122 protein-coding genes, 1 tRNA gene and 3 pseudogenes (1 of these 126 cut by a window edge) are annotated in these 111,075 nt (G+C 55.0%); 69 read left to right on the forward strand and 57 right to left on the reverse strand.

Going from position 1 to position 111,075, the window contains the following annotated elements; translation table 11 throughout:
- Window positions 1-140 carry the 5' portion of a hypothetical protein gene (locus QQM41_RS03245; protein WP_339077685.1) on the reverse strand. The gene continues 403 nt to the left of window position 1, outside the view, so only the first 140 of its 543 coding nucleotides appear in the window; the start codon lies at window positions 138-140; its stop codon lies off the left edge, out of view.
- A gap of 163 nt (window positions 141-303) precedes the next feature.
- On the opposite strand from QQM41_RS03245, the gene QQM41_RS03250 reads away from it, so the two are divergent.
- Window positions 304-951: a hypothetical protein gene (locus QQM41_RS03250; RefSeq protein WP_087651480.1), complete on the forward strand. Its 648-nt coding sequence runs from the start codon at window positions 304-306 to the stop codon at window positions 949-951.
- Here QQM41_RS03250 and QQM41_RS03255 read toward each other — a convergent pair.
- Window positions 948-3,044, reverse strand: a complete 2,097-nt coding sequence (locus QQM41_RS03255; protein WP_339077686.1) for an acyltransferase family protein — start codon at window positions 3,042-3,044, stop codon at window positions 948-950. The two genes, QQM41_RS03250 and QQM41_RS03255, sit on opposite strands and share 4 nt — an antisense overlap.
- A 45-nt stretch (window positions 3,045-3,089) precedes the next feature.
- Here QQM41_RS03255 and QQM41_RS03260 point away from each other — a divergent pair, with 45 nt between their 5' ends.
- From QQM41_RS03260 to QQM41_RS03270, 3 genes are all read left to right on the forward strand, one after another.
- On the forward strand, window positions 3,090-3,452 hold the full coding sequence (locus tag QQM41_RS03260) for a hypothetical protein (protein ID WP_339077687.1): 363 nt from the start codon (window positions 3,090-3,092) through the stop codon (window positions 3,450-3,452).
- A gap of 22 nt (window positions 3,453-3,474) precedes the next feature.
- Window positions 3,475-4,818, forward strand: a complete 1,344-nt coding sequence (locus QQM41_RS03265) for a B12-binding domain-containing radical SAM protein (protein ID WP_003628950.1) — start codon at window positions 3,475-3,477, stop codon at window positions 4,816-4,818.
- Window positions 4,819-5,426: 608 nt separating this feature from the next.
- The gene (locus tag QQM41_RS03270) at window positions 5,427-6,527 is read left to right on the forward strand and encodes a Hint domain-containing protein (protein WP_339077688.1); all 1,101 of its coding nucleotides are present in this window, start codon (window positions 5,427-5,429) and stop codon (window positions 6,525-6,527) included.
- A 79-nt stretch (window positions 6,528-6,606) separates the two neighbouring features.
- Here the strand turns inward: QQM41_RS03270 and QQM41_RS03275 are convergent, their stop codons facing one another.
- The gene (locus QQM41_RS03275; RefSeq protein WP_339077689.1) at window positions 6,607-7,167 is read right to left on the reverse strand and encodes a recombinase family protein; all 561 of its coding nucleotides are present in this window, start codon (window positions 7,165-7,167) and stop codon (window positions 6,607-6,609) included.
- A gap of 306 nt (window positions 7,168-7,473) precedes the next feature.
- Between QQM41_RS03275 and QQM41_RS03280 the strand changes: the two genes are divergently transcribed.
- Window positions 7,474-9,240, forward strand: a complete 1,767-nt coding sequence (locus tag QQM41_RS03280) for a Hint domain-containing protein (RefSeq protein ID WP_339077690.1) — start codon at window positions 7,474-7,476, stop codon at window positions 9,238-9,240.
- A gap of 87 nt (window positions 9,241-9,327) precedes the next feature.
- On the opposite strand, the gene QQM41_RS03285 is transcribed toward QQM41_RS03280, so the two are convergent.
- From QQM41_RS03285 to QQM41_RS03300, 4 genes are read right to left on the reverse strand one after another with little or no spacing between them, the layout of a single operon-like run.
- On the reverse strand, window positions 9,328-9,867 hold the full coding sequence (locus QQM41_RS03285) for a hypothetical protein (RefSeq protein WP_339077691.1): 540 nt from the start codon (window positions 9,865-9,867) through the stop codon (window positions 9,328-9,330).
- A 43-nt stretch (window positions 9,868-9,910) separates the two neighbouring features.
- Window positions 9,911-10,414, reverse strand: a complete 504-nt coding sequence (locus QQM41_RS03290) for a hypothetical protein (RefSeq protein ID WP_339078144.1) — start codon at window positions 10,412-10,414, stop codon at window positions 9,911-9,913.
- Window positions 10,415-10,432: 18 nt separating this feature from the next.
- Window positions 10,433-11,278, reverse strand: coding sequence for a winged helix-turn-helix domain-containing protein (locus QQM41_RS03295; RefSeq protein ID WP_339077692.1), 846 nt, complete (start codon window positions 11,276-11,278; stop codon window positions 10,433-10,435).
- Window positions 11,278-11,517: a hypothetical protein gene (locus tag QQM41_RS03300; RefSeq protein ID WP_339077693.1), complete on the reverse strand. Its 240-nt coding sequence runs from the start codon at window positions 11,515-11,517 to the stop codon at window positions 11,278-11,280. Before QQM41_RS03300 ends, QQM41_RS03295 begins: the two co-directional genes overlap by 1 nt.
- Before the next feature lie 96 nt (window positions 11,518-11,613).
- Here QQM41_RS03300 and QQM41_RS03305 point away from each other — a divergent pair, with 96 nt between their 5' ends.
- On the forward strand, window positions 11,614-12,999 hold the full coding sequence (locus QQM41_RS03305) for an IS1380-like element IS1380A family transposase (protein ID WP_012812583.1): 1,386 nt from the start codon (window positions 11,614-11,616) through the stop codon (window positions 12,997-12,999).
- A gap of 142 nt (window positions 13,000-13,141) precedes the next feature.
- Here QQM41_RS03305 and QQM41_RS03310 read toward each other — a convergent pair whose 3' ends face one another.
- Window positions 13,142-13,495: a hypothetical protein gene (locus tag QQM41_RS03310; protein WP_339077694.1), complete on the reverse strand. Its 354-nt coding sequence runs from the start codon at window positions 13,493-13,495 to the stop codon at window positions 13,142-13,144.
- 265 nt (window positions 13,496-13,760) lie between these two features.
- Here QQM41_RS03310 and QQM41_RS03315 point away from each other — a divergent pair, with 265 nt between their 5' ends.
- Window positions 13,761-14,612 (forward strand): LexA family transcriptional regulator, encoded by an 852-nt coding sequence (locus QQM41_RS03315; protein WP_339077695.1) that lies wholly within the window; start codon window positions 13,761-13,763, stop codon window positions 14,610-14,612.
- Between the two features lie 237 nt (window positions 14,613-14,849).
- Window positions 14,850-16,805, forward strand: coding sequence for a Hint domain-containing protein (locus QQM41_RS03320; protein ID WP_339077696.1), 1,956 nt, complete (start codon window positions 14,850-14,852; stop codon window positions 16,803-16,805).
- Between the two features lie 41 nt (window positions 16,806-16,846).
- On the opposite strand, the gene QQM41_RS03325 is transcribed toward QQM41_RS03320, so the two are convergent.
- From QQM41_RS03325 to QQM41_RS03335, 3 genes are all read right to left on the reverse strand, one after another.
- The gene (locus tag QQM41_RS03325; RefSeq protein WP_050819308.1) at window positions 16,847-17,065 is read right to left on the reverse strand and encodes a hypothetical protein; all 219 of its coding nucleotides are present in this window, start codon (window positions 17,063-17,065) and stop codon (window positions 16,847-16,849) included.
- A 237-nt stretch (window positions 17,066-17,302) separates the two neighbouring features.
- Window positions 17,303-17,557, reverse strand: coding sequence for a hypothetical protein (locus QQM41_RS03330; RefSeq protein WP_087651486.1), 255 nt, complete (start codon window positions 17,555-17,557; stop codon window positions 17,303-17,305).
- 111 nt (window positions 17,558-17,668) lie between these two features.
- Window positions 17,669-18,325 carry a LysE family translocator gene (locus tag QQM41_RS03335; protein WP_339077697.1) on the reverse strand — a complete coding sequence of 219 codons (657 nt, stop codon included), beginning with the start codon at window positions 18,323-18,325 and terminating at the stop codon, window positions 17,669-17,671.
- Between the two features lie 234 nt (window positions 18,326-18,559).
- Here QQM41_RS03335 and QQM41_RS03340 point away from each other — a divergent pair, with 234 nt between their 5' ends.
- Window positions 18,560-19,999 (forward strand): Hint domain-containing protein, encoded by a 1,440-nt coding sequence (locus QQM41_RS03340; RefSeq protein ID WP_339077698.1) that lies wholly within the window; start codon window positions 18,560-18,562, stop codon window positions 19,997-19,999.
- 88 nt (window positions 20,000-20,087) lie between these two features.
- Here the strand turns inward: QQM41_RS03340 and QQM41_RS03345 are convergent, their stop codons facing one another.
- On the reverse strand, window positions 20,088-20,891 hold the full coding sequence (locus QQM41_RS03345) for a lysozyme inhibitor LprI family protein (protein ID WP_339077699.1): 804 nt from the start codon (window positions 20,889-20,891) through the stop codon (window positions 20,088-20,090).
- A 25-nt stretch (window positions 20,892-20,916) separates the two neighbouring features.
- Window positions 20,917-21,782, reverse strand: a pseudogene (locus tag QQM41_RS03350) (NmrA family NAD(P)-binding protein).
- 99 nt (window positions 21,783-21,881) lie between these two features.
- Here QQM41_RS03350 and QQM41_RS03355 point away from each other — a divergent pair.
- The 3 genes from QQM41_RS03355 to QQM41_RS03365 all read left to right on the forward strand — a co-directional run bounded on the left by QQM41_RS03355 (window position 21,882) and on the right by QQM41_RS03365 (window position 24,075).
- Entirely contained in the window at window positions 21,882-22,199 is a 318-nt protein-coding gene (locus QQM41_RS03355; RefSeq protein ID WP_339078145.1) for a hypothetical protein, read from the forward strand.
- 90 nt (window positions 22,200-22,289) lie between these two features.
- Window positions 22,290-23,540 (forward strand): FAD-dependent oxidoreductase, encoded by a 1,251-nt coding sequence (locus QQM41_RS03360; RefSeq protein ID WP_128104947.1) that lies wholly within the window; start codon window positions 22,290-22,292, stop codon window positions 23,538-23,540.
- A 4-nt stretch (window positions 23,541-23,544) separates the two neighbouring features.
- The gene (locus QQM41_RS03365) at window positions 23,545-24,075 is read left to right on the forward strand and encodes a cytochrome c (RefSeq protein WP_339077700.1); all 531 of its coding nucleotides are present in this window, start codon (window positions 23,545-23,547) and stop codon (window positions 24,073-24,075) included.
- An 83-nt stretch (window positions 24,076-24,158) separates the two neighbouring features.
- Here the strand turns inward: QQM41_RS03365 and QQM41_RS03370 are convergent, their stop codons facing one another.
- The 4 genes from QQM41_RS03370 to QQM41_RS03385 all read right to left on the reverse strand — a co-directional run bounded on the left by QQM41_RS03370 (window position 24,159) and on the right by QQM41_RS03385 (window position 29,679).
- Window positions 24,159-26,375, reverse strand: coding sequence for a TonB-dependent siderophore receptor (locus tag QQM41_RS03370; RefSeq protein WP_050819300.1), 2,217 nt, complete (start codon window positions 26,373-26,375; stop codon window positions 24,159-24,161).
- A gap of 426 nt (window positions 26,376-26,801) precedes the next feature.
- Window positions 26,802-27,491 carry an invasion associated locus B family protein gene (locus QQM41_RS03375; protein ID WP_339077701.1) on the reverse strand — a complete coding sequence of 230 codons (690 nt, stop codon included), beginning with the start codon at window positions 27,489-27,491 and terminating at the stop codon, window positions 26,802-26,804.
- Between the two features lie 62 nt (window positions 27,492-27,553).
- A complete protein-coding gene (locus tag QQM41_RS03380; RefSeq protein WP_003626226.1) occupies window positions 27,554-27,931 on the reverse strand; it encodes a hypothetical protein in 378 nt (125 codons plus the stop codon).
- A 338-nt stretch (window positions 27,932-28,269) separates the two neighbouring features.
- Complete coding sequence (locus QQM41_RS03385) at window positions 28,270-29,679, reverse strand: Hint domain-containing protein (protein WP_339077702.1); 1,410 nt, start codon at window positions 29,677-29,679, stop codon at window positions 28,270-28,272.
- 248 nt (window positions 29,680-29,927) lie between these two features.
- Here QQM41_RS03385 and QQM41_RS03390 point away from each other — a divergent pair, with 248 nt between their 5' ends.
- Both QQM41_RS03390 and QQM41_RS03395 read left to right on the forward strand, forming a co-directional pair.
- On the forward strand, window positions 29,928-30,752 hold the full coding sequence (locus QQM41_RS03390; protein WP_339077703.1) for an META domain-containing protein: 825 nt from the start codon (window positions 29,928-29,930) through the stop codon (window positions 30,750-30,752).
- Between the two features lie 221 nt (window positions 30,753-30,973).
- Entirely contained in the window at window positions 30,974-31,474 is a 501-nt protein-coding gene (locus tag QQM41_RS03395; protein ID WP_050819295.1) for a CHRD domain-containing protein, read from the forward strand.
- A gap of 114 nt (window positions 31,475-31,588) precedes the next feature.
- On the opposite strand, the gene QQM41_RS03400 is transcribed toward QQM41_RS03395, so the two are convergent.
- From QQM41_RS03400 to QQM41_RS03410, 3 genes are all read right to left on the reverse strand, one after another.
- Window positions 31,589-32,020, reverse strand: a complete 432-nt coding sequence (locus QQM41_RS03400; protein WP_339077704.1) for a hypothetical protein — start codon at window positions 32,018-32,020, stop codon at window positions 31,589-31,591.
- A gap of 110 nt (window positions 32,021-32,130) precedes the next feature.
- On the reverse strand, window positions 32,131-32,523 hold the full coding sequence (locus tag QQM41_RS03405) for a DUF805 domain-containing protein (protein ID WP_128104940.1): 393 nt from the start codon (window positions 32,521-32,523) through the stop codon (window positions 32,131-32,133).
- A 93-nt stretch (window positions 32,524-32,616) separates the two neighbouring features.
- Window positions 32,617-33,567 (reverse strand): hypothetical protein, encoded by a 951-nt coding sequence (locus QQM41_RS03410; RefSeq protein ID WP_339077705.1) that lies wholly within the window; start codon window positions 33,565-33,567, stop codon window positions 32,617-32,619.
- Between the two features lie 840 nt (window positions 33,568-34,407).
- Here QQM41_RS03410 and QQM41_RS03415 point away from each other — a divergent pair.
- Entirely contained in the window at window positions 34,408-35,094 is a 687-nt protein-coding gene (locus QQM41_RS03415; RefSeq protein ID WP_128104938.1) for a YoaK family protein, read from the forward strand.
- A gap of 32 nt (window positions 35,095-35,126) precedes the next feature.
- On the forward strand, window positions 35,127-35,927 hold the full coding sequence (locus QQM41_RS03420; RefSeq protein ID WP_128104937.1) for a hypothetical protein: 801 nt from the start codon (window positions 35,127-35,129) through the stop codon (window positions 35,925-35,927).
- 66 nt (window positions 35,928-35,993) lie between these two features.
- Here the strand turns inward: QQM41_RS03420 and QQM41_RS03425 are convergent, their stop codons facing one another.
- Window positions 35,994-36,182, reverse strand: a complete 189-nt coding sequence (locus QQM41_RS03425; protein WP_003626200.1) for a hypothetical protein — start codon at window positions 36,180-36,182, stop codon at window positions 35,994-35,996.
- 265 nt (window positions 36,183-36,447) lie between these two features.
- Between QQM41_RS03425 and QQM41_RS03430 the strand changes: the two genes are divergently transcribed.
- Entirely contained in the window at window positions 36,448-36,627 is a 180-nt protein-coding gene (locus QQM41_RS03430) for a hypothetical protein (protein WP_128104935.1), read from the forward strand.
- A gap of 100 nt (window positions 36,628-36,727) precedes the next feature.
- Here the strand turns inward: QQM41_RS03430 and QQM41_RS03435 are convergent, their stop codons facing one another.
- Window positions 36,728-37,174 (reverse strand): hypothetical protein, encoded by a 447-nt coding sequence (locus QQM41_RS03435; RefSeq protein WP_339077706.1) that lies wholly within the window; start codon window positions 37,172-37,174, stop codon window positions 36,728-36,730.
- Window positions 37,175-37,179: 5 nt separating this feature from the next.
- Complete coding sequence (locus QQM41_RS03440; RefSeq protein ID WP_003628894.1) at window positions 37,180-37,542, reverse strand: YggT family protein; 363 nt, start codon at window positions 37,540-37,542, stop codon at window positions 37,180-37,182.
- A gap of 69 nt (window positions 37,543-37,611) precedes the next feature.
- Between QQM41_RS03440 and QQM41_RS03445 the strand changes: the two genes are divergently transcribed.
- A tRNA-Ala gene (locus QQM41_RS03445) sits at window positions 37,612-37,687 on the forward strand.
- Window positions 37,688-38,216: 529 nt separating this feature from the next.
- On the opposite strand, the gene QQM41_RS03450 is transcribed toward QQM41_RS03445, so the two are convergent.
- From QQM41_RS03450 to QQM41_RS03495, 10 genes are all read right to left on the reverse strand, one after another.
- Window positions 38,217-38,363 (reverse strand): hypothetical protein, encoded by a 147-nt coding sequence (locus QQM41_RS03450; protein ID WP_339077707.1) that lies wholly within the window; start codon window positions 38,361-38,363, stop codon window positions 38,217-38,219.
- Between the two features lie 26 nt (window positions 38,364-38,389).
- The gene (locus tag QQM41_RS03455; RefSeq protein WP_339077708.1) at window positions 38,390-38,923 is read right to left on the reverse strand and encodes a hypothetical protein; all 534 of its coding nucleotides are present in this window, start codon (window positions 38,921-38,923) and stop codon (window positions 38,390-38,392) included.
- Window positions 38,924-39,155: 232 nt separating this feature from the next.
- On the reverse strand, window positions 39,156-40,184 hold the full coding sequence (locus QQM41_RS03460; RefSeq protein WP_339077709.1) for a site-specific integrase: 1,029 nt from the start codon (window positions 40,182-40,184) through the stop codon (window positions 39,156-39,158).
- On the reverse strand, window positions 40,184-40,441 hold the full coding sequence (locus QQM41_RS03465) for an AlpA family transcriptional regulator (protein WP_050819280.1): 258 nt from the start codon (window positions 40,439-40,441) through the stop codon (window positions 40,184-40,186). Before QQM41_RS03465 ends, QQM41_RS03460 begins: the two co-directional genes overlap by 1 nt.
- Window positions 40,438-40,785, reverse strand: coding sequence for a hypothetical protein (locus tag QQM41_RS03470; protein WP_339077710.1), 348 nt, complete (start codon window positions 40,783-40,785; stop codon window positions 40,438-40,440). Before QQM41_RS03470 ends, QQM41_RS03465 begins: the two co-directional genes overlap by 4 nt.
- The gene (locus QQM41_RS03475) at window positions 40,761-41,045 is read right to left on the reverse strand and encodes a hypothetical protein (RefSeq protein WP_339077711.1); all 285 of its coding nucleotides are present in this window, start codon (window positions 41,043-41,045) and stop codon (window positions 40,761-40,763) included. The genes QQM41_RS03470 and QQM41_RS03475 overlap by 25 nt, the downstream gene beginning before the upstream one ends.
- On the reverse strand, window positions 41,042-41,398 hold the full coding sequence (locus QQM41_RS03480; protein ID WP_339077712.1) for a hypothetical protein: 357 nt from the start codon (window positions 41,396-41,398) through the stop codon (window positions 41,042-41,044). Before QQM41_RS03480 ends, QQM41_RS03475 begins: the two co-directional genes overlap by 4 nt.
- Window positions 41,398-41,775, reverse strand: coding sequence for a hypothetical protein (locus QQM41_RS03485; RefSeq protein WP_339077713.1), 378 nt, complete (start codon window positions 41,773-41,775; stop codon window positions 41,398-41,400). The genes QQM41_RS03480 and QQM41_RS03485 overlap by 1 nt, the downstream gene beginning before the upstream one ends.
- A 72-nt stretch (window positions 41,776-41,847) precedes the next feature.
- Entirely contained in the window at window positions 41,848-42,108 is a 261-nt protein-coding gene (locus QQM41_RS03490) for a hypothetical protein (protein WP_339077714.1), read from the reverse strand.
- Between the two features lie 4 nt (window positions 42,109-42,112).
- A complete protein-coding gene (locus QQM41_RS03495; protein WP_050819274.1) occupies window positions 42,113-42,754 on the reverse strand; it encodes an XRE family transcriptional regulator in 642 nt (213 codons plus the stop codon).
- 84 nt (window positions 42,755-42,838) lie between these two features.
- Here QQM41_RS03495 and QQM41_RS03500 point away from each other — a divergent pair, with 84 nt between their 5' ends.
- Both QQM41_RS03500 and QQM41_RS15690 read left to right on the forward strand, forming a co-directional pair.
- Complete coding sequence (locus QQM41_RS03500; RefSeq protein ID WP_019089958.1) at window positions 42,839-43,090, forward strand: YdaS family helix-turn-helix protein; 252 nt, start codon at window positions 42,839-42,841, stop codon at window positions 43,088-43,090.
- Window positions 43,087-43,647, forward strand: a complete 561-nt coding sequence (locus QQM41_RS15690) for a S4 domain-containing protein (RefSeq protein WP_408874572.1) — start codon at window positions 43,087-43,089, stop codon at window positions 43,645-43,647. The genes QQM41_RS03500 and QQM41_RS15690 overlap by 4 nt, the downstream gene beginning before the upstream one ends.
- Here QQM41_RS15690 and QQM41_RS03505 read toward each other — a convergent pair.
- Window positions 43,565-43,966 carry a hypothetical protein gene (locus QQM41_RS03505; protein WP_339077715.1) on the reverse strand — a complete coding sequence of 134 codons (402 nt, stop codon included), beginning with the start codon at window positions 43,964-43,966 and terminating at the stop codon, window positions 43,565-43,567. The two genes, QQM41_RS15690 and QQM41_RS03505, sit on opposite strands and share 83 nt — an antisense overlap.
- A 96-nt stretch (window positions 43,967-44,062) precedes the next feature.
- Here QQM41_RS03505 and QQM41_RS03510 point away from each other — a divergent pair, with 96 nt between their 5' ends.
- The 35 genes from QQM41_RS03510 to QQM41_RS03680 all read left to right on the forward strand — a co-directional run bounded on the left by QQM41_RS03510 (window position 44,063) and on the right by QQM41_RS03680 (window position 73,340).
- A complete protein-coding gene (locus QQM41_RS03510; protein ID WP_339077716.1) occupies window positions 44,063-44,533 on the forward strand; it encodes a hypothetical protein in 471 nt (156 codons plus the stop codon).
- Window positions 44,523-44,717 carry a hypothetical protein gene (locus QQM41_RS03515; RefSeq protein WP_087651504.1) on the forward strand — a complete coding sequence of 65 codons (195 nt, stop codon included), beginning with the start codon at window positions 44,523-44,525 and terminating at the stop codon, window positions 44,715-44,717. Before QQM41_RS03510 ends, QQM41_RS03515 begins: the two co-directional genes overlap by 11 nt.
- Window positions 44,704-44,889: a hypothetical protein gene (locus QQM41_RS03520; protein ID WP_339077717.1), complete on the forward strand. Its 186-nt coding sequence runs from the start codon at window positions 44,704-44,706 to the stop codon at window positions 44,887-44,889. The genes QQM41_RS03515 and QQM41_RS03520 overlap by 14 nt, the downstream gene beginning before the upstream one ends.
- On the forward strand, window positions 44,882-45,301 hold the full coding sequence (locus QQM41_RS03525) for a hypothetical protein (RefSeq protein WP_339077718.1): 420 nt from the start codon (window positions 44,882-44,884) through the stop codon (window positions 45,299-45,301). Before QQM41_RS03520 ends, QQM41_RS03525 begins: the two co-directional genes overlap by 8 nt.
- Window positions 45,298-46,326, forward strand: a complete 1,029-nt coding sequence (locus QQM41_RS03530) for a toprim domain-containing protein (protein ID WP_339077719.1) — start codon at window positions 45,298-45,300, stop codon at window positions 46,324-46,326. The genes QQM41_RS03525 and QQM41_RS03530 overlap by 4 nt, the downstream gene beginning before the upstream one ends.
- Complete coding sequence (locus tag QQM41_RS03535) at window positions 46,310-48,202, forward strand: ATP-binding protein (protein ID WP_339077720.1); 1,893 nt, start codon at window positions 46,310-46,312, stop codon at window positions 48,200-48,202. Before QQM41_RS03530 ends, QQM41_RS03535 begins: the two co-directional genes overlap by 17 nt.
- A 232-nt stretch (window positions 48,203-48,434) precedes the next feature.
- The gene (locus tag QQM41_RS03540; RefSeq protein ID WP_339077721.1) at window positions 48,435-48,893 is read left to right on the forward strand and encodes a DUF6362 family protein; all 459 of its coding nucleotides are present in this window, start codon (window positions 48,435-48,437) and stop codon (window positions 48,891-48,893) included.
- A 114-nt stretch (window positions 48,894-49,007) separates the two neighbouring features.
- Window positions 49,008-49,328, forward strand: a complete 321-nt coding sequence (locus QQM41_RS03545; RefSeq protein ID WP_080585962.1) for an HNH endonuclease signature motif containing protein — start codon at window positions 49,008-49,010, stop codon at window positions 49,326-49,328.
- A 199-nt stretch (window positions 49,329-49,527) separates the two neighbouring features.
- Window positions 49,528-49,989 carry a phage terminase small subunit P27 family gene (locus QQM41_RS03550; RefSeq protein ID WP_044583006.1) on the forward strand — a complete coding sequence of 154 codons (462 nt, stop codon included), beginning with the start codon at window positions 49,528-49,530 and terminating at the stop codon, window positions 49,987-49,989.
- A gap of 2 nt (window positions 49,990-49,991) precedes the next feature.
- The gene (locus tag QQM41_RS03555; protein ID WP_339077722.1) at window positions 49,992-51,716 is read left to right on the forward strand and encodes a terminase TerL endonuclease subunit; all 1,725 of its coding nucleotides are present in this window, start codon (window positions 49,992-49,994) and stop codon (window positions 51,714-51,716) included.
- A 2-nt stretch (window positions 51,717-51,718) separates the two neighbouring features.
- Entirely contained in the window at window positions 51,719-52,996 is a 1,278-nt protein-coding gene (locus tag QQM41_RS03560) for a phage portal protein (protein ID WP_339077723.1), read from the forward strand.
- Window position 52,997: 1 nt separating this feature from the next.
- Complete coding sequence (locus QQM41_RS03565) at window positions 52,998-53,957, forward strand: S49 family peptidase (protein WP_339077724.1); 960 nt, start codon at window positions 52,998-53,000, stop codon at window positions 53,955-53,957.
- On the forward strand, window positions 53,958-55,307 hold the full coding sequence (locus QQM41_RS03570; protein WP_339077725.1) for a phage major capsid protein: 1,350 nt from the start codon (window positions 53,958-53,960) through the stop codon (window positions 55,305-55,307).
- A 1-nt stretch (window position 55,308) separates the two neighbouring features.
- Window positions 55,309-55,542, forward strand: a complete 234-nt coding sequence (locus QQM41_RS03575; protein ID WP_339077726.1) for a hypothetical protein — start codon at window positions 55,309-55,311, stop codon at window positions 55,540-55,542.
- Window positions 55,543-55,581: 39 nt separating this feature from the next.
- Window positions 55,582-56,256, forward strand: a complete 675-nt coding sequence (locus tag QQM41_RS03580) for a phage head-tail connector protein (protein WP_339077727.1) — start codon at window positions 55,582-55,584, stop codon at window positions 56,254-56,256.
- A complete protein-coding gene (locus QQM41_RS03585) occupies window positions 56,256-56,579 on the forward strand; it encodes a hypothetical protein (RefSeq protein ID WP_339077728.1) in 324 nt (107 codons plus the stop codon). The genes QQM41_RS03580 and QQM41_RS03585 overlap by 1 nt, the downstream gene beginning before the upstream one ends.
- A complete protein-coding gene (locus QQM41_RS03590) occupies window positions 56,579-57,019 on the forward strand; it encodes a hypothetical protein (protein WP_339077729.1) in 441 nt (146 codons plus the stop codon). Before QQM41_RS03585 ends, QQM41_RS03590 begins: the two co-directional genes overlap by 1 nt.
- The gene (locus tag QQM41_RS03595; RefSeq protein WP_339077730.1) at window positions 57,016-57,465 is read left to right on the forward strand and encodes a hypothetical protein; all 450 of its coding nucleotides are present in this window, start codon (window positions 57,016-57,018) and stop codon (window positions 57,463-57,465) included. Before QQM41_RS03590 ends, QQM41_RS03595 begins: the two co-directional genes overlap by 4 nt.
- A 42-nt stretch (window positions 57,466-57,507) precedes the next feature.
- Entirely contained in the window at window positions 57,508-58,791 is a 1,284-nt protein-coding gene (locus QQM41_RS03600) for a phage tail tube protein (protein ID WP_408874573.1), read from the forward strand.
- Window positions 58,792-58,884: 93 nt separating this feature from the next.
- Complete coding sequence (locus QQM41_RS03605) at window positions 58,885-59,319, forward strand: hypothetical protein (RefSeq protein WP_339077732.1); 435 nt, start codon at window positions 58,885-58,887, stop codon at window positions 59,317-59,319.
- 23 nt (window positions 59,320-59,342) lie between these two features.
- A complete protein-coding gene (locus QQM41_RS03610; RefSeq protein ID WP_339077733.1) occupies window positions 59,343-59,717 on the forward strand; it encodes a hypothetical protein in 375 nt (124 codons plus the stop codon).
- A 4-nt stretch (window positions 59,718-59,721) separates the two neighbouring features.
- Window positions 59,722-60,453: a hypothetical protein gene (locus QQM41_RS03615; protein WP_339077734.1), complete on the forward strand. Its 732-nt coding sequence runs from the start codon at window positions 59,722-59,724 to the stop codon at window positions 60,451-60,453.
- Window positions 60,446-66,028 (forward strand): phage tail length tape measure family protein, encoded by a 5,583-nt coding sequence (locus QQM41_RS03620; protein ID WP_339077735.1) that lies wholly within the window; start codon window positions 60,446-60,448, stop codon window positions 66,026-66,028. Before QQM41_RS03615 ends, QQM41_RS03620 begins: the two co-directional genes overlap by 8 nt.
- Window positions 66,029-66,035: 7 nt before the next feature.
- Window positions 66,036-67,661, forward strand: a complete 1,626-nt coding sequence (locus QQM41_RS03625) for a hypothetical protein (protein WP_339077736.1) — start codon at window positions 66,036-66,038, stop codon at window positions 67,659-67,661.
- 3 nt (window positions 67,662-67,664) lie between these two features.
- Window positions 67,665-68,447 (forward strand): hypothetical protein, encoded by a 783-nt coding sequence (locus QQM41_RS03630; RefSeq protein WP_339077737.1) that lies wholly within the window; start codon window positions 67,665-67,667, stop codon window positions 68,445-68,447.
- Window positions 68,447-69,697, forward strand: coding sequence for a hypothetical protein (locus tag QQM41_RS03635; RefSeq protein ID WP_339077738.1), 1,251 nt, complete (start codon window positions 68,447-68,449; stop codon window positions 69,695-69,697). The genes QQM41_RS03630 and QQM41_RS03635 overlap by 1 nt, the downstream gene beginning before the upstream one ends.
- Before the next feature lie 61 nt (window positions 69,698-69,758).
- Window positions 69,759-70,070 (forward strand): hypothetical protein, encoded by a 312-nt coding sequence (locus QQM41_RS03640; RefSeq protein WP_019089530.1) that lies wholly within the window; start codon window positions 69,759-69,761, stop codon window positions 70,068-70,070.
- A gap of 122 nt (window positions 70,071-70,192) precedes the next feature.
- Complete coding sequence (locus QQM41_RS03645) at window positions 70,193-70,744, forward strand: lysozyme (RefSeq protein ID WP_339077739.1); 552 nt, start codon at window positions 70,193-70,195, stop codon at window positions 70,742-70,744.
- Entirely contained in the window at window positions 70,741-70,920 is a 180-nt protein-coding gene (locus QQM41_RS03650; RefSeq protein WP_087651528.1) for a hypothetical protein, read from the forward strand. Before QQM41_RS03645 ends, QQM41_RS03650 begins: the two co-directional genes overlap by 4 nt.
- The gene (locus QQM41_RS03655; RefSeq protein ID WP_339077740.1) at window positions 70,913-71,224 is read left to right on the forward strand and encodes a hypothetical protein; all 312 of its coding nucleotides are present in this window, start codon (window positions 70,913-70,915) and stop codon (window positions 71,222-71,224) included. Before QQM41_RS03650 ends, QQM41_RS03655 begins: the two co-directional genes overlap by 8 nt.
- 41 nt (window positions 71,225-71,265) lie before the next feature.
- On the forward strand, window positions 71,266-71,646 hold the full coding sequence (locus tag QQM41_RS03660) for a hypothetical protein (RefSeq protein WP_339077741.1): 381 nt from the start codon (window positions 71,266-71,268) through the stop codon (window positions 71,644-71,646).
- Between the two features lies 1 nt (window position 71,647).
- Window positions 71,648-71,848: a hypothetical protein gene (locus tag QQM41_RS03665; RefSeq protein ID WP_339077742.1), complete on the forward strand. Its 201-nt coding sequence runs from the start codon at window positions 71,648-71,650 to the stop codon at window positions 71,846-71,848.
- Window positions 71,845-71,967 carry a hypothetical protein gene (locus QQM41_RS03670; protein ID WP_339077743.1) on the forward strand — a complete coding sequence of 41 codons (123 nt, stop codon included), beginning with the start codon at window positions 71,845-71,847 and terminating at the stop codon, window positions 71,965-71,967. Before QQM41_RS03665 ends, QQM41_RS03670 begins: the two co-directional genes overlap by 4 nt.
- Before the next feature lie 171 nt (window positions 71,968-72,138).
- Window positions 72,139-72,522 carry a hypothetical protein gene (locus QQM41_RS03675; protein ID WP_339077744.1) on the forward strand — a complete coding sequence of 128 codons (384 nt, stop codon included), beginning with the start codon at window positions 72,139-72,141 and terminating at the stop codon, window positions 72,520-72,522.
- A gap of 21 nt (window positions 72,523-72,543) precedes the next feature.
- Window positions 72,544-73,340 (forward strand): IS5 family transposase gene (locus tag QQM41_RS03680; protein ID WP_339076994.1). Its coding sequence is split into 2 segments (ribosomal slippage): window positions 72,544-72,883 and window positions 72,883-73,340, totalling 798 coding nucleotides; the frame shifts between segments, so codons are not numbered across the junction.
- A gap of 29 nt (window positions 73,341-73,369) precedes the next feature.
- Here the strand turns inward: QQM41_RS03680 and QQM41_RS03685 are convergent.
- Complete coding sequence (locus tag QQM41_RS03685; protein ID WP_339077745.1) at window positions 73,370-73,861, reverse strand: hypothetical protein; 492 nt, start codon at window positions 73,859-73,861, stop codon at window positions 73,370-73,372.
- Window positions 73,862-73,929: 68 nt separating this feature from the next.
- On the opposite strand from QQM41_RS03685, the gene QQM41_RS03690 reads away from it, so the two are divergent.
- Both QQM41_RS03690 and QQM41_RS03695 read left to right on the forward strand, forming a co-directional pair.
- Window positions 73,930-74,726, forward strand: a protein-coding gene (locus tag QQM41_RS03690) for an IS5 family transposase (RefSeq protein ID WP_339076994.1) whose coding sequence is annotated in 2 segments (ribosomal slippage) — window positions 73,930-74,269 and window positions 74,269-74,726 — 798 coding nt in all. Because the reading frame shifts where the segments join, the coding sequence is not laid out codon by codon here.
- Between the two features lie 21 nt (window positions 74,727-74,747).
- Window positions 74,748-76,022: pseudogene (locus QQM41_RS03695) on the forward strand (Hint domain-containing protein); the annotation flags it as partial.
- 116 nt (window positions 76,023-76,138) lie between these two features.
- On the opposite strand, the gene QQM41_RS03700 reads toward QQM41_RS03695, so the two are convergent.
- A complete protein-coding gene (locus QQM41_RS03700; RefSeq protein WP_339077746.1) occupies window positions 76,139-76,381 on the reverse strand; it encodes a hypothetical protein in 243 nt (80 codons plus the stop codon).
- Between the two features lie 538 nt (window positions 76,382-76,919).
- On the opposite strand from QQM41_RS03700, the gene QQM41_RS03705 reads away from it, so the two are divergent.
- Window positions 76,920-77,915, forward strand: a complete 996-nt coding sequence (locus QQM41_RS03705) for an IS481 family transposase (RefSeq protein ID WP_035366691.1) — start codon at window positions 76,920-76,922, stop codon at window positions 77,913-77,915.
- Window positions 77,916-77,920: 5 nt separating this feature from the next.
- Entirely contained in the window at window positions 77,921-79,012 is a 1,092-nt protein-coding gene (locus QQM41_RS03710) for an MFS transporter (protein WP_339077747.1), read from the forward strand.
- Window positions 79,013-79,041: 29 nt separating this feature from the next.
- On the opposite strand, the gene QQM41_RS03715 is transcribed toward QQM41_RS03710, so the two are convergent.
- Window positions 79,042-79,590 carry an HNH endonuclease gene (locus QQM41_RS03715; protein WP_339077748.1) on the reverse strand — a complete coding sequence of 183 codons (549 nt, stop codon included), beginning with the start codon at window positions 79,588-79,590 and terminating at the stop codon, window positions 79,042-79,044.
- A 90-nt stretch (window positions 79,591-79,680) separates the two neighbouring features.
- On the opposite strand from QQM41_RS03715, the gene QQM41_RS03720 reads away from it, so the two are divergent.
- Window positions 79,681-79,908, forward strand: a complete 228-nt coding sequence (locus QQM41_RS03720; RefSeq protein ID WP_339077749.1) for a hypothetical protein — start codon at window positions 79,681-79,683, stop codon at window positions 79,906-79,908.
- A 14-nt stretch (window positions 79,909-79,922) separates the two neighbouring features.
- Here the strand turns inward: QQM41_RS03720 and QQM41_RS03725 are convergent, their stop codons facing one another.
- Window positions 79,923-81,020, reverse strand: coding sequence for a class I SAM-dependent methyltransferase (locus QQM41_RS03725; protein WP_339078146.1), 1,098 nt, complete (start codon window positions 81,018-81,020; stop codon window positions 79,923-79,925).
- Window positions 81,021-81,127: 107 nt separating this feature from the next.
- Here QQM41_RS03725 and QQM41_RS03730 point away from each other — a divergent pair, with 107 nt between their 5' ends.
- The 4 genes from QQM41_RS03730 (at window position 81,128) to QQM41_RS03745 (ending at window position 86,274) form a co-directional block, all read left to right on the forward strand.
- Window positions 81,128-82,204, forward strand: coding sequence for a glycosyltransferase family 61 protein (locus QQM41_RS03730; protein ID WP_339077750.1), 1,077 nt, complete (start codon window positions 81,128-81,130; stop codon window positions 82,202-82,204).
- Window positions 82,205-82,314: 110 nt separating this feature from the next.
- Window positions 82,315-82,776, forward strand: coding sequence for a (2Fe-2S)-binding protein (locus QQM41_RS03735; RefSeq protein WP_339077751.1), 462 nt, complete (start codon window positions 82,315-82,317; stop codon window positions 82,774-82,776).
- Window positions 82,773-84,965, forward strand: coding sequence for a molybdopterin cofactor-binding domain-containing protein (locus tag QQM41_RS03740; RefSeq protein WP_339077752.1), 2,193 nt, complete (start codon window positions 82,773-82,775; stop codon window positions 84,963-84,965). Before QQM41_RS03735 ends, QQM41_RS03740 begins: the two co-directional genes overlap by 4 nt.
- A 4-nt stretch (window positions 84,966-84,969) precedes the next feature.
- Window positions 84,970-86,274 carry a cytochrome c gene (locus tag QQM41_RS03745; RefSeq protein WP_339077753.1) on the forward strand — a complete coding sequence of 435 codons (1,305 nt, stop codon included), beginning with the start codon at window positions 84,970-84,972 and terminating at the stop codon, window positions 86,272-86,274.
- 103 nt (window positions 86,275-86,377) lie between these two features.
- On the opposite strand, the gene aldA is transcribed toward QQM41_RS03745, so the two are convergent.
- From aldA to QQM41_RS03805, 12 genes are all read right to left on the reverse strand, one after another.
- Window positions 86,378-87,826 (reverse strand): aldehyde dehydrogenase, encoded by a 1,449-nt coding sequence (gene aldA, locus QQM41_RS03750; RefSeq protein ID WP_003625982.1) that lies wholly within the window; start codon window positions 87,824-87,826, stop codon window positions 86,378-86,380.
- Window positions 87,827-87,931: 105 nt separating this feature from the next.
- The gene (locus tag QQM41_RS03755) at window positions 87,932-88,798 is read right to left on the reverse strand and encodes a LysR family transcriptional regulator (RefSeq protein WP_339077754.1); all 867 of its coding nucleotides are present in this window, start codon (window positions 88,796-88,798) and stop codon (window positions 87,932-87,934) included.
- A 6-nt stretch (window positions 88,799-88,804) separates the two neighbouring features.
- Window positions 88,805-89,701: an aldo/keto reductase gene (locus QQM41_RS03760; RefSeq protein ID WP_339077755.1), complete on the reverse strand. Its 897-nt coding sequence runs from the start codon at window positions 89,699-89,701 to the stop codon at window positions 88,805-88,807.
- An 84-nt stretch (window positions 89,702-89,785) separates the two neighbouring features.
- Entirely contained in the window at window positions 89,786-90,538 is a 753-nt protein-coding gene (locus tag QQM41_RS03765) for a hypothetical protein (RefSeq protein WP_339077756.1), read from the reverse strand.
- Window positions 90,539-90,666: 128 nt separating this feature from the next.
- The gene (locus QQM41_RS03770; protein WP_012812484.1) at window positions 90,667-91,257 is read right to left on the reverse strand and encodes a methylamine utilization protein MauD; all 591 of its coding nucleotides are present in this window, start codon (window positions 91,255-91,257) and stop codon (window positions 90,667-90,669) included.
- A gap of 48 nt (window positions 91,258-91,305) precedes the next feature.
- Window positions 91,306-92,685, reverse strand: coding sequence for an outer membrane beta-barrel protein (locus QQM41_RS03775; protein ID WP_196332614.1), 1,380 nt, complete (start codon window positions 92,683-92,685; stop codon window positions 91,306-91,308).
- Between the two features lie 110 nt (window positions 92,686-92,795).
- Window positions 92,796-93,305 carry a hypothetical protein gene (locus QQM41_RS03780; protein WP_050819231.1) on the reverse strand — a complete coding sequence of 170 codons (510 nt, stop codon included), beginning with the start codon at window positions 93,303-93,305 and terminating at the stop codon, window positions 92,796-92,798.
- Window positions 93,306-93,307: 2 nt separating this feature from the next.
- On the reverse strand, window positions 93,308-93,895 hold the full coding sequence (gene mauA / locus QQM41_RS03785; protein ID WP_003625995.1) for a methylamine dehydrogenase (amicyanin) small subunit: 588 nt from the start codon (window positions 93,893-93,895) through the stop codon (window positions 93,308-93,310).
- On the reverse strand, window positions 93,882-94,484 hold the full coding sequence (locus QQM41_RS03790; RefSeq protein WP_196332630.1) for a redoxin family protein: 603 nt from the start codon (window positions 94,482-94,484) through the stop codon (window positions 93,882-93,884). The genes mauA and QQM41_RS03790 overlap by 14 nt, the downstream gene beginning before the upstream one ends.
- Window positions 94,484-95,026: a MauE/DoxX family redox-associated membrane protein gene (locus tag QQM41_RS03795; RefSeq protein WP_006117006.1), complete on the reverse strand. Its 543-nt coding sequence runs from the start codon at window positions 95,024-95,026 to the stop codon at window positions 94,484-94,486. Before QQM41_RS03795 ends, QQM41_RS03790 begins: the two co-directional genes overlap by 1 nt.
- The gene (locus QQM41_RS03800; RefSeq protein ID WP_128104922.1) at window positions 95,023-96,228 is read right to left on the reverse strand and encodes an amine dehydrogenase large subunit; all 1,206 of its coding nucleotides are present in this window, start codon (window positions 96,226-96,228) and stop codon (window positions 95,023-95,025) included. Before QQM41_RS03800 ends, QQM41_RS03795 begins: the two co-directional genes overlap by 4 nt.
- A gap of 133 nt (window positions 96,229-96,361) precedes the next feature.
- Entirely contained in the window at window positions 96,362-97,291 is a 930-nt protein-coding gene (locus tag QQM41_RS03805; RefSeq protein ID WP_050819228.1) for a LysR family transcriptional regulator, read from the reverse strand.
- A 62-nt stretch (window positions 97,292-97,353) separates the two neighbouring features.
- Between QQM41_RS03805 and QQM41_RS03810 the strand changes: the two genes are divergently transcribed.
- Window positions 97,354-97,890, forward strand: a complete 537-nt coding sequence (locus tag QQM41_RS03810; protein WP_080986746.1) for a PACE efflux transporter — start codon at window positions 97,354-97,356, stop codon at window positions 97,888-97,890.
- Window positions 97,891-97,974: 84 nt separating this feature from the next.
- Here QQM41_RS03810 and QQM41_RS03815 read toward each other — a convergent pair whose 3' ends face one another.
- Window positions 97,975-99,426 (reverse strand): hypothetical protein, encoded by a 1,452-nt coding sequence (locus QQM41_RS03815; protein ID WP_339077757.1) that lies wholly within the window; start codon window positions 99,424-99,426, stop codon window positions 97,975-97,977.
- A 336-nt stretch (window positions 99,427-99,762) separates the two neighbouring features.
- On the opposite strand from QQM41_RS03815, the gene QQM41_RS03820 reads away from it, so the two are divergent.
- The 3 genes from QQM41_RS03820 to QQM41_RS03830 all read left to right on the forward strand — a co-directional run bounded on the left by QQM41_RS03820 (window position 99,763) and on the right by QQM41_RS03830 (window position 101,739).
- On the forward strand, window positions 99,763-99,996 hold the full coding sequence (locus QQM41_RS03820; RefSeq protein WP_087651538.1) for a bacterioferritin-associated ferredoxin: 234 nt from the start codon (window positions 99,763-99,765) through the stop codon (window positions 99,994-99,996).
- Window positions 99,997-100,062: 66 nt separating this feature from the next.
- Complete coding sequence (locus tag QQM41_RS03825; protein WP_339077758.1) at window positions 100,063-101,034, forward strand: NAD(P)H-dependent glycerol-3-phosphate dehydrogenase; 972 nt, start codon at window positions 100,063-100,065, stop codon at window positions 101,032-101,034.
- Window positions 101,035-101,190: 156 nt separating this feature from the next.
- Complete coding sequence (locus tag QQM41_RS03830; RefSeq protein WP_087651539.1) at window positions 101,191-101,739, forward strand: Dps family protein; 549 nt, start codon at window positions 101,191-101,193, stop codon at window positions 101,737-101,739.
- Window positions 101,740-101,868: 129 nt separating this feature from the next.
- Here the strand turns inward: QQM41_RS03830 and QQM41_RS03835 are convergent, their stop codons facing one another.
- From QQM41_RS03835 to msrB, 4 genes are all read right to left on the reverse strand, one after another.
- Window positions 101,869-103,485: a bifunctional aspartate transaminase/aspartate 4-decarboxylase gene (locus QQM41_RS03835; RefSeq protein WP_050819223.1), complete on the reverse strand. Its 1,617-nt coding sequence runs from the start codon at window positions 103,483-103,485 to the stop codon at window positions 101,869-101,871.
- Window positions 103,486-103,597: 112 nt separating this feature from the next.
- Window positions 103,598-104,806, reverse strand: a complete 1,209-nt coding sequence (locus QQM41_RS03840; RefSeq protein ID WP_050819222.1) for an AI-2E family transporter — start codon at window positions 104,804-104,806, stop codon at window positions 103,598-103,600.
- A gap of 194 nt (window positions 104,807-105,000) precedes the next feature.
- Complete coding sequence (locus QQM41_RS03845; protein WP_050819221.1) at window positions 105,001-105,438, reverse strand: DUF4112 domain-containing protein; 438 nt, start codon at window positions 105,436-105,438, stop codon at window positions 105,001-105,003.
- Window positions 105,439-105,470: 32 nt separating this feature from the next.
- Entirely contained in the window at window positions 105,471-105,938 is a 468-nt protein-coding gene (gene msrB / locus QQM41_RS03850) for a peptide-methionine (R)-S-oxide reductase MsrB (protein ID WP_050819220.1), read from the reverse strand.
- A gap of 168 nt (window positions 105,939-106,106) precedes the next feature.
- Here msrB and QQM41_RS03855 point away from each other — a divergent pair, with 168 nt between their 5' ends.
- On the forward strand, window positions 106,107-107,528 hold the full coding sequence (locus QQM41_RS03855) for a deoxyribodipyrimidine photo-lyase (RefSeq protein ID WP_339078147.1): 1,422 nt from the start codon (window positions 106,107-106,109) through the stop codon (window positions 107,526-107,528).
- 58 nt (window positions 107,529-107,586) lie between these two features.
- On the opposite strand, the gene QQM41_RS03860 is transcribed toward QQM41_RS03855, so the two are convergent.
- Both QQM41_RS03860 and QQM41_RS03865 read right to left on the reverse strand, forming a co-directional pair.
- Window positions 107,587-110,412, reverse strand: coding sequence for a Hint domain-containing protein (locus tag QQM41_RS03860; protein ID WP_339077759.1), 2,826 nt, complete (start codon window positions 110,410-110,412; stop codon window positions 107,587-107,589).
- Between the two features lie 2 nt (window positions 110,413-110,414).
- Window positions 110,415-110,597: pseudogene (locus tag QQM41_RS03865) on the reverse strand (autotransporter strand-loop-strand O-heptosyltransferase); the annotation flags it as partial.
- Window positions 110,598-111,075: the final 478 nt, after the last annotated feature.

Raw genomic sequence — 111,075 nt, forward strand, 5'->3', positions numbered from 1 at the left:
CGGTGATGGTCGCGCGGGGTGCATAGCAGCGGGCACATCACCACACCCGTAGGTACAACCTGCGCCACAACCCACCACCGGGCCCCGCCACGCAAAACCGCGCCACAGGCCAGCTTTGCCCTGCGCACTGCTGTAGGCATAGGAATGTCCTTGGTTTTTTACAATTTTTGGGATGATGAACGGGAATTAGGACTGACCACGCAGCCTGTCAAAACAAGGCAAACCAGTATGTGAACACACAGTTAAGAACTGTTCCCAATCAGGACTGGCAAATATATCGAACACTGTTATAGTGCGCCGCGCGTGACAGAAAATCTTGGCAGAATGGGTGATGGGGAGGTCATGGACAAAGCTTGTGCATGGTGTGACCGTATCTACCACACCAACACCCACGCGCCGTATTGCAGCGCCCGGTGCCAGAAAAAAGCAGAAAAAGCGCTGCGTGCTGTCTCGGTTGAGCCCATTTCACACACTTCAGATGCAACGCGCGCCATACGTTTTGGGCTGGTAAGCCTTGTGGGCATTGCGGCGGCGGGCTTTGCCATGCTGCTGCTGGCTGGCCCCGTGCCGCTGGAACCTCCGCCCGGTGGGCACATGCCGCCGGGTGTGGCCTATGCGCTTAACACCGCACCCCCGGCACCGGGCGCGCAGCCCTACCACGTTATGCCGCCCGCCATGGCCATGCCCCCCGCCCCCGCGCAGGATATGACCGCGTATCATGAAGGGCAGAACGCCCGCCATATCTGGAACCGCTGGATTGCCGGGCTGAGCGGAGACCGCAAGCGCGGCGCATTGTTCTGGATGCAGGGCGCCACCCACCAGCGCAACGATTCGTGCGATGGCACGGCAGGTTTTGCCATGGGCTGTTTTCAGGCCCGCAGGCACCTTTCCCCCATATTGGCCAAGTGGAACGATGCCCCGGATTTCTGGCTGGGCTGGAACACGCCCTAACGGGCCAGAACATCATCCAAAAACGTGGCGTGCTGTTGCACAAAGCCGGGCCTTAAATGCTTGTCATCTGCATATTTGGGCGTGGCTGGCGGGGTAATAACCGCACAGGCCGGGCCAGTGCCGCAGATATCGGGCCACGCATCCAGCACCTTTGCCCTCGCTTGTGTGGCAAGGGCCTGCACAAACGCCGTATCCGCCGCCATATCGTTACGGAGCTGCTGGGTGGGAATACCCTGCTCCAGCAAGGCCGTGTTGACGCCAATATGCATCAGGCTACGGGCCACCAGTTTATCGGGGCTGAAGCGTGCATCTGCCGGGGTGGGCAACACCAGCCACACAGGCCGCGCCCCATTGCCCGAAAGGCTGCGCATATCCTGCACAAAAGCCGCCTGTTTTTGTGCCTGTGTGCCCGGTGTGTGCAACAGCACACGCGGCCAGAACGCCCCCACCACCACGGCCTGCACATTCTGCCGTTGCATGATGCGCTGCTGCACGTTTTGCATATTACCGCAATATGCAAAGGATTTTTCATAAACCTCACCCGCAAAGGGGCTGCAACTGGGGCCTGCTACAAATATAACCGTGTGCTTAAGCCGCCCCTGCTGCAACAGTGCCTCTACCCTCGGCCCCCACTGAAAAAGCAGGCTGTCCCCCGTAAACATGATGGGGTGGCCCGCATGGCCTATGGTGGCCACCGTTAGCCCGTTTTCGTGCGTGATGTGCATATGCGGTGTGGGGGCAAAAATGCCATCGCGCACCGCCAGATTGATGGCAGAAAGATCTGTGCCCGCAGGGGTGTGCGCAAACCGTGCGGGCCAGCCGGCAGTATGCCACGTCAGCAGCCCCGCCGCGCATAAAGCCACCAGGCCGCCCACAAGGGCCGCCGTTTTGCCTTGCCGAAAATGCCCGCCGCGCAACGGGTTTTCCACACACCTGGTGGTCAGCCACGCCAGCACCAGTGCTGCGCCCATAAGCGCAAACCCCGCACTGTTGTGAATAACCCCAGCCCCGCGCACAATATGAAACCAGGAAACCAGCGGCCAGTGCCACAGATACAGCGGGTAACTGATAAGCCCCACTGCCCGCATGGGCCGCACAGCCAGCACGTGCCGGTTTACCCACGCGCCAGCGCCTGCCCAAATAAGCAATGCCGTGCCCCCCGCAGGCAACAGCGCACAAGGTGCCGGAAAGCCCACACCCGGCCGCAGCACCACAAACCCGGCCAACACACAGGCCAGCCCCATAATGGCCGCGCCATTGCGCACCCAGCTTGTGCCCAGCAAAGCGGCACACCGCGCCAGCATGCGGCCCATGCCCGCAGGTGCAGGCTGCGCCGGGGTGGCACGCGCTGCACCCTTTGGCCCACGCTCCGCCACACCGTGCAGGGCAAGGCCTGCCCCCAGCATGAACTCCCACCCTCGGCTAAGCGGAGAATAAAACCCGGCCCCCGGCCACCACACACTGCACGCCAGACTATATAAAAAGCACGCCGCCCCCGTGGCCCCCACCAGCACGCCTGCGCGCACCCGCGCGGCAAAGCCCAGCGCCAGCACCAGCGGCCAGACCAGATAGAACTGCTCCTCCACCCCCAATGACCATAAATGCAACAAGGGTTTGAGCACCGCAGCGCGGTCAAAATAGCCTTGGGCGTGCCACATCAGCAGGTTGGCCACAGATGCCGCACCCGCTGCGGCATCCAGCCCCACGGCGGCAAGCTCGGTGGGCAATAGGGTAAACCACCCGGCCAGCAGGGTGGCGGCCAGCACCACCAGCAGTGCGGGGGCCAGCCTGCGCACCCGGCGCGCAAAAAACGAGGCCACAGAAAACCGCCCCGCCCCAAAATGCGCCACCAGATGCCCGCTGATTAAAAAGCCGGAGATTACAAAAAACGCATCCACCCCGCCAAAGCCACCGGGCAGCGCGGCGGGAAAGATGTGGTACACCACCACCCCCACCACAGCCAGCGCGCGCAGGCCATCTATATCTGCCCGCCACCCGGCGTTGTTGGGCGGGGCCGCAAGCTGGGCCGCACTGCCGGGCCAAAACCACGCCGCCACCTGCATAACAGGCCGCAAAAAGCCAAACCCGATCATCCCGCCCCTTTACGCCGCCAGCCCATACGCCAGTGCCCCTTATATATGCTGCACCCCCACCCTACACGCAGGTTTTATGCCACCACGTGCCCGGCCCCGGCTGTGCCCCCACACCCGCCGGGCCATCAGCCCGCCACGGCCCCCACTACAGGCATGGGAGCCATGCCAAAAGCCCGGTTCCGCCGCATTGCGGGAAACGCATGGATATGCCAAATCCATGCCCTGCGTGCATCCCTGTTATTACGGCGCACGCTGCGCCTTACCGCCACCCCGCAGGCCAGCTTAGGGGCTGCGTTTGGTTACGGTGGGCACACATCCGCCATGCTTGAGCGGAGGTGGACAGCCCCCCACCCCTGCTTATGTATATTCCGTAACAAAGGGGCACCATCTGCCCATTTTTTCTTTTAATCCAGCAGATCCTGATACCCACATGCCAGCAAATGACCTACGCCTTCTGATCATTCAGCCCACGCATTATAAAGCCCCTACAGACCGAACGCTGTTTAAAACCAAGCGCCGACAGATGGTGCCGCTTGCCCTGCCGTACCTTGCCGCCCTGACCCCGCCAGAGTGGAAGGTAACGCTGCTGGATGAACAGCTTGAAGATATAGATTTTGATGCGCCGGTGGATGTTGTGGCCCTTACGGCCTGGACGCTCCATTCCTACCGCGCTTACGATATTGCCAAGGAATTTCGTAAACGCGGCGTAAAAGTCATTATGGGTGGCCCCCATGTGTATTTTAACGCCGAAGAAGCCGCCGAACACGTAGATGCCGTGGGCGTGGGTGAGGCCGAACCCATCTGGAAGGAAATGCTAGAAGATGCCGCCGCCAACCGGCTGAAAAGCATTTACCGCGCCACACCGCTTAAGGAACTGAACGGCCTGCCCGCCCCAAGGTATGACCTGCTGGACCTTAAAAAGTTTGGCCCCTTCCGCACCTTTGCCGTGCAATCCTCCCGCGGGTGCCCGTTTGTGTGCGATTTCTGCTCCGAACGGTTTTACCTTGGCGGCCGCTACCGCTGGCGCCCGGTGGACGAAATGGTAAATGAGCTCAAGCTTATCAAGAACCGTGGCAGCCACTTCTTTTTTGGTGAAAGCAACTTTGGCGGCAAGAAAAGCCGCGCCATGGAACTGATGGAAGGGCTGGTGCCGCTGGGCATTCGCTGGTCCACCCTGTGGTCTTCCAATTTGTGTCTGGATAAGGAGTTTCTGGATCTGGCGCGCAAATCCGGCGTGATGCACGTGAATATCGGTATTGAAAGTATTGATAAGGATATTCTGGACGGCATGCGCAAAGGCTGGAACAAAGCCAGCCGCTACCACGAAATGTTTGAAAACCTGCGCCAGCGCGATATCAGCTACTCGCTCAACTTCATCTTCGGTTTTGATGATGAAGACCACGATATCTACCGCGCCACCATCTCCTTTCTGGAGGAACACAAGGTGCCTGCGGCGTATTTCAACATTCTTACCCCCACCAAGGGCACGGCGCTGTTTAACCGTATGGAAAAGGCAGGCCGTATTATCAACGCGCCAGAAATTGACCGCTGGCCCGGCCAGATCTGCCAGATCTGGCCCAAGAACTGCTCCCCCAAGGAAATGGAAGCCCGCATTCAGTGGATGTATAAAAAGTTCTACTCCATGCGCTCCATCTTCAAGCGGCTGCCTTTTCCGCCGCGCACCCGGTCTGATATGTCATCGTGGATTTTGGATCTTACAGAACGCCGCATGGCTTTTTCCTCCACCGGCAATAACGATTTCGATATTTACTAAGCCCTGTTCAGCCCATTCCCCCGCCCAATGGTGGGGGAATGGCATGGGTGCCTCATTGATTCACGCATTCCAGATATACTTTATTTGCATAAATAACGCGGAAGTGACAGATCAGACCGAACTTCACGTTAGGTAAACATTTACACATCCCCCCGCATTGGAAAAAAATATTCATCTTGCTGTTATAATTTCCGGTTTTTCAATTTTTAGCTTTCCCGTGTCTTTTACACCAAGGCACTTTTCATAAATATATCACAAAAAAATTGTATAATTTTTAATACATTTCAGTATTACTTTTTTGCTTTACTTGAATTATTGATATTTTTACTTAAGTTAGATTTACATATACACAACATACTAAAATGATAAACTAAGCTTCCGGGTAATTTATTTGCTTTTATAACTTGGCAAAATTTTTATGGCTGGTACAGTATGGCGCAATCAAGGCCTGATGGATGCAGTTGCAACACACATTAGGCATGTATGCCTTATTCCTCAGGTTTTGAAAAAAGTTCTGGATGCGCCTTGTTCTCGCAGGATCAAGGAACATTTTACGTTGAAGCACAGATACGGAAGTTGTTTTCCGTGGTGTAAGTCAGAAGGAAGAAATGACAGCGCTTCCCCGCCATGCGGTTGTGCATGACATTCACGACAAATCCGGTCAGACCCTTCCCGAGGGCGCCTTGGCACGTCATCCAGATATTTCTGTGCCCGGCGTTCTTCATGATACCAACATCCATACCCAAAGCGGGCCGCAGCCTGTACAAAGCCTTACACCCGGCCATGTGCTTGTAACGTATGACCCGGAAATGGCAGAAACGCCTGCCCCGGTTACCAAGGTTATGGCCCAGCATATTTGCGTGCTGCCCGGCCTGCCGGAAGATGAGGCCGGATACCCCATACGCGTGCTGCAAGATGCCATAGCAGATGGCCTGCCCACGCAGGATGTGCTGCTAACGCCAGACCAGTGCCTGTTTTTTGAAAACAAGTTTGTGCCCGCAGCCCTGCTGGTAAACCGGCTTTCCATTTTTTACGACCACACGTTTGAGCGCTACACCGCCTACCCGCTAGAAACGGGTGGCCCCGCCATTATTGTGGCCGAAGGGCTGCTGGTGGCCAGCGCACTGCCCCCCTGCCCCAACAACACGCACTGGCACACCCGCACAGATGCCCCCGTGGTAACAGACCGCGAGGTTGTGGCCGCACTGTACCACCGCCTGCTGGCGCGCGCACAAAGCCGCGGCCTGCGGCATGCGCAATATACCCCGCCCGAAATCACGCATGAGCATGACCTCAGCCTGATTACAGATACCGGCAAGCTTATCCGCAAAATGCGGGAGCAAAACAATCTGGCCATGTTCATGCTGCCGCCCAACGTGCATGAGGTGCATCTTTCCTCCCGCGCAAGCAGGCCGGTAGATGTTATTGCCCCATATGTGCAAGACAAGCGCCGCCTTGGCATACGCGTTGGCAATATCACCCTTCAGGAAAACAGAAAGCCCCGCAAGATTTCTTCACATATGGAGAAAGACCTTAAGGGCTGGCACGAACATGATGGTGAACCCGGGCGCTGGACAGATGGCCACGCCCACCTGCCCATGATGGCAGAGCGCAGCCAGAACAAGATGGGGCTTTTATCTATCCAGATTTTGGATACCATCCCGTATATGAAGCATGATTTCCACGGCCCTCGTAAAAACGGCAAGTAATTCACAAGGTTTTGAAAAAATAATACGTTCCGTATCATGGCCCCGTGTTTTTGCGGGGCTATGGTTCAGAACGTATCGTTCATGATTGGCGGGGTATCTTTTTTAATAACCGCGAAATCATGCTGATGCTTACATCATATTCTTCAGCAATTTCACGCAGCGTGCACCCTTGGGCACAAGCCTGCGCCACGGCCTCATACTGCTGTTGCGTTAATTTGCTGGGCCGCCCCATGCGGCACCCGGCAGACATGGCCTTGTGCCTGCCTGTAGACATACGCTGGCGTATAAAGCGTTTTTCAAGTTTTTCCAGCCCGCTCAGCACGTCCAGCATCAGCGGGCCATGTTTTGCACATGTGTTCACCCATGGCTCCTTTAGGGAAACCAGCGTGCACTCCTGTTTTTGAACCTGCAAGATAATATCACGCAAATGCCGCCAACTGCTTACAATGCAGTCCATTTGCGCCACAGCAATGTGTGCGCCCATCTTCTGCCGTGCCACAAAGTGCAAAAAAGAAGATCCATTTTTTGAAAAAGAGCCAGTAAATATAAACTGGCATCCTGATTCTTCCAGAATCCTTTTTTGCTCATCCCGGCTTACAAATGGGCAATCTGCACTCACATATCCTATACTCATAATCATCTCCATGTGCAGATAATATCTTCGTGTGAAATTTGATAAAATTTCCTTGTTTTTCAAAAAAGTTTCAAACTTTTTCGGCGGCCTTATAGCACCGCTTTCATCATATAGAAACAATCCGTACCAAAAACAGCCTATTTTTAATTATGTCTTAATTTTAATTTTGTAACTGTTGTTTATATTTAAACAGTTTTTTCATAACTTTACTATTTATGAAAATAAATATCCATACCGCCTCATCAGCGTTCTCCCATACTATACATGCAAGAATCAGAAATATTCTTTATTTCCAGTACAGCATTTAGGAATATGCCGATGTCCGGTCTTTATGGTTATGACAACACTGTCACCAAAAGCGGAAGCTATACACTTTTCCCAGCAGGTTGGGTTGTGGGCCTTGTATCTACTGGCGGAGCGGAGGCTACCTTTAAAGGAAGCAATGTTACAGCCAAGCTTGATTTTGCACCTACACTTATTGGCGCCATCAACCCCTACAGCGTTACGGCAGAAGATGGCGCAAACGTTACTGTTGATGTGGGCTCTACCTTACTGGGCCTGATTACGGGCTCCAGCTTTACAGCAGATGGCGGCACCATTTCCCTTACCGGCGCCAATATTATTACCGCCCTTACCGGCACAACATACACTATAGAAAACGGTGGCACCATTAATATGGGTGTTGTGCAGCAATCCGAAATTTCCGCGCTCAGCGGTGCAGGTATTACATTTGGCAGCGGTGGCGGCACGCTGGTGGTCACACCCGCAAGCGGGATAGAAATTCTAACATTCACCAATATTGATGGTTTTAGCAACGCAGGGGCCACTATCGAAGTTCCCGGCGCGGGCTACGTTACAAATGCTACGTATAATGGCTCGGACACAACCATTACCACCAACACCGGCATAAGCATTGTTGTGAATGGAGATTACACCCCCGCCACTAAAACGCTTTATCAGGCCACCAGCGGGGGCAACCTTTACCTTAGCGCCACAGCGCAAAACAGCAGCGGCACAACGGGTGTTCTGGTTTGCTTTTTGCCCGGCAGCATGATCCGCACACCCAAAGGTGATGTGGCAGTAGAAAACCTTGTTGCAGGGCAGGAAGTTCTGGCATTTGCAGCAGATGGCCAGCCTGTTGCCCGCCGCATTACATGGGCAGGCAAGGCCCACGCCCGCACCAACCCGGCTGCGGCGGATGATGTTGCAGGCTACCCCGTGCGCGTGCGTGCCAACGCCATTGCAGATGGCGTGCCCGCAGCAGATTTGCTGATTACGCCAGAACATTGCCTGTACATGCAAGGCAGTTTTGTGCCTGCGCGCATGCTGGTAAACGGCACATCCATTGTGTACGATACAAGCTTTGCCGGGTATGATTACTACCATATAGAAACCGAAGGCCACGCCGTTATTATGGCCAACGGTATGCTTACAGAAAGCTATCTGGATACAGGCAACCGCGCCAGCTTTACGCAGGCAGGCCCCGTGGCCCGCATTGGTGGCGCCGTAAAAAGCTGGGCGCAGGATGCCGCCGCCAAGCTGGAAACCTCCCGCACGTTTGTAGAACCCCTGTTCCGCACTCTGGCAGAACGTGGCAACACACTTTACGCAAACACCACTGCACAACAGGCTGCACAAACATCTGCCCAGCCCAACCTGCATCTGGTTACCGCGCAGGGCCATAGCGTGCACCCGCTGCGGCATGAAAACGGCATTTACACCTTTATGCTGCCCGCACAGGGGGCACAAAATGTGTATCTGGCATCTCGCACCTTCCGCCCGTGTGATGCAGAAGGCCCGTTTGTAGATGACCGGCGCACATTGGGCGTGGCAGTGGGGCAAGTCAGCATCACCTCTGCTGGCACGCACCAGCCCGTAACCGCGCATCTTGAGGCCGAAGATCTGCAAGGTTGGCACGCGGCAGAAATATCTGGCCACGCACGGTGGACAAACGGCCACGCCAAGCTGCCGCTGCCCGCCACGTTGCAGGGGCTTTGCCTGCTGCATGTGCAGGTTTTGGCAACAGGGGCTTACACTGTGCCCGCACATACGGCACAGGCGCAGGCTGCTCTGGCGTAAAAAATCGCACAGCACAGCATATGCTTTGCAAAAAAGGAGCCAGTGCGGGTGCATTGGCTCCTTTTTTCTTGCGTGCGTGCCTGCGGTTCAGCCCTGCAAAACTTCCTTTTCCGTGCGTGTATTTTTACGCCTTCCGGCCTTTTTAGCCTGCTCTGCACGGCGGAATGTGGCCTCCAGCGCGGCAAGCTGCTCCAGCACCAAGGCACATTGCGCCGCAATCTTGCGCTGGGCAGAACTGCTGGAAATGTTGGGGAACAACGCCTCCCCCATTGCGCGGAAGGAAAGATCATCCACCAGCATCATGCGCAAACGCTGGTGCGCACACAGGCCCAGCGCATCGCGCACCGCCGTAATGCGCGCCATGGCCTTGGCCCGCACCATCTGCCAGGATACGGCATCATGCCGCACGCTTTGCCCCTGCGGCGCTGGGGTGGTGTGTTCCAGATAATCAAAATAACCAAACACATAGTTGCGGCACCATCGCTCTGCAGCATCGGCGGCCTCCTGCGTAATATCCCCCGCCTGTAGCAACCCCTGCACCGTGCGGCGCGGCCTGTTAAGCGTGGCCTGCGCCATAAGGCCTGCGGGGGCGGATGTTGTGGGCTGGGCTGCGGCCTGTGTTTTCATGTGTGTTCCGTGTTTTTAAGGGTGTTTGCAAAATGTGGGTGGGTTATGGCGTGCGCGTGTGCAGCCCCAGCAGGGCCTTGCAACCGTGGGCATCGCGCCAGATGGTGTTGGCAAAAGGCAGCAGCACAGCCCGCAATTCTGCCGGAGCAGGCCAGCGCGCGCCCACCGGGTAACCATTGCGCGCAGGCTGCCGCGCCCATGCCAAACGCGCCTGCGGGCACCACGCCCCGGCTGGCATATCGGCACACACTTCATAAATGGCGCGGCACTGCGCTGCGGCATCCGCCGCCCCCGGTGGGTTGGAAACCAACTGCCCCAGCTTTTTCAGCCACGCCGCCACAATGGGCTGGCTTACCGGCTGCATGGCCAGTTGCACGCGCTGCCAGCATGCCTGCACCTGTGCCTCCATATTGGGGGGCATATCTTGCGCGGTTAACGCCACACCCTCACGCCTTGCGGCAAACAGGGCCTGTATATCTGGCGGCGCGGGCGTGTAGCCTCCGCCGTGGGGAGGGTGCGTTACGGCACGCGCCCCCTGCGCCTGCATGGGGTAAGGGTGCGGCACTTACACGCCCTCCACATCCGGCACGCCATCCCACGCGGCCATGCGGCGAGCATGCTGGCTGGTGGGTTCTTCTGGCGCGGGGCGCATCTGCAACTGGGTGCGCAGGGTGGCATCTATCCACGCCACGGGTTCTGCGGGGTTAAAGCGGGCGCATTCGGCCAGCACGTTCAGCACCACGGCGGCATCATCCCCCGTCAGCTTCAGCCAGCGGCCCAGAATGGCACGGGCGGAACGATCTGGCCTGCCGGTGGCCTTTTTCAAAAACGCCAGACCAGATTTGAATAAATGCGTGCGCGCATCCGTGTCCGGCCCGAACTTGGTGAGGGGATGTTCTGCTTCTGCCTCTGTTTCTGCCTCTGCTTCTTGGAGCATAACCTTGGTTTCGGGTGGGGGCGTTATCCCCTGCCCTGCCTTGGTTGCGGGGGCATCGGGCTTAAGCTGCGGGTTGCCCCCGGTGCGGCCCCATGCGACCCCGGCATCGGATGCTGCGCGGTCTCGCACCAGGCGGCGAGAATACGGCACGCCCTCCGCCGTGGTGGCATACACGCCGGCATCTTGCAGCTCTGCCATATAGCGGCGCACCTGCTGGGGGCCTACGCCCACCATCTGGGCAATCTGGCGCGGGTGCAGGGGTTTGCCGTTTACACATAAATGGCCGTAGGGCTCGGCCTCGTGCATCAGGCATAGCAGGCGCATCCACAAACCTTGGGCGGCCAGGCTGCACAACCGCAAGGCGGGGTCTCGCTCATGATCCTGCCACCAGAACTTGGACCACCTGCGCCGCGTGCTGGCGGGTGTGGCTGCGGGTGTTGCGGGAGATGAGGCTGAAGCAGCAGAACAGGGCATTAGGCGGCACCTCCGTTCCACAGCAGGGCTTGGGCAAGGGCGGCTTCATCCTGCTGCCATGTGGTGGGGGTGGGAGTGTGTGGCGCGGGTTGCCAGTGTTCCAGCCCTTTCCAGAGCCCCCGCATGGCAATGGGGTGGCCTACGGGCAGGGGTTCTGGGTCTCTCACCAGTTCGGCATAGCCTTTGGGCTGGGGCGTGTGCGCGGGGGATTGGGCCTTCAGGGCATCTTCATACCGCATGACGCGGAAATCTCACAGAAGGGTTGTACATCGGGTTAGATTATGAAAAAGTCTATTTTGTGTAAAAGAAATTTTCGTAAGCTATAAGAAAACCCGATGCAGACAGAGTGTAGCGCAGGCGCGTATGAATTTCCAGCCTCCTGTGGACGGCGTGTTGTGGCCCGTTTTGACGGGGGTCGCATGAGTTCGGATGGGGGCGTCATTCTGGTGAAGCAGGCTGATGACATTCTGGGTCTCAGCCGCCGCTTTGCTGCCTGTTTTCGCGATAAGCGGCATCCCGGCTTTGTGGAATACCGGGTTGAAGACCTTGTCCGTCAGCGGATCATGGGCCTGGCACTGGGCTATGAAGATCTCAATGATCACGATGCCCTGCGGCATGACCTGATCTTTGGTCTGGCCTCGGGCCGTCTGTCAGGAGGCCGGGCAAACTGCGCAGCACTGGCAGGAAAATCCACGCTGAACCGGCTGGAGCGCAGTGGCCACAAGGCAGATCGTTACTGCCGCATCATTGCTGATCATGAGGCCCTGGCTACCCTGTTCGTGACGCTCTTCATGGACCAGCATGAGCGCGCACCCGCCCGGATCGTTCTGGATGTGGATGCCACCGATGACCGTATCCATGGCCATCAGGAAGGCCGGGCCTTTCATGGGTATTACGGCCATAACTGCTATCTGCCGTTATACATCTTCTGCGGAGACCATCTCCTGAGCGCCACCCTGCGCACGGCAGACCGGGACCCGGGGAAGGAAGCACTGGCAGACATCAGCCGGATCGTGGAGCAGATTAGGAACCGCTGGCCCCGGGTGCGTATCCTGGTGCGTGGGGACAGCGGTTTCGCCCGGGACAGTCTGATGACATGGTGCGAAGACAACCACGTTGACTTCCTGTTCGGGCTTGCAGGCAACACCCGCCTGTATGACCGGATTGCCTCTTTGTCCGCTGAGGTTCGTGACGAAGCCGCCACGACAGGCAGAGCTGCGCGCGGTTTCGCCTCCTTTGACTGGATCACAAAGGACAGCTGGACGCGCCGCAGGCGGGTCGTGGCCAAGGCCGAATGGCGCCACGGCAACCGCTATCATCGCTTTATTGTCACCACGCTACCGCAGGGAATGTCCGACCCCCGCCATCTCTACGAACAGATTTACTGCGCACGCGGGGATATGGAAAACCGCATCAAGGAATGCCAGATGGATCTGTTCTCAGACAGGACCTCGTCCCACACCATCCGGGCCAACCAGCTCCGGCTGTGGTTCTCGGCCGCAGCCTATGTCCTGCTGACCGCTCTGCAAAGACTGGCCCTTGGCCAGACCAGCCTGGAGACGGCGACCTGTGGCACCATACGCGCACGACTGCTCAAAATCGCGACACGTGTAACGCTCAGCGTCCGTCGGATTGTCCTGTTCATGCCGGACATGTTCCCCTGTCAGCACGAATTCGCCCTCGCTCATGCACGATTGCGAAGGCTCCGGCAGGCCATCTGAAGAAACAGACAGTGCACAGACCACATAGCTTCCACCAACACTGCCTTCTCAGGCCGTGACACCCTCACTGCGTTCAGAACCCGCCGCCAGAAGCAGAATATCGTCAATATTCCAGATCGGGCTCCTGTGGGATGACTGAATTCTACAAAATGACCCGAAATTGCCTCAAGTGTGAGAAATCCGCGATGAGCACCTGCCGCACGCCCTCCATACACCGGCCCACTTCCCGCCCGATACGCCGGAAGGAATACCCCTTGCGCCGCAGCCCCACCATGTTGGCCACCACCTGCGCCGATGTGCCGGGCCGCTGCGCCTGCTGGCAGGCCCGCGCGTTAACCCCTTCTGGCAAGGGCAAGGTGGATTCGGCAGTATGTTGTGATGTATCACACCGCGTTAATAGGTTGGACAGGTTTGCGCCCTGCCCCTTTTTGCCCTTAAGGGCGGGCGTGCCACCCTTGTGCCCAGCCGGTTGCAGTGCCGGGCCATTGGGGGGCATAACCCCACCCCTTTTGGGGGCACGCAACAGACGCGGAAACTGCAAAACATTATGATTTTTAAGAGTGTTTGTAGAAACATTAAATACAGTGGAACCGGCAACAGGCATAATGGGGTATCCGTGGTTTTTGGGTGGCTGGCCATTTGCACCACCAAAACATGGCCTGACCCGGACGCTATGGTGACCACTCCCGCAGCGTCAACCCAAAAAAGAGGGATATATCCCCTTTTGCACGAAGCCCCCCGGCGTGGAATAGTGCAGACCCATGACAAGATCACCCGTAGCAGATGAACTGGAACGCCGGATGGCCCATCTTGGGCTTTCCCAAAAGGCACTGGCCCGCAAGGCTGGTGTGGGCGATACCTATGTGCGTGATATTCTCAAGGGGAAGTCTCGCAATCCGGGTGGAGAAAAACTGGAATGCATTGCCGCGGTGCTGGGCTGCACCGCGCGGGATCTGCTGTTCCCCGGTGTGGATCATGCCCAGCCGGGGCTGATGCTGCGTGAACGCCGCACCCCTTACCTGCCCCCGCCTTTTACCCCGCAGGAAAACCCGCGTGACACAGTGCGCGTGCATGGTTTTTCCAGCCGGGAAAAACCAGATAACACCCCACAACTGGCGCTGGATATGGCGCAGATGAAACGGGCCAGAAGCACCCCACAGCCCCGCACCGCCATGCCCGCAGTGGCCGCGCCGCCGGGCTATGTTATGGTGCCGTATCTGGCGCAGCGCAGCACCACTTCTGGCCGGTATAATGAAGCGCAGATGCTGGGCAGCCCCAAATATTTTGAAGAAAGCCTGATAACCCAGCGCCTGAACACGCGCCCTGAACATTTGCGCGCCCTGAGCGTAGAGGGCCAAGCCATGGAACCCCTGCTGCGTGATGGTGATTTGGTGCTGATGGATACACAGCGCACGGCCCTAGCAGAACCGGGGCTTTTTGTGCTGTTTGATGGCGAAAGCGTGGTGTGCCGCTGGGCAGAACGCACGTTTGATGCCCAAACCCGCCCGATGGTGCAGATAAGCTGCGAGAACAAAAGGTTTTCTGCCTGCACCCTGCCCGCCAGCCGCGTGCAGATACTGGGCCGCGTTGTGTGGTATGCACATTGCGTATAAGTGTTGCGGCTTTTTTGCAACAATCGCATTGAGAGATCATTAAAATCTCACCTTTTCGTTAACAAGACCCTTGCGGTCCTGTTTCCTGTTGCGTAAATACATTTTATCAAATGCGTTAACCACGCCCTAACAATGCCTTAAAGTGAACAAAAACATCAAGTACTGATGTGCTTGTTGAATGGCTTTACTGTGTTCGCACAGGACTATACAATTCTATGACCGATACGGCTTGGACAAATGGTTCATCCTACACATGGATTGGCCCTACTTCAGGGGGGGGCGTGGGACGATGCAAGCAACTGGCTCTATAACGGCCAGCCCGCACCCAATGCGCCAGATGCTCACACATCAGGCACCGTAACCATTCCGGCTGGAGCAGATGTTACCATTCCGTCAAGCGTGACGGATCTGGGATATATGACTATAGACGTACAGGGCCAGCTGAGCATTGCCAGCAGCAACAGCAATCTGGCATTTGCCTCTCTGGTAGTGGATAACGGCGGCAGCGCCACCATTTCACGCGCGCTGACAGTAAGTGGCGGCCTGACAGTCAACAGCGGCGGCACGGCCACGGTCAAGGATGTTACGCAGGACTGGAACGCCTCAAACTTCCGGTTCGGTGTGGCCTCTGGCGGCACGCTGAACTTTGATCATTCCAATGTTGTCATCGGCACGGTCAGCGGCGCCACGGCCGGGGCGCTGAACATTACCAATGGCTCCAATGTCAGCACACAAGGTAACAATCTCAACTACAGTGGCCCCATTACGGTCACATCCTCCACCTTTACGCCCAATTTTGAATATGATGGCACGCTTACGCTGAACAATGGCGCAACCGCCACGTTTGGCAACAACACATGGCCCAAAGGCACCGTTGTGTTTGGCACGGGCAACAACACGGTGGTGCTGCCAACAGATGGCAAGGCCGCAGGTGTCTCCATTACAGGCCTGAAAGAGGGAGACAGGCTGGGCGTGAACGGGCAGGATGTTGCAACCGCCACACTCAGCTCCAACAATGTGAGCCTGACCACGACATCAGGCCAAACCGTTCAGCCCAAGTCTGTCACGTATGACAGCTCCTACAAGGATGCGCCTACGCAGGGTGAAACCCAGACCATCACCATTGATAGCGGGCAAGGCGTGATCTGCTTTTTGGCAGGCAGCATGATTGCCACGCCCAACGGTGTGGTGGCGGTGGAAAACATCCGCCGAGGTGATGAGGTGTTAACGTTTGTAAACGGCGCAACCCATGTGCGCCCGGTGGTGTGGGCTGGCATGGCGCAGGCCACGGTTAACCCCGCCCTGCCCGATGATATGGCCGGTTACCCCGTGCGCATTCTGGCCGATGCCATTGCGCCGGGTGTGCCGTATCAGGATCTGCTGGTAACGGCGGAACACGGCATTTTTGCCAATGGCAAGCTGGTGCCCGCCCGTATGCTGGTAAATGGCAGCAGCATCTTTTTTGATCGCTCCATAACCGAATACGCCTATTACCATGTGGAAACAGCCGAACACAGCATCATCATGGCCAATGGGATGCTAACGGAAAGCTATCTGGATACAGGCAACCGCCGCAATTTTGTATCCGATGGCAATGTTGTAACCATTGGGGCCAAGGCCAAAAGCTGGGCAGAACATGCCGCCGTGCCGCTGGGCACTGCGCGCCATGTGGTGGAACCCATCTGGCGTGTGCTGGCCGCACGTGCGGCCCAAGTTGCGGGCCGCAATGCCGCCCCCGCCAAGCCGGACATCACCCACAGCCACGGGCTGCACCTTGTTACGCCAGCGGGTACGGTTATTCGGCCTTTGCGGGCCATGGGGCGCAATATCTCCTTCATGCTGCCCGCCGGGGTAGAGAGCGTGCGCCTTGTTTCTCGCGCTTCTCGCCCATGTGATGTGGAAGGCCCGTTTGTAGATAAACGCCGCATGCTGGGCGTGCTGCTGGGCCGCGTAACGGTGCTTTCTGCTGGCAAAGCCGTGGATGTAACCGCCCATCTGGCAGAAGAAGATGGCGCAAATGGCTGGCAGGATATGCCCCAGCCCACAACACGGTGGACAGATGGCAACGCCCTTCTGCCACTGGGCGCCACCACGGCGCGCGGCCCCGCGCTGCTGACGGTGGAAGTGTTACAGGCTGGCCCTTATCTGGCCACTCCGGCGGCCTTTACGCTGCCACTTGCCGCCAACGGCTAACGCCCACTTTGCCCCCGCATGTTGCCCAACGTGCGGGGGTTTTAGTTTCCGCCGCCGGGCCTGTTCTTCCATTCTATGGATTGATCGGCGATGTAATAGGTAATGGCGGAAATAAACAGCCATAGCGGCCCCGCCACGCTGTTTTCCAGCACCAACGCCACGCCCATGCTAAATGCGGCAATAGAGAGCGTAAGAATAACGCAGCAGCACACCACGGCCAGAGGCCAGCTTTTGGGCCATCCCTTTTTAGGCTGAGACATGTGGCGGCGGTATCCTCATCTTGCCCGCGCAACGGGGGCTGTGGTGCTGTGTTATTGCGTATCGTAATCAACTGGGCAGCGTGGCACAATATACGCAGCGAATAGCTGCCCCTACCGTGGCCCTATGCACGCCCACGCAAAAGCACGGCCCCAGCAACCTTTTTGTGGATGCACAAAACCCGCACACATGGCAGGTAAAAATGGCGCTGGGGCACGCAAGACAAGGCCGCTATAAAATTACGCGGATACACCTTTTAACGGGGCAAAATTTTCATCCTTTGCCACAATAACAAAGTGCTTGCCGTAACCTATTGTTGTGCCCCGATCATGCAGTTCATCCCGCACATCTTCATGGGCTTTATCTGTCCAGCGCTTACGGTCTGCTATGGCATACACATCCGCCCACGGCAGGGTGACACAGTTTTGGCCAGATTTTTCTAAAATGCTCTGCAATGCCTGCGCAACAAGGGCAGATTCTTTGGGCTGAGACATATGGGGATATCCTTATTTTTGCCCGCACAACGGGGCTGTTGATGCGGTATTATGGCGCACCTTGCCCGCCGGGCACACTCTACGCAGCGAATAGCTGCCCCTACCGTGGCCCTATGCGCGCCCACGCAAAAGCACGGCCCCAAAGCCCACAAACACACAGCCCGTTATGCGGTTGAACACGCGGCGAATGGCAGGACGCTGCAACTGCTGGGCCAGTGTGTAACCGCCTATGGCGTAAACGCCGTACCACAGCATTTCCAGCAGCGCGAAGGTGGTTATCAGCACCACAAATTGCGGCAGTTGCGGGGCATGGGGCGCGATAAACTGCGGAAAAAACGCCGCCGCAAACAGCAACAGCTTGGGGTTGCTCAGCCCCACCCAAAACCCCTTGCGCCAGCGCCCCCATGCGCTGCCCTGCACCGCACTTTCTGCCTGTACGGTGGTGGATACGCTGGGCGTGGCTTCAGTGGCCGGGGGCGTTTGCCCGCCTTCCACCCATGCCTGTATGCCCAGCCAGATCAGATACAGGGCGCCGCATATGCGCAGCACGCCAAACAGATGCGGTGATGCCGCAAGTGCAGCCCCCAACCCGGCGGCAGAAGCCACAAGCACCAGCACAACCGCACTTAAGCAGCCCAGCATGGTGGCCACCCCGCGCGCCATGCCCACCCGCGCCACACTGGCCAGTACATGCAGCATGTTAGGGCCGGGAATCGCGCACAGAAAGAACACAATGCCGCAGAACACACCCCAGTTGTGCCAGGTCATACTACAAGCCTTACTGTATATTTATAAACATAGTGAGAAACACAGCCTGTTTTACACATACCCCCACCACAACGCCAGAAATGGCGGTACACAGCCGTGTTATAACAGTTGATGAAAGGTTCCATCACTTTTCGTTAGTTTAAACATTTTTAACTTTTGTATTTTTAGTTTCCTTATTCATCTCAAGCATATTAGCCATTTCCAAACTTAATTCGTATTTAGAAAGCATCTGTTATGGCGACATCCACAATTACCATTGCCAGCAATCAAACCGTTGTGCTGGATGCCAAGACAGTAGGCACAGACCCAATTACCGTAAACTTTACTGGTGAAGGCGGTAATCTTGACCTTGAAAATCTGTCCCCCCACTCGTCCAACACTCCGTGGCCCCACATTGCAATTACCGGAGATTTTGGTGGCAGTTCCACCAATGTCGTAACATTTATCAATGCTTCTAAGCTGTCCACAAGCATCAGCGGTATAACCTATAGCTCGACCACAAACCTCACCACAATTTCGCTTACAGATGGCTACGGCACCCCCATTGCCACCATTACTGCGCCAAATGATATTTATAATGTGGGCAGCGGATATATCACTCTGGCTTCAGCTGCCAACACAAACAGCAATGGCCAGCTCACAGTCTGCTTTCTGGCAGACAGCATGATTGCCACCCCAAAAGGTGCCGTGGCCGTGCAAGATCTGCACGCCGGGGATGAGGTGCTGACTTATGTGGGCGGCGAAGCCTCTGTTAGCACACTCAGTTGGGCTGGTATGGCGCACTGCACCGTAAACCCCGCCCTGCCGGACGATATGGCGGGCTACCCCGTGCGTATTGTAAAAGATGCCATTGCTGATGGTGTGCCATATAAGGACATGCTGCTGACTGCCGAACACTGCCTGTTCTTTAACGGCATGTTTATTCCCGCCCGTATGCTGGTAAATGGCAGCAGCATTTTTTACGATAAATCCATCACCTCTTACACTTATTACCACATCGAAACCCCAGACCATGCCGTGATTATGGCGGACGGCATGCTGACAGAAAGCTATCTGGATACAGGCAACCGCCGCAGCTTTACCCAGAAGGGTAACGTTATCCAGCTTGGTGGGGCTGCCAAAAGCTGGCAGGCAGATGCCGCCGCCCCGCTATGTGTGGATTGGGATGCTGCAAAAGCCATCTTCTCCCAGATTGCGGTTCGCGCACCACAGGGCACATACACGGCACCGCGCACCACGCACGCGCCAGAATTGCACCTTGTTACAGAACGCGGCGCCACCATCTGGCCTGCAAACTGCAAGAACGATACTTACAACTTCATTCTACCTGCCAACACGCAGGCGGTGCGCATTGTCTCCCGCGCCAGCCGCCCGGCGGATGTGATTGGCCCGTTTGTGGATGATCGGCGCACCCTTGGCGTGGCTGTGGCGGAAGTTACCCTGCTGTCTGCCGCAAAACATCAGGCCATAACGGCGCATTTGCAGGCCGAAAAGCCCGAAGGCTGGCACGCAACAGACTGGACAGACTGCGCATGGACAAACGGCAACGCTGCACTCCCCCTGCCTGCACAGCATACCGCAGGGGCTATTTGCATGCTGTCTGTTAAAATTCGCGCTGCCGGGCCCTACCTTGCGGACGATACCGCGCAGGATGTAGCCGCTAAAATGGCCTGATCTGCCAAAACTTGTTTACGCATTGGGGTGTTAAAACAGCGCCCCAATACGCTCTGCTTTACGTGGCAGAAGTTATCACTTTTGCGTATCATGCTTTTGTGCTGCGCGGTTTTTTTGTAAAATAACCGGCATGCTTCCTCCTCATACCCCCTCTCCGCCTGCATGGTTTGCCGCCAAGCGTTTTGGCTATGGCGCGGGCCTGCCTATTGCGTGGCAGGGTTGGGTGGCCTTGGGGCTTTTTTTGGCTGTTACTTTGGGTTCCACCTTTGGCCTGTCGGTTTTGCCCCTGCGCAGGCCGCTTTTGGCCGTGGGCGTGGTGATGGTGCTTAACCTTGCCGCCACGGCGGCCTTTTTTTGGGTGTGCAAAACCCGCACCAAAGGCGGGTGGAAGTGGCGCTGGGGCACGCGGGATTAACACACACCCCGCAAGCGCCTGCATACGCAAAAATGCGGTCTTATCACTCCTCGTTTGTAAAAACGGGCTTGGGCAAGGTGGGGGCATGCTATCGGGGTATGTCAGCCACATCTGCCAGATATCCATGGTGCGGCTATGGGTCAGGCGGAGCATGCAGGCCAGCGCCATGCTGGAGCGGAGTGTGCCATCAGACCATGCTGCATATGCGGCGTTGCATTCTGCCTTCTGATACTGCTTCCAATACTGCTGCGCTGCATGAAAATCCGCCAAAGCGTGCTCTGGATCAGCCGATTGACGTATGCGCCCTTCCGCCGCTGCACTGTAGCGCTCTAGCTCCTTTTGCGCTTTATCCAGCCCCTGCTTTTGGCAGGCCACAATTTCTGGCGTTGTCAGGCCCGGGCATTTATCCGCAGCGCGTGCCGGCACGGTGCACAGCACACTGGCCGCGCCAAGCAGGAAAACCGTTTGTATCTTCATGTGCCACGCGCATCCTTGGGCCTGTTTATGGGGTGCAACCTGCCAGTTCTGCCCGAAGGTAGGATGCCAGATCCGTAACACCCTTTACGGGGTTTGTTGGGCGATCATACCGCTGGTTTATGAATATTGCGGTCATATTTGCGTAAGATCGAGCTGCTTTGTCTGAAAAACCATTGGCCTTGTAATACGCAAGCCATGCGGTGGGCGGTATGTCCTCCACCTGCACGGGGTGTTGCAGAATATGCGCAAAAACCTGTGCCACATCCTGCGCGGTGTACGGTGTGGGGCCTTCTATATAATACACCCCAGCTTCCTGCACCGGGGCCATAAGAAGCTGGCCTGCCAGATGCCCCACATCCTGCGGGGCCACCATGGGCACGGGCAGCGTGGCGGGCAGAAGGCTCATCACCTTGCCGGATGTTCGGGCTGCGGGCACGGCAGAAAGCCAGTTGCTCATGTAATACGCGGCACGCACGCAGCACAGCGGTATGCCTGTTTGGCGGGCGCCCTGCTCCAGATCATACAACACGCCCAGATCTGCACAGTGTGCGCCCGGTTGCGCCCCGTAGGTGGATTGCACAACAATTTTTTCCAGCTTTGCACCGCGTAACGCCTGCAGGATGGACTGCACGGTAGCGCGTTCTGCGTGATCCGTATCCAGCGCGGGGTTGGCCGGTGGGTTGAGCAAAAAGGCCCGATCCGCTTTTTGGAGCACCAGCGCCAGTGCATCTGTATCATGCACATCCACCAACGCCACACTGGCCCCACGTTGCGCCCATGCCGCAGCTTTTTGGGGTTACGCAGCACAACGGTTACAGCCTGCCCCTGCTGCAACAGATATTGCGTAACGGCTGTGCCCACATGGCCAGAGGCTCCAAGAACGGCAAACATCTTTTTCTTTTCCTCATACGGCTGGGTGCGGTGCATCTTTTCCACCCCCATAGTCCTGCCTAAGCGTGCAAGAAACTCCACCTTGCACGAAAGCCGATGATGCCCACACCGCCAGCGCCTTCCGCCCCCCGCAAGCGCCCCTTGCCCAACACGCAGGACTGGCCGCCTTTGCCCGGCACGCGCGCCTATATGGCCCGCCAGCTTGCGCAAGATACCGCCACCGTGCGCCAGATTGTGACAGTTTTGCAAAACTGCGCCGAGCAGATTGCCCCGCTTGTGGCGCAGCTTTACTTCCGCACCGGCCCGCTGGCTGTGCTGGAGTGCACCGCCACCCTGCACGCGCTGGCGGATGACATTGCGCATGATGACCCCCAAACACTGGCCGAACTAGCGGCAGAGCACACCCGCACTGGCTGATATGTGGGTTTTGGAAACATCCTTGCCCTGCTATGTTGCCCCTTCGCCACGCTGCGCGACAAAACAGAAACCGTATAGAGGACAGACCTTTTGAAACGCAGAAACCTTTTTGCCGCTTCTCTGGCTGCCGGCGCATTGGCCGCCGGGCGCAAAAGCTGGGCCAGCGTGCCAGAGGCCGCACAGGCCATGGGCCGCACCGCGCTGCCCGGCACCGTGCCAGCCCTAACGCCCGCCCGCGTACATGCAGACCAGATAATGGACATTAAGGTGTGCCTGCGCCCCTTCCGCCCCGCTGGCCCTCGGCTGGAAATAGAGCCGGTGGCAGATAAAATTGTGGTGCACAATTATGGGCACGGCGGCAGCGGGTGGTCTCTTTCATGGGGGTCTGCCGCCATGGCGGTGGAACGCGCCGCCCCGCTGATGGAAAAACGCGTGGCCGTTATTGGCTGCGGCATTATTGGCCTTACCACCGCCCTAACCGCCCAGCGCGCGGGCATGAACGTCACCATTTATGCGCGGGACATGCTGCCGCATACGCGCTCTGTTCGGGCCAATGGCAGCTGGACCCCGGATTCACGCATTGCGCTGATAACCGCCGCCACACCAGATTTTGCCGCCACGTGGGAGCGCATGGCCCGGTATTCGTGGCAAACCTACCGGGAATATCTGGGCCTGCCCGGCAACCCGGTAGATTTTAGAGACAATTACATTCTCTCTGACACCCCACCGGATGAGGCCGACCATACCGAACCTACGCCCGACATTAGCAAAGGTTCCTATGCCTCTACCGGTATGCCGCAAAGCGAGGCCGAGTTTGCCAAATATGCAGACAGGATAAAGGATATTATACCCGCAGCCGAGCTTCTGGCCGGGGCGGATAATCCCTTTCCCGTAGCGTATGCGCGGCGCAAGCCCATTATGATCTACAATTTTGGCGCGTTCGGCCACGCCCTGCTTTCTGACTTCTATCAGGCTGGCGGGCGGATTGAGATACGCGAGTTCCACAGCCCATCAGAACTGGCAGACCTGCCCGAGCGTGTGGTGTTTAACTGCACCGGCTATGCGGCGCGAGATTTGTGGGGTGATAAATCTCTTATTCCCGTGCGCGGGCAAACGGCGTGGCTGCCGCCACAACCGGCGGCCAATTATGGCGTGCGTTACAAGGGTGCGGCCATGCTTTCCAAATCCGATGGGCTGATGGTGCAGGGTGTCAACCTTTCCGGGTTGGGGGAACTGGAAGGTGTGGGCAACAGTATGGAACAGCCCAACCGCGCGGAGGCCGAACAGGCCGTGGCCGTGTTTGAAGATCTGTTCTCCCGCTTTCGGCCCCGCAGAGGATAACGGCATGGCACAGCACCCCATTTTTGCAAAACAAACCCAAAAGGCCAAAGGGTTTTGCGCAGCACTGTTGGCCGTAACCGGGCTTGCGGCCACTACACACGCAGCCCTTGCCGCCCCGCGCCATGCCTCTGCAACGCCACCCGCCCCCACAGCACCCAGCTTTACCGCAGAGCAGGCAGACCACGGGGCGCAGCTTTACGCAGGCACCTGCGCTATGTGCCACGGTGCAGCGCTGGAAGGCGCGCATGATATGCCGCCCCTGCGTGGGCTGTTTGTGGCACGCTGGGCCAACACACCGCTGAACAAGCTGTACGCTTACATCACCCACGCCATGCCGCTGATGGCACCGGGCACCCTGCCCCCGCAGGACAACATAGATGTAATGGCGTTTTTGCTGCGTGAAAACGGCACGGAACCGGGGCACACACCCCTACCGGCGGATGAAAACCGCTTGGCGCAAATGGTGTTTCCCGCCCCCAATGCGCTGCCGCCTGTAAAAGCGGCGCAACCGGGCAAGGCCCCGCGCACACGGTAAAAAACAACCCCGCCCACTGGTTTATGTGGGCGGGGTTTTTAAAATGTATCAGGCATTTTGGCCTGTTTTACAAAGCGTATGGCTTACCATTTAAAGCCAATGCTGCCCTGGGCATTTCGGCGCTCTCCATAATAGCACCATTCCTGCCCGTAAGAGGCATAGGCCATGCAGTTGCCGATATACTTTTTATCAAACAGGTTACGCACGCTGGCCGCCACGCTCCACCCACGCAGGGAGGGTGAAAGGTTGGACAGATCATACCCGATGGAGCCATCAAACACCGTGTATTGTGGCACATGCACGCTGCCGTAGGAGGCCTGCCCCCCATAGCTTGGAGCGGAATAACGCAGGCCACCGCCAAAGCCAAAACCCTTCATCACCCCTTTGGGCATGGTGTAATAGGCAAACAAAGAAGCATTGCCCTTGCCAGACTGCATAAGCGGCTTGCCGGTGGAATCATCCTTTACCTTCTGCACGCTTACGGCTGCGGTAATCATCAGGTTTTTATATGGCTGGGCGTGGGCTTCAAATTCAAAACCATCTGAATGCACCTTGCCACTTTGCGTATTGTAGCCCAGATTGCCCACAGCCACCAGCACGTTGGTTTGCTCGATATGGAAGCCCGCAGCCGTAAGCAGCACGGATGTGCCGGGGAACTGATACTTCACGCCGCCTTCAAGCTGTTTGCCCAAGGAGGGATCTGCCTGCCGGAAGCTCTGCCCCCCATTGTTGGACACAATGCCAGATTGCGGCTGGAAGGATGTGGAATAGCTGATGTAAGGCGCAAGCCCGAAATCAAAATGATACAGGCCAGATGCACGCCACGTAATCTGGCGCGGGCTTTCACTGGTGCCGGTGTGGCTGATATAGTTCATCTGGTGGGATCTGTACCAGTCATTCCGCAAACTGCCTGTTACAATCAGGCCTTTCCAGCGTAGTTCATCCTGCGCGTACATGCCAATCTGGTGTGAATCCGTCTGGTAACTCATATACGGGCTGCTCATGTTGGGCATGGTCATGTGGTAATCGGGGTGCAGCACGTTCAGAGAGGGCGCAGAGGCATAATAACCCACTTCTGATGCGCTCTGCTGCATGTAATCAAACCCGAACATCATGTCATGCGTTACAGGCCCGGTGCGCACATGGCCCTTGAACTGGCTATCAAACGCCAGATTATGCGTGTGCTCGTTGGTGCCAAAGGCAGAGCGGGCAAGCATTGTGGGGTCTGTATCATAATAGCCGCCATCATACACGCTGCGATAGATGGTTTTGATATCATCATACCGACCGCGGGTGCTAAAGCTCCAGTCATCATTAAACTTGTGGTTCAGGATATAGGTGATGCCACCTTGCCTGCGGTTGAACTTTTCAAAAGGCACGTCACCATCATAAAAGTTACGTGGCAGGTAACCGTATGAGGCACGTTTGAGGGAGCCCACAAGCGGCACGCCACCATAGGTGCCGTTTTCGGGGTCATACTGATAATTGCCCAGCAGGGTAAGTGTGGTGGGGCCTTTGGCGCCAAAGGTAAAGGCAGGGCTTATGGAAAAACGGCGGCTGCCCGTGCGCGCAAGCTGGCTGTGCTGGCCATTCACCGTGCCGTACAGCCGATACTGCACGGAACCATCCTTGGTGGCATAACCACCTACATCGGCATCCACACGGTACAGATCAAAACTGCCGCCCGTGGTGGTGATATCTCCGTAAAACTGTTTGTCTATCGGCAGTTTGCTGGAAAGGGCCACAAGCCCGCCGGGGCTGGATTGCCCATACAGGGCAGATGCCGGGCCTTTTAACACCTCCACCCTATCTAGGCGCGATGTATCTGTTTGCGCTGTGGCGTACCCGGTGGGGCTGCTTTGCACCTTCAGCCCATCCAGAAAGGTGGGTACGGTAAAGCCGCGCAGCATGAACTGGTCATACCGCGTGCCCACGCCCCCGCCGCGCAGGTCTGACGTAATGCCCGCCGCGTAACGTATGGCCTGATTAAGGCTGAGCACACCGCGCACATCCATTTCATCGCGCGTAATTACTGTTACAGACTGCGCTGTTTCAATCAGCGGTGTGTTGGATTTGGTGGCGGAAGACGCCATGGTGGACGCCCTGTGCGCGCGCACCTCCACCCCTTCAACATGCACGGCGGATGTTGGCGCCTTGTTGGCGGCCTTACCCTGTTTTGCTGCCGTTGCCCCCACCTGCTGAGGCTGCCCGGATGTGGATGTCCGGGTTGCTGCAAGAACCTTACCGCTTATGAAAAATGTAAGGGGAAGCGCACAAAAAATAACCTTGTTGCGGTGCATACCCGTTTTTACCCCGTGGTTCCTGCTGATCTGAGGTGTGGGCAGTTACCAACATTGAGAATCATTTGCAAGACCAAATGATAGCCAGATTTCTGCGGTTTTCTGCCGTTATATAGCGGGTTTGGGGGTGGTTTTGGGGGCCGTAAATGCGCAGGTCATGCCATGCAAAACAGGTGCGCGCGCAGCCTGTATTTGGCCCCAAAATATGGGCGGATGTTTTATAAACTATCTTTTAATATTCAGGGGCTTTGGCAAGACATCCCGCCCGCAACACAGCGCCCCACAAGGGCTGAAAAACGGCTTGGCTGGGCGGGCTTTATTGCTTGCAAACGGGCACATGCAGCCCCTCCGCCCTATGGGAAAAACACGGAAAGGCTGCTCTCTAAAATTTGCGCATGAGAACAGATTGCAGTTGCAACTGTGGCGTTAAGGAGACACCCCGCCATCCTTGCTGGCCCAGCCATCTGCTGCATCCAACGCCGGGGCCAGACCGCCAAGCGGGAAGTTTATGGTCAGCACGCCGGCATCACGCTTGGCCAGCATCAGGTGGCCAATGCTGCCCCGGCGCAGGGCGTCCATTAGCTCCTGCGTAAAGGCGGCCAGCCCCACGCAGCCTTTATTATCGCAATATTGCCATTCCAGCGGCACGGGGGGCGCGTTATCCACCCCCAGAAAGGAGTGTTTGTTTAATGAAAGGCCAAGCGGCACCCGCAGGATAATTTTGTATGGCGCATCAACAAGCCGGGCTGTGCTGTTGGGTGGCACGGCGCGCGCAATTTGCATGCTGCCAATAGTGCTGACAACGTGGTGCTGAACATCATTCAACTGAAAGTTCTGCTGCACGCCACACACAAACGGCCTGTTGGTGGTGCTGTTAAAATTGCACTGCCAGCCCCAATGCTCAATCACCCCGCTTTTACGGTCTATCTGCGGAATACCTGCCTGCGTGGGGCCAACGGGGCCTTTATCATGCAGCGTATCCAGCAGCGTTGTATCTGCATCCGGCGCTTTGGTGGCGGCCTGTGCCGGGCCATGCAGCAGGGCGGCCACAGCACAACAGGCCGCCAAAAGCCCTGCCCGCGCAAAATGCACTTTTAAAAAACGCTGCTGGGCCATGCCTGAAACTCCTGTTGTGTAACTATGCGCAGCACATGCTGCAATGGGTTGCCCCTGCGCCGTTATGGTACGGGCAAGGCGGCGTTACACCGCACGTAGGATTCCTTATCCCTAAAGATAAACAGCACGTAGTAATCCAGCGCGCGGCCGCGCCTGCGGGTGGTGTGGGTGTAAAACGGAAACACATCCTGCGGGGGACCGTATTCTGGCGGCAGGGGATCACTCTCCAACAAAGTTTCCACCCTAAACAGAGGCACATAAATATGCACCGGGCCGGGGTTGCGCCGCACATGCCACAAATTGCGCCGGAACTTGCGCAGCCTGTCTGGCAGAATGAAGATCATGTTTTCTTCAATAAACCGCTCATCCGGCTGGGCACGGCGCAGGTAGCGCGCATCATCCGGCATATCGCAAAAAAAGTTGTAACCCTGTATTTTCATGCTTCTCTATTCTGCATCTTTACGCTCTGTGCGCCATTCCTGCGCGGCAGCTTCTTGGGGGTGTATCCGCTGGGCTGGGCATGGGGCTGCTTTGGTAAGGCCTGCCCTCCTCCTCCCATACTGTGCATGTGCATGCAACCGGGGCGCGTGCACGGCTGCACTTAGCCAGTGTGCGGCTTGCTGCTGTGGTGTGATATGGGGGTTTTCTGCCTGTTTTTAAAGCAGAGCGTGCGCTTAAGGGCGGAAACACCCCGGTTTTGAGCGCACGGGCAAGCAAAAACTAAAATAGAATACGCTATAAAAAACCCTGCCCCAGAATATGGAGCAGGGTGATACCATCAGGCCCGCAGCGCGGTTTCTTCTGGCTCTGCATTGCTCACAATATAAGGGCCGGCTTCCAGAATCTGGAGCGCGAGCAGCGCTACCGTGCCCGGTTTTCTGTGGCCCAACGGCAGGCAGGCATTTCCCTCTGTCCAGCGCATGGGGTAAAACTCCACATTATTCCACCCTGCCAGATCTTCATCCTGCAGATAGGATGTGAGAGTGCGCGTTGTGTTGCCCTCGCATATGGTGGCATTGCCCACCAGAACGCCCAGATTGCGGCGGTCATCCACAAACGGCCCTATCGCCTCATTCCGGCGGCTGGTGTTGGATTGGATATAAACCGTTTCAATACCAGCGGGGATCATAAACAGCGCGTAATTTTTTTCCGTGCGCAGTGGGCGCATTACCCGGCCATTGCCTGCTGTCAGATGCAGGTTGCTCTTATGTGTTACAACCGGTGCCTCTGTGCGCAGCGGCAGGCCCATGCCTTGTGCACGTGCGCGAAACTGCTGGAACAAGGGCTCAACAAAAGCGCGGGAGACATTCAGGGGGGCTGCGGCATCATCCCATGTCAGATTGCGGCTGCGCGGCATGGCAACCACATCACCACTCTGGCGGAAGCTGCGGCGGTTGCCAGTATCCAGATAGCTTTCCGTCAGCACACCATCTGCGGTGATGATGGCGTGATCTTCGGTTTCAACGTGGTAATAGTCGTAAGATGTGAAGGACTGATCATAAAAGATGGACTGACCGTTTACGAGCATACGTGCTGGCACAAAGCAGCCGTTCAGATACAGGCAGTGCTCTGGCGTAATAAGCATATCCTTGAAAGGCACGCCCTCTGCCAGCGCATCCTTAAGAATGCGCACCGGGTACCCTGCCATATCTAGGGGCAGAAAAGGTGCAGCAACGCTGGTTGATTTGCCAACCCATGTTACGGTTTTCTGCTCTGTCTTGCCGTTTACAAGCACGTCAATCCGGTCACCCACCGCCAGATCTTCAACCTTGCGGGTAACGCCGTTTACCGAGATTTCTGTGCCTGCAAGAAAGCAGGGAACAAAATCACGATTTTGGAACGTAACTGATGAGCTTGTTCCATCGGTTCCATTGATTTGCCAATGATTGATAGAGCTGTTGCCCATTGAATAATTCGTATATGTATAGTCTGGTATATTAACAGATGCATCTGTTAATAGAAAATACCCACCTGCCGTATCACCCAATATGATTTGTTCAGAACCTTTTGCACCCCAAGTATAGTTATAGGTATAGGTTGTGCCATCAATAGTGAAACTGGTTTTGCTATTGAATGTTACTTCAACACTATTTTGAATGTTAGATACGTTTCCCTTTGAGTCTACGATCGCAAAGTTAAGGATGTAGTCTCCTGATGAAGGGATAGTGGATGCTCTAGCCATAACCATAAACTCTTGCGGAAATTGTTGAGAAAAATTTGTTGTTAGGTATATCTTATCCCATTTTTGTGTCAAATGATTCTTAACCCCAACGGCTGCTCCAGCGCACCCCTAAAAACGCCCGGCACTGGCCCGCACGTGGCATACATGCCCCTTAACAGTTCTGGCATTATGCGGCACAGATACAGGCACGCATTTTCCACTGCCCGGCGTGCCTGTGCTGCCAAGGGGCAACTGAAGTAGAAGGACACCCGGCCATGCGCTTTTCCGCCCCCTTTTTCCGCCCCGGCCTTTTTGCGCTGTGCGCTGCGGGCGCGGCGCTGGCTGGCTGTGCAGAACCCCGCACCACCACCACGCCAGAGGGTAAGGAAACCCCGGTGGCCGCCACCGGCCCCAAAGGGGTGTATGAAGCGCGCGGGAACGAGCCCTTCTGGAACATGACACTGGCCGATGGCGCGCTTTCTGTTGAAACACCGGATGGCCCGCGCATGGCCCGCGTGATCCGCCACGCCTATTCTGAAAACGGTACCCGGTATTATGAGGCATCGGACGTCAAAGCCGCCCTTACCGCATCTGCCTGCACAGATAGCATGACCGGGCAGGTGTTTACAGATACCGTCACCCTTACCTCCGCCACCAAAACCCTGCACGGGTGCGGCGGTGTGCTGGTGCCCCCCACCAGCCTGAACGATACGCGCTGGGTGGTCACCGCCATGGATGGCCGCAGGCTGCGCGGCGGCAATTTTGTGCCCGATACGGGTGACAGCGCCACGGATGAAAACCCCAACCCGGCGGCAGACATGTTTGCCCCCACGCTGGATATTAACGATACGGGCAAGATTTCTGGCTCGGATGGCTGCAACCGCTATGTGGGCGGGCTGGTGTTTGGGCCAAAGGGCAGCGTAAAGCCCATGCCCGCAGGCGGCATTAGCACGCTGATGGCCTGCCCCGGCAAACAGAACGATATTGCCAACACCTTCCGCCCGCTGCTGAACAGCGTAATTGGCTGGACAACAGATGGCACACACCTTGTGCTGCAAACCTCTGGCGGCAAAACCATCCGTTTGCGGCAGGTGTTTTAACTTTTCCGCACGGCGGGTTCGGGCATGTGTTGGGCCGTTTGCCCATCACGCGAGCGTGAGAAGCAGCGGGCTAACACACCCCGCTGCACGGCCCTATAGTGGCCGCATGTGGCGCAGATACGTGCCCTTGCCCGCATGATAGCGCAGGAACCTGTGCCCAAGCGGGCCGTTATAGGCATATCGCACAGATATCTTTGTTATGTTTGAAAGGGCGCTTTCGTATGATTTCAGCCAGCAAAAAAGTGTTTTGCAAGGTGGCTTTGGGCGTCACGCTTGCCGTTACGGTGGCCCCGGCGGCTGTGAGCACGCTGGTTTCTACCGCCCATGCTGAACGCAGCGAACGCTTTGGCGGTGATTTTACAGCAGAACACAGCGCCACATCACACCCCTCCGGCAAGGTGGATGCCGTGTTTTTTCCTTCCACGCATGAGCTGCGCTATACCATTACGTGGGATGGGCTAAGCGGCCCGGTTACGGTGGCGCATTTTCATGGCCCGGCAGACCCGGGGCAGGAAGCAGACCATATGATCACCCTGAAAGGCCCCTTTAAAAGCCCGTTTTCTGGCACCGCCATTTTAACCGCAGAGCAGGAAAAAGCCCTGCATGATGGCAAGATGTACCTCAACCTGCACACCGCCGCCTACCCCAAGGGTGAAGCCCGCGCGCAGCTGACATCTCCCTACAATGGTGAGACAGACCACGCAGACCCCAACCACACCTAAGCCCAACACCCGCGCATAAAAAAACGGCCCCGCCGCCTTGCCCCGTATCTGGGGTGTTGGCAGCGGGGCCGCTTTGCGTTTCAGGCCCTCATAACGGGCATAAAACGCAGCGTATTACAGGTGCTGTGCGCCTTCTGGCTGGGCTTCACCACCCTGCGGGGCAGCGTTAGGCTGCTGGTTGGGCTGCATGGTGCCCGGTGTGGTGGAATGTTCCACATCATACGCCGTGGCTTTCTGCTGATAGGTGCCCTTTGCGCCGGGGTGTTCCTTATCATACAGCGCAGCCTTGGCGCGGGCTTCCTTACGGTATTCATGACGGCGATACATGCCCGCAGCACACCCGGCCGCCGCACCCAGCACACCATGATGGTTGGCCACATGGCCACCCACAGCACCGGCTGCGCCGTATTTCAGGCAGCCGCCCGGTTCGCTGGCGTTTGCGGCGGTGCCAATGGTGGCGGCCATAAGGGTTGCTAGGCCAAGGGTTACAATCTTACGCATTCTTTTATCCGTCTTTTCTAGCGCCTGCCGGTTTGGGACAGGCATCTGCCAAACTTCTATAGCAAATAGATATGGCAGCAGCTTTGTTCAACACCACCACACTAACCTGCAAACAGTGGCGGAATGTGGGCCAAGGCAGAATACAGCGGCGTTGGCTATACGGGCGGCCCATAGGCATTGGGGCCTGGCGTGCCCTTGGCGCATAAAAGGTAAATCCAATAACCCACGCCTATATATGGAACAAACCACAAAACAGAAAACCAGCCACTGCGCCCCAGATCATGATGCCGCCTGACCAAAGCAGATGTAATGGCAAACATGAGAAACACATATACAAGTAAAAGTGCAGCATAAAACATATGCACGCCAGTTACGGCATTTATGGAAGAGCCTGCATAATTATCAAGCACATACACTGCATATAAATGTGCAATATATGTAAGTATAAATAGAAGCAGCAGCCATGCGCTCCATATCCGATAATCGGAAACAGACAGGCGGCCTGTGTACTTAAAACTTTGTTTAAACTGCTCTATCAAAACAGACATGGCTCCCCCCTTTCTGCAAGGCCCGCAACGCAAAAGCCCGCCAGCATTGCTGCCAGCGGGCCTGCGTGTGTGTTGGGCTGTGGTTGGCGCGTATTACCGCACCGCCCCTGCCTGCGCTGCGGCCTGACGGGCAAATTCGGCCTGTGCTGCGGCTTCCCGCGCTTCGGCCTTTTGGGCCACTTCATCCTGAATGGCCTGCTGCGAGGGCAGCGGCGTATAGGGCACTGGCTTGGGTGCTGGCGCAGGTGTGGGGGCCATAACAGCCGGTGGCGGCGCAGAAACAACCTGCGGCGCAGGGGCAGAAGGGGCTGCCACATGCGGCGTGGCCGCTACGGCGCGCGGGGCCACATAAGCCGGAGCAGATGGCGCAGATACAGCCGGGCGTGGTGCCGCCACATGCGCAACAGGGGCGGAAACCGCAGGCGCAGGGGCAGAAACCCGGTGCGTAGCAGCCACACCCGCCGGAACAGCCGCCGCAGTGGCCACAGGTGCGCGGATAGGCGGCGGGGGTTCAGACGGCCATCTGGGTTTTTCATCCGAGGCACGCTGGTTATCTATGCCCGGTGCGGCATCACCATTGCGGGCGGCCTTTAGCAGGTCTGGCCCCATAAGGGCTGTGCGGGAGCACACGGCCTCGCGCTGGTCTCGGTTCAGGGTGCGGGTATCAAACATCTGGTCCGGGCCAAGGCGCAGCATGCCAATGCCACCCCATGCGTAATCGGACGAGGCCCTGACATCTGGCAGTTCAGACAACTCGCGCCCCAGCTTTTTCACCGTAGTGTCTGTTATCAGCTTGTTGTGGTAGCAAAAATACATCAGCCCGCCCACATTGGCCGCATTTGTGCCCAATACGGTGGGTATGCCATCGTAATCCAAAATGCCGGGGGCGGCTGTGGCGGCTGTCATGGGCGGTGGGCCGGGGCGCATCTTCATAATCTGCAGCCCGTAATGAGGGTTCTTCTCCGCCGCATAAGCCGCCGGGGGCGCGGCCAACAGGGCAGTGCAGGCCCCCAACGCCAGAAAAACAGGACGGAATCCCAACATCTACTTTGTTCCTTGCTTTGGTCTGGCCGCAGAATACGGAAAAACCCCACCAGCCAGCAAGGCCCGCCGCACGGGCCATGCCGCATAAACTTGCGCATAGATGCATGATATCCACACCCACGGCCACCCCCATTTCTGTGCAGATGCGAGCATCATACAATTATTAAGACTATGATTGTAGGTTTTCCCACACAGATAAAAGCCGCCTTGGCAGTCCCGAGTACAAACATGCACAGGGACACCTACAGTACTCTTTTATTCCGCCCAGCAGAGTTGACTATAACCCTTGTAAGGCCCGCACCTGCACGTTCATGAAATGCGATCATTTAGAGCCTACCTTTTTCTTATATAAGACTTTAGTTTTTTACATAAAGAAATCGCAAAAATAATTGCAACAATATACAAATATATAATGCAATCACTTTCTGTTTCTGGTAATATATCACTTGGAAGGAAGGCGATTTCGTCTTTTAATTTTTCCCTTAGGACCAATAAAATGAAATCTAATACTGAATCTTTCACTTCAAACAAAAAAGAAAAGACTTGCTCATCCCGCATAGGACAGGGTGGGAAGGGTTGGCTTTCCTTGCTTCGTTTTGAAAGTTCGGAGACACCCTTCCCACCCTGTCCTATGCGGGATGAGCCGTCAAATACCCATTATACTTAACGTAAACAGATTCAATACTTAGTGCAATCAATTTTAAAACAATTTATGACCTGAAATTAGAAAAAGCCTTCCTTCCAAACGGACCGCCCATCTCACACACCCTATTTCATATTTCCATACATTTATGCAGCGGGTGGATTTTACGTAAGGGCGCTGTATGCTGATGGGTGAATATGGCTGAGCTTTCTCCTCCTTCCTCCGTGCGGGTTTCTGCGCGGCGCATTTTAGTGCTGGACCTTCTGGCCGGGTATGTAGATGCGCTGGGCTTTGTGTATCTGGGCGGGCTGTTTGCCTCCGCCATGACAGGCAACACAACCCATCTGGCCGCCGCCCTTGTTGGGGGTATCTGGCCCCATGCCTTTATGTTGCTGGGTATTTTGGGCACGTTTTTTGTGGTGGCCATGCTGGCCACTCTGGCGCGGTTGCGCTGGCAGGCAGCCATTGGCATAGCCTGTGTGGGCGTGCTGCTGGGGGCCACGCAAATTGCCATGCTTACGCCGTGGCACCGCACGCTGGCCCTTGTGCTGCTGCCCGCCCTTATGGCCGTGCAGGGGGAAACGATAGCCCGCTTTTCTGGCAGTGCTATCCAAACCATTGTGATCACCAGCAACCTGCTCAAATGTGCCTCGGCATTGGCAACATTACTGGCGGCGCGTTGGCCGGGCAGCACTGTTAAACCCCCACCACCGGGGGCGGCTTTGTTGCCGGGGCTTTCCTGGCTGGGGTTTGCGGCTGGGGCACTGTGTGGCACCCTTGCCATGGCATGGCATGTGCCGCTGCCCTTTATCTGGCCCCTGCCCTTACTGATTTTACTGTATCTGGATATAGCCCGCGCCGAAGCCCATAACACGCCGCCCTGAACACTACCCCACCCATTTGCGACAAAAAGAGTATGACCGTTCTGCCCTGCCCCTCCCTGCCTTTTTCTGCCTCTTTTCTTTCCACCCTGCGCCGTGCCCGCGGGCTTGCGGCCATAGCACTTCTGCCCACGCTGGCGGGGTGTGGGTATATAGATAGCCGCACCGCCCATAAGGGCCAGTTGGCCGTAATTGGCATGACAAATGAGGATTTACAGGCCTGCGCGGGCATTCCCGACAAAACGCAGAAGATAGATGACCACACCACAATTTATCAGTACGTGCGCTCGGTCAACATGCCTTCCACCAACGATTCCTCGCTGTTTCCGCTCCAGACATTTGTGAACATGACACAAACCACCTTTGGCGGTGCGGGCAAAACCTGTGTGGCCACCATACGCATGGTGGATGGCCATGTGTATGACCTGCATTACAGTGGTGATAATGACCGCATGATTGGCACAGATGGCGCGTGCTCTACCGTTGTAAAAGGCTGCATCCGCTCCCCCGTGGCATCCACCAACCGGTTCCATGACAGGCTGATCGGGTTTGGCCCGGTTTCGGCCTTTCATCAGCCCAGTGTAGAGGCGCAAAGGCGTGCGCTGCATTCGGTTTATGAGCCGCCAGAACCGCAGCGCATTCTCAACCCGCAGCCGGATTCTGCCGGCACGCCATCTTCCGCCGCAACGCCTGCGGTGCAGGCCACACCGGCGGCACAGGCTGTTCCGGTTTCTCAAACGCTTACAGGCCCGCAGGCCGTGGCAGCCGCTTGGGCGGCCAAGGCGCAAGCGGCAACACCCGCTGCGGCGGCCCCAAACAGCAACGCCCAGCACTAAGGCCGGGCGTTTAAAACCATACGGGCTGCGGGGATATGCCCGCGCCCGATATGTTTTATGGGGGCTTCAGGCCTTGCCGCGTGCGCCTTCCTGCAACTGGGCTTCCAGCTTGCGCAGGCGCTCACCCAGAGCTTTTGCGTGTTCTGGCCGATCCTTCAGCGCAATATCGTATTCCCGCTTCACCTGCTCCATTTCACGGCTGATATCCGTGGCGGATGGCAGGTGGTGGGTATGGTTTTCTGTTTTTTCAGACATAAAAATTTCTTTCCCTATTTGCGTAAAGCCTACCTTAAACATTGGGGCCGCCACAGCCACCCACAACCCGCACAAAAGCAGACCAGCATTACCCGCCACAACGCCATGCCCAGATAGCGGTTGACCACGCGGGGCAAAAGAGTAAGTGTGACGCTGTTTTGATTTGGCATGATTCCGGTGGAATCTGCGGGGCTTGAGATGCATGGATACGGCACCGGCCCGGCAACCCTTTTACCGCCGGAACACTATATAAGGGGTTTTTGGGATGGGCATGTTTCTGTGCATTGCGCTGCTGGGCCTGGATCTGATGTTGTACTTCCTGGGCATGAACGTTGCAGCTATGGGTTCTGCTGTTATCGCTTTTCTTGTTCCGGTTATCGTGATGTGCAGCTACAGCCTGACCCACATTGAAAAAGACCCGAACGCGTCTTCTTCTCACCACTAATGTGGGCTGGCGGGTTTTGACCTGCCATGCTGTAAAAAAGCCGCCGCAGCCTTATTGGCCCGGCGGTTTTTTTGTGCCCACATGCGTATGAAACGCGGCCTTACTGCGCTGTGCGGGCCAGTTGCGCGTGGGTAAAGGCACAGGCCCCGTTGTGATAGGGCGCGCAGTTCTGCTCCTCGCTGCTGATCACGCCATGTAGCCCCATGCGGAAGGTGATGCGGCAGGATTGGCCGTTGTATTCGGGGTCTGTTACCATCACCCATGTGTTGCCGTGGCGGGTGGCTGCGCCCTCGGCCGAGCCTGCGCAGATATCCCCCACAACGGCAACCTCGGCAAAGGTTTCATCCCCCGTTTGCACCAGTTTAAGGGTGCCTTGGCCACCAGTCATGCTGCCGGTGTATATTTGGGCGGAAGTGGCAGGCGGCGTATCCTGCGCCAAGGCAGGTGTGGCGGCTATGGTGGCGCAAAACAGGCCCAATGTGCGGAAAAGATGCGGCATGGCGGTTGCTCCGTTTCTAACAAACCGGGCCAACGCCAGCCGCCGCACGTTATTTAATGATACATCAGCGCACGAAACAGGCTGACCAGCCCCGGCTGTAGCACATACTGGATAATTAGCAGCACCACCATTGGGCTAAAGTCCATGCCGCCCGGCATTGGCAGCATACGCCGCACGGGGGCCAGCACGGGTTCTGTTATGCGTTCCAGAAACACGCCTATTTTCCAGACAATCTGGTTGCGGCTATCCAGAATGCCAAAGGCATACAGGTTTACAAAAATACAGGCTGCCAGAAGCACCCAGCTATACAGTTCCAGAAGCCGCATCAGCAGCATGAAAACGAAAAACACGAACGCCAAATCCTGCTTTGCTGAAAAACCGGGCACACCCTTATGGCATGCCCGCATATCTGCCATTGGGCGCCTACAATACAGCTTGACAGCAAATTGGTAAGCCCTATACACCCAAAAATCTATGGAACAGGCGGGGCTGTAGCTCAGATGGGAGAGCGCCTCGTTCGCAATGAGGAGGTCAGGGGTTCGATTCCCCTCAGCTCCACCACCCTCCTGTTCAAACCCTTGTTTTTATTGGGTTTTTTGGTGGAAAGTGTAAAATTTACAATACCATTTTACAGTTGGTGATGGTTTTCATGGGTTTTTCGAGGCGTCTTGCCACACCTCAACAAACCATAATTTTTTCAGGCATCCATAAAAACATACAAAATTCTGGATAAACTGGCATCGACTCTTAATAGAATCAAATTTCTATGAGAATTTTATACAGAGGCAAGTGATTATCTTATAAAACTCTTAAATAAAATCCAATTTGTTTATAATGAATACTGAAAATTTCTCTAGATAAGTATTTTATTACAAAACACTTACACAAGTCAGAATTATTTATTGTTTTGAAGAGAAATCTGAGTATGTTGGTGACAAAGCACCTCTCCGTCACCAACATACTTTTTATTACAAGCCTGCAGCAGGATCAAATCCACATTCTACAAAAGCTTTATCTGAAGTGTTTCAAAAGAAGACAATTCAGATTAACAACTTGACGATCTACAGATACAGAAACCTACTCTCGCAATTTATGCTGCCTCTTTAACATCGGCACATTTAATCGCAGCAGGATCATTTGAACCAAATAAGGACGTTCGCTTCAAAGCATCAACGCCTTTTTCATTGATAGCCCTATCAATTGCACGTTCAAAAATTTCCCGAAATCTGTTTAGCATAGGATGGTACCTTAGTGTTTCGCCACTCATTCGGCATTAAAAGAAAAGGAGATCCAAGCCCCATAGGCCTTGACATCCCGAAATTCTTTTTCTTCGTCCAAACTAGGGCACATTGCACGAAAAAAGTAAAGATCCGCGGGAGTCTTGAAGTGAAATTTCACATGCTTCGCTTCAAGTTCACCATACCCTAACGCTGTTGCCCTAGAAAAAGTTTCAACTAGGATATTAGTATATCCTGTTTCTTCCATTTCGCCATAATCATACTTCGGTGACATAACAATATGACGGATTCGTAGCACTTTTCCATCGAACCCTGGTAAAAAAGCAACATTTGCTTGAAAGGCTACCAATGGTTCTTTTTGCTCTGCTTCTGTCTTATACAAGACATACACTTTTGCATTTTTTGACGGTGTATATGCTAAAGAATCCAAGACACTCATAGATGCTTGGGCATATGTCTCAAATTCTTCCCCAAAATCTTCACACTGGCCTCGCCAGCATGATTTGACGTGATTCCAAACATTATTATCTGCGGAACACGATTCTAAACTATAAGACACCTAACTCTCTCATATACATTATTTTAGCTTTTACGGACTTACTATTATATAAAAAGAGCATCAACAACATTAAACGGAATATCTGTTAACCTGATGTGATATACCAACTCACTCTTAAATGAATATTTATACGTATTTTATTTGTTTTTTGTATATTTTCTTGTGAATAAATTCATAAATTTTAAAAATTACCTTGATTATTGAAATATCAAGCCCTGATTTTTTCTTCACCTTATTCTCCCAGCCCAACAAGCCGCTGCATAGCCTCTTCCGCTACCACGCGCTGCCTCACACCTTTGGTGTATCGTTCCACTTCTGCCAGTGATTGATGACCGGTGATGGATGCAATCTGGTGAGGTGTACAGCCTGCTTCTGCCATGCGGCGTGCAGCTGCTTTGCGCAAACCATGCGGGCCTAGTTTTGCCTGCACCCCTGCTTTGATGGCGCATTCCTTAAACCAGTTATAAAACGCGTTTCCGCTAGCAAATGGCTTGCCGGTCTGTGTCACCAGAAAAGCCTGCTCACCACATGGGCCAGCTTCAATGGCCGCCAGTAGCTGCGGGTGCATGGGAATAAACAGGTGCGCTTCGGTTTTCTCCTGCACCACTTCTATGCTGCCGTTATGAATGTTCTTTGGCCCCATGCAGATCACGTCACTGCGGCGCTGCCCTGTATAAAGTAGCAATGCGAGTGCCAAGCGGGCGCGTGTTCCTAGCGGCCATCGGGATTCAAATGCCTCTATGTCGGCTTCTGACCATGTGGGAAATGGCTTCTTCTTGTATTTCAGCTTCTTGATATCCCGCACGGGATTATCCGTCCGCCATCCATGATCAAATGCGAACTGGAACATCTGCCGCAGAACATTGCGTAATGCATTGGCCTGAGCTGGGGTGCGGCTCATGCTCTCCAGTATCGCACGGATATGTCGGGGCTCGGCTGTTTTCACCATCTTGTTGCCATGGATCTCGATAAAGCTGTCGATCAGGCGCGTGTAAGATTTCTGCGATGGTGCTTTCAGTTCCTTAAACTGGTTGGATTTACGCCAGGCAACAGCCAGCGCTTTCATGCTGCCCGGTAATGTACCAGATGCACCCACCTCTTCCCGCTCTTCGCGTAAGGCTTCGGCATACGCACGCATGAACTCATCCGAACCTAACCGGCCCGGCAGTTCCTTGCGTGGGTATCCCTCTCTGCGGAAGTAGTAATAGGTTTTGCGCTTGCTGCGGATTACCTGGACGAAATCAAGCTTTAGTCTGGCCATCAGTCCCAGTCGCTTGTTGGGTAATAGCCTTGGCGCCTATCTTCTATCCACGCGTCCAGATCATCCCGCACCCAACCTTTTATGGTTCCAGTAATGGGTATGGGCTTGGGCATCTTACCGCTTGCCACGGCCTGATCCAGCATTGCTGGTGAAATATCCAGATACTGCGCTGCCTTTTCACGCCGCATGATGCGCGGCCAATCTGGCAGCATTGGTTTGGCTTTTGTGCGTACAGGCACCTGCACTGTCTGGCTCATGCCGCCCTCTCCTTTCGCGCTTCAATCAACTGCACATCGTCTGCCCAGCCAATGATGCCGCTTTGTCCGTCTATTTCGTCCGGTTCGCATTCAGGAAACCGGATAAGAAAATTCCTGTCCTCTGTGGCCGTTATTTCAAACAGACCATCGTCCACCTTACGCATTTCCAAAAACCATTCAGGCAGACTGGGAGTTGTGCTTTTACCCGATACAATCCACCGGCCTTCCTTGCGCTCCTTGCTGCAATCAGAGAATTCAATCTGATTACCTGTGCGCTGGTCTGTTACCGTGCCCTGGTATCTGCCTGCCTGATTGCGCGTTAGTGTTGCCTGGTATCGGGGCATTCCATGCACTCCGCCAATGATCCATGCTGCGGTGAGTCCGCAATCGGCACAATCCAAGCTGGTGGAAAGGTCAGTATCTGGCCATCAGCAAAAACTACCGTGTGTTTTACCGGTGTTTTCCCAAACATCAGCGTGCGTGTTTCACGGCCAATGGTGGGGTATGCGTGCTGGCCTTTGCCGGATGGGTCTTTCACCACAACATCACGGGCTACGGGAATAATGCGCATGCCAGGGAACGTGGAAGATTGTGTGCAGGTCATGGGGTATGATCCTCTGCAAGAATGGTGTGTTTGAGGTGCTTTTCCGAAGCCTGAATAAGGCATTCAGACGCTAGCCAGTTAGCAGCATCTGAAATCACAAAATCCGATACGATCCGATGGTGGCTTACGCTGCCATCGGGGTGTGATTTCATGACGGTTGTATGATACGGAAAATGAGACTTTAACCAGCTAATATCGCCGCCAAATAGCGCAACAATGTCAGGCCGCCGTGTCATTTGCGACCAGGTAAGCTTCCGCTCCTGACCGACCACATCACGGAAGATATAATATCTCCACCCATCTCCCCATCGGCTGCCGAGACATTTTACTGGGCAGGTGCTTGCATCAACCATCACGCACCTTCCTTCTGGCGGATGCTTTCCATCCATTCATCCAGAGCGGCCACAGTAAACAGACCATTGCCTTCAACTATGGTGCAGCGCGGGCCTTTGCCTTTTTCACATAGGCTATGGAAGGTATCTGGTGATAGGCCGCAATACAGGGCCGCCAAGCCAAAGCCTACGTACCGGGTGGCATCTGCACCGCTTTCTTCTAGCGCGGTATCCACCAGTTTCAGGGCAGCACGCTGCACGCGGGCGGCCTGCATGGCGTTTGGTGTGGGTAATGTTGGATCTAGCAGCGGGCCAATGGCCGTGATCAGCTGCGATGCAGCACGGGAGCGCTCTAGCGCAGCATCCGATACCGTGCGGAGTTCCGCAATAAGTGTCATTCATTCCTCCATCGCGTCGTGGCGATGGAGGAATACTAGGCAATGCCTACTTAGTCAGTCAATAGGCAATGCCTAGTTTTTCATCCAAGGTTTATAACCTTTGGAAAAATAGCACTTCTGCATAAGAGCCTTTCTAGGTCCAATTTGGTCAAGAGTGCCTGTTAATGTCTCTCTTGGAGGGCCGAGTATTTGCGCCACCTGTAGTTCACAAGCGGCTTCATCTTGTGGGCTAACATCAGGGTAATAGACATTATCGTATGAATTTGACCTATTCCCGCTGCATCCGGAAAGTAAAAGCATTACACCAGCAGCGTATAGAAACTTTCCATTCATGAAATTATCCTAACATATGAAAATCAATAGGCGCAGCCCATTCTATTTCTGGATTATAAATAGGAGGAACCATTGGATTTACTGATGTTAATACAAATGAACCGGTCTCTGGCCCTGCCGCCACAGTTTTCAAAACCACTTGGCCATCTGATAGTTTAGCCACAACATCACGCCCGATGAGCTTTAAGCCCAAGCATGGCCGTCCAGGTAAGCGAATGCCTATTACTTCACCTGGTCTATAGCGGGGCACCATAGATTCTCCGGTAACACGCAGCACTATTCCATCGTATATTGGGAATGGTAGCTGTACTTCGCCATCTTCTTGAATGTCCCCATTTTCAAAGATAACTACACGATCAGCCCCGGCGACAAACCCGGATACAGGAAGCCGCAACGATGGATTACCATCGCAGTTAGAGTGACGTAATGCCTCTTTCGGCGACCCTAAATCGTTCCCGCATAGCTCTTCTAACGAAACATTATAAAGGGCAGCTAAAGCTGACAGCCGTTCTAGGGAAGGTTTGCTGCGGCCTATTTCCCATTGCGCGACTGAGGCTGGTGCAATGCCTAACGCCCGCGCGACCTTTGCTTGAGAAAGGCGCGTTGCATTACGGAACCGCTTCAGTCGTTCAGGCCATGTATCCATAATTTTTTATATCAGTAGGAAACACCTACCATCACCTAGCATTTGCCTATTGCATTATTGCTAGGCATTGCCTATTGGTTGGGTATGAAAGAAGCGGTTGTAGATAGAGCGATCAAATTGGCAGGTGGCCCTACTGAATTGGCTCGGCGTCTCAATATTAAGGCACCGTCTATCCATTCATGGCGCAAAATCCCGCCAAAACGAGTGCTTACTGTCGCAGAAATCACAGGCATTCCACCCTGGGAACTGCGGCCAGATCTATACCCTTCTCCAGAAAATTCGACCGGCATCCTGCGTGCCGATCCGCAAATACAAATTGAGGGTGAACTCGCATGAACCATAACCAGAGCAGTACGCCCAAGCCCTCACCCTGTCAGCCGGAATCGTTTCGGGCATCCTTTGCGCTCTTCAGCCTGATTCCGATCTATGCACCGCAGTTTTGCAGAACGAATGGTGAGGCTCGTCGGCTTGTGCGCGGCGGGGCGCTTGAGGTGAACGGAAAACCAGCAGTTGATGAAAATATGCCGGTAAGCGCGGGAGATACCGTAGTTGTATGCCCTCGCTCAAAAACCCGGCGGTTTGAATTCACAGTAAGGGAAGCTGGGCCTGATAGGGATATGCGGCGCGCTGAACTTATTGCGGGAAATAAGGGTGAAAGCCAACCCGCACCACAAACAAACGAAACCGTAGCTTTGCCACTAGCAACAGCGCGTCTCGCTTATATGGAAATTTTTGCAGTCATAGATCGCCTATCCTGCCAGCTTCCTCATATTGAATGTGAGGAAGCTCAGATTAAAGCTCAGGAACGACTCAACCGTCTTTACGATCTACACGATCAGCTTGAGGCAGTTGTGGGTTTTCATGGATTATCTTCGGACGAACGGGGGCGTTAATGGCTCGCTTCATCCTGAAATCCGGCTGCCATTTGCGGGATACCCATATGTCCAGAAGCAATTTGCGTGTTTTCCTTATGGCTTCCTGCGTAGCTTCAACTTGTCTGGAATATAAACTGTCTGTTAGTGCAGCTTCTGCTTGTTTAGTAAAACGGCTTACCCGTTCTTCAAATTCGCTATCGGTCGTTTTATCGGGAAGATTATCTGCAATAACAGCAGCAAGAAGATACTGTGAAACGCGGCGTTCTGCTTCAAGCCGAGTCACCCGATTACGTAAGCTATTGAATGCCTTCTCCAGTTCTTCAAGGCTTTTTACCACGGAATCGTCCTTTCATGTTTTTTGGGAACACATAATGGACGTAGCTGGTAGCGGTATCAATGCCGCTGCCAGCACCCCTGCTGCGGGTAATACGCCATGCTAACCGCGGCTATCAAAACTGCTACCCGTACGGCCATCAAAGCCTGTGGTGGTCTGGATTCAATATCCCGCGCTGTGCGTGTCGGCATCACGCAGCTTTCCGATTACTGCAACCGTGAAAAAGCGGCTGTTGTGCCGGTAGATGTTGCTGTTGAGCTGGATAAAGAGGCGCAAGAGCCGCTTATTCTTTCCGTTATGGCTCAGGCAGAAGGGTTTGCCCTGGTGCCGGTCAAGTTCGGCAACGGTCTGCTGCCGCACGATATGGGCAAGTTTGCCAAGGCCACCAGTGAGGTTCTGCAAAAGGGCTTTGAAAGCATGGCAGATGGCAATGTGGATGTGCAGGAAGCGCATGAAATACTCACATACGCGCAACGTGCCCGTACGTCCCTGCATCATATTGAAGCCACAGCGCACAGGATCGTCGCTGACGGCAAGCCATTGCAGGTGAGCGTTGCTGATGGCGCGTGAAGCACTCAACTGGCGCGAGCTAGACCCTAAAATCCGGCACTATGCCCGGTGTGGTTTCAGTATTCGCCGCCAAGCCAGCAAGCTGAGTATTTCGGAAATATCCATTAAAAAGCGCCGTGCTTTTCTTGGAATTACAAAGAAAAAGCATGCAGCGCAGGAGAATTCTTCTCATGTCGCGTCATAAAAACGCCAAATCTGCACGCCGGTTTTTCCGCCGCCGCCCTCTCAATGTGCGGGCATTGCGTGAAAGCGCACGCGTGCAGCCTGATCTTTCCATGCAGTCGCGTGTGTCCAGTGGATTCACATGGTGCGCGCCACGCAGGGCTATCCGGCAGACAAGGCAGTACAATGGCTGAGGCGCTGCTGGACGGATATGATTTCTGCGGCCGGTTGAGGAACGCCATCGCTGCGGAAAAAAGCCTTGCTGCCTTCGCCCGCAAGCATGGGCTGAAGGAACAGACCGTGCGTGATGCAGAAGCTATGCAAACGATCAGTGATGGTGTCTGCAAAGCTCTTGGCTTGGTGAAAGTTCTGCGCTATCCAGTGCGGGACGGCAGTGGTCGGCTTGCATCACTCCGCGAAATCCAAGAAAAACTGAATACTTTTATACGGCGTTGCGGAACGCAGGAAGCTGCTGCACGCCGATTTGGTATCAGCAAAGGCCACTTATCCAACATCCAGAATGCACGGCGCGGCGTCATGCCGGTGCTTAATGTGCTGGGTTACGGCTTTCCGGTGCAGCGCTTTATTGTTCGGAACGCAGCATGAGCGGCAAGCTGAAAGCTGCGGAAGTTTCCGCCATGCTGGCCAGCCAGATGGAGGCTTTGGCGCGTGAGCTGCTGCCCGGTGGCAAGAAAACCGGCGCTGAATGGATGGCCGGATCTGTGGCAGGTGAGCCAGGCACAAAGCTGGCTGTGCATCTGTACGGTGCAAAAGCCGGTGTGTGGAAAGATTTTTCTCAAGATATCGGTGGTGATCCGCTGGATCTGGTCGCGCATTGCCTGACGAACCGAGATCTGAGTGCTGCGTATCGCTGGGCCTGCAACTGGCTGGGATTGAGCACGGAAACGGTGGAAGTCCGCCGTGCCGAAATCCGTGAAAAAGCTGAACAGGCTAAGGCAAAAGAGGAAGAAGACGCTAAAAAGCGTGTCAGCCGTGCGCGGGATATCTGGATGAATGCCCAGCCAAATATCCTGAACACGCCAGTAGATTTCTATTTGCAGGCACGCGGTATCAAGCTGGCAAAGTTTGATCGGCCTCCTGGTGCATTGCGGTTTGCGCCAGAGCATTACTGTGCAGAAATAGAAGCTCCATTGCCTGCCATGCTGGCTGCCATCACAGATCTGAATGGGCGGTGCGTTGCCGTGCATCAGACGTGGCTCGGCCAGCATGGTGGTCAATGGGCCAAGGCGCAACTGGAAATTCCCAAGAAAGTTCTCGGCAGTTTCCGTGGTGCCTGTATCCGGTTGCGCAAAGGTTCAGCCGGAACAACACTCAAACAGGTTTCACCGGATGAGGTTATTGCGATTGGTGAAGGCATAGAAACATGCCTTTCCGTTGCCATGGCCCTTCCGGATCTGCGGGTACTCGCAGCAATCTCTCTCGCAAATCTCGGAACAATCCGTCTGCCGGATACAGCACGCAATGTGCTCATTCTGGCAGATCGGGACGAAAGCACGGCGGCCAAAAAAGGCCTGCGTAAAGCCATAGACACGCACCTGTCAGCAGGGCGCACGGTAGATGTGGCTTGGCCGCCAAAAGGCAAGGATTTCAACGATGTTATCGGAAGATGAAGAAAGCGGCCTGGACGCCATCCGCTCGGCCATCAATACGGCAGAACGGCAGTTCCAAGTTATTGAAGGCGGCAAGAATGCCGATAATGGTGGACGCCCTCCCAAAACCAAAGAAAAGACGCCCTGCCCAGTTGTCACTATCGGACATCTGGACGGGTCTTTTTACTTTCTTGACCGCGTTGGTCAGCTGCGTGTGCTCAAGGCATCGCAAATGACGCGGCGGCCAGATCTGGTGGCGTTGTTCGGTGGCAATATCGATTGGCTGAAAGAAACATTTCCGAAAACGGCAAAAGTCAAAGACAAGGATGCAGAAGGCAATGAAACAGCGCGTGAAGTTGTGGTTGACTTTAATATCAATCACACTTGCCAGTTCCTTCAGCGTGAGTGCTTTTCTGCTGGCCTTTTCGGTGATCACATACAGATCCGCCGTCCAGGTATCTGGCCTACGTCAGAAGGTATGCCAGTGGTGCATTGTGGCGACCGTGTTCTGGTGGGTTCAAAGCTGGAATTACCAGGCACGCGCATTGGCAATCAGATCTGGGCTGCTGCACCAGCAGAGCCACGTCCAGCAGAGCGGTGCGAGGCGATTGATGCACGGGAATTTCAGCGCCAAGTCAGGGAATTGTGGGATTTCCGGCTGGAAGGCAGCGATATCATCGTTATGGGCATGCTGGCCTGCGCGTATTATGGCGCGGCCATTCCGTGGCGTCCTGCCGGATTTCTAACCGGGCCTGCCGGTTGCGGTAAATCTTCCCTGCTGCGTGTGCTACAAAACGCCATTCCGCTCAAATTCGCCACGAATGACGCATCAAAGGCCGGTATTGAACAGATGGTGGATGGTCGTGCCATTCCCATGCTGGTGGATGAAGCATCTGACCGTGTAGATCAACGTGCTGCCCGTGCTCTGCTGGATCTGGTGTTGTCCGCAACAGGTGGCGAAGGCACAAAAGGTGCGCGTGGCGGTTCGGATGGTATCGCCCGCAAGATTGCGGTGGCCGGTTCCATCATCATGGCATCCATCCGGCCACCGGATATGGAAGCGCAGCATCTGGGCCGCTTTACACTGGTGGAAATGCAGGCACCTAGAAACGGTGCAGACCACACGGCAGAACATCGGGATTTTGCTGAATGGGCCAAGGAAATCGGGCCAAAGCTATGGGGTCGCGCATTGGCAGGATGGCAGCGCTATAGTGCAGCGCGTGTGATCCTCCGTGCCGCCGTGGGCCGTTCCGGTTGTCAGCCGCGTGAAATGGATCAGATGGGATCATTGCTGGCCGGTTGGTGGGTGCTGATCAATGATCAGGTGCCAACAGAAGCCGAGGCAGATAGAGCTGTGGAATGTGTCATGGGTTACATCCGCACGGCAGAAACGGCGGAAGCCGCCAGTGGTAGCCAACAGATGATAGATCATCTGCTTTCGCAAAAGGTGCAGATGGATCGCTCAACAGATCGGCGGTCGCTGTCATCACTCATAGAACGCATGCTGGTGCCGGTGAATGAAGAAAAGCCGGATATAGAGGAAAATGCGTTCTCCCGTAAAAACGTTGCATCCGTTCTGGCAAGTTATGGTATCAGGGTTGTCAGACGGAACGAGCCCACGCCCCGCAGCGGTCAGGATGTGCCGCGTGGCAGTGAAGGTGATGGATTGTGGATCTGGCCGCGCAATGCTATGCTGACGGCGCTGTTCAAAGACACACCATTTGCCGGGCAGAAGTTCGTCTATGAATTTGCGCGGATGGAAAGCTACAGGCCGCCGCCGCGTAACGCACGCGGGCATCAGATTACCATCACCATGGATGGTAAGAAAAACAAGGGTTGCTTCTGGGTCAGGTGTTGTGAGCTTGGCTTGTCTGATGATGGTGACGATGGGCTGTAAAGGAACCATGGAACCGCAACGGAACCGCGCCGGTTCCCATTAGTTCGTTATATTTCCTAAAGGGAACCAAAACCCCCATAGGGAACCTGTTTTTTCACTCCTATACAGAAGCACGCTCTCCGTGCCTCAAATCCATTGTGAGAGAAAATAGCAGTTCCCTTGGTTCCTTAGTTCCCTTTCTTTCTAACCTATTGATATATATAAATAATAAAAGGAACCAGAAGGGAACCACATGGGAACCGCAGGAACCTCGCTAGAAATGAAAGCCATCAAGCCCATAAGCGGGCAGGAAATGGCACAGGCCGTGGAAGATCGGTTGTTTGAGGCCGGATACACACTGGCCTGCCTGCCAGCCCACGGTGTCCGTCCAGCTGGATGGGGTAAAGGCTGGGGCGAAACGCTGATGGACATGGATGATCTGCTGACACTCGTGGCAGAAAGTGAAGTCCGGCCACCCATGCCAACAGCTGCCGCCATTACCCGCATGGATGAAGCATTCATCTGGGTACAAGGCATTTCCAATTTCAGGCACCGCCGCGTCGTGCTGCTCTGGATGATGATCCATCCGCTCTCACTGCGACATCGCTATAGCTGGAGGCAGATTGGTAGCTTTTTGGGTGTGAGCGATAAAACCGCAAAAAGCTGGTTTTTCAGGGGGATAGCTGACATCACGAAAAAAAATTACACCTAACTGCATTTTTTACTTCTCAAACTCCGCAAAATGCAGTTTTTTAGACACCATGATCAGGGGGCGTGCAGCCAACAGGCTACGCGGCCTTTTTTTATGCCCAGATGAAAGCGAAACATGCCTGTCAGATCTCCAGTTTTCCGGCCGCGCTGGCACAAGCCAGAAGCGCAACGCCGGAAGGAGTTCGATAAGCAGCGCGGCACATCGCGCCAGCGCGGTTACGATGCGGCATGGGAAAAGGTTCGCGCCCAACACTTGGCGCTTCATCCAATCTGCTGCGTGCCTGGATGCAGAACGCCGCGTGACAGATTGAACGTCGATCACATCGAAAGCGTGCGGGAAAATCCGTCCAGGCGGCTCGACCCCAGCAACCTGAGAACGCTTTGCCAGTCACATCATTCGGCCAGAACAAGCCGAGATCATAGCTGGAACCGCTGAAAATCGGCAAAAAACGGCAGAAAACAGCCATTTTTGACGAAAAACACGTCAAAACGGGTGGGGGGTATCAAATCCCTGCCGGCGGCGAGCGCCTGAACCGCGCCATGGGCAAATTTTTGCAACCGCGAAATTGAGGGAAAAAGTTACCAGGATGGTTGGATGGAAACCCTCCTGCCTATTCGCATGAGGGAAGGTCATCATGAGAGGTAGAAAACCAAAGCCACGCCACCTTCGTGTGATTGAAGGCAATCCGGGAAAGCGGGCTCTCCCTGAAGATGGTGTCCGGCTCCCATCCGAATATGCGGCGCCACCAGATTTTCTGGATGAGATGGCGCGGGCTGCGTGGGAGCGCCTTGTTCCTCCTTTAGTGGAGCGCGGGCTTTTTACAGTTCTGGATCATGACAGCATCGCGGCCTACTGCGAAGCATTCAGCCGGTGGCGTAAACATGAGCAGTCCCTGAAAGATGCCGGTCAGGAAACCTTCGAGACGCATGGCAGGCAAGGCCGCATGATCCGGACGCGGCCAGAGCTGGGCATCATTTCTGAGCAGATCAGGCTCATGACCAGCATTGGCTCCAATTATGGATTTTCACCCGTTGCCCGCATGCGCCTGAAGGATGTCGGGCAAGGTGACTTGTTCAACCCCTTTGACAACGTGTGAGTATGGCCAGCTACCCCTACATTCGGAAAGCGCAGCGGTACATCAAGGATGTTCTGTCTGGGAAAATTCCGGCTTCATGGCAGGTGGTAGCTGCATGCAGACGGCAACAGCAGGATCTGGCGCGGTCTAAGCAGAAGAAATGGCCGTATCGGTTTGATAAGGAAGAAGCCGAGCGCGTCTGTCGCTTTCTGGAGCTTATGCCGCATATCAAAGGCCCCAAGGCCCGCGATGGCGAACTGATAGAGCTTGAAGGCTGGCAGTGCTTTATTCTGACCACGGTTTTTGGGTGGCTGCATAAGAAAACGGGCTTCCGGCGCTTCCGGCGCTCCTTTATCGGCGTGCCGCGTGGGAATGCCAAAAGCACGCTGTCATCTGGCGTGGCGCTGTTCATGCTCACGGCTGATGGGGAACCTGGGCCAGAGGTCTATTCTGCGGCCACCACGCGTGATCAGGCCAAGATCGTGTTTGGCGATGCCCAGGCCATGACGCGTAAAACGCCGCCACTGGCACGCAAGTATGGGCTGGATGTTCAGCAGCGCGGGATTATCTCGGCCTGCAATGATGGCATTTTTCGCCCGCTCTCGCGTGATGCCGATACACAGGACGGCCTGAACATCCATTTTGGGTGTCTGGATGAGGTGCATGCCCATAAAACCCGTGAAGTGTATGACGTGGTGGAAACTGGTGCCGGCAAGCGTGACCAGTCCCTGATCTGGGCCATCACCACGGCAGGATCAAACAGATCCGGCATTGGTTATGAGCTCTGGACTTATCTGGAAGCCGTGCTGCGCAAGGTTTTGGTGGATTGGGAAGAGAGCCCCTACCCGCTTAAAGGCGATCAGGCGGAAGATGAGCAATTTTTCGGCATCATCTACACCATAGATGATGGTGATGATTGGACAGATCCTGCCTCGTGGCAAAAAGCCAACCCGAACTGGGGTGTTTCTGTCATGCCGGACTACGTTGCAGGCCTTGCCAACAAGGCCATGCAGCTTGCCAGTGCGCAGAATAACTTCAAAACCAAGCATGTGGATGTCTGGGTGAATGCGGATCAGGCATGGATGGACATGCAGGCATGGAAAAAATGCGCTGATTATGGGCTGTCTATTGATGATTTTGCCGGTGATGATTGCATTGAGGCACTGGATCTGGCCAGCAAGATCGACCTTGCAAGCAAAATCCGGCTGTTTCAGCGCCAGATAGATGGTGTGACGCACTATTACGCCTTTGCCACCTTCTACCTGCCTCAGCGGGCTGTAGATGAGGCAGCAAACGCGCAATATCAGGGCTGGGCGATTGACGGGTATCTCCAGACCACGCCGGGTGACGTGACAGACTTTGAAACAGTCGAAGCCGGCCTTCTGGAAGATAAAAACAGCTTCAGCGTCACGGATGTTGCCTATGACCCATGGCAGGCTACCCAGTTGGCGCAGCGCATGTCTGAAAAAGATGTGCCCATGCGCGAATACCGCCAGACCGTGCAGAACTTTTCCGAAGCCATGAAAGAATTAGAGGCCCTGGTGTTGTCCGGAAGGCTGCACCATGACGGCAACCCGGTTCTGGAATGGTGCATCTCCAACGTGGTCTGCCACACGGATGCAAAGGACAACATCTACCCGCGCAAAGAGCGAGTGGAAAACAAGATTGACGGTGCCGTGTCTCTGATCATGGCGCTGGGTGTGGCTCTGCATGGAGCTGAACAAGGTTTCGTTTACGAAGGAATGTAATAATGGGGCTTCTGGATTTCCTGCGTGGATCTGGGCCGCCGGTATCCGCACGCCGGGAGCCTCGCCTTCATGCGGAAGCTGGTGTCAGCTCTCCTGCTGATAATTTTCAGGCAGGTGGGCCATGGGTTTCGTTTCCAATGGGTGGGCCTTCCCGCTCTGGCGTGCTGGTCAATGAGCGCACCACGCTTTCTCTGCCTGCCGTTATGCAGGCCCTGCGCATCCTGTCTGGCGTGTTTGCCATGGTGCCTATGCACTATTGCCGGCACGATGGCACTGGCACGCACCGGCTGACGGATGATCCGCTCTATCAGCTGATGAACGGGCGGCCAAATGACGCGCAAAGCCGGTTTGCTTTTCGGGAAATCCTGATGAGTGATCTGCTGATGGCCGGAAACTTCTACGCGTATGTCTCGCGGGATGCCTTTATGCGGCCTGTGGCGCTTACGCGGCTTGATCCGTTTGGCACATTGCCGTTGCAGTCATTCGAGCGAGCAACCGGGCAAAGCATGTTTTATGATACCACCCTGCCCGATGGCTCGTCTGGGCGCTTTGCAGCGCGTGATATCTGGCACGTTAGCGGCATGAGCCGGAACGGCCTGCAAGGTCTCAGCCCTATCGCCTACATGAAAGAGGCATTTGGCGAGAGCATCGCTACAGCCACCTATGTCCAGAATTACTGGCGCAATAACGGCCAGCCGCCAGTCATCTTAACCACGCAAGGTAAAATTGGTCAGCCAGAACGACAGGCCATCAAGGAAGATTGGCAATCACTCTATTCAGGCCCCATGAATGCAGGCACGCCAGCGGTTCTGGGGAGTGGTCTGACAGCCACCTACATGCCCATGAACAACAAGGATGGGCAGCTGGTGGAAACACGCACTGCCCAGGTGCTGGATATTGCGCGTGCATGGGGTGTGCCGCCGCATCTGATTTTCGAACTGTCCAAGGCCACGTTCGGGAATATTGAGCAGCAGTCTCTGGAATTCGTGATCTATCACCTTGGCCCGCATTTCGCACGCGTGGCGGATAGCGCCATGCATGCCTTTGCGGATACAGGCTGCATTTTCAAGCATGATCCGTCTGATCTGCTGAAAGGCGGCTTTCTGGATCGTGCTCAGGGTGTTTCTGCTCTCCGTAATGCGGGCGTGATGAACACGGATGAGGCCCGCAGTAATTTCGATCTGAACCCCGTAGGCGGTGATGTCGGATCTGAGCTGTGGCGACCAATCAATATCGGTGTGGCAGGCGAAACCCCAGCCGGAACAGAATCAGGAAGCTGACATGACACGATATTATGCGCTGGAAGCGATCAGGGCACAGCCCTGGGCGATCCTTCCCGCACATCTAGGCGCTATTGAAGCCATTGCTGCCCGTGCGCTGGAAGCCCCCGTGCTGGATGTTCTACGGGCTGATGGGCATGCAGAACGCTATCAGACCATGCTTTCAGCCGTGGCTGATACCGGCAAGCGCATGAACGGCACAAACAACGTCACGCTCAACAAGCAGGGCGTTGCCACCATTCCTGTCATGGGGCCGATTTTCCCGCGTGCCAATCTGCTGACAGAGTTTTCAGGCGCTACAGACCTCAACAGCCTGTCGGCAGATCTTCAGGCGGCGCTATCCAGTGCGGACGTCAAGCAGATCCTCATGGTGTTTGACAGCCCCGGCGGCGTCACCACGGGTGTGAGTGACATGGCCAGCCAGATTGCGGCATCCAGCAAGCCTGTCACGGCCTTTGTGCCCGGTATGGCTGCATCTGCCGCCTATTGGCTGGCAAGCCAGTGTTCCACCATCCTGATGGATAATACAGCCCTGGTTGGCTCCATCGGTGTGGTCATGTCTGGCGCAAAACAGGTGGAGCCAGACGCAAACGGCATGATGGAGGTGGATATTGTCAGCTCCAATGCCCCTAACAAGCGGTTGGACGTCACATCCGATGATGATCAGGCGCAGATCCGCACCGTGCTGGATGATCTGGAGGCCGTATTTCTCCAGGCTGTCGCACAGGGCCGCCACACATCGGTGGACAACGTAAAACAGAATTTCGGCCAAGGCGGCATGAAGGTGGCAAACAGCGCCATTTCAGCCGGAATGGCCGATGGTATCAGCACGCTTTCGGCCACCTTGGCCAAGCTTGGTGCCGCAAACCCTCCAAAAACGCCGGTAAAATCCGCTCCACGTCGCGCCGCTGCAATGGCGGATCTGGAAGCGCGCCGGAAACTCGCAGAAGGACACGCATAAATGCCCGTTCGTGACCGCATCACAGCACTCCGCAGTCGTCAGGCCGAAGTGCATACCGAAATGGACAATATTCTGGCTGAATCAGCAAACAATGAGACTGGCGATCTGACGGAAGAGCAAACCGCGGCATATGACCAGTTGCGGGCAGAAGATGATCGCCTGACAGCCAGTATTGAGCGAGAAACTGACATGGAGCGCCGCCGTGCAGCAGCTGCGCGTCCGATTGCGCCTCTCCCTGCAGGAAATCCTGGTAGCCGTTCTACGGTTCCGGCGCAGGCTGAACAGAATCTTGCCCCCGGCATCAAGTTTTCTCGTCTGGTGCAGGCTGTTGCTGCCACCCGTGGTGAGGGCGGCATGCGTGCTGTTCTGGATTTTTCAGAAAAAACGTGGGGCTCCACTTTCGCTGCCGCTGCGGCTGACAACATGGAACAGTCTGTGGATGTGCAGGGTGGCTTCCTGGTTAATACCGATTATTCCACAGATCTGATTGAGGCCCTGCGTCCTGCTGTGGCTGTTCGGAAAATGGGTGCAGTTTCCGTGCCGATGCCAAATGGCAATCTGACTTTCCGTAAGCAAACCGGCACATCTAATGCCCAATGGCTGGGTGAACGCGCGCCCGTGCCAACATCAGCACCGCAGGTGGATATGGTGGCAATGAAGGCCAAGAAACTGGGGGCGTTGGTGCCGATCACCAATGATCTGCTGCGTTACAATTCGATCCAGACAGACAATCTGGTGAATAATGACGTCACGCGTTCTGTGGCTATTGCGGAAGATCAGCAGTTCATTCGCGGGGCAGCTTCCAATTTTGCGCCCGCTGGTCTGCGTTACCTGGCTAATGCCGCCAATGTCATTGCAGCAAATACCACAGTAAACGTGCAGAATGTGCGCAATGATCTTGGGAAACTCCGTCTGGCACTCACCAAGAATAACGTGCCCATGCAGTCTCCGGGTTACATCATTAACCCGACCCTGGTGGAATTCCTGAGTCAGCTTCAAACCGCCACAGGCGCTCTGGCATTCCCTGAAATTGCAGATGGTCGGATTGGCGCTTTCCCCTATGCCAGCACCACTTCTGTGCCTGATAACCTTGGCACTGCCGGCAATGAATCTGAGCTGTATTTTGCAGACTTTGCCCAGATCCTGATCGGTGATGCTTTCCAGACCACGTTGGCCGTCAGCACACAGGCATCTTACGTGGATGGCGCAGGAGAAACGCGCTCTGCGTTCCAGAATGATGAAACGCTGGTGCGTGTGATTGAGGCTGTGGATCTGAACACGCGTTACGATAGCGCCATTGCGGTGCTGACGGGGGCTGCATGGTTCCCTGGCGCAGTTGCGGGGCAGTAAAATGAAAATTGTGACCTTTACAGACCGTTGTGGCGGCATTGGTGCCGTTTACAACAAGGGTGATGTAGGCATGTTTCCAGATAACGTGGCTGATGGCATCGTGGCTGCCAAAAAAGGCACTGCAAAGCCGGTGCCTGAACCGGAAGAAACGGGCCAAAAAGAGCCGGAAACACCTCAAAATGAGGAAAAACCGGCTGAAAATGAGCCAGAAACGCCAGAAAATGGCAAATCCTAACGGTCTCTTAACAGAGGCCGTTTTTGTTTGGGGTGCAGTATGACAGTTGCAGTCATTACACCTGCCGAAAAAACAGATCTGGTAACGCTGGAGAGTGTGAAAACATATCTCCAGATCTCGGATGACAGCCAAGATGCCCGGCTTGGGCAGCTTATCACTGCTGCATCTGGCTGCTTTACCGATTATCTGGGGCGTCCGTTGGCGCTCCAGACCTATCGGGAACGCTGGACGCTGCGTGGGCGCATTCCGGGCGTCAATCTGTCCAATGGGCCTGTTGCCACCATTCTATCTGCATCTGTGGATGGGGTGGCATGGTCTGGCCCGCTGGATGAATGCGATGTTGACCGCAAGAACGCACGCATCATGGCATCTGCATTCCTGCCGCCACGGCAAATGGTTTTCCATAGGCCCGTTGTGGTGGATATCGCCTACATAGCGGGCTTTCTGTTGCCTGGTATGGATATTCCTACACCAGAGAACCCGCTCCTAGCCTTGCAGGTGCAAACTCTGCCCGCTTCTGTGGCTTCTGGCTGCCTGAGCACCATTCAGATGCTCAGCTGCGCCGCTGGGCGTGACCCACTTCTGAAATCAGAAAGCACGCAAGGGGTGGGCTCGGCATCCTATGGCACGCTAGATCCTACCGTTGGTGGACTGACGCCAGATGCCGTTGGCGCATTGGATCGGCTTGGCATTGCTGCGGATTGGATGGCCTGATGGGCCAGATTACCGAAACCCGCAAGCGGCTGCTTGCCAGAAGTGGCCGCCAGATGGTGCTCACGGCACGGGATGGCAGCAATCCGGTCACGTTGCATGCGTATGCACCGCCGCCGCAGTCGTCACAGTTGGCGGACGGCATGCCCAAGGCGCCGTTCATTGCCCAGACGCTGGCGGATGAACTGAATGCGGCCAACGTGACGCCACGGGCACAATTCTACCTTCAGGATGGTCCCAAAACCTACACGCTGACAGATGCAACGCCCGTTTATGACGGTGCGACCATCTGCGGCTGGACGCTGATTGCAGCAGGAGGCGACTAATGCCCTCGGAAACAGTCTGGAATGATGCCTATGCCCGCGCCAGTACCGTGGCAGCAAATCTAGGGCTGCTAATCGGTGATCCTCTGACTTGGGATTTTTCCAGTGAGCTGAAAGCCTTTGCTGCACTGGATCTGGCATCCTCCAGCATAGAAAGCCTGGAACTAGGTGATCAGCAGGCACAGGAAAGCGGACAGATCTGCATCATGCTCTGGATACCGCAGGGCAAGATGAACACACCCACCGTGCTGTCCATCATGAATGCGTTTGAAGCGGCCTTTCGCACCCAGCCGGTAGATCCGGATAAATGCTGGCCTGATGGTCTGTTTTACGATGGCCAGAATTACACGCCACCTTCTTTTCTTGCCCAGACAGGTAACTGGTACGTCGCCACGCTGATGGTGGATTACCGCTGGCAGAATATTACGGAACAAACCCCATGAAATTCTTTCCTCTTATCGAAACCGCTGCCAATTCCGGCCAGTTTCAGCTTTCCGGCGCTGCTGTAGAAGCCGAAAGCACCACTTCCGCCCTGGCATTGATTGCACCCACCGTTGGTGCAGGCCTGCGTTATGGCGCGTGGCTGTATCATGAAGTGCGCGGCCTGCCAGATTTCTCGCCTGTAACGGATGCCGAAAAAGGCAAAAGCTACACGGTTCTGGCGCAGGTTGGCGGCACAGATCAGCCGTGGGTTCCAGATGGTCAGCAGCTTGTTTCTGCGCTGTGTGATGCCTCCAATCTGTGTCTATCCATGTCTCAGTATATGGGTTTCCGTCTCGGCCTGATGCCGGTGGATGAAAAGCCCGTAGTAGCAGCACCAGCAGCGACTGGCACTGAAGCAACATCAGCTTCCAGCGGAACAGAAAGCACGCCAACGCCTGCCAGCTAACGCTGATCCTGTTTCCATTCGTTCAACACAGGCCGCCTTCGGGTGGCCTTTTTTATTGAGGTAATCATGGCTTTTACTGGAGCCACAGCCGGCTTGGCCGCAGGTGCGCAAACCAATGATACGCGCATGGATGTTGCGTTGGAAACGACATACGCCACGCCGCCTACAGGAAATTATCAGGCGCTGCGTATTACGGGTGAAAGTTTCTCACGCGCACAGACAACGGCCCGTCCAGAAGAAATCAATGCTCTCAAGGAAGTTTCTCAGTCGGTCGTCACGCAGGTTTCCGCCTCTGGCACCATTTCCGGTGCGCTGTCATCTGGCACGTTTGATGACCTGATTGCCGGTGTGATGGGGGCAGATTGGAATAGCATCACATTTACATCTTCAGGCAGCGCATCTTCATCTGGAACATATATCCAGTGGTTAGCTGCGAAAAATGTTGATGGTTACGAAGGTTATAACTTTATTGTATTGCCGAACCTGTCGCAGCTGGAGAACCTTCCATTTGCGGGAATGGTTTTAATAAATGACCCAACTAATGGCATCAACAACATTCTGGCGAATTATAGGAAGTTCCCCTCGCGAACTAATGGGGTTTACGTTGAAAGTGCAGCACTAAATTCCATTACAAAAGACGTTGTGGCAACCAGTGGTGCAACGGCTGTGTTTAATGGCATCACGAATGGTAATATTGATAAAACATTCACCATCCGCAAAAAACTTCTGGGTAATTTCCTGCTTTATCCAGGCAGTCTAGTGACGCAGGTGCAATTCCAGTTGCAGCAGGCGCAGTTTGGTACTGTCAGCGTGGATGTGACCAGTGCGAACGAAACAAAATCTACCACAGATATTGCTGCCGCTGTGCTCCCTGCGCCATCTGGCGATGTGCATAACTCGGTCAACAATTTCCTGGGCGCCACCGTCTTTGGCAATCCCCCAGCAGGATGCCTGACGCAGTTTACCTGCACATTGGCGCGTGATGGATCTGGCAACGATTACGGTATGGGCCATGATGATGCTTGTGGCGTGCGTACAGGCCAGTTTACTGCATCAGGAAGTCTCGAATTCTATTTCCGCACTTGGGATGAATACAATGCGTGCCTGGCAGGTACGCAGGGACCGATTGTCGTAAAAACAGTCGATAACAATGGCAACGGATATGCCTTTGTTTTCCTGAATGCCGCTCTGCGAAATGCAAAGGTCAACAGCTCACAGACCAATCAGACCGTGAAGGCCTCGTTTGATATTGAAGCCAATCCGGTCAGTGGTGGTGGCACATTCGCCATTTTCCGTCTGAGTGGTGTTGCGCCTACCGGCTCCTGATCTTTCGTTTTCTGGAAAACTCGTTTCGCAAAGGGTCGGAATAATAGTCCGACCCTTTTTCATTCGTACCCATAACTCACAGGGTTTTACACAATGGCTCGACTTTCTTCCTTTGCCCGCAATGCTGCTGCAATCGCTGAGGGCACACCCGTTACCGTTGGCGTGACAGATCAGTTCACCATCGTCACCAAGGGCATGACGGCAGATTATGCAGACCGTCTGTGGGCACTTCGGCGTGCGGCTGCCATCAAATATAATACCGGCCTATCTGCTACCGATGTGCCGGTGAATGAAAATAATCTTCCACCTTCCATGGATGATGCGTGTCAGGCGCAGGCGCTGAGCGAAAAGTGCCTGATTGATGTGCAGGGTCTGGAAAACGATGATGGCACCCCGATTGATATCGCCACCTTCAAGGAAATGATCACGCACCGCGAAAACCGGGCATTGCTTGCCCTGGCATTGCAGGCTGCGGCTTCTGTAGGCCGTGCGACCAAGGAGCAGCTTCAGGCCGCTGAGGGAAACTGATAGCCGCCCTGCGCTGGCATCTGGTGGATGGGCCGGTTGCAGGGCGCTGCGGCGTGCTGCCACCGCCAGAACATGATTGGGACGCATGGGATGCGTGGCTGCGGAAAGTTGATCCGGAGCCAGCGAATATGCTGCCCTGGCGGTGCTGGCATGGCGTAGCTGGCACGCGCCTGCATCGTCCAGAGGGTTTTGGCGCGGGTATGGGGGCCATTCGTAATGTAGCCTATCCGCAGCCACTGGCTGATGCCGAGATCCTACGCTGGTGCCAGATGCGCCGGCTGAATGAGGCGGAAACAGACTTCACGTTCCAACTCGTCAAATCAATGGATCAGACGTTCATCCAGATCCGTAACCAGCAGATCACGGAAGATCTGCAACACACGTTCAGGAAAAGATAGCATCATGGCACGGGCACGTATGGCAGACGTTCTGCGCAAACAGATCATTGTCTCTGCGCGTGCAAGTCTATCTTCTGCTGCTCTCCATAAAGCAGCTGCTGATGCCTGCCGTGCCAATCGTGATGAACTGATTGCATCCGGACGTGCCTCCAGCACATTCCGCACGGCTGTAGATGGACGTGTGGGTGCTTCTGAGGAAAGTGTTAATCTGGATGGCGGGATTGTCCGCTACGTGTTTTCCTATCTGGCGCAGGCTGTGGCATTTGCACTGGACTATTGCCAGAAGCATTCGCCAGTGCACAGCGGAGCCTATCGTGACAGCTGGGCGGTGCGTGTGAATGGGGAATGGTGGACACGTCCGGCCGCCACCATTCAGCCGGGTAGCACGGTAGAAATCGTGAATACCATGCCCTATGCCCGCAAGATTGATACGGGTGGGCAGAAAACCAGCATTCCACCAGGGATTGTGGAAGCCGCACGCCAAGCAGCCATGAAGCAATATCCTACACTCAAGATTGCCCGCAAATTCCTGTCCTTGTCGGATGGGCGCGATGCCCGTGGCGAACGCCTGCCATACATCCTGAAAGCGCAAGGGATTGAAAGCCGCCTGACATATTCAAAGGAAAATAAGTGGGAGCGCCTGCGTAAGCCACGCCGTAGCAACCGCAAGGATCGGCAGGCTGGGCAGGTCATGACATATCCTGCCCTTGTGCTAACGGAGCCTTCCAATGGCTAAAGCTTCTGATATTATCAATGAAGTCATCACCCGTTTTGTGGTGGATGATCAGACCGCACAGCCCACGGAAGCCGCTGGCGCACGCATAGATGCGCTACAGGATAAATCTGACGCGCTGGCAGAAAGCGGCAAGCGTATTGGGGAATCATTTCAGGAAGGTCTGGAGGCTGCAGGATCGGCTGCAGACCGGACTGTTGAATCTGTTATATCCGGCACCGGAAAGCTGGAAACCAGTGCAGGGCGTCTGAAGGATAGCGTAGATCAGATCACCCACGATGTGCAGTTGGGCGCAGAAAATACAGAAAAAGCCCTGTCCGGTATTGGTGAAGCTGCCGAAGATACGGTTACATCTGCGGACAAAATTGGCACGTCGTTCAAAGACAGTTTGAGCGATGCCACCAAATCTGCTGAAGATCTGGTGACGGTTATCACCCGTAGCGCCACCAGCGCGGATAAGACCTGGCAAAACTCGGCTGCGCGGACGGGTGACAGCATTTCCAAGATCCAGCGCCAGATCCGGCTGGCACAGGATGAGTATGACCGGCTGGATGCCCGTGGTGTTGAAGCCATTGGAAGCGGTAGCACCAGTCCGGAAGATGTTACGCGCGTTCTGGATGCACAGCGGGAAAAGATTGATTCCCTGGTGCAGCAGGAAGCAAAGCTGCGTCTGGAACAGACGGCAACAGCAGAAACCTTCACCAAAATGGGTGAGGATGGTTCCAGTGCGTCTGCCGTTCTGGAAAAGCTCTCTGCCGCTGAAATGGCAGAAGTCATGTCCCTGCGCGAGCTGCGGTCTGCCTTTGAAAATAACCTGCTTTCCCTGAATGGATACCGCAAGGGCGTGCAGGATATCACGGCCGACTATGCCGCCATGCAGCGTGCCTCTGACGGCGCTCTGTCCAGCATTGCCAGCTCCTACCAGAGCAATCTCAACAGCAATCTGGGAATCAGCCTGCCCAGCAATGATTTGAGCGCATCCCGTCTGGAGGATGTCACCGGCGCGTTTGCGGATGCCGATGCCATTCGGGCCAAGATTGTGCCACTGGCTGCGGCTGAACGCGATTACGCCAATGCTGTTGCAGAAGCTGATAGCGCGTTGGCCACTGGTATCATCAATCAGAAAGAATATGATGCCTATGTGGGCAAGGCTACAGATAGCCTGAACCGCCAGAAAGCCGCGCAAGGTGGAAATGCAGCATCGGTTAAGCTGACCTCGTTCGAAATGGGTATTCTTGCAGACGAAACCCATAAATTTTTCGATCAGGTTCTGGCCGGTGGCAGCCCATTGCAGGCCGCGTTCTATCAGGTGCCCAATATGGTGCAAGTGATGGGCGGTCTGGATGGTGCGCTGACACGCGTTGTCAGTGGTTTATCTGGCCCTGCTGGTCTGGCCATTGCAGCTGGTGCGGCTGGTGCGGCCATTCTTGGCGTAGGCAAGTATGCGGAAAGCGAACAGGAAAGCCTTGCTCAACTTTCCACCCATCTGCGTGCCACGCGGGCTGATTACAATGATATGGCCACATCTGCTGAAAATGCCGCTCGTGCGCTGCATGATCAGTATGATGATATCTCGCTCTCAGACAGCCGCAGCACGGTGCAGACTATCGCGGCTGTTCCCACGGTGGATGCCAGCCAGATCCAGCGTCTGACAGCAGACAGCCGAGATCTGGCTGCGGTAATGAACACCACGGTACCAGATGCCGCCAAGATGCTGGCAGCAGCACTGGAAGATCCGGCCAAGGAAGCACAGGCACTGGCAGATCAGCATCTGCCCGGCTTCAACGCTGGGCTGGTGCTGAGCGTGCAGCATATGGTGCAGATGGGCCAGCAGGCTGATGCCGTCTCTCTGGTGATCCAGAAGCTGGAAAGCGCCATTCATGGGGCTGCCGATCAGGGTCTGACACCGTTTCAGGCGGCTTGGCGCAGCCTGAAGGATGAAATGGGCAGCGGTTACAGCGCCATGGCATCTGAGGCGCGTAGCATTGGAGATCTGTTCGTCTCCATGGCTACATCGGGAATCAACAGTCTGACGGATCTGGTCAAGCTGCTGAAAGAGCTTCCTGATGAACTCTCTACCGTCTGGAGTAGCATTAAATCCGGATCATCTAGCGGCTTTAGCTGGCTGGAAGGCAAGATCGAAAGCCTGATGCCTGCCAGCGTGCAAAAGCTCATGGCGCAGGGAAACACGGCAGATCCTACGTTCTCCATGCCTAGCAATCCGGCAACATCTGCCACACATGTGCAGGCAGATGGCGGCATCAAGGCCGTGCAGAGCATGATTGACCAAGTGGCGCAGGAACAGCACCTGAATGGTGATATCACCAGCCTGATGCACGCCATAGCACCTGCGGAAAGCAGCACCGGCCAATACCTGAACGGCCAGGTGGTGCGCTCCAGTGCAGGTGCCATTGGTGCCATGCAGGTGAAGCAAAGCAACGCGGCCGGAAATGATCTGACAGATCTGCACGGCAATGTTTCTGCCAGTGCCCAGCTGCTGGAACACCTATACACCAAATATGATGGTGATCAGACACTGGTTGCCATGGCCTATAACTGGGGAGAAACCAACCTAGACCGCTATTTGAAAAGCGACGGTGATCCCAGCCGCATTCCTGCGGAAACCATGGATTATCTGGCAAAAACCACAGAGGGCGTGCCTTATGGCGCTGTCACATCTGCAAACATGCAGAAATCTGTGGATAGCGTGGTTTCACAGGGTGATACTGGAGTAACTGGCCAGCGTGATGATCTCACGCGCTCTCTGGCGAAGCAGGAAGGTGCTCTGGATACTGTCAATAAGCAGTATCAGGCTGGCGTTATTTCCCAGAAAGAGTGGTCTGATCAAACAAAGGTTATTCATGACCAGATAGACGCTACCAGCGCGTCTCTTGCTAACCTGCGAGATCCTTTGCAGGAAGTGGATCATTCGCAAACGCTGGCCGCACAAAGCGCATCTGCCTTAACGGGCTATGATCGGCAAATGGTCAGCGTGGCACAGGAGGTTGACCAGGCGCAGCTTTCGCTTAACGGGGCACATGCATCTGCAACCCAGATCATGGCGGCGCAGGCGCGTGAGCAATCCATTCTGGCAGATGAGTGGCATGCCAGCACGTCTGCCATGTCAGATCAAACACAGGCGCTGGATAAGGCTAATGCGGCCTATGCAGATGGCAGTATGTCTGCACAGGATGCGGCTTCTTATGTGTCTGCCTATACGGATGCAGAAAACAGCTTCCAGAAAGGCACGCCGCAGTTTGTGCAGGCCATGCAGGAGCGCATCAGTGCCGCCAAGGCCCTGACGGTTGCCCAGCAGAACACCCAGATGATCGGGCAGACCAATCAGAACAATGATCAGGTTGCTATCCTGCAAACTGAAACATCCCTGATTGGCTCCAATGATGATGCACGCCAGAAGCTGCTGGCCCATATGGAGGTTGAACAGCAGCTCTACCGGCAAGGCATCCCGCTAACGGATGAATATGCCCAGAAGCTGCTGTCCAGCACGGATGCCCTGTCTGACGCCACGGTGGAATACCAGCACCAGCAGCAGGTGATGGATGATTTCACCGGATCCATCAGCGATATGGCTGACCAGCTTTCTGACGGCGTGGTGCAAGGCTTTGTGCAGGGCACATCCAGCGGCATGTCTTTCAAAAGCATGCTTCAGGGTGTGGATGCCTCGGTTGCTAGTGTGATTGCACGATTTGCTCTGATCAATCCGCTGATGAATGCCCTGGACGGTAAAACCCGCACAACGCTGGCAGATATTGGAAATCTGTTTAGTGAAACCGGCTCAGAAGGCAGCACAGGAAGCATCAGTTCAGGCACTGAAGATCCATTAAGTGCCGTGGCACAATCCGGTTGGGGTGTTTCCCCATGGGAAGCTCTGAACATGAAAAATCAGGCCAGCAGTCCCTCGTCTGGATCTGCGGTGAATGCTGGTGCTGTCAGCGCTGCACCTTCCGCGCTGGGGAACCTGTTTTCTGGAAAGGCAGCCGATGGCAGCGGCATTTTCAGCAGTGTTGGCAGTGCTGTTTCCTCCATCGGCTCTTACATGGGTATGGCAGGTGCGGCCTTCGGCATTGGCGATATGGCCTATAACCTTCTGTCGCAGCTCTTTGCCAAAAGGAAGAAGGATTATCAGTATGTTTCCGTAGGCAGCGATGGGATGCTGGATATCAGTGGCCATGTGTACAAGGATATCCATGGCAATGATAACGTGGCATCCGGCCTGCAGAGTGATCTGGACAGCATCAACAATGCGTTCGACTACACGGGCGTATCTGCCACAAACACGGATACCATCGGCAAGGTTGGCTGGTCTAAAAAGGGCAAGAAATCCACCACCTACAGCCTGACAGATCTGCTGCCTGATCTGGATCTGACCAGTTCAGACGCCACCATGCAGCAGGAGCTGAAGCAGCTCATGCCGACCAGTTTCGATAGCGTGGGCACGTTCACGCAGGATCTGGAAAGCCTGAAAACCCTGGCGGATGCGCTGGACAGCATGAAAGTGTCTGTCTCAAAGTTTGATGATAGTTCCCATGTCACGGTGGATCATTTCACCGGCTACACGGGAGATATGGCCAAGGCGCTTTCAACGCTGGATGGTGGCACCTATTCCGTAGATGACCTGCAAAGCAAGTTTGAGGCCATTGAGGAGTTTGTTGGTACCACAATGCCAGGGCTTCTGGATGTTACGGCATCCGGTTCCGAAAGCCTGATGCAGCAGGTTGATGATCTTAAGGCCAAATATCAGGACGCCGCCAACACGGCAGCATCCTATGGTCTGGATGCCCAGGCATTGCTGGATAAAGGCAATGCCATTGCTGCTGCCATGATTGCCAATGAGCAGAACACGCTTTCGCAATCTGATCAGTCCGTGCAGGCGCGTTATCTGTCTGCCACGGGTGATCAGGAAGGTGCAGATCTGCTCAATCAGCAGGTGAGTGCGGCACAGGAAATCCAGCAGCTGCAGGAGAACTGGCGGGGCTTCCTGGGTGATAACTTTGCCGATAACGTCACTTATCAGCAGCAGCTTGCAGATCTGGAGAAAACCCAGAATGCCGAGCGGTTGCAGATCCAGCAGGAGTATCAGGAGAAATCTCTTGAGGCACAGCAGGAATATCTGGATCAGGCAGATCAATCCGTGGCGTCTGTGTTCTCCAATCTGGGCACATATGTGCAAGGTCTGGCCACGTCTGATGCCTCGCCTTTGTCTGTGGAAGATCAATACAAGGCCGCCAACGATAATCTGAACATTGATTATCAGGCGGCCATGGGTGGTGATTACAACGCGCTTTCGCGCCTGCAATCGGATTCCCAGTCTGATCTGACACTGGCCAAGGAGTGGTTTGGTTCCGGCGCTGATTACGCAAAGGAATTTCAGAAAAACCTGACCATGCTGCAATCCGTGGCCAACGTGGACACGGGACAGTTTACGGCATCCTTGGCCAAGCAGCTTTCTGCCAATGCGGTAGATGCCACAAACCAAGTCAAACAAGCGGTGGACAGCATGAAAACTGCTGTTGTTCTGGAATTAAAGCAGTTCATGCGGGCTGCCAGCGTAAAGTAATCTTAAAATGGCAACATTCCGAACGGTTGAGCTGGATATTGTCCAGCCGGCCACGGGCACGCTTGCCCAAACACTGAGTCATGGCACGCGGGCACACGGCACCTTGCGCCGGCAAACCCATGCACTGGAAAGCACGGATACTATCCGCTTTTCAGATGCCGGGTTTGTGGATGAAAACGGCATGCCCTATCCGCCGTATGTGACAGATGCGTTTGCGCTTGATCGGGGTCTGTCCCTGTCGGCGGATGCCATGGGCGGTTCCTTCTCGGCAGGTTCCATCACGCTGGCCAATCCAGGCGGCGTTCTGGATAGCCTGCTGACAACCCGCCTAAATGACCATCTGCCCGTGCGGATCTTTACGGGCAGCAAGGTGTGGGATGCTGCACGGCAGATCTGGACAGATCCGAAAAGCAGCAGCCTTCTGCCCGTGTTTGCCGGTTTGGGCAAAAGCTGGCAGCCAGATCGCACCACGGCAGAAATTGCCCTTCTGGATGCCACATACTGGCTAGACGGCAGCATGCCGGTTTCTACCTACGGTGGAACGGGCAAGCTGGATGGAGACAGCAACGTGGCAGGCAAGAACATGCCGCGCATCCGGGGTAGTGTGTGCAACATCACGCCCGTGCTGATTGATAGCGTGAATTATGTCTATCAGATCTCGGATGGGCCTGCCTCCATCACGGCCCTGTGTGAAGGCGGATATGCAGGCGGTATCCAGTTTGCTGCAACGGTTGCGGATATTTATGCAACCAGTCCGGCTCCGGGCACCTACACCGTGCAGACCGGATCGGCCGGAACATGGCTGCGGCTGGGCACAAAACCTGTTTACGGCATCACGGTGGATGCCTTGGGGCAGTTCCGTTCCGGCAAAGCGCCGTCTGGTGTGCTGGATATTCTGCGGCAGATGTTGCTGGAGGATCTGGTGATGCCTGCGGCCTATATTGATGCCGGATGGGCAGAAACCTCTGCCATCGCGCCGTGGTCTGGTGGCTGGTATTGGGATGGCTCGGAAAGTGTCACGGGCAAAGAAGTTGCCACCACATTGCTTTCTGGCCTGAACATCACGCTGGTGCCCACACGTACGGGCACGCTGTTACCCATTGCATTGTCTGCACCCGCGATATCAGAAACGCCCGTGGTGGAGCTGAATGCAGATCTGATCACGGAAATTGCAGCGGCCTCGCTGGATAGTTCGCTAGATCCGCCAACATGGCGCTGGCGTATTGGCTGGCAGCACAATTTCACGGTGCAGACCACAGGTTCCAATCTGCACCCGCAGGCCCCGGCAGATCGGCAGGCCATCATTGCCGTGGCAGATCGTGCGGCGGTGTGGTGGTCATCTGATATCAAAAGCCGCTACCGCGTGCCGAATGATCCGGCACTTATTACCACGGCCTTGGCCAAGCAGGCCGATGCCACCCTGATTGCGCAATCTCACGGCGCATTATGGGGCACACAGCGCAGGCTCTGGGCTGTCACAATCCCGCAGGATTATGCGTGGCAGCTAGAGTTGGGTGACGTGATCGGCATCACGGCTCCAGCGCCTGGTCTGCAAACGCGGCAGCTTGCCCGTGTGGTGAGCGAACAGATCCGCGCAACGGATCAGACCGTAACCTTTCAGATACTGGTGTAATTCATGCAAAACTGTGGCTTCGGCTGGCAGAACAATGTGCTACGCGCCACGTTGGCTGCCAGTGCGCAGGCGTCCGGATTGCCGGTAACAAACCTGCAAAACCAGCAGGGTGCGGCAAGTCTTGGCTGGCGTGCTCCGGGCACATCTGCCGTGCTCACGCTTTCTGGTGTTTCTGGGGCAAAATGGCAGGCTATCAGTCTGCACCGCACCAATCTGAGTGCTGCCGCAACATGGCGGATTCGCACTGGCAGCTATGATACAGGCTGGTGGGGTGTTGATTGGCACACAGACTGGTCAGGCCCATGCAATGTGGCAAACGGCCAGTGCCTTTATGTTCTGCCCAGCATTGCCACTGATGAACGCTGTGAAATCACGATAACAGACACAGCCAACCCGGATGGGTTCCTATCTGTGCCGCTGATCTACGCAGGCCCGTTATTCCAGCCAGTGCGCAATTTCAGCACGCAAAGCACGGCCGGCAACAATCTGGGGCAGGATACTGTGACCACGCTGGGCGGTTCAGAATTTGTGTCTGGCCGCTGGTATCAGCGTAAATTATCCATCGTGCATGACTCGCTAGGTGATGCCGATGCGGCTGTGCTGGATCAGGTTTTGCAGGCGGCAGCTACCGGCCAGAACATTTTGTTCGTGCCAGATCCTGATGCCACAACCGATGTGCTGGCGCAGAAATCCCTGTTTGGAACACTGAGCGGCGGAGATCTGTCCAACCCATACGGGCCGGCAGATCGGCATTCCCTTACACTTAATCTCACGGAGCGCCTGTAATGGCCGCACAGCTTGGCAATTATGTGCTGGAAACAGCCACGTCACCCGGCACGGGCGGCTTTACACTCAATGGGGCGGAAGCAAACCGGCGTGCATTTTCTGCCGCGTTTCCGAATGGTGGGAATGTCTTTTATTTTGCTGATGATGGTTCTCAGGCCGAATGGGGCATTGGTACACTCACCGTTGGCACACCCAGCACGCTGGCACGTTCCACCGTTCTGGGAAACACCGCAGGCACCAAGGTTGCGCTTAATTTTCCCGGCTCTGTTGAGGTTTATAACGAAATCCCGGCAGAGATGGTGCCTGTTCTGGAACAGGACGGATCTCTGACACTGGCAGGTGGCCTGACAGTAAAGGGCAAAACCCTTGTCCAGAATGTGGATGATTTCACCTCGCAGGAGGCTGTGCCAGCAGCGCAGGCAGATCTGCGATATCTCAAGCTGGCCGTAGGTCTGGTTGCAACCGATACAGCCGTGGATGCGCTATGGGTTGACCTGACCACAGAAAAGGGTTTCCCGCGCTTTGGCTTTACTGGCGCCAATGGCACAACATATGGCGCGTATGGTGTCGCCAAGGTGAATGCGCTGATCGGCGGCTGTCTTCAAAATACAAATCCCGGCATTGCCAATGCACTGACTGGCACATCGTTATGTGTAAACCCGGCTGATGGCCTTCCTTATCTGGCTTACGACAGTAATACGAAAGTTGCCTCTCTTGCGCTGGATAGCCAGAAACTTGGATATTCTGGAGGTCAGGTCAATTACCTGCGCGTGGGAACATCTCTCTTTGTGTTGGGTAATGAATGTGCCGTTTACAATTCTGCTGCCAACGCATGGGTGAACACCTACGTTGACAGTAATGGCAATGCCACATGGGATCTGAACGGTGGATCGCCTGATAACAATACAGGCAATAAAAACTGGCTCAGGATGGCACCTGATGGGCTCCTGCAGACGGGAAAAGGAACTGTAGCGTTCTCAGGGGAGATATCCATTACATCGCCAGACGAGAATACGCTGCTGCAGCATTTTTCCGTAGGTTCAACGCCCACAATGGCGCGTATCGACTTCCCTATCAAATTTGGTGGCATTCCGCGCGTTATTGTCAATGCTACGCAGCCAGCGGGAGGGAAAACAGTTCTGCCAGTAAATCCCGGTGGCGTGGATGAGGCTGGATTTACCGCTGTAATATGGAGTGGTTCCACTGCCTGGGGGCTGGATATCATCGCTGTAGGGCCAAAGGCATCGTAACAACATCAAATTTTCAGATTTCCAGCGGCTTTAGGCCGCTTTTTTTGTATCAGGACACATCATGCCCACAGCAGAAAACGATGGTGCAGACCTGCGCACCGTCCTGGCGAAACTCGACACCATGCAAGGAGATCTCAGTGAGGTGAAAAAGGATCAGCGAGAAGAGCGCGATGCCCGCGTTGCCCTGGCGGCACGCACAGATGCGCTGGAAAAGCGGGATACGCTGATTTTATCCAAGATCGACAAAATGGCGATTGATGATGCCGAACGCGCTGGCGCCACGCGCCTGACCATGTGGGTTGCCAGTATGCTGGGGCCTACCGGCATCGCAACGCTGGCCGCGGCTCTTTATCACCTGTTCAGCCATCCCTAGCTGACTGCGCTGTTTGTCAATGCAGAAGTATTCAGTTCTGAACAGTTCTGAAAAACTCTGAAAACTGAAATACGCCCACTCCTGCCGCCATTGAGCGGCCTTTTTTGTATCCGGAAAAACAGATGAATGATTCCATCCAGCTGGCGGCATGCCTGTGCCGCAAGTTCGAGGGCCTGCGCCTGCATCCTTATGTTTGCCCGGCGGGTTACTGGTCTATTGGTTATGGCAATCGTGCCCTGGCCAACGGGGCCGCCGTAACTGCCAAAACTGCGCCCATTACGCAGCAGCAGGCTGAAGCCCTGTTGGTTTTCACGCTGGCAGGCCTGCGGGTAAAGCTGCGCCAGTTGGTGCGCACGCAGCTTTCGCCAAACCGAGAAGGTGCGCTGCTGGATTTCCAGTACAATCTGGGCACAGCAGCGCTGGCAGGTTCCACACTGCTGAAATATCTGAACGCGGGCCACGATATCGCGGCCAGTGATCAGCTCCTGCTGTGGAACCACATGCACCGCAACGGCCAGCTGATTACGGTGCCCGGCCTTACGGCGCGGCGCCATGCAGAATGGCTGCTTTGGAGCGGGGTTACCCCCTGTGATCCGCAGCCAGCAGCACCCTCTCCTATTCCCACAGATCAACTCAACGCGGCGGAAATCGATCGCGTGAAGGAAAACGCATGAGTGAGCGAGATCCTCTGTCCCGGCATGAACTGGATTGCCTGGCAGATCTGCTATTCGACCGTCTTGCCCAGCGCCTGCGGCAAAGCGGCTTTCGGCTGAATGAAGAAAACATCATCATTGAGCGTATGGATATCAACACGCTGCCCGTCAGCATGCGTGGAGCTGGTTATGGCTGATACACCAACAGCCAAAACCGCCCTTGTCCAAACGGCAAAGGCCGGTGGCATTGCCAGCACCTTGGTTGTGGCTCTTACGCAGTTGCCCCAGCCATATGCCCATTGGGTGGAAATTGGCCTAAGCGCCGCAGCCATTCTGGGGTTTATGGCAACACAGATCCCAGCGCCGCCTGCCGGCTCAAAGCTGTGGCCGGTTTACCGGGTTCTGAACGTTTTTGCTGCCAACTGGGGCCAAGCCGCCAACGCAGCCATTCTGATGCGCACAAAGGCTGCGGCCACGCCATCAGAGCCAAAGGCTAACTAAAAGTTAGCCTTCTCATCTTCATCTGAGAAAGACGATCCGAAATGAAAAAAGCATTCCTCGCATTGGGGCTGCTGCCCCTTCTGGCTGCCTGTGGCGCAACCCCGCAGGCCAAGCTACGCCAAACTGTTTTCGATGCGGATAGCTCCTACCACGTTCTGGCGCAGCCGATTCCTGATGCCATTAAAGGCAACGTGCCGGGCATCGCCCTGACGGATACGCAGAAGGATATTGCCAAGCGGGCAAGCCAGACCGTGTTCAATGAAATTTCGTCTCTGGAAACCTCCATTGAGCACGGCAACAGCATCACCCAGACGGGTGTGAACGCACTCCAGACCGATTTTCTTTCATTCGAAACCTGCTGGGCAGGCCTGAAAACCGGCACCACGCCGGATGCCTGTGCAGCTCTTGGCGGGAGCAAATAACATGAACGCAACAGAAATCAGCGCCATCCTGGGCGTAGTCGGCACCGTGGCCGGTCTGGCCGAGAAATACGGGCCGGAAGTGTATGAAACGGTCAAGGAGGCTCTGGAGCAGTCCAAGAGCAAGACCGGGCCGAGCGTGGCGGATATTCAGGCCATCTTTGCCAAGTGCAAGGCCGATAACGCGGCTATCCAGTCCGCATGACGCCGGATTTTGAGTGCGGCATGATTGTTGGTGGCGGGGGAGTTTTCCTCGCCACCATTATCTTTGTTGTAGGCTGGCACGCGCTGGTGGTGCGGTCTGATTTTTGGGGAAATAAGTGACCAAGGGCTACGTTTAAGCAGCAGATAAGATTAGGAAAATCCTGAACTAAATTTCCCTGATATCTATAGAAATTACCTTAGAATATCCTTCATAAATCAATTATAAAGAAGTCATATTGTGTTAGATGGTTTATTATCGCGACTCTATCAAGAAAGAAATAAAATATACCCATGTCGTTAATTGAAATAATTCAAAAGCAAGCTATTGATGCAAATTCTGATGTTAATTCGCTACTTTTATCCGCAAAACTTGCAGCCTCTAAATTGGGTCAGATTGATAGTGTAAGATGGATAGAAAAAGAATTAACCGGATATTCATCATCTACAGATCCATTACCAGAATATCGAATAATACAGTGCCGTCCACAATTCTTTAATGATCTTCATAGGAAATGGTTTCCTCTAATCTGCGATGAGCTGAACACAGCAACAATCACCGATGGAGCTGGAAAATTACAGGAAATAATACGGCAACAAGATGGAGACCCTTCTATATTAATAACCGGGGAGCTACGAGACTATATCTGCCGAGGATTAGGGCCTGTTAGATCTTGAATTTCTTCCCATATTGTAGGGATGGAAGAAGGAGACAGAACAGGCACCTTTACGGACGAGACATGGGCGATCTGGGAACCTCTGATTGAGGAGGTTCGCCCGAGGGGCAAGACGCCGCCACATGATCTGCGGCGGACGATAGCAGCGATTTTCTGGCGTCATGAGAATGGCGCGAAATGGCGGAGTATCCCCGCTGAACTGGGTCCGTGGTGGCGGGCTGCGCAGCTTTTCATCCGCTGGGCGAAGCTCGGCGTATGGGAGCGGCTGCTCGCACTGGTTCAGGAACAACAGGGAGTGGCATTCGGAATGACTTTTCTGGATGGCACGAACATCAGGGCTCACCACAAAGCGGCGGGAGCCCAAAAAAAGGGGCCTCTTTCGAAGAGCGAGACCATCGTGAAGCACTTGGCCGCTCTCGCGGCGGCTATGGCACAAAAGTCTGCGTGATCGCTGATGGACATGGAAAAGCCTTCGGTTTTGCGCTGGCCCCTGGACAGGCTCATGAACTGCCTCTGGCACCAGCCATGCTCGACAGCCTTCCCGCCACTCCCCTGTGGGTAGTAGCGGACAAGGGTTACGCGTCGAATGCCTTTCGTGAACGGATATGGGACATGGGAGCACGGCCAGCCATTCCCGCGAAACGACGCGATGGCCCGGTCGCCTGCCCCAAATGGGCCTATCGGTGTCGGCATCTCGTTGAGAACCTCTGGGCTCGCCTCAAGGAGTGGCGCGCTGTCGCAACCAGATATGAAAAAACAGCAACGTCGTTCCTCGCCGTCATCCACATCGCTGCCGCAGCAGACTGGATCAAGCTCTAACAGGCCCTAAATATACTTATTTAAGTTATTTATGGACTTAATAGCCCTTGGATAGCTTGCACCAGACCATTCGTAATCAATGGGGCGCCTGCTTGAATTAAAATTTCTTTCAAAAAGTCTAAATTAGATTTACACTTTCCATCATCAAGAATTGATTTATCAAGTTCTTGACGCAATTCAATAATGGTTTTCTCGGCTTCTCTGCGGTTCTCTTCTTCTAGCCCGATATGATTTATAATAGGCTCTAGTTGTGATAATATTTCATTAACTTTATTGGCGTCCATTGTAACATTTGATTTGGTGATCTGATTTGCAGAAATCGTAGCGTTATCACCGAACCCAAAGCCATTCATATGGCCCGAGTTATTAATTGTAATGGTCAAGTGCTTCCCCCTGTCTATCTGCTCTTGGGGAAAACTCATACCTTCCCCTTTGATTCCGTTACGTTCTAATTCGATTGTCCAATCCAAGATTTTATGGCGATCTTCATCTAAGATTGCTTTTAAATTGGCCTTGTCCAACAGTAAACGAACTTCTGTTTCGAACCTTAGGGCCTGTTAGATCTTGAATTTCTTCCCATATTGTAGGGATGGAAGAAGGAGACAGAACAGGCACCTTTACGGACGAGACATGGGCGATCTGGGAACCTCTGATTGAGGAGGTTCGCCCGAGGGGCAAGACGCCGCCACATGATCTGCGGCGGACGATAGCAGCGATTTTCTGGCGTCATGAGAATGGCGCGAAATGGCGGAGTATCCCCGCTGAACTGGGTCCGTGGTGGCGGGCTGCGCAGCTTTTCATCCGCTGGGCGAAGCTCGGCGTATGGGAGCGGCTGCTCGCACTGGTTCAGGAACAACAGGGAGTGGCATTCGGAATGACTTTTCTGGATGGCACGAACATCAGGGCTCACCACAAAGCGGCGGGAGCCCAAAAAAAGGGGCCTCTTTCGAAGAGCGAGACCATCGTGAAGCACTTGGCCGCTCTCGCGGCGGCTATGGCACAAAAGTCTGCGTGATCGCTGATGGACATGGAAAAGCCTTCGGTTTTGCGCTGGCCCCTGGACAGGCTCATGAACTGCCTCTGGCACCAGCCATGCTCGACAGCCTTCCCGCCACTCCCCTGTGGGTAGTAGCGGACAAGGGTTACGCGTCGAATGCCTTTCGTGAACGGATATGGGACATGGGAGCACGGCCAGCCATTCCCGCGAAACGACGCGATGGCCCGGTCGCCTGCCCCAAATGGGCCTATCGGTGTCGGCATCTCGTTGAGAACCTCTGGGCTCGCCTCAAGGAGTGGCGCGCTGTCGCAACCAGATATGAAAAAACAGCAACGTCGTTCCTCGCCGTCATCCACATCGCTGCCGCAGCAGACTGGATCAAGCTCTAACAGGCCCTAAAAGACGGAAATGTTACTTTTTCCAACGTTGCCCCGGGGGACAATATTACTATTGCCGCCACTTGGGTTCAAACAAAGTTGGTTGATGTAAGCGCTGGCGTTATTAAAGTAGAACAGGCAGATAATGGAACTGTAATAGCTACCCTATATACAGCCAAAGATGTTGATGGAAACTATTATACGTCTTCTGCTTTCAAAACCTCTCTAGATTCAAATAATAATACTATTTTTGTCTGCTTTCTTCCCGGCAGCATGATCCGTACTTCCAAGGGTGATGTGGCGGTAGAAGACCTGCGCTTTGGTGATGAGGTTGTTACCTATAACTGGCAGCACAACACGGAAATGACCCAGCCTGTTATCTGGGCTGGCAAGGCACATGCCACTGTCCGCCCTGAACTGGCGGATGATGAGGCCGGATACCCTGTCCGTATCATCAAAAATGCCATAGCAGATGGTGTGCCATACAAGGATATGCTGATTACCGCTGAACATTGCCTGTTCTTTGATGGCAAGTTTGTGCCCGTGCGTATGCTGGTAAATGGCACCTCCATTTTCTATGACAAGTCCATCACCTCTTACGATTACTATCATGTAGAAACGGCACAGCATTCCGTTATTACCGCTGATGGTATGCTGACAGAAAGCTATCTGGATACAGGCAACCGCTCTGCCTTCCAGCAGGCAGGCAAGGTTGTGCGTATAGGTGGCAGCGTTAAAAGCTGGGCGGAAGATGCAGGCGCGCCTCTTTGCGTTGATCGCGCTTTTGTTGAACCCCTGTTCCATAATCTGGCAGAACGCTCAAACACTGTTGCAGATGCCCACGTTCCTGCAGAACCGGTTGCAACAACCAGCAATCCTGATCTGCACCTTGTTACAGAAACAGGCGCAACCATTCGCCCAATACGGCATGATGGCCAGCAATACAGCTTTATGCTGCCATCTGGCACAAAATCCTTACGCATTGTTTCTCGCGCCAGCCGCCCATCCGATATGATCGGCCCGTTTGTGGATGATCGCCGTTATATGGGCGTTGCGGTTGCTGATGTGCTTTTGCACTGCGCCAGACAGTCTTACAACATCACAACGCACCTTCAGGCTGAAAAGCCTCAGGGCTGGCATGAGACTGACTGGACAGACTGTGCCTGGACAAACGGTAATGCCGTGCTGCCTTTGGATGGCTCTCTGCTACAGGGGAAAATGGGCATTCTTACCCTCACCATCCGTGCTGCTGGCCCTTACCTGATCAACACACAGCCAACAGCAGAAAAGCAGGCGCGCTCTGCTTAATCTCTTAAACAGCTAAACAGTTTGAACAGGCCCTCTCCGCAAAGAGAGGGCCTGTTTTTATATATCTACAGTGTATAAAACGCTTTTATAGAAATATCATAACACATTCAGGCACCTTACTGCACATGCGGTACTTCGGCTGAATGTTCTTTTACTATCTCTAGCGCTTCGGCCATTCCCGGAATTTCCACACTGCCTGCGCATACTTCTTCAAGCGCATCACGCAGGTTTTTCAAACTTTGCGGGGGCAGACCACTTACGGCAAGCTTTAAAACGTCTTTCAGCCCTTCAACCTGCATGTAAAGCTTTTGCGGGTCCAGTTCTGTGCCAACCAGCATACGGGCTTCATCTTCTGTCATCTTGAACTTATCCTGTTGTGTCTTTTTTCTGCTGTATCATGAACGCAGCTGGCAGCGGTATCAATGCCGGGCCTCTTCCACCCTAAAAGACATACATCAATTTCAGCCCAGACATGTCTATGTTAGGTGTAAGTTGTCTCTGAAAATTGTGTTGCCTCTTTCTGGCAGAACACGCCAGACCAGATAAGTGTTGTCAGTGTATAGGAATGAAAATTTATATATAGATTTTCGGAATATTTCTTATTGATAACGTAAAAAGTGTGGAAGATAAAGATGCCTGCCAATATTAACACCCCGCCGCCGCCAACACATAAACCCACAACTTCAATCCAGACACCCTATATTATTGCATGGTTTTTGTGCCTGGTTTTTTATCTTCTACAATACTCAACCCGCTCTGCCCCCAGCGTGATGGTGAGCGAGCTTGTTTCCGCCTTTGGGCTAACTGTCAGGTTGTGAGACGTCATTGGGATGATGTAGCGTGGGCGATACCGCGTTATGCTTCGTTGTTTTCTTCCGTTTGCAGGGAGACCGAATGATGCTTCAGATCCACCCACAGGCACGCACGACACCGGCTGTCCGGGCTGAGATAGCTCGTTCGTCAGAACCGACATCCGTGCTCGCCAGACGCTACGGGATCAGCGATGAAACAGTCCGCAAGTGGCGCAGGCGTGGTTCGGACGCCTGTCAGGACCGCAGCAGCCGTCCCTGGAGGCTGGCCTGGAAAGCCTCGGAGGAGGAGCGCGCCATTGTCTGTCAGCTTCGGCGTTCTACCGGTTTTGGTCTGGATGATCTGACCTTTGTCTTACGGCATTTCCTGCCGCATCTGAACCGGGACAATATCTGGCGGATACTGAAAGACGCCGGATTGAACAGGCTGCCTCCTGTTCCAAAGGCCGGACCAGTTCGGGGACAGGGAAAGTTCCGCGATTACGATCCCGGTTATGTCCATATCGATGTGAAACATCTGCCAAAATTACAGACAGCAGATGGGGACCGGCGGAAACGTTTTCTGTATGTCGCCATCGATCGCTGTTCCCGTTCAGTGCACCTGGCTGTTTATGACGCGGAAAATGCGGATAATTCCGTTGATTTCCTCAATGCCGTCAAATCGGCCTTTCCTTTCCGGATCACCCATATCCTGACCGATCGTGGCTCCTGCTTTACAGCGGACGCCTTCGAAAAAGCCTGTCATGACATGGGAATCGACCGACGCCGGACCAAGGCTTACTCCCCTCAGACCAATGGAATGGTGGAACGCTTCAATGGCCGTGTCGCTACAGAAGTACTGCAGGTCTGTGTCTCAAACCATGAAGATCTGGAAATTCTGCTCAGAGGCTTCTGTTTCGCCTACAATCATCGCCCGCAGCGTGTTCTGGGCGGCATCGCTCCCGCCCAATGCATCATCTCATGGCTTGAAAAACATCCCGCGTCACGTAATCAAGACTATATCAAACCGGCTGGTCGTGACATCATGAAACAGGTCGACGAAATCCTTGATTACGCCAATGACGTCTCACAACCTGACAGCTAACTACGGTGGGTTTGGGGTCCTTACTCGGGCTGTATTATTACACCTATTCTTTCTGCTCCATTATTTCTGGCGCTGCGGTGGACCGGTGGGGGGCCAAATATACCATCTCGTTTGGGGCGCTGGTGCTGGCCATTGGCACCTGCCTGTTTGGCTGGGGGGAAGAATGGATGGCAAGCCTTGGCCGCCTTATGCAGGGTGCGGGCTCGGCTTTTGCGTTTGTGGGCGCGGTTTATCTGGCGGCGCGGGGTTTTCCTAAAAAGTATTTGGCCACGGCTGTGGGGGCCACACAGTGCGCGGGCATGCTGGGTGGCGCCATGGGGCAATCTACCGTGGCATGGCTGATACATGGTGTCATCAACTGGCATTTTTACTGGATTGATACCGGGCTGCTTATTGCCCTGATAGCCGTTTTTCTGTTTGTCATGACCCCGCAGGAAAAAAAGGCAGACACCGCGCATGTGGCCCCGGCTTCTGGCTCCATGTTTGCGCCATATAAAAGCGTGCTCACCAACCCGCAGTCTTATCTGTGCGGCCTGTGTGCTGGGCTGCTGTTTTTACCCACCACCGTGGGCAGCATGACATGGGGCATTACGTTTTTAACCCAAAGCTGGCACGTTGGTTACCATGAGGCCGTGATGCGCGCCGCCATGGTGCCAGTGGGCTGGATGTTTGGCTGCCCTGCCCTTGGTTATTTAACAGACAAGATCGGGCGCAGAAAACCCGTGTTGCTGGGCGGCATTATTGTTATGGCGCTTACGGTTGCAGCCATTATCTACCTGCCGGGCAATACCTTTCCGCCTTATGTGCTGGCTTTGCTGCTGGGCTTTTCTTCCGGTGCGGCCATGATCCCTTACACCATCATCAAGGAAGTGAATGCCGATGATGTAAAGGGCAGCGCCACAGGGGCCATTAACTTTTTGGTGTTTGTTATGAGCGCCATTGTCTCTCCGCTTTTTGCCGCATTCCTGCAACATCTGGGGCATGGGCGACCACTTAACGGGGCAGACTTTACAGAGGGCTTTAGCTTTGGGCTGGCCGGTATTGTGCTGGCAGGCGTGCTGACCTTTCTGCTGCGTGAAACCGGGCAGAAACGCTAAAGCCCTCCACCCCTGTTAGGAAAATATTTTTAATGCGGCTGAGATGCCTTTTTTATCATATATCTAAGGTCTTGAATGCTTAACCACGGACGCTTTGCATGAATCATACGGTGGCAGTTTGCACACAAAAGCGCGAGATCACTTAGCCGCGTTGTGCGTTCTTCTGGCAAATCAGAAAGAGGCTTGGTGTGATGGCATTCTATAAAACCCGCGCCTCTTTCACCGTAGCGTTTTTGAAAATCAAAGCCACAAGCTTCGCATACCAATTGCCCCGAATTTTCCAAAACGGCTTTCTTTTTCTGTGCAATAAGTTTTTTAGAACGCTCACGCCGCACATGCAGGTGGGTAAGTAACTGCCCTTCTACGGCTTCTGCTTCTATTTCTTGTTCTGGGGCAAGGGCTTCCTCTGCTTCCTGAGGGTTTTGAATAATATCACAAATCGCTTGGGCTGTTTTTTTCAGATCATCCGGTTGGTTTGCAAATTCTTCCCACACCTCTTTTTCTAACTTATTGCCTGCTTTCAATCCTTTTAAGTCAGCATATTTTGGATCATGAACACGAAAGTTCATTAACTTCATTGCCACGCCATTTGTATTACGTAGTGTGGCGCCCAAAACATACGCTACATCTTTCCCTCGGCCTCTTCCTCATCCCCACAAGGATCACACATGATAAATGCTCCCTCCCCCACGCCTGAACAGAACTGGACAGAGGAAGACCCCATAGACGCAGAAATTGATGCCCGTGTGGCGCAAGTTAACCAGGATGCCGGGTTGCCGCCAGAAAGACCCGCGCGCTTTGGGCCTATGGTAACTGTTGCACTGCCTATGGTTATTGCGGGCATCTTGCTGGTTATGGGTATGTGGATGTTTGTTTACCCGCTGTTTTTTGGTTAATGCGGCAACGGCCCTTATTTACGCCGCAGGCCAACAACCTTACGCAATGGGGCTGTGAGTTTCCATGATGAGGAAGCCCGCATGATCTCCACATCCCGCCGGGCCTGCTGCACTTCCTGCGCCAGATGTTCTTCCCGCAAGCTGCCATAAAACTGCGGGCCCTGCTTTTTAACACCCTCCAACGTAGAACCCGCGCAAATCACCTTTTTGGTTTCAGGGCTTAGTTCCGTGCAAAAGGGTTGCTGCATCATATCCGGGATGGCGGAAGATAAAAAGTCATCCACCCGCATATTGCCAAACTGGGCTTTGGCATCATCTGGCAGGCCGTTTTTCCAGTCCTCCATCATCCAGCGCAGGGCATGAATGGGGTGGAAGTGGTTTTCTACAATGCAGTACTGGATATCACACCATTTTTCAAAAAGGCTGATATTTCCTTCAGGCGTGGCGTTAAAGTAGTGTGAGGGATAGCCGTGCACAGGCTGCAAGAACGGATAATCTATGCGCACAATGCCGCCGGGTTTCAGCACACGGCAGATTTCGGCCGCAACCTCCCACGGGCGCTTGGTGTGTTCTAGCGTTGCGGCACACAGCACAAAATCAAACTGGGCATCGGCAAAAGGCAGGTTTTCGCCCACACACACCACATCGGTGCTCAGGGCGGGAAACACATCCACATTCACCATCTGCTCGGTTACGGTATCACGCAGCCCGGCCCCTACATCCAGAAACATCCAATCCGGGTGTTCTTTTTGCAGGCCCGCAATATAGCCGCCGTAATTATGGGCCGAAATGGGCGGAAAAGGCGGAATATGAAACTCCTGCCTTATGGCGTCTGTCATGTAATTGGCGGGCTGGCCATAGGTGCGTGGTGTTACGGGGTTCCGGCGGAAGGCAATACGCTCCAGCTTGCGTTCACGCATGGCGGTCACCAGATCCTGATTGGCAGCCTGCATCCGCCCTTCATGCTGGCCATACTGGGCATAATGCTGGGGGGCAGAAAGCCCACACGCGGCCACATCCGGGTTGGCCTGCCAGTAGGCCAGATCATCCGCTGGGGTTTTAAAAACCGGTGTTCTGATAACTGGCACTTCGTTATAGGAACCGTCTTGCATCCGCTCTACCTTGCATACTGTGCGCGCCAAAGTTCCGCCCTATTGCCTGAACCCAAGCCCCACCCCTATACTTGGCACACCCTTGCCAAACGCTAAAGCCCCCCGCCATGTCTGTGCCTCTTTCTGCTTTTCCTTGTATCTTTCAGGCTGCTGGAGGCCGGGGGTTAATTGAAACCTCATCCCGCATTGGGGGCAGCTTCGCCTTTGGGGGCACCCTGCCCGATGGCACCCACAGCCTGCTGACAGACTGGCACACAGATACCCCCCCCATATACCGCTACAGCTTTGGCCCCGCAGTGTTTGACCCCGCATTGGCCCTGTTTGCGTGGGAAGGCCACCCTTTGCATGATACGGTTTATACCCAAGGGCCAGATGCGCTCAAACGCTGGCACGCAGCCCCCGCCAGCACACCGGTGGAGCAACACCATTGCACCGCATGGGCCGGGTTTGACCACTGGAACACCAATTACTATCACTGGGTAGCACACACGGTTCCGGCACTTTACTATTTTCTAAAACATGCCGGGCAGAACGATGTGTTTTTGCTGCCACCCCTTACCGCGTGGCAGGAGCAGTTTGTAACCCTTGCCGGGCTGGCGCCTGAGCGGCGGCTGATCACACAGCCCGGCACGCGCTACGCCTTCCCCCGCGTGGTGTATACAGATTTTGTGCGCGGCAAAACGGATTTTACGGCATCTGCAACATCACTTGCAGCCTATGCCGCGTTGCGTCAGGCCGCCAGCACCACGCCCAAACGCGGGCGCTACCTGTTTTTGGAACGCGGTGAGGCCACAAACCGCCGCATGCCAAACGAGGCCGAGTTGGCAGAGGCCCTAACCACACTGGGCTTTGCCCGCGTGCGCCCAGAACGCCTGCCCGTGGCCCAACAGATAGACCTGTTTGCACAGGCCGATATGGTGGTGGGCTTTTTGGGCGCGGGCCTTGCCAATGTGGCATGGTGCCAGCCCGGCACGCTGGTGTACGAACTGGTGCCCAGCCACCACCTTAACCCGTGTTTTCTGGCCATGTGTATTCAGGGCGGTTTGCAGTATTGGGCAGACAAGGTGGAAACCGGCGTTGCGCATGAAGACCACTACACACCCGCCAGCCTGCCCCTGCCGGTAGATCAGATTGTTGGCCACGCGCACACGTTGCTGCAATGGCGCAAAGGGCAGATGGGCTGAAGATAGCTGTCTATATTTTTGTATATATAATCAAGAAGATTCCGTTTCTGTTCCGAAAGTGTTAGGGTGGTTTTTCATACGTAACAAACCACCAGCAGGAGCTCCCCCTTATGCCAACCCTTGTGATAAACGGCCAGCCGCACAGCGTGGACGTTGATGCCGACACGCCGTTGCTCTGGGTGTTGCGCGATATTCTGGGCTTGAATGCCGCCAAATTTGGCTGTGGCATTGCCCAGTGCGGGGCCTGCACCGTGTATGTAGATGGCAAGGCCGTGCGTGCGTGCAACCTGCCCGTTGGGCTGGTGGGAAAGCGCGCCATTACCACGCCAGAAGGGCTGGATATGGCAGACCCGGTTGTGCGGGCTATCAAATCTGCGTGGGTGGCGCTGGATGTGGTGCAGTGCGGATACTGCCAGCCGGGGCAGATTATGGCCGCCGTGGCCCTGCTGCGCACCACCCCCAACCCCACGGATGAACAGATAGACAGCGCCATGTCTGGCAATATGTGCCGCTGTGGCACGTATATGCGTATTCGCGCAGCCATTCACCACGCAGCGGGAGAACTGGCATGAGCACACATTCCCCCTCATCCACCGCGCAGCTAAAAACCGGCCGCAGGCGCGTGCTGCAAGCGGGCGGTGCATTGTTGCTGGCAACGCTGTGGCCCACACCGCGTGGGCGGGCAGCGCAGGCCACACAGGCAGGCACCGGCGTGCTGGTAGAAGGTGTTGCCACCCCCTTTGCACCCAATGCGTTTATTCGTATTGCCGCAGATAATACCATTACCCTCATTTTACCAAATATCGAGATGGGGCAAGGTATTTACACATCATCCGTGATGCTGATGGTGGAAGAACTGGGGATAGACCCGTTTGCCGTGCAGATAGAAGCAGCACCCCCCGGTGGCGGGGCGGAAATTACCGGTGGTTCTACCTCTGTCATGACAGAATGGTTGCCGTTGCGCCAGGCTGGTGCGGCAGCGCGCACCATGCTGGTGCAGGCCGCGGCCTCACGCTGGGGCGTTGCGCCAGAAAGCTGCACAACCGCCAACGGGGCCGTAGTGCATGCGCCCTCTGGCCGCACCGTGCCGTTTGGCGATGTAGCAGAAGCTGCCGCCAAGCTGCCCGTGCCCAAAGAGCCAAAATTAAAAGATGCTGCCAATTACACGCTGGTTGGCCGCAAGCACCATCGGCTGGATAGCCAGATCAAGGTGGATGGCACCGCCCGCTTTGGCATGGATGTGCAGGTGCCGGGCATGAAAATTGGCACCGTGGCCGCCTGCCCCGTGCAGGGTGGCACTGTGCGCAGCATGAACCGCAACGCCGCCTTGGCCGTAAATGGCGTGCACGCTGTGCTGGTAACGGATAATAAAGATACCGTATGCGTGGTGGCAGAGCATTACTGGGCCGCACGCAAGGGCCTGAAAGCCCTGCATATTCAATGGGATTTTGGAAAAAACGCCGCCATTACCACCCAGACCATTTATGATGATCTGCACGCAGGGCTAAACGGCCCGGCCATTGTGGCCAACGCCAAGGCAGATGCACCGGGTGTGATTGGCAAAGCCGGTACAACCTATACAGCCACCTATCAACAACCCTTGTTGGCCCATTCCCCCATGGAGCCCATAAACTGCACCGCCCATGTGCGGCAAGATGGGTGTGATGTATGGGTGGGCACACAGGTGGCCGAACGCGCGCGAGATACCGCAGCCGAAATAACCGGCCTGCCCGCCAGCAAAATTACGGTGCACAGCCAGTATATTGGCGGCGGTTTTGGCCGCAGGCTGGAGCATGAATACGTCACCCAGTGCGTGCAGTTTGCAAAACAGGTGCCCTACCCGCTGAAAATTGTCTGGAGCCGGGAAGAAGATATCACGAAGGACAGATATCGCCCGGCCTATGTTGATAAGCTCACCGCCGCGCTGGATGACAAAGGGTATATCACCGCGCTGCAACATCGCATTGTCGGCCCGGCCGTGGTGGCACGGTGGGACCCGCCAGAACTGACAAAGGATGGGTATGATGAAGACCTCTCCCTTGCCACGGTGGTCACACCCTACACCTACCCCGCGTATCGGCTGGAGTTTGCCCGGCGCGAGGCCCCCGGCATCACCACCGCATGGTGGCGTGGCGTGGGTGGCACGCGTGGCCTGTTTGTGGTGGAAGGGTTTATAGATGAACTGGCCGCCCGCGCGGGAGCAGACCCGGTAGCCTATCGGCGCGCCATGGTGCAAAACAACCCACGCGCGCTGGCGGTGCTGGAACGTGCCGCAGCAGATGCAGGCTGGGGCACACCCGTGCCCAAAGGCCGCGCGCGCGGTGTGGCCTTGCAGTTTGCATTTGGATCCTACATGGCCAGCATTGCAGAAATTGAAATGCCCAGCCCGGATGAGGTGATTATCCACCGCGTAACCGCAGCCGTGGATTGCGGGCAGGTTATCAACCCGGACCAAGTGATTGCGCAAATAGAGGGCGGGCTGATTTTTGGTTTTTCCGCCGCCCTGTATAACGAGATCACGCTGGAAAACGGGCGTGTGCAGCAGCAAAACTTTAATACATGGCGCGTAATGCGCATGAACGAGGCCCCACGCCGCATTGATGTGGTGGTGATGCCCAGCAAGGAAGACCCCGGCGGTATTGGTGAGGTTGGCACCGCCGCCGCAGCCCCGCTGCTGGCCAACGCCATGGCGGCGGCACAGGGGCGGCGTTACCGCAGCCTGCCTCTGCTTTCTGCCCGCAACACGGAAGGGAAAGAATAAGACCATGACACACGCTTTTTCTTTCCCACCCGCAAAACGTGTTTCCTTTTCTGGCAAAGTCACCTTAGCGGCCCTGCTGCTGGCAACCTTAGGCATGCCCACACACGCAGCCCACGCCAATGCGGCGGAAGACGGCACACCCGGCAACACACCGGTAGAACGCGGCCAGTACCTCACCCGTGCATCGGATTGCGAGGTCTGCCACACCGCACCCGGCGGCATGCCCTATGTAGGCGGGCGGGCGTTTAAGTTGCCGGGCATGGGGGTGGTGTATTCCACCAACATTACAGCGGATAAGCAGCACGGCGTTGGCGCATGGAGCGATGAGGAGTTTGTTGCCGCCGTAAAGCAGGGTGTTTCCCCCGGTGGCAAGCACCTTTACCCCGCCATGCCCTACCCTGCGTATTCCCGCCTGAGTGATCAGGATGTGCGCGATATTCGGGCCTATCTGGCCACATTGCCCACATCTGCCAGCGCGGCGCCAGAAAACAAGCTGCGTTTTCCTTTTTCCATACGCAGTTTGATGATTTTCTGGAACATCGTAAACGGCCCGGCTTCTGCCTACCCGGATGATACCACCAAATCCGACCAGTGGAACCGTGGCCGCTGGCTTGTAGAAGGCCCCGGCCATTGCGCAGATTGCCACAGCCCGCGCACGCTCACCTTTGGGCTTTCAACCAGCAAGGCGTTTGGCGGCAATATGCTGAACGGCTGGCGCATCTATAACATTTCGTCCGATACCAAAACCGGTATTGGCGGCTGGACAAATGCCGAACTGGCGCAATATCTTTCCACCGGCCATGCAGATGGCCACGGCACGGCATCTGGCGATATGGCGGATGTTATTGGCCACAGCCTGCGCTACCTTACGCCGGCAGATATTCAGGCTATGGTAACGTATCTGCGCAGCACAAAACCTGTGAGCACACCGCAGGATTCCGTAACCTTCCGCAACATAGCCAGCGGAGATGCCAGCCTGCCACAAAACAGCCGGGGCGCGCGGCTTTATGCATCGGCCTGTGCGGGCTGCCATCTGCCCGATGGTACAGGGCGGCAAAGCAGCTTTGCCAGCATTGCGGGTGGGCGCTCATTAGGTGCAGATAATGGCCGTAATCTGATACAGGTTTTGGTAAATGGCACGGGCCTGCAAACCGCAACGGGCGTGCAGATTATGCCGCACTTTACAGGTGGTGGCCTCAGCAACCGTGATCTGGCCGATATTGCCGCGTTTGTAATGACACACTTTACCACAGCCCAACCGCATGATCTGGAAAAACAGGTTGAGCAGATTAAAAAAGAGCAGGATTAATCTTTCCTGAAAACACAAAAAAACCGTGCCGGGTGCGTTCTGCTCCGGCACGGTTTTTTGTATCTGCCACGCTTAAAGTATGTTGCGTGGCAGGGTTTGGATATTACGCGTTCAGGTAAATGGTTTTGGTGCGCACATAGGCTTCCAGCCCGTGCTGGCCATCCTCACCCCCCAATCCACTTTCACGGTATCCGTGGTGGAAGCCCTGCGGTTCTTCACCCGATCCACGGTTGACGTAAATTTCCCCAAAGTCCAGTTCCCGGCCCATACGCAGGATGCGGGAAAGATCGTTAGTGAACAGATAGGCAGAAAGCCCATAGCGGCTATCATTGGCGCGGGTTAGGGCCTCATCAAAGTCTTTCACCTTGATAAGGGAGAGCACGGGGCCAAATACCTCGTCCTGCACAATGTCCATATCCGGGGTAATGTCTGTTAGCAATGTGGGGGCATAGAAGGTGCCTTTATCAAAGGCGCCACCCGTTAGGCGTTTGCCACCCAGTTCCAGCTTTGCCCCCTGTGATATGGCTTTTTGCACAATGCCATCCACTTTTTCCAACTCGGTTTCGTTCACCTTGGGGCCCATATCTGTGGCATCATCCATCGGGTCACCCACCTTCAGGCTGGCAATGCGATCTTTCAGCGCCGTGGTAAAGCGGTCATACACATCTTCATGCACGTAGGTGCGCTCATTGGCTGTGCACACCTGCCCGCCGTTGAAGAAGCGTGCCGTAACGGCGGCTTCCACCGCTGCGGGAATATCTGCATCTTCCATGACAATAAAAGGTGCTTTACCGCCCAGCTCCAGCCGCACTTCCTTAAGATGTTCGGCTGCGGCGGCCATGATTTTCTTACCCGCAGGGGTAGAGCCTGTCATGGTAATCAGCGGAGTGTCTTTATGTGCCACCAGTGGCACGCCCACACCCTGGCCGCTGCCTGTAACCACATTCACCACACCGGCGGGAATACCGGCTTCCTGCACCAGTTCGGCCAGTGCCAGGCCAGAAAGCGGTGTGCCATCAGCCGGTTTGAGAACAATGGTGTTGCCCGCAGCCAGTGCCGGTGCAATTTTACGCGCACACAAAGCCAGCGGGAAGTTCCAAGCAGCAATGGCCCCCACCACACCGTGCGGCACGCGGTCGATCAGGATTTTTTCACCTTCACGCTCACCGGGAATAATTTCCCCCTGAAGCCTGCGGGCATTTTCTGCAGCAAAGCGCAGCAGGCCAGCGGCAAAATCTACCTCGGCACGGGCTTCCTTAATGGGTTTGCCCATTTCTGATGTAATAATGGTGGCCAGACGTTCCTTGTCCCGCTCTACAAGGTTTTTAAGCGCGTAAAGATAATCGGCCCGCTGGCTGGCGGGTTTGCTGCTCCAGCCCTTAAAGGCAGCTTTTGCGGCAGCCACGGCTTTATCTACATCCTGCGGGTTGCCTTCTGCGGCTTGGCCAACTTCTTCCCCCGTAGCGGGGCTTTTAATGGGTGTGTAATTGCCAGATGTGGGTTTTACCCATTCATTATTGATGAACAGATCCTGCTGTTTAACATCAGCCATGAGATGTTCTCCTTTTTTCTGAAATTCTGTTTACAGTATGACGCGCATATGCGTTCATTAAAAGTAATGATATATCAGTAAACCATTTACAAAAAGTGAACGGTTTTAGTCTGCTTCTGCTGGGCAAATGGTGTTTATGAACCTGCGCAGCAAAGGTTTTGCACCATTGCGCCGCCATACACAGTACACCTGGGCGGGCCGTAGCCCCTGCACATTGAGAACACGCACATCATCCGGCGCTTTATGCGCAAAAATGCTTTTGGGAAAACAGGAAATACCAATACCATCGCGCACGCAGGCCCGAATGACATCGTAAGATTCCACTGTTTGAATAGCACGGGGGACAAACCCCTGCTCTGCCATCCAGCGTTCAAACGCGCTGCGGTAAAAGCAATCTGTATGGAACAAAAGCACCGTGGTGCTGGGCCAATGAATATCCTGCAAACTGCGGATATTCTGCGGGGCCACCAGCACCAGTTCTTCTGTAAAAACAAAGCGGCTTTCAAGAAGTGGATGCACAATGGGGCCATCTGTTATGGCCAGATCCAGTTCCTGATCATCCAGCATATGTTCCAGCGTATAACTGGCGCGGCGCAGCAGGCATATTTCTACATCTGGGTGGGCGGCCATAAAGGCGGGCATATATTGGGGCAAAAAATGCGCCAAAGCTACATCCAGCGCCCCTATACGCAAAATGCCACGCGGCACATCGGGCTGAAAAAAGCTTGCAAGGCTATGGGCTTTTTCTACAACCTCTTTTGCCTCATGGTAAAAAAGGCGGCCTTCTGGCGTGGCAATAAGACGCCCTTTTTCACGCGCAAACAGATCTTGCCCCAAAAGCTGTTCCAGCTCTTTTAGGCGCGCCGTAATGTTGGATGCCACGCAGTGCATGCGGCGCGAGGCCGCAACCACCGAGCCCTCCTCCATCACGGCGCAGAAAATCTGCAACTGCGCCAGACGGAGTGCTTCCATGATAAATCAGAACTCTTCGTATGTTGCGGGGTCCTGCCCGTGGCTGCGGCCATCTGGGCGGGCAAGGGTTGCCATGTCCTTCATGTCCTGCTCTGTCAGGGAGAAATCAAAGATATCCATATTGGAAATCTGATGCTCCTTGCTGGCAGCTTTAGGAATAGGCACGCAGCCAAGCTGATGGTGCCAGCGCAGGATAACCTGCACGGTGGATTTGTTAAGCCGCTGGGCAATTTTTTGAATCAGCGGATCCTGCAGCAGCTTGTTGGCACGCCCAAGGGGGCTCCATGACTGCGTAAGGATGTTCAGCTTTTTGTGCAGCGCCCGCATCTCATCCTGCGGGAAGTAGGGGGAAAGCTCAATCTGGTTGATAGATGGCAGAACACCTGTTTCTTTCTGCAATTTTTCCAGATGTTCGGGCAGGAAGTTACATACGGCAATAGAGCGCACATAGCCACGTTTCTTGGCTTCAATAAGCGCCTGCCATGCCTCTACGTACTTGCCAACCTTGGGGTTGGGCCAGTGGATGTAATACAGATCGTAATAATCCAGCTGCGCGCGGTAGAGGGATTCCTCAATGGTTGTCAGCGCCTCGTTATAATCATGGTGGCGGCCCGGCAGTTTGGAGGCAATGCGCAGGTCCTCCCGCTTTTTGCCGCTTTTGCGCACGGCATGGCCTACAGCACCTTCGTTTTCATAATTAAAGGCGCTATCCAGTGCGTGGTACCCTACATCCAATGCGCTGACCATTGCTTCCATGCCAGCTATACCGTTGAGCTTGTAGGTGCCAAAGGTGATAACGGGAAAAGTAAGACCATCGTGCAGTGTGATATCGGGAATACCCAAAACGTGCTCTCCTGAATCTGGCGTTAAACGGTAACATGCTGGTTTTGCGTATAAAACCATGCCACATGCTATCCCCAACGCCTACCCGGCGCAGAGGTTGCACTGGGCTGCATTCATGCCAGCTTTGCGCAGAGCGAACACGATTTAGGGCACAGGCGGCAAACCCAAAAGATTTTCCCTTAGAGCACGAAAGATTTTTTCATAAACCGTGAGATCTTCGGTTTCCGGCAATGTCAGATTCAACGTGATAGCAGGCATATCCGGGCGTATTGTATTCTGCCCTGCAATTGGCACCCCTATAAGGGCGGCCTGTGGTGTGGTGTCCTTGGTATCCGGCGCGGAATCTTCTGCCTGCAGGCCGAAGATTTGCCCATGATCTTGGGCGGCAGGCTCTGGCTGATCTGGGCTTTTGGCGGGTGCGGCTGCAAGCTTGTCTTTGTCCTGCACAAGTAATCCGCTTTCCAGCAGAATATCTATCAGGCACCGCGCACCTGTTTGTGTATGCGCATGTTTTTTATGCACCGAAACATCAAGAATATGCGCAGATAAATCCTTTTCGCTCATGCCGCGTTGCAGATGTTCCGTGGCCATAAGCGCCATAAGGGCGGCATTGCTGGCAACAGCCTCTCGCCAATATGCCTGTGCATCGGCCCCCATGGCGTATTCCAGCGCATGCCCCAGCTTTTGGCCCAAGGGGGTAACTGTTTTGTCTGCCGCACCTGCAATAATACCGATATCCATCAGAAACTTATTGTTTCTGCTAATGGCGGCAGAGCCCATTTTGGTAAGGCGCGCAAGTATATCCAAGGTAGGGTTATCGGGCACATGGCTGTACGCGATAATAATCTTCTCCAAGCCTTCAAGAGAGATTTTGGGGAGATGAAAGGAGTCGGTCATGGTGGCACTCCTGCTCTTTTCCAGAACTTAATTTAAATCTGGCAAGTTATGAGCAGAAGAGTCAACAAAAACTATTTGCGATTATTTATAATACGGTTGCCAAATATTTTACAAATACACACCCAACATCACGCGCGGTTGCGGCGCGTGTGCTGCATGTAGGTTTGCACGGTGCTGAACCCGCTTTCCCACGCGTTCAGCAGGCTTTCCAGATGCTCGCGGTTGTTCACCAACCCACGGGCAATAAGCGTGCCTTGCTGATCGAACAAAAACGCGGCAGGCAGTTTATCTACCTGCAAGGCACGGCCCAGCGCCGGATCATTAATAAACGCGGCAGCAGGTGTGTTGGTTTGCTGGGCAAAATGCTGCTGAATGGTTGGGGCATCATCCCCCGCCAGCACCAGTTCCAGATTTTCACGCCCGCAGAAGTTGCGCGCAATGGGAATAACCTTGCGAGAGATCGGGCATGTTGCAGAAACAAACAGCACCAGCCGTGGCTTGGCACCCCCTGCCAGCGCCAGCACGCCCCCCGCCAATGTGTGAAAAGGCTGTGGCGGGCAGGCATCTCCCGGTTGCGGGCCGCGAGAGCTGGTAAGCGCACCCACCGGTGCAATTTCCTGAAACAGGCGGCGGATACGGCGCAGCATCAGGCCCATAACAATGCAGGCCGCAAGCAGCACAACAGTAAGGGCAGCATTGGCGTATATCAGGTTCTGCACGGGCTGGTCCTTTATGTTGTGCCGGTGGTGGAGTGGCGTAGCGGGTTTTTAAAATGCCCAGATGGCATCACAGCTGAACCAGAACATGTTGTTCATGCCGTTATTGGCATAGTTCACGTTTGGATCATCCGTGGGGGAAACACGGTTAAAGGGTTTTGTGCCGTTAAGGGATTTATCAAGCCGCACTTCCGGGCGGATGGAAAAAGACCCCTTGGGCAGTTTAAGAAAACCGGGGCGATACGTAACACCCACCGTAAGTTCCCCATAGGTGGTGCCGGGTGCGTAATCATACGGATAGTTCTGGCCACGCAGTTCATTCACGTAAGACATGGGGGATGTGTTGTTGCCCACCACGCCGCCATTGTTATCGCGGAAGATTTCACCACGCGCGTTAAACGTCAGCTCATCGCTGAAATCATGCGCGAAATAGGCGGTTACACCGTACACATCATCACGCAGGTAATCATCATGGAAGTAGGTGGCGTTCAGGGTGACGGTGGTTTTATCGTTAATTTTGTAGGAGGCCAGAAGGTCTCCGATATATTCCATATCGTGGTTGGCTTCACGCCCAATGGCGTACACGCTCTGCTGCGGGCCAAAATAGCCAATGGCGGCAACATCCAGCTTGCCACCTGCAAGTTCTGTAAACTGGAAGCCAAAATACCCCTTGGGGCGGCTGTTGTTTTTGGCGTGGCCAAAGGTGGTGGAGTTACCGGCGTTTACACCCATTACAAGGGCTGCGTGGTCTGTCATGTGCCATGTGGCCAGAACACCCACGGTTTCAAACGGCACAATGTAATCGGATGAATAGTTGTAGGAATAAAAAGGCCGTTCCAGCGCATCTGTGCCTTCAAAACCCTGAATACCATATTGCTGGCCAATTTGCAGGTCTATCCCGCCTTTGGTCAGCCACGGCAGGTGGGCATCAATATGCGCCTGAGTGGGCGTCCACTGGTACATGCCTGTCAGGTTGCCATCACCCATACCAATGGTGGGGTTAAAGCGGGCATCGGAGCCGTAAAGAACCTCAAACACAAAACCCAGGCCGTAGCCATCGCCCAGCTCTGTTACCGGGTGGGAGAGCGTGCCGGTAATCTGGTTTAGTGTGGCGGTGTTGGCCCTATCTACGTAAGACTGCGCCCAGTTGCGGCCTGTTTTGGTCCATGGGTTACCGTTTACACCGGCTTCCACCACAATATGGCCTTCAACATCATCAAACCATGAGTGGCTGGAAGGGCTTTTCAGGTTCACCTCATCCTGCTTGGCCTGCTTTTTTTCTGCTGCTGTTTCTTCCACTGCCAAAGGGCGCTCGGCATCATCGGGGGTGGTTTTTTCCTGCGCAAATGCAGGCAGCGCTGCCAGTTGCAGGGCAAAACACATACCGGCGGACAAACGGTGGCGCAAACGCATGCTCCCTGATACTCCCATTATCCACAAACAACCGCGGCAGGGGGCGGGTTTGCTTCTGTTTTACAATTAGTGTGGCACCAAAGCCGTGATCTAGCCGAGAGCAGCCCTGCAGAACAGGGCTTGCCGTGTTACTTTACTGTTGCAGCCGCGCCATTGTTGCTGCGATGACACGCTGCTAAAGAACGCTCCAGCACATGGGCGCGGTTGGCCATAAAATCTGGCATGGAAAGCGGATGCTTCCGCCATTCATGCACTTCTGCCGCCGTATAGGGCTTAAAGCCCGGCGGCGTGCTTTTGCCGCCCAGATCAATCAGCACAAAGTTCATGACATCGGCTAACTGCTGATCATCCCGAATGAGGGACATGGAAACACCCGGCACCTGCACCAGATATTTCCGCCCTTCATCCGTGCAGGCAAAGCTGCCTACGCTATCACGCAGCATAGGCACAAAGGTTGGGCCAGATACGCCTGCAATACCGTGGCACCCCCCGCAGTGTGAAAGATAGGCAACCTGCGTGGGGTTTAAACTTGTGGCCCCCGGCACGGCATCTGCCGCGCGTGCCACCCCGCCTGCCAGAACCAGTGTTGCACACGCTGCAACAGCAGGCACGGCAAGGCGGAAAACAGCACGCAACATAATCAGGAAGCTTTCCCGATCACCGCAGCTGTGGAGCAGTTGTACATTTCAGACGTGCCCGTGCCAAAGCACCAGATGATGTCATTATTGGCCATGGGGCGGTAGGAAGGCTGATCTCCATCCGTGTTCAGGCAGGTCACTTCGTTACAGGAATCCTGACCACAGCAATCACGATACGCAATCATGTAGGAGTTGCCATCCTGCGGGTTGTAGCAGCTGCCAATCCATGATGTGGGAGAAGGCGCCGTGCCCGGCGGGCAGCTATGTACGCCACCACCACAGGTGGAGCACAAATTGCCATCAATGGCGCAATACCGCCAGTAATCGCACGCGTTGGCATCTTTGGCCTGCGCCTTGGAGCCAAACGGCGTTGTGGCCTTGGCCACAGCCTTGGCTGCGGAGGAAGAAGCCGCATTGGCGCGGCTTACCGGCAGCAGCGGAAACAGCGGCACGGCAGCGGCCACGCCGCCCAGCTTTGCCACCACGCCACGGCGGGAGGTTTTGCCCGCAAAACGGCGGAGCAGAGATTCGGTCAGCCGGTCAAACAGGGTGCCCTGTTCTGCGGAGTTCTTGTTTTCAGACGGCAGCATGAGACATTGCTCCTGTATCGGTCAGACCCTGCGGGGGTGTGGCGGTAATATTGCCAAGCAGCCCTTCGATCTGACGCCGGGTATTCACGAGGTCTTTGGCCAGAATGGTGCCGCGTTCATCAAGCAGTACCATGGCTGGCATACGGTTAATTTGCAGCACAAGGGCCAGCTCCACACCGGTTATGAGGGGAACACCCTGCATTTCCGGGCGGGCAGCCACCATGCTTTTCAGTTCAGGTTCGGGGCCATCGCCCACAAAAATAAGGTCCAGCCCACGTTCGGCAGCCACCTGCCGTGCAATGGGGATAACGCGCTTACACACCGGGCATTCCGCCGCCACAAACAGCAAAAGCTGCTTGGCGCCTGCGGGCAGGGTATCCCCCACCACAAAAGGCTGGCCCTGTAGCGTATGCAAAACCAGACGCGGCACAATCTGCCCCACATCCAGCCCCGGCTTGGCTTCCTGATTCCCCAGCGGTGCAAGGCGTTCGTGCAGCACACCAATCTGGCGGGCCAAGGCTACCAGCATAACGGCAAGCCCAAGGGCCAGAACGGTAAGCAGCCCCTGCCAGATGTATAGAAACAGCATCATGCTTCCTGCCCTCCGCCAGATCCGGGTACGCGTTCTGGCGGCAGTGCCACCAGCGCCAGCCACACCAGATACAGCGCCACACCCGCCATAACGCCCTGCCCCCATACAAAGGCAGAAACGCCAGATGCAAAGCATGGGGCCAGCGCCAGCGGCACGCACAGCACGGTGCGGGCTACCAGCTTCCATGACAGGGTTTCAGACACCAAACCGGGTGTGCACCCGCAAGACAGGCTGGTGCGCCCACGGGCCACGTTTATGCCCATGGCCAGCGCAAACACCACCAGCATGGCCGCAGCAGCCAAACCGCCAAGCCCGGCGGCAAAGCCGGAAAACAGCGCCAGACCAGCCAGAACCTCTGCCCCGGCCAAGCCCCACGCCACACCTTCGTATGACCATGAGGGCAAAAGCCGGTAAGAGGCCAGCGTGCCTAAAAACGCATCATGCCCACGCAGTTTGGAAACACCGGCCACCAAAAACATGGTGCCAATGCCCCCTGCGCACAGGGCGGCCAGCGGGGCTGTTTCAGCCAGCAGGCTCATCCTTCACCCGGCGCAACCGTAAAGATAAGGGAGGAACCAAGGGCCTTCATGGTGCGCAGGGGCTTGCCCGTAAGCGCATCAGACACAAAGAAATCACCGTTATCTTCATTGGCGGTGAACATCAGCGGATGTTCATCCTGCGTGACACCCACAAGGTTGCTGGCCACTTTAAGCGGATAGCGGCGGATGCGCTTGTGGGTTTGCGTATCATACACCCACACTTCCGTGCCGTTATCTTTATGTGTCCAGAACGTGCCTTTGTGCATCAGCACGTACATCTGATGAGATGCCTTGTGCAGGGCGGCAATCTGCCAGCCACCGGGGCGCCATGTTACTTCAAACGGCTTGGAAGAATCAGGCGCTGCCTTCAGCCCCGCACCTTCCTGCAAGGACCACGGTTTTTCTACCGTGCTGTTTTCCCCCATTTTTGTGGGGTACACCATGCCGCTATAGCTGATGAAGTAAGCCGTGCCATCTGCCGCAACAGTGGGGCTTTGTTCAAAAATGCCATCCTTGTCGGGTTCAAAGAACGGGGCTGTGTGCGTCATGCCCACTTTGCCGTCTGCACCAAGGCTGACATTGGCCAGCGTGCCATCTGCACACAGGGAGGAGAAGCCGGAATTGCCCCACGGATACACCAGCGCGCAACCGGGAATTTCTACCGTCTGCGTCACTTTGTGGGCGGTGTTGTCCACCACTTCCACCGCGTTGCTGGGGCTCATCTGATACACGTAGGCGCGTGAGCCATCGGCATTCAGCGCGAAGTCGTTCTTTTTAGGCGTGACCAGCGCGCGGGCGGGCAGTTTTTCATCGGATGTGATCTTGAGCGTGCTGGCATCATATTCGGCCAGCAGATCGTTCCGTGCGCCACGGTTGCCGCGTTCCCACGTGGTTTCTGCCACGTAAATGCGCTTGGCATCGGGCGTAAGCGCCATGTTGGCGTTATAGGCGGCCTGCACCATGCCCAGCAGTTTGCCGGAATCGGCATCCACTACATAAACGCGGCCATCCTTGTTGTGGGTGTAAACCGCATCTTCCACCAAAATGGTGTGGGGGGAATAAGGAGGCAGGGTAATAACGTCACTCTGCTCGGTCTGTAATACGGGTTCCGCTGCCTTGGCGGCGGTTCCTCCCATGGTCAGAATGGCTGCACTGCCCAGAAGGGCACACAGCAGGGAGGGGCGGACTTTTTGAAGAGACATGCGAACTGTTTCTCTCGATACCGGAATGTTTCGGTATCATAGCGTTTCTCATTTCGTCCGCAAGACAAAACATGCGCCCTGATATGCATTTTTATGCTGTTATGACATCTATATTTTCTTGAATATCAAATTGTTACATCTGATCGCGCGTTTGTGAACTTTTGTTTGACCTTTTATATAAAACAGACTCCGAGCCACATAGGCGTTGCCGTAACCAGCGCGCAGCCGCCCCTTGCGGGCGTTTGTGATGCCACACCACAGCAAGGGGTACGGGCCTGTCTCCGGCATCAAACGCCAGGGGCGGTGTTACAATATCTGGCGCTGCGGGAGAGGCCTCCAGAATATGGTCTGAAATAAAAGACCAGCCGATATTGTGCTTCACCAACTCCAGAATCACCCAGTGGCTTTCCACCCACCAAACCTCACCCGCCACGCGCAGGTGTTGGCGCTCGCGCTCCTGCCCGCGGGCGGCCACCATAATCTGCCGATACCGTTTAAGGTCTTCCCACGCTACGGGGCCACATTGGGCCAAGGGGTGGCTGCGCCCACATACCAATTTAAGCGGCACCCGCCCGATGGTGCGGAACGCCAGATCTGGCGGCATACGTGTTTGCTGCCACATCACCCCCAGATGCGCGGCCCCTTCCTGCACAAGCTGGCCTACATCCTCCATCAGCGGAAAAAGGATTTCCATTTCCACGTAGGGGAAGTGTTCTGCAAACTCGGCAAAAACCGGGCCAAGGGCGTGTTCGGGGTATAGTTCATCTATGGCCACAACCAGCCGGTTTTCAACCTGATCTTCCAAAGATCGGGCCACGCCTATCAGATGTTCGCGCCGGTCCAGCACCACGCGGGCCTCACGCAGCAGGCGTTCACCTTCTGGTGTCAATACAGGTGTGCGCCCGGTGCGCAGGAACAGCTCCAGCCCCAAATCTACTTCCAGATTGGCCACATGGGTGCTGATGGCAGACTGCGCACGCCCCAAACGGCGGGCTGCTGCGGAAAATGATCCTGCATCCGCTGTGGCAACAAAGGCTTCAAGCTGTTCGAGCGAGACATTCATCCATCTGTTTTCCTGATGGTTCTTATCTTTTCTTTGGCGAGGGTGGCGATAGATTGCGCCGCATGTCAACGCAAACATTCAGTTCCGTCCAAGCCGCTTCGGCCCCTTCTGCCATGGCAGATCATCAGACCGCACAAAATGCCCCGGCTGTGGGTACGCGCGGCACGGCAGACCGTGTGCGCCACGTGCTACTGTTTGAGCTTATCGCGCTGGCCATTGTTATACCCGGTGGCAGCACGCTGTTCGGGCTGCACGAATCCTCCATGGGGGTTATTGGCATTGGCAGCGCCATAACCGCTACAATATGGAACTACATTTATAATGTGGTGTTCGACCGCATAATGGCGCGGCTTTATGCCACCACGCACAAAACAGTGGGCATACGCATTGTGCACACAGTGCTGTTTGAAGCCGGATTGCAGATTGTGCTGCTGCCCGCCATTGCATGGTACCTGCATGAAAGTGTGCTGACGGCGTTTTCACTCAGCATGTCCATTGCCGTGTTTTATCTGGCTTATGCGTTTGTGTTTAACATGGCGTATGACCGGATATTCCCTATTCCGGCGGACCACCCCGCAACGGGCAAGGCCAACGGGTAAGCCAGCCCAGCCCAGCCAAAAAAAGACCCCCTACCCTGCATGGCAGAGATAGGGGGCAAGACTTATGCAGAAGAACTAAGTATTTTACGGCTGCTGCGCTGCCAGCCGATCTTTTCTGACATAAATGAACTGATCATCCGGCATCTGCGTGTAGTCTTTTTCCAGCACCTGTAAAAAACAGGGCATAAACTTTTCTGCCGGATACGCACCCCAGACAACCCAGTGATCATAATAGATAACCGGAGGTTCATCCTTTGGCAGATCCACACAAATATCGCGCGTATATCCATGCCACGGATGGGCCGCATAATCGGCCTCCCACGGCAGGTAGGCGTGATATTTCTTCATGGAAAGGCGATTGGCGTAAATATAAACATCGGGATTATACGGCAAAACAAGCACACGCTCATCCGGTGCAGCATATTTACGAATAAGAGTTGCAAAGCCCACGGTGGGGTTTTCCCTAAAGCGGTGCCAGCCTACCGCATGCCTTTGCGCCGCGGTTTGCCCAAATGGAGATGAAACCGCATGGCGCGCGCCAACAACCGTTAATGCCACACAGGCAACGGCCACAAAAACCAGCACCTTAGGTTTGGATGCCAACACACCGGCCAGAAGCAAAGCCCCAAGGCCCAGAGCCGCCATAAGGAATGAGCCATTCTGGAACCCGACACTGCCACGCGCCTGCAGGCTCAGTATACCAAGTAGGATAAACAGCGCCGCCACCCTATGCCGCCCGTATAACAGCAGCAACGCGCCCCCCACAGCCAGCATGCACACAGCTATTGTTTGAACAAGACGATCTGGAGCCAAAGAAAAACGTAAACTTTGCCAGAACTGGTTTACGTCCATTGGAATATAATGCGCATACCACTGCTGATTGGCGATAAAATGAAACGCAACCATGCCGCCAATATCACCATATACCAGCAGCCAGAGCAGCATGATGCCAACGGCAGCCACACCACCTAGCATCATCCCCACAAAGGGCACCTGATATTGCCGAGGGGCAGAAAGAAACACGCACAAGACAGCCAGCCCCAGCCCAGCAGAAAACAGGCTGAACGGATAAGCGGCAAAAGGTAGCAACCCCAAGGCAGCCCCGCCCATAAAAGCCTGCATGCGTGAAACAGGAACAGCACATACAAGCGGCACCGCCAGCATGGCCAACGCAATAACAGCCAGCGCCCCGCCTATTGTCCAGTAATCATCCAGATTAAGGCCCTGCACCACCCATACGCTGCCCACCATACCCAACCACAGGGCGGTGGCCAGATAACGCTGCCATGCCAACCGAAACAGCGGAGAAAAAAAGACCGCAGCCCCAGCCGCCGCCGCACATGCGGTGGAAACCAGACGCATTAACCAGACCTGAGACCACCCCACAACATGGCCAACCAGCCACGAAAGCGTAAAAACCAGTGGGCCGTGGGCATCTATGTATTCACGGTAAAGTCTATCTCCACGATGCAGAGCAATGGCCCCTAAAAAATGGCCAGATTCATCACCAAATGGAAGATAACCAAGACCTTCCATGTTTCTGTAAATAAAAAAGAACGTGCACAGCAGGAAGAGAACATACGACGTTCTTGTTATATTTTTATCCACGCATCCTCGCTTTTTAAATAAAGGCTTTTTTAAGATGCGTTCCTTATATTTTTAATATGAATGAAATTTATTATTTTTTTATGCGCATGCATAAAATTGATACGAACATTGCAAAAATCACACACCAAATACGCGCACTCCATCCCCATATGCACAGGCAGAACACAAGCAAATGAGAACTTTTTGCAAAAAACAATTGCGATTCATTCTTATTTGTGGTCAGGTCTTACTCAGAATCGATCACCCACCACAAAGGTGCTGCGTATGGTTGTCTGCTCTTGCAATCGTCTCACCCACAAGGACGTTGAAGCCGCAGTGGCGGATGGGGCCACCCGCCCGCGTGAAATTTATGCCGCACGCAACTGCAAGGCCCAGTGCGGGAACTGCGTAAAAGGCGTTGTGTGCCTGCTGCGTGAAGCCCGGCTGAAACACATGAAAAAGGCCGAAGTTCCGGCCCACATGGTGCCGGCTCATGCTGGCGTGGCGCTATCTGCCTAAGGCGCTTAAAGCTACTGCTTTATATGGTGCTTGCGCCCTGCCTGGGGTTCTGGCACCGCTTAGAGCATGAAACACCGTATTCTGGTTATGGGCGCTGGCGCATGGGGTACTGCGCTGGCCCTGCACGCCGCCCGCACCGGGGCACAGGTTTATTTGTGGGCACGTAACCCTGCCCGCCTGCCCTCTGGCGCCATGCCGCGCCTGCCAGATTTTCCGCTACCAGATTCCATAACCGTTTCCTCTGCGCCGCCACCGGCAGATGTGGCGTGCGCGCTTATGGTTATTCCCAGCCAACATATGGCCTCTGTTCTGCCGCTGGTGCCTGCAGGCGTGCCTGCCGTGCTGTGCTGCAAGGGCATAGAACGCAGTACGCTTGCTTTTCCGCTGGATGTGCTGCACCGGCTGCGGCCAGATGTGCCGGGGGCTGTACTTTCTGGCCCCAACTTTGCGCGTGAGGTTGCGGCAGACCTTCCGGCGGCATCTGTTGTGGCCTCTGCCAATGTGGATCTGGCACACAAGCTGGTAGATCTGCTCTCCACCCCGCGCCTGCGCCTTTATGCCAGTGCAGATATTACCGGCGTGCAGCTTGGGGGGGCGGCCAAAAACGTTATTGCCGTGGCGGCGGGCATTACCATTGGCGCCGGGTTGGGAGAAAACGCCCGCGCGGCCCTTATTACCCGTGGGCTGGCAGAAATAACCCGCCTTGGCGTGGCCTTGGGCGCACACCCCGCCACACTGGCTGGCCTTGCCGGGTTGGGAGACCTGTTGCTGACCTGCACGGGTGAGGCCTCGCGCAATTATCAGATGGGGTTGGCCCTTGGCCGGGGCAGCGCCACCCAAACCGCACTGGCCACTTTGCCCGGCGTGGCAGAAGGTGTGACCACAGCAGATGCCCTTCTGGCACTGGCCCGCCAGCATAAGGTGGATGTGCCCATTACCGCCTGCATTGCCGCTTTTCTGGAAGGCAGGATTACGCTGCCACAAGCGCAGGAGCAGCTTTTAACCCGCCCCCTGCGCACGGAACTTGATACCCCCTGAACGCGTTGCACCCTGACATTCACATGGATGTGAGGATTGTGATCTTTCCATGTCAGGCCTTGCACGATGCCTTTATCTTACCACGTGTAAAGGCAGCACTTGGCAGCAACCAATGTGGTGTTGCCAAAAAGTGAAAACAGGAGGTTCGTTCAGACCATGAGCACAACCACAGCAAAAGCCGCCACAGCTAAAGAAGCCCATATCAAGGAATATCTTGGCACGCCCACAGACCTGAAGGCCGATAAGGTAAAGGCCGTAGCGGGTGGCCTGTCTGAAGTTCTGGCCGATGTATTTGCCCTGTATATTAAAACCAAGAACTTTCACTGGCATATGAGCGGCCGCCATTTTCGGGATTACCACCTGCTTTTGGATGAACAGAGCCAGCAGATTTTTGCCATGACAGACCCCATGGCCGAACGCGCCCGCAAGATTGGTGGCACCACCCTACACTCGGTTGGGGAAATTGCCCGCAAAACCAAAATTTCTGATAACGATGCCCTGTACGTAACCCCGGAGGACATGCTTTCAGAACTGCGGGAAGATAACCTTACCCTCACCAAGCGCCTGCGCGCCGTACATGCCATTGCATCCGATGCCGGAGATGTGGCCACAACCAGCCTGCTTGAAACCTGGATTGATGAAACAGAACGCCGCACGTGGTTCCTGTTTGAAAGCACGCGCCCGGTTTTTGGCCATAACGAGTAAAATAGTTTTTCCTGCCATCGTCTTTTAAAAACGCATGTGCATAAAAAGGGCCCGGACTTTGCAATCCGGGCCCTTTTTATGAAAGACTGCTAACCTACATGCAGCAGGGATTTTTCTGCCCTAAACAGATTATTCCCCTTTGCTGTTCAGCCCTTTTTCCTGCCGGTAGCGGTCATAATACTCACCGGCCATGCGGCGCAGGGCAGCGCCTATGGCTGCGTATTGATATTCGTTCAGATTGGCCAATGAGGCACGGGCCGAGGGGCGTTTTACAGCAAAACCATCACCCGGCAGCAGCACAACGCCTGTTTCCTCTGCAATACGGAACAGGATTGTCTGGTAATCCATATGCGTCATCAGCCAGCGGGCAAAGCGCGTGCCGTAAAGCTGCGTAACCACATTTACCAGATCAATCAGCGTATAATAATGCGTGCTGCCAGCATCATCCGGGGCTTTTACGCCCAAGTCTCGATACAAGGCGAGTTCGCGCCGGTGCAGCAGGCGTTTGAGCGCGTTTTTATACGCATCACGCCCATCTATCAGCGCAAACAGGGCAAACAGCACCATCTGCACCTGCTGCGGGGTAGAAAGCCCTGCCGTGTGGTTAAGGGCCACGGTGCGGCTATCTGCCACCAACCTGTCCAGAAACTTCAGGCCGCGCACATCTGGCGTAAGCGAGGCATAGCGTTTGTCCAGCTCAACCTTTTCGGCTTCTGGCAATGCGGCCAGGGCCTCGTCCAGCACGTTTTGTTCGTGCATGGCAATCACGCCCAAACGCCAGCCTGTAGACCCAAAATACTTGGAGAAGGAATATACCAAAATAGTGTTGTGCGGGCAGATGGCGTAAATGGAGCGGAAATCATCTGCAAATGTGCCGTACACATCATCTGTTACGATAATGAGGTCTGGCCGCTTTTTAACAATCTCGGCAATGCGGGCCAGCCCTTCATCACTTATGCGCACAGATGGCGGATTGCTGGGGTTGACCACCAGAAAGATCTTAACGGATGGATCAAGCAGCTTATCCAGCTCTTCATCCGGGTATTGCCACCCCTGTTCCGGGCTGGCGTTAATGGCCACTTCCTGCAACTGGTAATCACGCAGTTCGGGAATTTCCACATACGGGGTAAACACCGGCATACCAATGGCCGCTTTATCCCCCGGCTTGATCAGCCCGTTTTCACGCAATGATGCAAAAATGTAGCTAATGGCCGCCGTGCCACCTTCCAGCGCAAACAGGTTTGTTGTGCTTTCTGGCATGGTGCCGCCTGCCATTTCGTGCAGCAGGTAATGGCGTACCACTTTTTCCGTATAACGCAGCATGCGCGGCGGTGTGGGGTAATCACACCCCAAGATACCGGATGTAATTTCCAGCAAAAACTCATCTGCCGGCAGGCCAAGCTGGTCTCGCACATAGGATACGGCACGGCGCAAAAAGGAAATACCCGGCACGTTCTGGTTATCTGCCAAAAAGGCTTCAAACCGTGCCTCTATGCCCTCACGCCGGGGCACGCCGCCCACGCCTTCTGCCATGTAGGAAAAGGTAAGTGCTGAATCTGCCGCAGCAAACATACCAAGCTGAAAAAACCCTTGCCGGGGCAGTGTTGCCAGAAAATTGGGGTTGCCTCGCCCGGCATCCAGCATGGCGCGCTGGGCACGGCCAGAGGCCAGTTTTATAAGCTCATCTTTCAATTCAAACGGGCTGAGATGACGAAATTTTTGATACGCATCCGGCGTGCTAGACATGCGGGGTTTCCTTCCTGCGGAACTTCTTGCCACCATCAGCTTGCATGTCCTGTTCTATTATGACCAGTGGGAAAGTGTAAAAAACAGCGGTTTTGCCTACGTATGGGCAAGGTTACACTTCTTCATTCGGCGGGAGGGGTGCGGAAAGGCGGCTGGCCACAGCCAGAAGCACCGCTGTAATGGGAGAGGCAAAAATAAAGCCCCACATGCCCAAAAACGCACCAAAAATTGTTTGCGAAAGAATGGTAAGCGCAGGCGGCATCCGCACCGCACGTTTTTGAATGAAGGGGGACATCACATACCCTTCAAACGTCTGGATAGCGGCATACAGGCCCGCCACCATCATGGCCTCACGCGGGCCAACGGAAAGCGCAATCAGCAGCGCGGGCACAGCGCCGATAAATGTGCCCAGATACGGCACAAAATTGGCCAGCCCCGCCACCAGCCCCAAAGGCAGTGCCAGCGGCATGCCCAGCAGGGAAAGGCCGCTCCATGTCAAACACCCCACAACCGTCATATCCAGCATCTGCCCTGCCACCCAAGCGGTAAGGGCGTGGCCGGTTGTAAGCAGCACAGTGCGCATGGTACTGCGGTAAGCCACAGGCGTTATGCGCAAAATGCCATTGGCATACAGGTGGGGGGAAAGTGCAAAATACACCCCGGCAATAATAATCACCACCATGGTGCCCACCGAACCAAAGGTGGAGGTGAGCACGTTGGTCATGGAGCCTGCAAAATCCATGCCATTATCTGTGCCCGCATGGCCATCGGGCACCATGTTGCCACCCAGAAAACGCGGAAAGTGGTCTAGCACCGCATGGCCCAGCGGGTTGCTGTCCAGCATGTTGTGCAGGGCATCGCGCTCGCTGGTTAAAGCTTCATGCAAGTGTGAAAGCTGCACCATCAGTTCCGGGCCGGACACATGCACCACAAGGGAAAGTGCGCCCACAAGCACTAGCACAAACAGCATGACAGAAAGCCACTGCGGAATATGCAGCAGGCGCGAGAGAATACGCGCTGCCGCATGCAGCACCACCGCCACCAAGGCAGAGGCAAACACCACCATCACCACCGCACCGCCAGAGCTTACAAACAGCCCTGCCGCCGTAACCGTAACCACCATAACAGCCAGCCGGTAAAAACGGCGCACCGTGTTTTCCAGCTTGTGAACAGATGCCTCCAGCCCGGCAAGCTGCGGTGCCTCTGGCACATGGGGCGCAGAAGCGGCTGGCGTTGTAATGGATGGGGTTGGGGCGCTGCTATCTGGCGGCTGCACGGCGTGTTTTCTCCTGCCTGCGGGGCGGAAGAACGGAGGGCACATTGCACCCTCTGCCAACCACCGGCATTTGTGCCGTTGTGCTGCAAAATGGCGCCGCCCACACCCTTTTTTCTTGCAACGCAGGCTAAACGTGGCGGGCCACCCTGCCTGTTTTACCTGCTAACGTGCCAGATACATAAAAGGGCCACCCAATGGGCAGCCCTTATTATGAACAATCATGTTTTATAAAATGATGCCTATTTTTTACGCGTAGCGGCAGAGGGCGGCACACCCAGCCAGTTTTCCATAACGGCCACGTTGCGCATGTTGGCCTTAAAGGCAATGTCCAGCAGATCACCCGCCACGGGCACCACATCCACTGCGGCTTCTATGGCTATATTGCCCACCATGCGCAGCAAAAGCTTAAGCGGCAGGCCCATGCGCCAAGCCTCCCACACCACATAAAAGGAAAGCAGGCCCATAACCGTGCTGCCACCGCCGGGCACCAGCCCCACAATGGCATCTGCCCCTAGCCGCACGCGGGTGCCGGGCAGCCTGATGGCGGCATCCAGCAGCCACGCAAAACGCCGCACCCTTTTAAGGCGGCGCAGTGCATCCGCAGAGGGCTGCCCGTTAGCAGACTGCCCACTGTGAAAAGAGGAAAACCCGGTATGAGCCAGAGCGTGTGTTGTCATGCCCCATTACGTAAGCAGGGGGCATAACGCTTTCAAGATGCCCAGCCGCTTGTATGATCCATAGAAGTTGCCCCACCAGCAGATGTTGCCCGCTGCGGATCTGGCCTGAAATCCAGCGCCAGACCGTTCATGCAATAGCGCTGGCCTGTAGGGGGCGGACCATCGGGAAAGACATGGCCCAAATGCCCTTCACACTGTGCGCAATGAGCTTCTGTGCGTACCATGCCGTGGCTGGTATCTTTATGCGTGGCAACAGCGTTAGGTTCTGCCGCCCAGAAGGAAGGCCAGCCGCTACCGCTTTCATACTTAGTGGCAGAGCGGAACAACAAAGACCCACAGGCCGCGCAATGATACGCCCCCTCGCGCTTTTCATGGTTCAGTGGGCTGGAACCGGGATACTCCGTTCCGTGGCCAAACAGAATCTGCTCCTGCTCTGGGGTAAGCGGGCCACGCGGGCCGCACCCACCGGCACCGCAGCTGCCTGATAAAGAATCTGACATGGCTAATCGCCTTTCCTGCCGTGTTTACAGTTATACATTATGGCACCAACAACGCGCATGGCCATAGTTTGGTACCTTCACACTCTAGCGACCATCAGAACCCGCACTCTTACAAAAATAGAGCCCACCCCATTGCATGTGCGCAGCTATACCGGCACCACATTGTGTATGGTTCATGCACACTCCCCCGCCCCTGTTCTGGTTCTGCTGCGAGATGATTACCGCGTGGCCGATAACCCCGCCCTGCACGCGGCCTGCGCCATCGGGCAGCCCGTATTGTGCGCATATGTGCAGGATACCACTTTGCAAGATGCCTCTGGCACCCGCATTGCAGATTGGGCGCAGGCGGCCTGTGCACAACTGGCCACCAGTTTGCACGAACAGGGGCAGGCACTGTTTATGCTCTGCGGGCCAACGGGGCTTTCTGTTCCCGCATTGGCGCAGGCCGTAAATGCCACAGATGTGTTCTGGAACCGCCGGTATGATGCCCCCGGCATTGCGGCAGATACGGATGTACATGCCAGCCTGAAAAAACAGGGCGTGAGCGTACATTCCTGCACCGGCCGCCTGTTGTTTGAACCCTGGGCCATACGCACGCAGGCGGGCCAGCCTTACCGTGTGTTTACAGCATGGTGGCGCGCTGCGCGGGATCTGCCAGCCCCCCCGCCCCCACTGCCTGCACCAGATATGCGCGGCAAAGAGTATGTGCCTGCCCACACCCTTGCGCTACCTGATGGCGTGCACCTGCACCGTGTTGGCACAAAGCCACCTGCTCTGCCTCCTGGCTGGACGAGTGGAGAAAAAGCCGCCCACGCCAACCTGCACCGGTTTATAGAAAACGCACTGGCAGATTACGAAACCCAGCGCGATAGAGCAGATGCGCCGCACGGCACATCTCTGCTTTCACCTTATATTCGGGTGGGGCAGATTTCTGTGCGGCAGATCTGGCACGCCATCCGCCATGCAGCCGACCAGAACCCACACCTGACCACCGATGCCGAAAAGTTTTTGGCAGAACTGGGCTGGCGTGATTTTGCATGGATGCAGATGTTCACCACGCCTGACCTCGCCACCCACAACCTGCGCGCAGAGTTTGACCATATGCCGTGGCGCACAGATGCCGCAGATCTGGCCGCATGGCAGCAAGGGCAAACGGGGTTTCCGCTGGTAGATGCCGGCATGCGCCAACTGGCCCGCACGGGCTGGATGCACAACCGCGTGCGCATGGTTGTGGCCTCCTTTTTAACCAAGCATCTGCTAACAGACTGGCGAGAAGGTGAACGCTGGTTTTACACTCAGCTTGTAGATGCAGATGCCGCCGTAAACGCCATGAACTGGCAATGGGGCGCTGGCACGGGCATTGATGCCGCACCGTGGTTTCGTATTTTCAACCCGGTGGGGCAATCTGAAAAATACGATCCAGCAGGCCAGTATATCCGCACATGGGTGCCGGAACTGGCGGCGCTGGATAACAAAACCATTCACACGCCATGGAAAAGCACGCAGCGCTTAAAGTATCCGGCCCCGATTGTGGACCTTAAACTGGGCCGCCTGCGCGCCTTGGAGTGCTGGAAAAACCTGCCCAAATAACAAACAGGCCCTACCCCCATAAGAGATAGAGCCTGTTTTTAGAGCCAACTTTTTAAAATCAGGCAGAAAGAACCTGTGCCTGCTTGTCTGCTTCATGCTCCACATACGGGCCAGCGGCACGAATGTTCAGAGACAGAAGGCCCATGTTCCCTTTGGTGCACTCACCTAAAGGCAGCATGGCGTTGCCGTTTGTCCATGCGCAATCTGTCCAATCCGTATCATGCCAGCCTGCGGGTTTTTCAGCCTGAAGATGCGCTGTAATGGTGTACAGCTTTTTGGCGGTGATAAAATGCACATCTGCCACAGCCACACCCATCTGGCGGCGATCATCCACAAACGGGCCGATCACATCTGCCGGGCGGCTGGCGCGGGAGACAATGCGCACAGATTGCGTATTGGCAGGCAGCATAAAGCTGTAATGCTGGCCTTCGTGCCTTACCGGGCGCACAACCGCCCCTGCCTGCGTAACCAGATGCAGGTTAGGATCTGCCACCACAACAGCCTGTTTTGCTGGCACATGGTGCCCCACCACGCTGTTTGCGCGTACTTCCAGCCTGTGGAACAGAGGTTCAACAAAAGCGCGGTCCACACATAGGGGAGCGCCTGCATCTTCTGCCCAGCTCTGCACTGCGCCACGTAGTGTTGCAACCTTACCTTCCTGACGGAAAGCGCGGCGGTTGCCGGTATCCAGATAGCTTTCTGTCAGCATGCCATCGGCCGTGATGACGGAATGCTGGTCTGTTTCCACATGGTAGTAATCGTAAGAGGTAATGGATTTATCATAGAAAATAGAAAAACCATTTACCAGCATACGGGCCGGTACAAACTTGCCCTCAAAGCACAGGCAATGTTCTGCGGTAATCAGCATATCCTTGTAAGGCACGCCATCTGAAATAGCATTTTTAAGGATACGTACAGGGTATCCGGCCTCATCATCCGGCAAACCAGCCCGCACTTTTGCATGCGCCTTGCCAACCCATACAACCGGGCGGGTAACTTCCCTGTCATGCTCCCAATCAAACGTAACAAGCTGATCACCAATCTGGATATCTTCAACAGCCACATCACCATCAGGCGTGCAAATCATGCTGCCAGCCAGGAAGCAGGTCACGATTGTAGTACCGCCCTGGTTATCATTAACCAGATTGAAGCCCGTTGCTTCAACATTCGGTATGTTCAGCGTGACAGTATATGTATCACCTGTTGTGGCATCTTTTGTTGTGATCGCAACAGTATTTGCGTCAGCAAATTTCCATTTTGCATTATCAAATGTCACATACTGCAGATCAATCTGGCTGTCCTTGCTCCAACCGTTAATAGTTGTCGTAACATTTGTATCGTTAGAAGTATTCAGCCCGGTAATTGTTAAACCACTTGTATAGCCATCTCCAAGCTGAACAGTGCCCCCTGTATTGCCCGTAATGGAAGCGGAGCCACCACTTGAGAGTGTGAGTGTGTTCGTTAATGCCGCGCCGGAACTAAAATTAACCGTGCCACCAGATAAGACAGTCACATCAGCAACAGATCCACCTGCAATAGACCCAGAGCCACCAGAAGCAATATTGATATCGGAAACTGTTCCGTTGTTTACATTGGCATGTCCATTATTGCCAATGGTAACAGTACCGCTGACTACACCGGCAGAAACAGTCATGCTGGCGCCACTCTGGAACATGCCACCAGAGAGTGTGCCGCCGGTCATTGTAATACCACCGCCTGTTGCGGAAAGGTTGTTTACAGTGCCTGAAATAAGGGTGACGTTACCGTAATCATGCGTTGTGGCATCAGTAACCGTGCCGCCATCAACCTCGATGGTACCTTGTGTATTATTATCGGTACCAGAAGCGGAGATACCAGAAGCTATGGCACCAGCATCAATCTGAATTTTTCCATCGTAGATGGAGCCGCCAGAAATATATCCATCAACCTGCGTGAAACCTGATGCAATAGTTGTATCGCAAGCAGAACCACCAGCAGAAATCCACAGATTACCTGACGTTGCCTGTATGCTGGAAATAACACCACCAGCAGAAACTCTTATCTGCCCGTTATCAGTAAGCGTTCCGCCGGAAACAAGGCCAGAAACAAAAACAGAGCCACCATTAATAATGTTCCCGTAAGCACTTGCACTGCCATTAACAGATAATGATGCGCCTGTATTAACAGTAGTTGCAGAAGCTGTTCCCCCATCAAGAACAGTCAGGTTGCCATTTAGGGTTGTATCAGAAACATCGCCCCAAGCAGACATATTGCCGCCAGCTGCAACTGTAGTCTTTGTGGCACTCTGGCCAGCAGAGACCTGAAATTCACCACCAGCATTGACTGTTGTACCCGTTGCGCTTGCTAAGCCAAGATTCCCGGCAAGAGTAACGCTACCGCCATTTCCGGCAATGGCAGACACAACACTTCCTTGTTCTGCCAGAATTTTACCGCCAGAGCTGGCTGTAACATTATTCAGAACAGCAGTGCCACCTTTAGCATCAACCATGCCACCAGACGTAACGGTGCCACCGCTTACCGTACCGCCCGAGATAATAAGGTAACCCTCGCCACTAATACCATCAGGATTATTAACGGTGGGATTGTTAATGACGCCAACATCCCCGATCGCGTAGCCACCTGAAATAAGCAATCCGTCAATATTGCCCGTTGTATCAAAAACAAGCGTGCCCTTGCTAATGGCGCTTATGTTATCAACGGAAATATCATCATGGATACTTATTGTTCCACCACCAATGGCTGCGATATCACCAGCACTTCCACCTTTATATACATCAATACTATCTGTTCCTGTAACGTAGGAATCAGAAATACTTGATCCATCTGAAGTTGTGGGAATGTGCACATTCCCGGTAACCAGTGTCTTATCTGTATCAATAGCCATTGCTATGCACCCATCTGTGTTAGGATATGCTTGCACTGCTCAATCACCTGTTGTGCCGTGATCAGTCGGGTGCATTCAAACTGTTCTGGTGTTCCTGCATGGCGTAGGCACCACAGGAAATACTGGTGATTGAAGCGCTCTTTGGGGTCATTCCAGCACGAATTGCAGGTGCGCCAGTTCATGACCCAATCACCTTCATAAAAATCATGGAAGATGCCTTTGTGGCCTGCCCGTACCGGGGTTGTGGCCACGTTCTGATCAGATAATTTTTCTGATTTTCAACTTTTGGTTCGGAAGAGAATATTCGTTTTGTATTAGAAATGAAAATCGCATCCAAATTTTCGCTCATCATAAATTATGCCTGCTTCCCCAAATGTTATGTGCGCAAAAACACACGAAAAATCAGGCACTTCGTTAAATTATCTTTGCACCCTAAAATCTCAACCCTCGTTAGACAAACAAAAACCTCAATGCAACCAAAAAACAAACACATTGCCTGATATTAATAACGTACCAAAATAGTCCAATATAACTTTGCTTTTCTTGACTATGAAAAATTAAAGAAAGGCTCATTCTGCAACAGAACCGCCACTCAACATATTACCCAAAACAATGCGTATAATAGTGCGCAACATTATCTGCTTTGCCTACATCGCAAGATAT

The sequence above is a fragment of the Acetobacter sp. AC2005 genome (assembly GCF_037901235.1).
GTDB classification, from domain to species: Bacteria; Pseudomonadota; Alphaproteobacteria; order Acetobacterales; family Acetobacteraceae; genus Acetobacter; species Acetobacter oryzoeni.

What these genes read in the sequence shown, in the direction of transcription:
- QQM41_RS03255 (WP_339077686.1), bottom strand. Translation starts at nt 3,044, where the DNA reads ATGATCGGGTTTGGCTTTTTGCGGCCTGTTATGCAGGTGGCGGCGTGG.
- QQM41_RS03260 (WP_339077687.1), top strand. Translation starts at nt 3,090, where the DNA reads ATGCTGCACCCCCACCCTACACGCAGGTTTTATGCCACCACGTGCCCG.
- QQM41_RS03265 (WP_003628950.1), top strand. Translation starts at nt 3,475, where the DNA reads ATGCCAGCAAATGACCTACGCCTTCTGATCATTCAGCCCACGCATTAT.
- QQM41_RS03270 (WP_339077688.1), top strand. Translation starts at nt 5,427, where the DNA reads ATGACAGCGCTTCCCCGCCATGCGGTTGTGCATGACATTCACGACAAA.
- QQM41_RS03275 (WP_339077689.1), bottom strand. Translation starts at nt 7,167, where the DNA reads ATGATTATGAGTATAGGATATGTGAGTGCAGATTGCCCATTTGTAAGC.
- QQM41_RS03280 (WP_339077690.1), top strand. Translation starts at nt 7,474, where the DNA reads ATGCCGATGTCCGGTCTTTATGGTTATGACAACACTGTCACCAAAAGC.
- QQM41_RS03285 (WP_339077691.1), bottom strand. Translation starts at nt 9,867, where the DNA reads ATGAAAACACAGGCCGCAGCCCAGCCCACAACATCCGCCCCCGCAGGC.
- QQM41_RS03290 (WP_339078144.1), bottom strand. Translation starts at nt 10,414, where the DNA reads ATGCAGGCGCAGGGGGCGCGTGCCGTAACGCACCCTCCCCACGGCGGA.
- QQM41_RS03295 (WP_339077692.1), bottom strand. Translation starts at nt 11,278, where the DNA reads ATGCCCTGTTCTGCTGCTTCAGCCTCATCTCCCGCAACACCCGCAGCC.
- QQM41_RS03300 (WP_339077693.1), bottom strand. Translation starts at nt 11,517, where the DNA reads ATGCGGTATGAAGATGCCCTGAAGGCCCAATCCCCCGCGCACACGCCC.
- QQM41_RS03305 (WP_012812583.1), top strand. Translation starts at nt 11,614, where the DNA reads ATGCAGACAGAGTGTAGCGCAGGCGCGTATGAATTTCCAGCCTCCTGT.
- QQM41_RS03310 (WP_339077694.1), bottom strand. Translation starts at nt 13,495, where the DNA reads ATGCCCCCCAATGGCCCGGCACTGCAACCGGCTGGGCACAAGGGTGGC.
- QQM41_RS03315 (WP_339077695.1), top strand. Translation starts at nt 13,761, where the DNA reads ATGACAAGATCACCCGTAGCAGATGAACTGGAACGCCGGATGGCCCAT.
- QQM41_RS03320 (WP_339077696.1), top strand. Translation starts at nt 14,850, where the DNA reads ATGGTTCATCCTACACATGGATTGGCCCTACTTCAGGGGGGGGCGTGG.
- QQM41_RS03325 (WP_050819308.1), bottom strand. Translation starts at nt 17,065, where the DNA reads ATGTCTCAGCCTAAAAAGGGATGGCCCAAAAGCTGGCCTCTGGCCGTG.
- QQM41_RS03330 (WP_087651486.1), bottom strand. Translation starts at nt 17,557, where the DNA reads ATGTCTCAGCCCAAAGAATCTGCCCTTGTTGCGCAGGCATTGCAGAGC.
- QQM41_RS03335 (WP_339077697.1), bottom strand. Translation starts at nt 18,325, where the DNA reads ATGACCTGGCACAACTGGGGTGTGTTCTGCGGCATTGTGTTCTTTCTG.
- QQM41_RS03340 (WP_339077698.1), top strand. Translation starts at nt 18,560, where the DNA reads ATGGCGACATCCACAATTACCATTGCCAGCAATCAAACCGTTGTGCTG.
- QQM41_RS03345 (WP_339077699.1), bottom strand. Translation starts at nt 20,891, where the DNA reads ATGAAGATACAAACGGTTTTCCTGCTTGGCGCGGCCAGTGTGCTGTGC.
- QQM41_RS03355 (WP_339078145.1), top strand. Translation starts at nt 21,882, where the DNA reads ATGCCCACACCGCCAGCGCCTTCCGCCCCCCGCAAGCGCCCCTTGCCC.
- QQM41_RS03365 (WP_339077700.1), top strand. Translation starts at nt 23,545, where the DNA reads ATGGCACAGCACCCCATTTTTGCAAAACAAACCCAAAAGGCCAAAGGG.
- QQM41_RS03370 (WP_050819300.1), bottom strand. Translation starts at nt 26,375, where the DNA reads ATGCACCGCAACAAGGTTATTTTTTGTGCGCTTCCCCTTACATTTTTC.
- QQM41_RS03375 (WP_339077701.1), bottom strand. Translation starts at nt 27,491, where the DNA reads ATGGCCCAGCAGCGTTTTTTAAAAGTGCATTTTGCGCGGGCAGGGCTT.
- QQM41_RS03380 (WP_003626226.1), bottom strand. Translation starts at nt 27,931, where the DNA reads ATGAAAATACAGGGTTACAACTTTTTTTGCGATATGCCGGATGATGCG.
- QQM41_RS03385 (WP_339077702.1), bottom strand. Translation starts at nt 29,679, where the DNA reads ATGGTTATGGCTAGAGCATCCACTATCCCTTCATCAGGAGACTACATC.
- QQM41_RS03390 (WP_339077703.1), top strand. Translation starts at nt 29,928, where the DNA reads ATGCGCTTTTCCGCCCCCTTTTTCCGCCCCGGCCTTTTTGCGCTGTGC.
- QQM41_RS03395 (WP_050819295.1), top strand. Translation starts at nt 30,974, where the DNA reads ATGATTTCAGCCAGCAAAAAAGTGTTTTGCAAGGTGGCTTTGGGCGTC.
- QQM41_RS03400 (WP_339077704.1), bottom strand. Translation starts at nt 32,020, where the DNA reads ATGCCTGTCCCAAACCGGCAGGCGCTAGAAAAGACGGATAAAAGAATG.
- QQM41_RS03405 (WP_128104940.1), bottom strand. Translation starts at nt 32,523, where the DNA reads ATGTCTGTTTTGATAGAGCAGTTTAAACAAAGTTTTAAGTACACAGGC.
- QQM41_RS03410 (WP_339077705.1), bottom strand. Translation starts at nt 33,567, where the DNA reads ATGTTGGGATTCCGTCCTGTTTTTCTGGCGTTGGGGGCCTGCACTGCC.
- QQM41_RS03415 (WP_128104938.1), top strand. Translation starts at nt 34,408, where the DNA reads ATGGCTGAGCTTTCTCCTCCTTCCTCCGTGCGGGTTTCTGCGCGGCGC.
- QQM41_RS03420 (WP_128104937.1), top strand. Translation starts at nt 35,127, where the DNA reads ATGACCGTTCTGCCCTGCCCCTCCCTGCCTTTTTCTGCCTCTTTTCTT.
- QQM41_RS03425 (WP_003626200.1), bottom strand. Translation starts at nt 36,182, where the DNA reads ATGTCTGAAAAAACAGAAAACCATACCCACCACCTGCCATCCGCCACG.
- QQM41_RS03430 (WP_128104935.1), top strand. Translation starts at nt 36,448, where the DNA reads ATGGGCATGTTTCTGTGCATTGCGCTGCTGGGCCTGGATCTGATGTTG.
- QQM41_RS03440 (WP_003628894.1), bottom strand. Translation starts at nt 37,542, where the DNA reads ATGGCAGATATGCGGGCATGCCATAAGGGTGTGCCCGGTTTTTCAGCA.
- QQM41_RS03450 (WP_339077707.1), bottom strand. Translation starts at nt 38,363, where the DNA reads ATGCTAAACAGATTTCGGGAAATTTTTGAACGTGCAATTGATAGGGCT.
- QQM41_RS03460 (WP_339077709.1), bottom strand. Translation starts at nt 40,184, where the DNA reads ATGGCCAGACTAAAGCTTGATTTCGTCCAGGTAATCCGCAGCAAGCGC.
- QQM41_RS03465 (WP_050819280.1), bottom strand. Translation starts at nt 40,441, where the DNA reads ATGAGCCAGACAGTGCAGGTGCCTGTACGCACAAAAGCCAAACCAATG.
- QQM41_RS03470 (WP_339077710.1), bottom strand. Translation starts at nt 40,785, where the DNA reads ATGCCCCGATACCAGGCAACACTAACGCGCAATCAGGCAGGCAGATAC.
- QQM41_RS03475 (WP_339077711.1), bottom strand. Translation starts at nt 41,045, where the DNA reads ATGACCTGCACACAATCTTCCACGTTCCCTGGCATGCGCATTATTCCC.
- QQM41_RS03480 (WP_339077712.1), bottom strand. Translation starts at nt 41,398, where the DNA reads ATGGTTGATGCAAGCACCTGCCCAGTAAAATGTCTCGGCAGCCGATGG.
- QQM41_RS03485 (WP_339077713.1), bottom strand. Translation starts at nt 41,775, where the DNA reads ATGACACTTATTGCGGAACTCCGCACGGTATCGGATGCTGCGCTAGAG.
- QQM41_RS03490 (WP_339077714.1), bottom strand. Translation starts at nt 42,108, where the DNA reads ATGAATGGAAAGTTTCTATACGCTGCTGGTGTAATGCTTTTACTTTCC.
- QQM41_RS03495 (WP_050819274.1), bottom strand. Translation starts at nt 42,754, where the DNA reads ATGGATACATGGCCTGAACGACTGAAGCGGTTCCGTAATGCAACGCGC.
- QQM41_RS03500 (WP_019089958.1), top strand. Translation starts at nt 42,839, where the DNA reads ATGAAAGAAGCGGTTGTAGATAGAGCGATCAAATTGGCAGGTGGCCCT.
- QQM41_RS15690 (WP_408874572.1), top strand. Translation starts at nt 43,087, where the DNA reads ATGAACCATAACCAGAGCAGTACGCCCAAGCCCTCACCCTGTCAGCCG.
- QQM41_RS03510 (WP_339077716.1), top strand. Translation starts at nt 44,063, where the DNA reads ATGCTAACCGCGGCTATCAAAACTGCTACCCGTACGGCCATCAAAGCC.
- QQM41_RS03515 (WP_087651504.1), top strand. Translation starts at nt 44,523, where the DNA reads ATGGCGCGTGAAGCACTCAACTGGCGCGAGCTAGACCCTAAAATCCGG.
- QQM41_RS03520 (WP_339077717.1), top strand. Translation starts at nt 44,704, where the DNA reads ATGTCGCGTCATAAAAACGCCAAATCTGCACGCCGGTTTTTCCGCCGC.
- QQM41_RS03525 (WP_339077718.1), top strand. Translation starts at nt 44,882, where the DNA reads ATGGCTGAGGCGCTGCTGGACGGATATGATTTCTGCGGCCGGTTGAGG.
- QQM41_RS03530 (WP_339077719.1), top strand. Translation starts at nt 45,298, where the DNA reads ATGAGCGGCAAGCTGAAAGCTGCGGAAGTTTCCGCCATGCTGGCCAGC.
- QQM41_RS03535 (WP_339077720.1), top strand. Translation starts at nt 46,310, where the DNA reads ATGTTATCGGAAGATGAAGAAAGCGGCCTGGACGCCATCCGCTCGGCC.
- QQM41_RS03540 (WP_339077721.1), top strand. Translation starts at nt 48,435, where the DNA reads ATGGGAACCGCAGGAACCTCGCTAGAAATGAAAGCCATCAAGCCCATA.
- QQM41_RS03545 (WP_080585962.1), top strand. Translation starts at nt 49,008, where the DNA reads ATGCCTGTCAGATCTCCAGTTTTCCGGCCGCGCTGGCACAAGCCAGAA.
- QQM41_RS03550 (WP_044583006.1), top strand. Translation starts at nt 49,528, where the DNA reads ATGAGAGGTAGAAAACCAAAGCCACGCCACCTTCGTGTGATTGAAGGC.
- QQM41_RS03555 (WP_339077722.1), top strand. Translation starts at nt 49,992, where the DNA reads ATGGCCAGCTACCCCTACATTCGGAAAGCGCAGCGGTACATCAAGGAT.
- QQM41_RS03560 (WP_339077723.1), top strand. Translation starts at nt 51,719, where the DNA reads ATGGGGCTTCTGGATTTCCTGCGTGGATCTGGGCCGCCGGTATCCGCA.
- QQM41_RS03565 (WP_339077724.1), top strand. Translation starts at nt 52,998, where the DNA reads ATGACACGATATTATGCGCTGGAAGCGATCAGGGCACAGCCCTGGGCG.
- QQM41_RS03570 (WP_339077725.1), top strand. Translation starts at nt 53,958, where the DNA reads ATGCCCGTTCGTGACCGCATCACAGCACTCCGCAGTCGTCAGGCCGAA.
- QQM41_RS03575 (WP_339077726.1), top strand. Translation starts at nt 55,309, where the DNA reads ATGAAAATTGTGACCTTTACAGACCGTTGTGGCGGCATTGGTGCCGTT.
- QQM41_RS03580 (WP_339077727.1), top strand. Translation starts at nt 55,582, where the DNA reads ATGACAGTTGCAGTCATTACACCTGCCGAAAAAACAGATCTGGTAACG.
- QQM41_RS03585 (WP_339077728.1), top strand. Translation starts at nt 56,256, where the DNA reads ATGGGCCAGATTACCGAAACCCGCAAGCGGCTGCTTGCCAGAAGTGGC.
- QQM41_RS03590 (WP_339077729.1), top strand. Translation starts at nt 56,579, where the DNA reads ATGCCCTCGGAAACAGTCTGGAATGATGCCTATGCCCGCGCCAGTACC.
- QQM41_RS03595 (WP_339077730.1), top strand. Translation starts at nt 57,016, where the DNA reads ATGAAATTCTTTCCTCTTATCGAAACCGCTGCCAATTCCGGCCAGTTT.
- QQM41_RS03605 (WP_339077732.1), top strand. Translation starts at nt 58,885, where the DNA reads ATGGCTCGACTTTCTTCCTTTGCCCGCAATGCTGCTGCAATCGCTGAG.
- QQM41_RS03615 (WP_339077734.1), top strand. Translation starts at nt 59,722, where the DNA reads ATGGCACGGGCACGTATGGCAGACGTTCTGCGCAAACAGATCATTGTC.
- QQM41_RS03620 (WP_339077735.1), top strand. Translation starts at nt 60,446, where the DNA reads ATGGCTAAAGCTTCTGATATTATCAATGAAGTCATCACCCGTTTTGTG.
- QQM41_RS03625 (WP_339077736.1), top strand. Translation starts at nt 66,036, where the DNA reads ATGGCAACATTCCGAACGGTTGAGCTGGATATTGTCCAGCCGGCCACG.
- QQM41_RS03630 (WP_339077737.1), top strand. Translation starts at nt 67,665, where the DNA reads ATGCAAAACTGTGGCTTCGGCTGGCAGAACAATGTGCTACGCGCCACG.
- QQM41_RS03635 (WP_339077738.1), top strand. Translation starts at nt 68,447, where the DNA reads ATGGCCGCACAGCTTGGCAATTATGTGCTGGAAACAGCCACGTCACCC.
- QQM41_RS03640 (WP_019089530.1), top strand. Translation starts at nt 69,759, where the DNA reads ATGCCCACAGCAGAAAACGATGGTGCAGACCTGCGCACCGTCCTGGCG.
- QQM41_RS03645 (WP_339077739.1), top strand. Translation starts at nt 70,193, where the DNA reads ATGAATGATTCCATCCAGCTGGCGGCATGCCTGTGCCGCAAGTTCGAG.
- QQM41_RS03650 (WP_087651528.1), top strand. Translation starts at nt 70,741, where the DNA reads ATGAGTGAGCGAGATCCTCTGTCCCGGCATGAACTGGATTGCCTGGCA.
- QQM41_RS03655 (WP_339077740.1), top strand. Translation starts at nt 70,913, where the DNA reads ATGGCTGATACACCAACAGCCAAAACCGCCCTTGTCCAAACGGCAAAG.
- QQM41_RS03660 (WP_339077741.1), top strand. Translation starts at nt 71,266, where the DNA reads ATGAAAAAAGCATTCCTCGCATTGGGGCTGCTGCCCCTTCTGGCTGCC.
- QQM41_RS03665 (WP_339077742.1), top strand. Translation starts at nt 71,648, where the DNA reads ATGAACGCAACAGAAATCAGCGCCATCCTGGGCGTAGTCGGCACCGTG.
- QQM41_RS03670 (WP_339077743.1), top strand. Translation starts at nt 71,845, where the DNA reads ATGACGCCGGATTTTGAGTGCGGCATGATTGTTGGTGGCGGGGGAGTT.
- QQM41_RS03675 (WP_339077744.1), top strand. Translation starts at nt 72,139, where the DNA reads ATGTCGTTAATTGAAATAATTCAAAAGCAAGCTATTGATGCAAATTCT.
- QQM41_RS03700 (WP_339077746.1), bottom strand. Translation starts at nt 76,381, where the DNA reads ATGACAGAAGATGAAGCCCGTATGCTGGTTGGCACAGAACTGGACCCG.
- QQM41_RS03705 (WP_035366691.1), top strand. Translation starts at nt 76,920, where the DNA reads ATGCTTCAGATCCACCCACAGGCACGCACGACACCGGCTGTCCGGGCT.
- QQM41_RS03715 (WP_339077748.1), bottom strand. Translation starts at nt 79,590, where the DNA reads ATGAAGTTAATGAACTTTCGTGTTCATGATCCAAAATATGCTGACTTA.
- QQM41_RS03720 (WP_339077749.1), top strand. Translation starts at nt 79,681, where the DNA reads ATGATAAATGCTCCCTCCCCCACGCCTGAACAGAACTGGACAGAGGAA.
- QQM41_RS03725 (WP_339078146.1), bottom strand. Translation starts at nt 81,020, where the DNA reads ATGCAAGACGGTTCCTATAACGAAGTGCCAGTTATCAGAACACCGGTT.
- QQM41_RS03730 (WP_339077750.1), top strand. Translation starts at nt 81,128, where the DNA reads ATGTCTGTGCCTCTTTCTGCTTTTCCTTGTATCTTTCAGGCTGCTGGA.
- QQM41_RS03735 (WP_339077751.1), top strand. Translation starts at nt 82,315, where the DNA reads ATGCCAACCCTTGTGATAAACGGCCAGCCGCACAGCGTGGACGTTGAT.
- QQM41_RS03740 (WP_339077752.1), top strand. Translation starts at nt 82,773, where the DNA reads ATGAGCACACATTCCCCCTCATCCACCGCGCAGCTAAAAACCGGCCGC.
- QQM41_RS03745 (WP_339077753.1), top strand. Translation starts at nt 84,970, where the DNA reads ATGACACACGCTTTTTCTTTCCCACCCGCAAAACGTGTTTCCTTTTCT.
- aldA (WP_003625982.1), bottom strand. Translation starts at nt 87,826, where the DNA reads ATGGCTGATGTTAAACAGCAGGATCTGTTCATCAATAATGAATGGGTA.
- QQM41_RS03755 (WP_339077754.1), bottom strand. Translation starts at nt 88,798, where the DNA reads ATGGAAGCACTCCGTCTGGCGCAGTTGCAGATTTTCTGCGCCGTGATG.
- QQM41_RS03760 (WP_339077755.1), bottom strand. Translation starts at nt 89,701, where the DNA reads ATGGTTTTATACGCAAAACCAGCATGTTACCGTTTAACGCCAGATTCA.
- QQM41_RS03765 (WP_339077756.1), bottom strand. Translation starts at nt 90,538, where the DNA reads ATGACCGACTCCTTTCATCTCCCCAAAATCTCTCTTGAAGGCTTGGAG.
- QQM41_RS03775 (WP_196332614.1), bottom strand. Translation starts at nt 92,685, where the DNA reads ATGGGAGTATCAGGGAGCATGCGTTTGCGCCACCGTTTGTCCGCCGGT.
- QQM41_RS03780 (WP_050819231.1), bottom strand. Translation starts at nt 93,305, where the DNA reads ATGTTGCGTGCTGTTTTCCGCCTTGCCGTGCCTGCTGTTGCAGCGTGT.
- mauA (WP_003625995.1), bottom strand. Translation starts at nt 93,895, where the DNA reads ATGCTGCCGTCTGAAAACAAGAACTCCGCAGAACAGGGCACCCTGTTT.
- QQM41_RS03790 (WP_196332630.1), bottom strand. Translation starts at nt 94,484, where the DNA reads ATGCTGTTTCTATACATCTGGCAGGGGCTGCTTACCGTTCTGGCCCTT.
- QQM41_RS03795 (WP_006117006.1), bottom strand. Translation starts at nt 95,026, where the DNA reads ATGAGCCTGCTGGCTGAAACAGCCCCGCTGGCCGCCCTGTGCGCAGGG.
- QQM41_RS03800 (WP_128104922.1), bottom strand. Translation starts at nt 96,228, where the DNA reads ATGTCTCTTCAAAAAGTCCGCCCCTCCCTGCTGTGTGCCCTTCTGGGC.
- QQM41_RS03805 (WP_050819228.1), bottom strand. Translation starts at nt 97,291, where the DNA reads ATGAATGTCTCGCTCGAACAGCTTGAAGCCTTTGTTGCCACAGCGGAT.
- QQM41_RS03810 (WP_080986746.1), top strand. Translation starts at nt 97,354, where the DNA reads ATGTCAACGCAAACATTCAGTTCCGTCCAAGCCGCTTCGGCCCCTTCT.
- QQM41_RS03815 (WP_339077757.1), bottom strand. Translation starts at nt 99,426, where the DNA reads ATGGAAGGTCTTGGTTATCTTCCATTTGGTGATGAATCTGGCCATTTT.
- QQM41_RS03820 (WP_087651538.1), top strand. Translation starts at nt 99,763, where the DNA reads ATGGTTGTCTGCTCTTGCAATCGTCTCACCCACAAGGACGTTGAAGCC.
- QQM41_RS03825 (WP_339077758.1), top strand. Translation starts at nt 100,063, where the DNA reads ATGAAACACCGTATTCTGGTTATGGGCGCTGGCGCATGGGGTACTGCG.
- QQM41_RS03830 (WP_087651539.1), top strand. Translation starts at nt 101,191, where the DNA reads ATGAGCACAACCACAGCAAAAGCCGCCACAGCTAAAGAAGCCCATATC.
- QQM41_RS03835 (WP_050819223.1), bottom strand. Translation starts at nt 103,485, where the DNA reads ATGTCTAGCACGCCGGATGCGTATCAAAAATTTCGTCATCTCAGCCCG.
- QQM41_RS03840 (WP_050819222.1), bottom strand. Translation starts at nt 104,806, where the DNA reads ATGTGCCCTCCGTTCTTCCGCCCCGCAGGCAGGAGAAAACACGCCGTG.
- QQM41_RS03845 (WP_050819221.1), bottom strand. Translation starts at nt 105,438, where the DNA reads ATGACAACACACGCTCTGGCTCATACCGGGTTTTCCTCTTTTCACAGT.
- msrB (WP_050819220.1), bottom strand. Translation starts at nt 105,938, where the DNA reads ATGTCAGATTCTTTATCAGGCAGCTGCGGTGCCGGTGGGTGCGGCCCG.
- QQM41_RS03855 (WP_339078147.1), top strand. Translation starts at nt 106,107, where the DNA reads ATGGTTCATGCACACTCCCCCGCCCCTGTTCTGGTTCTGCTGCGAGAT.
- QQM41_RS03860 (WP_339077759.1), bottom strand. Translation starts at nt 110,412, where the DNA reads ATGGCTATTGATACAGATAAGACACTGGTTACCGGGAATGTGCACATT.